The sequence below is a fragment of the uncultured Winogradskyella sp. genome, from assembly GCF_947501905.1.
GTDB lineage: Bacteria > Bacteroidota > Bacteroidia > Flavobacteriales > Flavobacteriaceae > Winogradskyella.
The window spans coordinates 230685-346027 of sequence record NZ_CANMXL010000001.1; the positions used below are offsets into that span (position 1 = coordinate 230685).

Annotated in this window: 117 protein-coding genes (1 of these 117 only partly in view); 67 read left to right on the plus strand and 50 right to left on the minus strand. The window is 33.6% G+C overall.

Features of this window, described 5'->3' with window-relative positions; all coding sequences use genetic code 11:
• Window positions 1–52: 52 nt before the first annotated feature.
• Window positions 53–235, minus strand: coding sequence for a CPXCG motif-containing cysteine-rich protein (locus Q0770_RS01125; protein ID WP_299113160.1), 183 nt, complete (start codon window positions 233–235; stop codon window positions 53–55).
• Between the two features lie 5 nt (window positions 236–240).
• Window positions 241–2151, minus strand: coding sequence for a ribosomal protection-like ABC-F family protein (gene abc-f / locus Q0770_RS01130; RefSeq protein ID WP_299113162.1), 1911 nt, complete (start codon window positions 2149–2151; stop codon window positions 241–243).
• 112 nt (window positions 2152–2263) lie between these two features.
• Between abc-f and Q0770_RS01135 the strand changes: the two genes are divergently transcribed.
• Window positions 2264–2647, plus strand: coding sequence for a DUF983 domain-containing protein (locus Q0770_RS01135; protein ID WP_299113164.1), 384 nt, complete (start codon window positions 2264–2266; stop codon window positions 2645–2647).
• Between the two features lie 9 nt (window positions 2648–2656).
• On the opposite strand, the gene Q0770_RS01140 is transcribed toward Q0770_RS01135, so the two are convergent.
• The 8 genes from Q0770_RS01140 to Q0770_RS01175 form a co-directional block, all read right to left on the minus strand.
• Window positions 2657–3703, minus strand: a complete 1047-nt coding sequence (locus tag Q0770_RS01140; protein WP_299113167.1) for an FAD-binding oxidoreductase — start codon at window positions 3701–3703, stop codon at window positions 2657–2659.
• A gap of 108 nt (window positions 3704–3811) precedes the next feature.
• On the minus strand, window positions 3812–4711 hold the full coding sequence (gene gldN / locus Q0770_RS01145) for a gliding motility protein GldN (RefSeq protein ID WP_188373745.1): 900 nt from the start codon (window positions 4709–4711) through the stop codon (window positions 3812–3814).
• 59 nt (window positions 4712–4770) lie between these two features.
• Window positions 4771–6342 carry a gliding motility protein GldM gene (gene gldM, locus Q0770_RS01150; RefSeq protein WP_299113170.1) on the minus strand — a complete coding sequence of 524 codons (1572 nt, stop codon included), beginning with the start codon at window positions 6340–6342 and terminating at the stop codon, window positions 4771–4773.
• 44 nt (window positions 6343–6386) lie between these two features.
• On the minus strand, window positions 6387–7016 hold the full coding sequence (gene gldL, locus Q0770_RS01155) for a gliding motility protein GldL (protein WP_299113172.1): 630 nt from the start codon (window positions 7014–7016) through the stop codon (window positions 6387–6389).
• 73 nt (window positions 7017–7089) lie between these two features.
• Window positions 7090–8442 (minus strand): gliding motility lipoprotein GldK, encoded by a 1353-nt coding sequence (gldK, locus tag Q0770_RS01160; protein WP_299113174.1) that lies wholly within the window; start codon window positions 8440–8442, stop codon window positions 7090–7092.
• Window positions 8443–8602: 160 nt separating this feature from the next.
• Entirely contained in the window at window positions 8603–9769 is a 1167-nt protein-coding gene (locus Q0770_RS01165; protein WP_299113176.1) for a formimidoylglutamase, read from the minus strand.
• Window positions 9770–9775: 6 nt separating this feature from the next.
• Window positions 9776–12271 carry a type I DNA topoisomerase gene (gene topA, locus Q0770_RS01170; protein WP_299113178.1) on the minus strand — a complete coding sequence of 832 codons (2496 nt, stop codon included), beginning with the start codon at window positions 12269–12271 and terminating at the stop codon, window positions 9776–9778.
• A 117-nt stretch (window positions 12272–12388) separates the two neighbouring features.
• On the minus strand, window positions 12389–13297 hold the full coding sequence (locus Q0770_RS01175; protein WP_368667005.1) for a lipid A-modifier LpxR family protein: 909 nt from the start codon (window positions 13295–13297) through the stop codon (window positions 12389–12391).
• A 160-nt stretch (window positions 13298–13457) separates the two neighbouring features.
• On the opposite strand from Q0770_RS01175, the gene miaB reads away from it, so the two are divergent.
• The 8 genes from miaB to groL all read left to right on the plus strand — a co-directional run bounded on the left by miaB (window position 13458) and on the right by groL (window position 20191).
• Window positions 13458–14906: a tRNA (N6-isopentenyl adenosine(37)-C2)-methylthiotransferase MiaB gene (miaB, locus tag Q0770_RS01180; protein ID WP_299113182.1), complete on the plus strand. Its 1449-nt coding sequence runs from the start codon at window positions 13458–13460 to the stop codon at window positions 14904–14906.
• 3 nt (window positions 14907–14909) lie between these two features.
• Window positions 14910–16166, plus strand: coding sequence for a sigma-54-dependent Fis family transcriptional regulator (locus Q0770_RS01185; protein ID WP_299113184.1), 1257 nt, complete (start codon window positions 14910–14912; stop codon window positions 16164–16166).
• 1 nt (window position 16167) lies between these two features.
• Window positions 16168–16365: a hypothetical protein gene (locus Q0770_RS01190; protein WP_295832751.1), complete on the plus strand. Its 198-nt coding sequence runs from the start codon at window positions 16168–16170 to the stop codon at window positions 16363–16365.
• Window positions 16366–16869 (plus strand): LptE family protein, encoded by a 504-nt coding sequence (locus tag Q0770_RS01195; protein ID WP_299113186.1) that lies wholly within the window; start codon window positions 16366–16368, stop codon window positions 16867–16869.
• A gap of 7 nt (window positions 16870–16876) precedes the next feature.
• On the plus strand, window positions 16877–17773 hold the full coding sequence (locus tag Q0770_RS01200) for a hypothetical protein (protein WP_299113187.1): 897 nt from the start codon (window positions 16877–16879) through the stop codon (window positions 17771–17773).
• Complete coding sequence (secG, locus tag Q0770_RS01205) at window positions 17766–18107, plus strand: preprotein translocase subunit SecG (RefSeq protein ID WP_299113188.1); 342 nt, start codon at window positions 17766–17768, stop codon at window positions 18105–18107. The genes Q0770_RS01200 and secG overlap by 8 nt, the downstream gene beginning before the upstream one ends.
• Before the next feature lie 157 nt (window positions 18108–18264).
• On the plus strand, window positions 18265–18540 hold the full coding sequence (gene groES, locus Q0770_RS01210) for a co-chaperone GroES (protein WP_299113189.1): 276 nt from the start codon (window positions 18265–18267) through the stop codon (window positions 18538–18540).
• Window positions 18541–18559: 19 nt separating this feature from the next.
• Window positions 18560–20191, plus strand: a complete 1632-nt coding sequence (gene groL / locus Q0770_RS01215; RefSeq protein WP_299113190.1) for a chaperonin GroEL — start codon at window positions 18560–18562, stop codon at window positions 20189–20191.
• A gap of 291 nt (window positions 20192–20482) precedes the next feature.
• Here the strand turns inward: groL and Q0770_RS01220 are convergent, their stop codons facing one another.
• The 9 genes from Q0770_RS01220 to xrtF all read right to left on the minus strand — a co-directional run bounded on the left by Q0770_RS01220 (window position 20483) and on the right by xrtF (window position 28329).
• The gene (locus Q0770_RS01220; protein ID WP_299113191.1) at window positions 20483–21238 is read right to left on the minus strand and encodes a hypothetical protein; all 756 of its coding nucleotides are present in this window, start codon (window positions 21236–21238) and stop codon (window positions 20483–20485) included.
• A gap of 65 nt (window positions 21239–21303) precedes the next feature.
• The gene (locus tag Q0770_RS01225) at window positions 21304–22146 is read right to left on the minus strand and encodes an SDR family oxidoreductase (protein WP_299113193.1); all 843 of its coding nucleotides are present in this window, start codon (window positions 22144–22146) and stop codon (window positions 21304–21306) included.
• A gap of 11 nt (window positions 22147–22157) precedes the next feature.
• Window positions 22158–22643: a DUF1772 domain-containing protein gene (locus tag Q0770_RS01230; protein ID WP_299113195.1), complete on the minus strand. Its 486-nt coding sequence runs from the start codon at window positions 22641–22643 to the stop codon at window positions 22158–22160.
• Window positions 22644–23125: 482 nt separating this feature from the next.
• Window positions 23126–23977 (minus strand): AraC family transcriptional regulator, encoded by an 852-nt coding sequence (locus Q0770_RS01235; protein ID WP_299113196.1) that lies wholly within the window; start codon window positions 23975–23977, stop codon window positions 23126–23128.
• 164 nt (window positions 23978–24141) lie between these two features.
• Window positions 24142–24492, minus strand: coding sequence for a heavy-metal-associated domain-containing protein (locus Q0770_RS01240; RefSeq protein WP_299113197.1), 351 nt, complete (start codon window positions 24490–24492; stop codon window positions 24142–24144).
• A gap of 97 nt (window positions 24493–24589) precedes the next feature.
• Window positions 24590–26827, minus strand: coding sequence for a TonB-dependent receptor (locus Q0770_RS01245; protein WP_299113198.1), 2238 nt, complete (start codon window positions 26825–26827; stop codon window positions 24590–24592).
• Window positions 26828–26897: 70 nt separating this feature from the next.
• Complete coding sequence (locus tag Q0770_RS01250) at window positions 26898–27302, minus strand: hypothetical protein (protein WP_306420448.1); 405 nt, start codon at window positions 27300–27302, stop codon at window positions 26898–26900.
• A 51-nt stretch (window positions 27303–27353) separates the two neighbouring features.
• Window positions 27354–27782: an exosortase F system-associated protein gene (locus Q0770_RS01255; RefSeq protein ID WP_299113199.1), complete on the minus strand. Its 429-nt coding sequence runs from the start codon at window positions 27780–27782 to the stop codon at window positions 27354–27356.
• Entirely contained in the window at window positions 27775–28329 is a 555-nt protein-coding gene (gene xrtF, locus Q0770_RS01260) for an exosortase family protein XrtF (protein WP_299113200.1), read from the minus strand. The genes Q0770_RS01255 and xrtF overlap by 8 nt, the downstream gene beginning before the upstream one ends.
• 92 nt (window positions 28330–28421) lie before the next feature.
• Here xrtF and Q0770_RS01265 point away from each other — a divergent pair, with 92 nt between their 5' ends.
• Entirely contained in the window at window positions 28422–28880 is a 459-nt protein-coding gene (locus Q0770_RS01265) for a GAF domain-containing protein (RefSeq protein WP_299113201.1), read from the plus strand.
• An 8-nt stretch (window positions 28881–28888) separates the two neighbouring features.
• Here Q0770_RS01265 and Q0770_RS01270 read toward each other — a convergent pair whose 3' ends face one another.
• Together Q0770_RS01270 and Q0770_RS01275 are read right to left on the minus strand one after the other, a co-directional pair.
• Window positions 28889–30142, minus strand: a complete 1254-nt coding sequence (locus Q0770_RS01270; protein WP_299113202.1) for an ABC transporter permease — start codon at window positions 30140–30142, stop codon at window positions 28889–28891.
• 83 nt (window positions 30143–30225) lie between these two features.
• Complete coding sequence (locus Q0770_RS01275; protein ID WP_299113203.1) at window positions 30226–31476, minus strand: ABC transporter permease; 1251 nt, start codon at window positions 31474–31476, stop codon at window positions 30226–30228.
• A gap of 145 nt (window positions 31477–31621) precedes the next feature.
• On the opposite strand from Q0770_RS01275, the gene purH reads away from it, so the two are divergent.
• The 6 genes from purH (at window position 31622) to rodA (ending at window position 38879) form a co-directional block, all read left to right on the plus strand.
• A complete protein-coding gene (gene purH / locus Q0770_RS01280; RefSeq protein WP_299113204.1) occupies window positions 31622–33148 on the plus strand; it encodes a bifunctional phosphoribosylaminoimidazolecarboxamide formyltransferase/IMP cyclohydrolase in 1527 nt (508 codons plus the stop codon).
• A 170-nt stretch (window positions 33149–33318) separates the two neighbouring features.
• Window positions 33319–34347, plus strand: coding sequence for a rod shape-determining protein (locus Q0770_RS01285; RefSeq protein ID WP_188373722.1), 1029 nt, complete (start codon window positions 33319–33321; stop codon window positions 34345–34347).
• 9 nt (window positions 34348–34356) lie between these two features.
• Window positions 34357–35178, plus strand: a complete 822-nt coding sequence (mreC, locus tag Q0770_RS01290) for a rod shape-determining protein MreC (protein ID WP_299113205.1) — start codon at window positions 34357–34359, stop codon at window positions 35176–35178.
• Window positions 35171–35674, plus strand: coding sequence for a rod shape-determining protein MreD (locus tag Q0770_RS01295; RefSeq protein ID WP_299113206.1), 504 nt, complete (start codon window positions 35171–35173; stop codon window positions 35672–35674). The genes mreC and Q0770_RS01295 overlap by 8 nt, the downstream gene beginning before the upstream one ends.
• On the plus strand, window positions 35671–37602 hold the full coding sequence (mrdA, locus tag Q0770_RS01300; RefSeq protein WP_299113207.1) for a penicillin-binding protein 2: 1932 nt from the start codon (window positions 35671–35673) through the stop codon (window positions 37600–37602). Before Q0770_RS01295 ends, mrdA begins: the two co-directional genes overlap by 4 nt.
• A complete protein-coding gene (gene rodA / locus Q0770_RS01305) occupies window positions 37599–38879 on the plus strand; it encodes a rod shape-determining protein RodA (protein WP_299113208.1) in 1281 nt (426 codons plus the stop codon). The genes mrdA and rodA overlap by 4 nt, the downstream gene beginning before the upstream one ends.
• 58 nt (window positions 38880–38937) lie before the next feature.
• Here the strand turns inward: rodA and Q0770_RS01310 are convergent, their stop codons facing one another.
• A complete protein-coding gene (locus Q0770_RS01310) occupies window positions 38938–41568 on the minus strand; it encodes a valine--tRNA ligase (RefSeq protein ID WP_299113209.1) in 2631 nt (876 codons plus the stop codon).
• A 186-nt stretch (window positions 41569–41754) separates the two neighbouring features.
• On the opposite strand from Q0770_RS01310, the gene Q0770_RS01315 reads away from it, so the two are divergent.
• Window positions 41755–42183 (plus strand): DUF1573 domain-containing protein, encoded by a 429-nt coding sequence (locus Q0770_RS01315; protein WP_299113210.1) that lies wholly within the window; start codon window positions 41755–41757, stop codon window positions 42181–42183.
• Between the two features lie 17 nt (window positions 42184–42200).
• On the opposite strand, the gene Q0770_RS01320 is transcribed toward Q0770_RS01315, so the two are convergent.
• Window positions 42201–43568 carry an aspartyl protease family protein gene (locus Q0770_RS01320; RefSeq protein WP_299113211.1) on the minus strand — a complete coding sequence of 456 codons (1368 nt, stop codon included), beginning with the start codon at window positions 43566–43568 and terminating at the stop codon, window positions 42201–42203.
• Window positions 43569–43646: 78 nt separating this feature from the next.
• On the opposite strand from Q0770_RS01320, the gene Q0770_RS01325 reads away from it, so the two are divergent.
• From Q0770_RS01325 to Q0770_RS01340, 4 genes are read left to right on the plus strand one after another with little or no spacing between them, the layout of a single operon-like run.
• The gene (locus tag Q0770_RS01325; RefSeq protein ID WP_299113212.1) at window positions 43647–44837 is read left to right on the plus strand and encodes a pyridoxal phosphate-dependent aminotransferase; all 1191 of its coding nucleotides are present in this window, start codon (window positions 43647–43649) and stop codon (window positions 44835–44837) included.
• Window positions 44838–45851: a UDP-N-acetylmuramate dehydrogenase gene (gene murB, locus Q0770_RS01330; RefSeq protein WP_299113213.1), complete on the plus strand. Its 1014-nt coding sequence runs from the start codon at window positions 44838–44840 to the stop codon at window positions 45849–45851.
• Between the two features lie 46 nt (window positions 45852–45897).
• Entirely contained in the window at window positions 45898–46428 is a 531-nt protein-coding gene (locus tag Q0770_RS01335; protein WP_299113214.1) for an RNA polymerase sigma factor, read from the plus strand.
• A gap of 10 nt (window positions 46429–46438) precedes the next feature.
• Window positions 46439–47221, plus strand: coding sequence for an anti-sigma factor domain-containing protein (locus Q0770_RS01340; protein WP_299113216.1), 783 nt, complete (start codon window positions 46439–46441; stop codon window positions 47219–47221).
• 74 nt (window positions 47222–47295) lie between these two features.
• Here the strand turns inward: Q0770_RS01340 and aqpZ are convergent, their stop codons facing one another.
• The gene (gene aqpZ / locus Q0770_RS01345) at window positions 47296–47982 is read right to left on the minus strand and encodes an aquaporin Z (protein WP_299113218.1); all 687 of its coding nucleotides are present in this window, start codon (window positions 47980–47982) and stop codon (window positions 47296–47298) included.
• Between the two features lie 129 nt (window positions 47983–48111).
• Between aqpZ and Q0770_RS01350 the strand changes: the two genes are divergently transcribed.
• The 7 genes from Q0770_RS01350 to Q0770_RS01380 are packed head-to-tail and all read left to right on the plus strand — an operon-like array spanning window position 48112 to window position 55415.
• Window positions 48112–48315 (plus strand): membrane or secreted protein, encoded by a 204-nt coding sequence (locus tag Q0770_RS01350; RefSeq protein WP_188373709.1) that lies wholly within the window; start codon window positions 48112–48114, stop codon window positions 48313–48315.
• Window positions 48316–48323: 8 nt separating this feature from the next.
• Entirely contained in the window at window positions 48324–49436 is a 1113-nt protein-coding gene (locus Q0770_RS01355; RefSeq protein ID WP_299113221.1) for a glycosyltransferase, read from the plus strand.
• Window positions 49427–49981 (plus strand): RNA polymerase sigma factor, encoded by a 555-nt coding sequence (locus Q0770_RS01360; protein ID WP_299113223.1) that lies wholly within the window; start codon window positions 49427–49429, stop codon window positions 49979–49981. The genes Q0770_RS01355 and Q0770_RS01360 overlap by 10 nt, the downstream gene beginning before the upstream one ends.
• Complete coding sequence (locus tag Q0770_RS01365; protein WP_299113225.1) at window positions 49974–51215, plus strand: Nramp family divalent metal transporter; 1242 nt, start codon at window positions 49974–49976, stop codon at window positions 51213–51215. Before Q0770_RS01360 ends, Q0770_RS01365 begins: the two co-directional genes overlap by 8 nt.
• Before the next feature lie 52 nt (window positions 51216–51267).
• On the plus strand, window positions 51268–52140 hold the full coding sequence (lipA, locus tag Q0770_RS01370) for a lipoyl synthase (protein ID WP_299113228.1): 873 nt from the start codon (window positions 51268–51270) through the stop codon (window positions 52138–52140).
• Window positions 52140–53156 carry a type I glyceraldehyde-3-phosphate dehydrogenase gene (gap, locus tag Q0770_RS01375; RefSeq protein WP_299113230.1) on the plus strand — a complete coding sequence of 339 codons (1017 nt, stop codon included), beginning with the start codon at window positions 52140–52142 and terminating at the stop codon, window positions 53154–53156. Before lipA ends, gap begins: the two co-directional genes overlap by 1 nt.
• Before the next feature lie 27 nt (window positions 53157–53183).
• On the plus strand, window positions 53184–55415 hold the full coding sequence (locus tag Q0770_RS01380) for an ATP-binding protein (RefSeq protein ID WP_299113232.1): 2232 nt from the start codon (window positions 53184–53186) through the stop codon (window positions 55413–55415).
• On the opposite strand, the gene lpxK is transcribed toward Q0770_RS01380, so the two are convergent.
• Window positions 55412–56410, minus strand: coding sequence for a tetraacyldisaccharide 4'-kinase (gene lpxK / locus Q0770_RS01385; RefSeq protein ID WP_299113234.1), 999 nt, complete (start codon window positions 56408–56410; stop codon window positions 55412–55414). The genes Q0770_RS01380 and lpxK overlap by 4 nt on opposite strands.
• Window positions 56411–56466: 56 nt before the next feature.
• Here lpxK and Q0770_RS01390 point away from each other — a divergent pair, with 56 nt between their 5' ends.
• From Q0770_RS01390 to Q0770_RS01415, 6 genes are all read left to right on the plus strand, one after another.
• Window positions 56467–57561: a Nif3-like dinuclear metal center hexameric protein gene (locus Q0770_RS01390; protein WP_299113236.1), complete on the plus strand. Its 1095-nt coding sequence runs from the start codon at window positions 56467–56469 to the stop codon at window positions 57559–57561.
• A gap of 2 nt (window positions 57562–57563) precedes the next feature.
• On the plus strand, window positions 57564–58349 hold the full coding sequence (locus tag Q0770_RS01395; protein WP_299113238.1) for a zinc ribbon domain-containing protein: 786 nt from the start codon (window positions 57564–57566) through the stop codon (window positions 58347–58349).
• A 129-nt stretch (window positions 58350–58478) separates the two neighbouring features.
• Window positions 58479–59144 (plus strand): peptide-methionine (S)-S-oxide reductase MsrA, encoded by a 666-nt coding sequence (gene msrA, locus Q0770_RS01400; protein WP_299113240.1) that lies wholly within the window; start codon window positions 58479–58481, stop codon window positions 59142–59144.
• A 117-nt stretch (window positions 59145–59261) separates the two neighbouring features.
• The gene (locus Q0770_RS01405) at window positions 59262–59681 is read left to right on the plus strand and encodes a hypothetical protein (protein WP_299113242.1); all 420 of its coding nucleotides are present in this window, start codon (window positions 59262–59264) and stop codon (window positions 59679–59681) included.
• A gap of 65 nt (window positions 59682–59746) precedes the next feature.
• The gene (locus Q0770_RS01410; RefSeq protein WP_299113244.1) at window positions 59747–60292 is read left to right on the plus strand and encodes a hypothetical protein; all 546 of its coding nucleotides are present in this window, start codon (window positions 59747–59749) and stop codon (window positions 60290–60292) included.
• Between the two features lie 35 nt (window positions 60293–60327).
• Window positions 60328–60699, plus strand: a complete 372-nt coding sequence (locus Q0770_RS01415; protein ID WP_299113246.1) for a DUF2200 domain-containing protein — start codon at window positions 60328–60330, stop codon at window positions 60697–60699.
• A gap of 6 nt (window positions 60700–60705) precedes the next feature.
• Here Q0770_RS01415 and Q0770_RS01420 read toward each other — a convergent pair whose 3' ends face one another.
• Entirely contained in the window at window positions 60706–61506 is an 801-nt protein-coding gene (locus Q0770_RS01420; RefSeq protein WP_299113248.1) for a class I SAM-dependent methyltransferase, read from the minus strand.
• A 43-nt stretch (window positions 61507–61549) separates the two neighbouring features.
• Here Q0770_RS01420 and Q0770_RS01425 point away from each other — a divergent pair, with 43 nt between their 5' ends.
• The 10 genes from Q0770_RS01425 to Q0770_RS01470 all read left to right on the plus strand — a co-directional run bounded on the left by Q0770_RS01425 (window position 61550) and on the right by Q0770_RS01470 (window position 70520).
• On the plus strand, window positions 61550–62239 hold the full coding sequence (locus Q0770_RS01425; protein ID WP_299113250.1) for a hypothetical protein: 690 nt from the start codon (window positions 61550–61552) through the stop codon (window positions 62237–62239).
• A 162-nt stretch (window positions 62240–62401) separates the two neighbouring features.
• Window positions 62402–63667 (plus strand): kynureninase, encoded by a 1266-nt coding sequence (gene kynU, locus Q0770_RS01430; protein WP_299113252.1) that lies wholly within the window; start codon window positions 62402–62404, stop codon window positions 63665–63667.
• Window positions 63664–65064 (plus strand): NAD(P)/FAD-dependent oxidoreductase, encoded by a 1401-nt coding sequence (locus tag Q0770_RS01435; RefSeq protein WP_299113254.1) that lies wholly within the window; start codon window positions 63664–63666, stop codon window positions 65062–65064. The genes kynU and Q0770_RS01435 overlap by 4 nt, the downstream gene beginning before the upstream one ends.
• 3 nt (window positions 65065–65067) lie before the next feature.
• The gene (locus Q0770_RS01440; RefSeq protein WP_299113256.1) at window positions 65068–65472 is read left to right on the plus strand and encodes a RidA family protein; all 405 of its coding nucleotides are present in this window, start codon (window positions 65068–65070) and stop codon (window positions 65470–65472) included.
• Complete coding sequence (locus Q0770_RS01445; protein ID WP_299113258.1) at window positions 65472–66911, plus strand: aldehyde dehydrogenase; 1440 nt, start codon at window positions 65472–65474, stop codon at window positions 66909–66911. Before Q0770_RS01440 ends, Q0770_RS01445 begins: the two co-directional genes overlap by 1 nt.
• Before the next feature lie 11 nt (window positions 66912–66922).
• Window positions 66923–67447, plus strand: a complete 525-nt coding sequence (locus Q0770_RS01450) for a hypothetical protein (RefSeq protein ID WP_299113260.1) — start codon at window positions 66923–66925, stop codon at window positions 67445–67447.
• Between the two features lie 4 nt (window positions 67448–67451).
• Window positions 67452–68234 carry an SDR family oxidoreductase gene (locus tag Q0770_RS01455; RefSeq protein WP_299113264.1) on the plus strand — a complete coding sequence of 261 codons (783 nt, stop codon included), beginning with the start codon at window positions 67452–67454 and terminating at the stop codon, window positions 68232–68234.
• Window positions 68235–68264: 30 nt separating this feature from the next.
• Window positions 68265–68801: a 3-hydroxyanthranilate 3,4-dioxygenase gene (locus Q0770_RS01460; protein ID WP_299113266.1), complete on the plus strand. Its 537-nt coding sequence runs from the start codon at window positions 68265–68267 to the stop codon at window positions 68799–68801.
• A complete protein-coding gene (locus Q0770_RS01465) occupies window positions 68794–69879 on the plus strand; it encodes an amidohydrolase family protein (RefSeq protein WP_299113268.1) in 1086 nt (361 codons plus the stop codon). Before Q0770_RS01460 ends, Q0770_RS01465 begins: the two co-directional genes overlap by 8 nt.
• A complete protein-coding gene (locus tag Q0770_RS01470; protein WP_299113270.1) occupies window positions 69879–70520 on the plus strand; it encodes an O-methyltransferase in 642 nt (213 codons plus the stop codon). The genes Q0770_RS01465 and Q0770_RS01470 overlap by 1 nt, the downstream gene beginning before the upstream one ends.
• A gap of 6 nt (window positions 70521–70526) precedes the next feature.
• Here the strand turns inward: Q0770_RS01470 and Q0770_RS01475 are convergent, their stop codons facing one another.
• The 6 genes from Q0770_RS01475 to Q0770_RS01500 form a co-directional block, all read right to left on the minus strand.
• A complete protein-coding gene (locus Q0770_RS01475) occupies window positions 70527–70817 on the minus strand; it encodes a twin-arginine translocase TatA/TatE family subunit (protein ID WP_299113272.1) in 291 nt (96 codons plus the stop codon).
• 80 nt (window positions 70818–70897) lie between these two features.
• Window positions 70898–73189, minus strand: coding sequence for a M1 family metallopeptidase (locus Q0770_RS01480; protein WP_299113274.1), 2292 nt, complete (start codon window positions 73187–73189; stop codon window positions 70898–70900).
• A 65-nt stretch (window positions 73190–73254) separates the two neighbouring features.
• Window positions 73255–73764 carry a DUF6702 family protein gene (locus Q0770_RS01485; RefSeq protein ID WP_299113276.1) on the minus strand — a complete coding sequence of 170 codons (510 nt, stop codon included), beginning with the start codon at window positions 73762–73764 and terminating at the stop codon, window positions 73255–73257.
• Between the two features lie 45 nt (window positions 73765–73809).
• Window positions 73810–74601 carry a carboxypeptidase-like regulatory domain-containing protein gene (locus tag Q0770_RS01490; protein ID WP_299113278.1) on the minus strand — a complete coding sequence of 264 codons (792 nt, stop codon included), beginning with the start codon at window positions 74599–74601 and terminating at the stop codon, window positions 73810–73812.
• Entirely contained in the window at window positions 74585–75346 is a 762-nt protein-coding gene (locus Q0770_RS01495) for a carboxypeptidase-like regulatory domain-containing protein (protein ID WP_299113280.1), read from the minus strand. The genes Q0770_RS01490 and Q0770_RS01495 overlap by 17 nt, the downstream gene beginning before the upstream one ends.
• Window positions 75347–75360: 14 nt before the next feature.
• Window positions 75361–76146: a carboxypeptidase-like regulatory domain-containing protein gene (locus Q0770_RS01500; protein WP_299113282.1), complete on the minus strand. Its 786-nt coding sequence runs from the start codon at window positions 76144–76146 to the stop codon at window positions 75361–75363.
• 153 nt (window positions 76147–76299) lie between these two features.
• Between Q0770_RS01500 and pepE the strand changes: the two genes are divergently transcribed.
• Window positions 76300–77007, plus strand: a complete 708-nt coding sequence (pepE, locus tag Q0770_RS01505; protein ID WP_299114051.1) for a dipeptidase PepE — start codon at window positions 76300–76302, stop codon at window positions 77005–77007.
• Here the strand turns inward: pepE and Q0770_RS01510 are convergent, their stop codons facing one another.
• Window positions 77008–77433 carry a GNAT family N-acetyltransferase gene (locus tag Q0770_RS01510; protein ID WP_299113284.1) on the minus strand — a complete coding sequence of 142 codons (426 nt, stop codon included), beginning with the start codon at window positions 77431–77433 and terminating at the stop codon, window positions 77008–77010.
• A 327-nt stretch (window positions 77434–77760) separates the two neighbouring features.
• Between Q0770_RS01510 and Q0770_RS01515 the strand changes: the two genes are divergently transcribed.
• From Q0770_RS01515 to Q0770_RS01540, 6 genes are all read left to right on the plus strand, one after another.
• Complete coding sequence (locus Q0770_RS01515; protein WP_299113286.1) at window positions 77761–78702, plus strand: hypothetical protein; 942 nt, start codon at window positions 77761–77763, stop codon at window positions 78700–78702.
• A 42-nt stretch (window positions 78703–78744) separates the two neighbouring features.
• Window positions 78745–79437: a hypothetical protein gene (locus Q0770_RS01520; protein ID WP_299113288.1), complete on the plus strand. Its 693-nt coding sequence runs from the start codon at window positions 78745–78747 to the stop codon at window positions 79435–79437.
• Between the two features lie 7 nt (window positions 79438–79444).
• A complete protein-coding gene (locus tag Q0770_RS01525; protein WP_299113290.1) occupies window positions 79445–80014 on the plus strand; it encodes a hypothetical protein in 570 nt (189 codons plus the stop codon).
• A gap of 74 nt (window positions 80015–80088) precedes the next feature.
• A complete protein-coding gene (locus Q0770_RS01530) occupies window positions 80089–81168 on the plus strand; it encodes a collagen-like protein (RefSeq protein ID WP_299113292.1) in 1080 nt (359 codons plus the stop codon).
• Between the two features lie 2 nt (window positions 81169–81170).
• Complete coding sequence (locus Q0770_RS01535) at window positions 81171–82310, plus strand: gliding motility-associated C-terminal domain-containing protein (RefSeq protein ID WP_299113294.1); 1140 nt, start codon at window positions 81171–81173, stop codon at window positions 82308–82310.
• A gap of 63 nt (window positions 82311–82373) precedes the next feature.
• Entirely contained in the window at window positions 82374–83141 is a 768-nt protein-coding gene (locus Q0770_RS01540; RefSeq protein ID WP_299113297.1) for a M48 family metalloprotease, read from the plus strand.
• A 47-nt stretch (window positions 83142–83188) separates the two neighbouring features.
• Here the strand turns inward: Q0770_RS01540 and Q0770_RS01545 are convergent, their stop codons facing one another.
• A complete protein-coding gene (locus Q0770_RS01545; protein ID WP_299113299.1) occupies window positions 83189–83584 on the minus strand; it encodes an ankyrin repeat domain-containing protein in 396 nt (131 codons plus the stop codon).
• Window positions 83585–83845: 261 nt separating this feature from the next.
• Between Q0770_RS01545 and gpmI the strand changes: the two genes are divergently transcribed.
• The 4 genes from gpmI to Q0770_RS01565 are packed head-to-tail and all read left to right on the plus strand — an operon-like array spanning window position 83846 to window position 87413.
• Complete coding sequence (gene gpmI / locus Q0770_RS01550; protein ID WP_299113301.1) at window positions 83846–85363, plus strand: 2,3-bisphosphoglycerate-independent phosphoglycerate mutase; 1518 nt, start codon at window positions 83846–83848, stop codon at window positions 85361–85363.
• A gap of 3 nt (window positions 85364–85366) precedes the next feature.
• Window positions 85367–85780, plus strand: a complete 414-nt coding sequence (locus tag Q0770_RS01555; protein ID WP_299113303.1) for a BT0820 family HAD-type phosphatase — start codon at window positions 85367–85369, stop codon at window positions 85778–85780.
• Between the two features lie 47 nt (window positions 85781–85827).
• Window positions 85828–86646: a type I methionyl aminopeptidase gene (gene map / locus Q0770_RS01560; protein WP_299113305.1), complete on the plus strand. Its 819-nt coding sequence runs from the start codon at window positions 85828–85830 to the stop codon at window positions 86644–86646.
• Window positions 86646–87413 (plus strand): class I SAM-dependent methyltransferase, encoded by a 768-nt coding sequence (locus Q0770_RS01565; protein WP_299113307.1) that lies wholly within the window; start codon window positions 86646–86648, stop codon window positions 87411–87413. Before map ends, Q0770_RS01565 begins: the two co-directional genes overlap by 1 nt.
• A 2-nt stretch (window positions 87414–87415) precedes the next feature.
• Here Q0770_RS01565 and Q0770_RS01570 read toward each other — a convergent pair whose 3' ends face one another.
• From Q0770_RS01570 to Q0770_RS01580, 3 genes are read right to left on the minus strand one after another with little or no spacing between them, the layout of a single operon-like run.
• Window positions 87416–88393, minus strand: a complete 978-nt coding sequence (locus Q0770_RS01570) for an FAD:protein FMN transferase (protein ID WP_299113309.1) — start codon at window positions 88391–88393, stop codon at window positions 87416–87418.
• 5 nt (window positions 88394–88398) lie between these two features.
• Window positions 88399–88776, minus strand: a complete 378-nt coding sequence (locus tag Q0770_RS01575; protein ID WP_299113311.1) for a Na(+)-translocating NADH-quinone reductase subunit F — start codon at window positions 88774–88776, stop codon at window positions 88399–88401.
• Window positions 88769–89635, minus strand: a complete 867-nt coding sequence (locus Q0770_RS01580) for a DUF4846 domain-containing protein (protein ID WP_299113313.1) — start codon at window positions 89633–89635, stop codon at window positions 88769–88771. The genes Q0770_RS01575 and Q0770_RS01580 overlap by 8 nt, the downstream gene beginning before the upstream one ends.
• Before the next feature lie 56 nt (window positions 89636–89691).
• Between Q0770_RS01580 and Q0770_RS01585 the strand changes: the two genes are divergently transcribed.
• Together Q0770_RS01585 and Q0770_RS01590 are read left to right on the plus strand one after the other, a co-directional pair.
• Window positions 89692–91131: a DASS family sodium-coupled anion symporter gene (locus tag Q0770_RS01585; protein ID WP_299113315.1), complete on the plus strand. Its 1440-nt coding sequence runs from the start codon at window positions 89692–89694 to the stop codon at window positions 91129–91131.
• A gap of 116 nt (window positions 91132–91247) precedes the next feature.
• Window positions 91248–91697, plus strand: a complete 450-nt coding sequence (locus tag Q0770_RS01590; RefSeq protein ID WP_299113318.1) for a Na(+)-translocating NADH-quinone reductase subunit F — start codon at window positions 91248–91250, stop codon at window positions 91695–91697.
• Window positions 91698–91770: 73 nt separating this feature from the next.
• On the opposite strand, the gene nqrF is transcribed toward Q0770_RS01590, so the two are convergent.
• Genes nqrF through Q0770_RS01620 form a run of 6 tightly spaced genes read right to left on the minus strand, consistent with a single transcriptional unit; the run spans window position 91771 to window position 97795 of the window.
• Window positions 91771–93081, minus strand: a complete 1311-nt coding sequence (gene nqrF, locus Q0770_RS01595; protein WP_299113320.1) for an NADH:ubiquinone reductase (Na(+)-transporting) subunit F — start codon at window positions 93079–93081, stop codon at window positions 91771–91773.
• A 2-nt stretch (window positions 93082–93083) separates the two neighbouring features.
• On the minus strand, window positions 93084–93806 hold the full coding sequence (nqrE, locus tag Q0770_RS01600; protein WP_299113322.1) for an NADH:ubiquinone reductase (Na(+)-transporting) subunit E: 723 nt from the start codon (window positions 93804–93806) through the stop codon (window positions 93084–93086).
• A gap of 33 nt (window positions 93807–93839) precedes the next feature.
• Window positions 93840–94484, minus strand: a complete 645-nt coding sequence (locus tag Q0770_RS01605) for an NADH:ubiquinone reductase (Na(+)-transporting) subunit D (protein ID WP_299113324.1) — start codon at window positions 94482–94484, stop codon at window positions 93840–93842.
• A 1-nt stretch (window position 94485) separates the two neighbouring features.
• Entirely contained in the window at window positions 94486–95232 is a 747-nt protein-coding gene (locus Q0770_RS01610; protein ID WP_299113326.1) for a Na(+)-translocating NADH-quinone reductase subunit C, read from the minus strand.
• 2 nt (window positions 95233–95234) lie between these two features.
• The gene (locus Q0770_RS01615) at window positions 95235–96443 is read right to left on the minus strand and encodes an NADH:ubiquinone reductase (Na(+)-transporting) subunit B (RefSeq protein WP_299113328.1); all 1209 of its coding nucleotides are present in this window, start codon (window positions 96441–96443) and stop codon (window positions 95235–95237) included.
• Window positions 96443–97795, minus strand: coding sequence for a Na(+)-translocating NADH-quinone reductase subunit A (locus Q0770_RS01620; RefSeq protein ID WP_299113330.1), 1353 nt, complete (start codon window positions 97793–97795; stop codon window positions 96443–96445). Before Q0770_RS01620 ends, Q0770_RS01615 begins: the two co-directional genes overlap by 1 nt.
• Window positions 97796–97980: 185 nt before the next feature.
• Between Q0770_RS01620 and Q0770_RS01625 the strand changes: the two genes are divergently transcribed.
• From Q0770_RS01625 to apaG, 3 genes are all read left to right on the plus strand, one after another.
• Window positions 97981–99228, plus strand: a complete 1248-nt coding sequence (locus Q0770_RS01625; RefSeq protein WP_299113332.1) for a type IX secretion system plug protein domain-containing protein — start codon at window positions 97981–97983, stop codon at window positions 99226–99228.
• 81 nt (window positions 99229–99309) lie between these two features.
• Complete coding sequence (locus tag Q0770_RS01630; protein ID WP_299113334.1) at window positions 99310–100707, plus strand: aminotransferase class V-fold PLP-dependent enzyme; 1398 nt, start codon at window positions 99310–99312, stop codon at window positions 100705–100707.
• A gap of 36 nt (window positions 100708–100743) precedes the next feature.
• The gene (gene apaG / locus Q0770_RS01635) at window positions 100744–101130 is read left to right on the plus strand and encodes a Co2+/Mg2+ efflux protein ApaG (protein WP_188373655.1); all 387 of its coding nucleotides are present in this window, start codon (window positions 100744–100746) and stop codon (window positions 101128–101130) included.
• On the opposite strand, the gene Q0770_RS01640 is transcribed toward apaG, so the two are convergent.
• Window positions 101127–102134 (minus strand): DUF6695 family protein, encoded by a 1008-nt coding sequence (locus Q0770_RS01640; RefSeq protein ID WP_299113337.1) that lies wholly within the window; start codon window positions 102132–102134, stop codon window positions 101127–101129. The genes apaG and Q0770_RS01640 overlap by 4 nt on opposite strands.
• A gap of 168 nt (window positions 102135–102302) precedes the next feature.
• Between Q0770_RS01640 and pruA the strand changes: the two genes are divergently transcribed.
• Window positions 102303–103928, plus strand: coding sequence for an L-glutamate gamma-semialdehyde dehydrogenase (gene pruA / locus Q0770_RS01645; protein WP_299113339.1), 1626 nt, complete (start codon window positions 102303–102305; stop codon window positions 103926–103928).
• Window positions 103929–104030: 102 nt separating this feature from the next.
• Window positions 104031–105755, plus strand: a complete 1725-nt coding sequence (locus Q0770_RS01650; protein WP_299113341.1) for a T9SS type A sorting domain-containing protein — start codon at window positions 104031–104033, stop codon at window positions 105753–105755.
• A gap of 48 nt (window positions 105756–105803) precedes the next feature.
• Here Q0770_RS01650 and rsmG read toward each other — a convergent pair whose 3' ends face one another.
• The gene (gene rsmG, locus Q0770_RS01655; RefSeq protein ID WP_299113343.1) at window positions 105804–106430 is read right to left on the minus strand and encodes a 16S rRNA (guanine(527)-N(7))-methyltransferase RsmG; all 627 of its coding nucleotides are present in this window, start codon (window positions 106428–106430) and stop codon (window positions 105804–105806) included.
• A 141-nt stretch (window positions 106431–106571) separates the two neighbouring features.
• On the opposite strand from rsmG, the gene Q0770_RS01660 reads away from it, so the two are divergent.
• Together Q0770_RS01660 and Q0770_RS01665 are read left to right on the plus strand one after the other, a co-directional pair.
• Complete coding sequence (locus Q0770_RS01660) at window positions 106572–107675, plus strand: acyl-CoA desaturase (protein WP_299113346.1); 1104 nt, start codon at window positions 106572–106574, stop codon at window positions 107673–107675.
• A 21-nt stretch (window positions 107676–107696) separates the two neighbouring features.
• Complete coding sequence (locus Q0770_RS01665) at window positions 107697–108881, plus strand: pyridoxal phosphate-dependent aminotransferase (protein WP_299113348.1); 1185 nt, start codon at window positions 107697–107699, stop codon at window positions 108879–108881.
• Here the strand turns inward: Q0770_RS01665 and Q0770_RS01670 are convergent.
• The 4 genes from Q0770_RS01670 to trkA form a co-directional block, all read right to left on the minus strand.
• Window positions 108878–109162, minus strand: coding sequence for a hypothetical protein (locus Q0770_RS01670; protein WP_299113350.1), 285 nt, complete (start codon window positions 109160–109162; stop codon window positions 108878–108880). The two genes, Q0770_RS01665 and Q0770_RS01670, sit on opposite strands and share 4 nt — an antisense overlap.
• Before the next feature lie 97 nt (window positions 109163–109259).
• The gene (locus Q0770_RS01675) at window positions 109260–109511 is read right to left on the minus strand and encodes a hypothetical protein (RefSeq protein ID WP_299113352.1); all 252 of its coding nucleotides are present in this window, start codon (window positions 109509–109511) and stop codon (window positions 109260–109262) included.
• A 185-nt stretch (window positions 109512–109696) separates the two neighbouring features.
• Entirely contained in the window at window positions 109697–111190 is a 1494-nt protein-coding gene (locus Q0770_RS01680; RefSeq protein WP_299113354.1) for a TrkH family potassium uptake protein, read from the minus strand.
• A 12-nt stretch (window positions 111191–111202) separates the two neighbouring features.
• Complete coding sequence (gene trkA, locus Q0770_RS01685; RefSeq protein WP_299113358.1) at window positions 111203–112552, minus strand: Trk system potassium transporter TrkA; 1350 nt, start codon at window positions 112550–112552, stop codon at window positions 111203–111205.
• Window positions 112553–112733: 181 nt separating this feature from the next.
• Here trkA and ubiE point away from each other — a divergent pair, with 181 nt between their 5' ends.
• Together ubiE and Q0770_RS01695 are read left to right on the plus strand one after the other, a co-directional pair.
• Window positions 112734–113465 (plus strand): bifunctional demethylmenaquinone methyltransferase/2-methoxy-6-polyprenyl-1,4-benzoquinol methylase UbiE, encoded by a 732-nt coding sequence (ubiE, locus tag Q0770_RS01690; protein WP_299113364.1) that lies wholly within the window; start codon window positions 112734–112736, stop codon window positions 113463–113465.
• A 1-nt stretch (window position 113466) separates the two neighbouring features.
• A complete protein-coding gene (locus tag Q0770_RS01695; RefSeq protein ID WP_299113366.1) occupies window positions 113467–114180 on the plus strand; it encodes a porin family protein in 714 nt (237 codons plus the stop codon).
• Here the strand turns inward: Q0770_RS01695 and Q0770_RS01700 are convergent.
• Window positions 114173–114901 carry an RNA methyltransferase gene (locus tag Q0770_RS01700; RefSeq protein WP_299113367.1) on the minus strand — a complete coding sequence of 243 codons (729 nt, stop codon included), beginning with the start codon at window positions 114899–114901 and terminating at the stop codon, window positions 114173–114175. The two genes, Q0770_RS01695 and Q0770_RS01700, sit on opposite strands and share 8 nt — an antisense overlap.
• Window positions 114902–115085: 184 nt before the next feature.
• Between Q0770_RS01700 and Q0770_RS01705 the strand changes: the two genes are divergently transcribed.
• Window positions 115086–115343, plus strand: the 5' end (the start) of a protein-coding gene (locus tag Q0770_RS01705; protein ID WP_299114053.1) for a BamA/TamA family outer membrane protein. Its footprint extends 2247 nt past the window's final position; the window shows 258 of its 2505 coding nt (coding positions 1–258); its start codon is at window positions 115086–115088; its stop codon lies off the right edge, out of view.

Genomic DNA, 115343 nt, shown 5'->3' on the forward strand with positions numbered 1-115343 from the left:
GTGTTTTTTCGATGAAATGCACTATTTAAGAAAATTGCCTATATAAAAAAGATTATTGTTCTATGCTAGATGGGCTAATTTCTTGTACTGAGGTACCATCTGATATGACATGTATTTGAATAGGATTACAACAGACTTCACAATCTTCAATATAGATTTGCTGGGTTTGAGACACATCTATAAGCATAGAAATTTGCTCCCAACAATACGGACATTGAAAAAAATGTTCTTCCATAATATCTAACTCAAATTATCTATTGCTTCTTGTACCTCTTCCCAATCTTCCATGAGCTGTTCTAGCTTTTTCTTTTTGTTTTGGTAGGCATCAAAAAAATCAGGATTAGCAGCAGTCTCATCATAATTAGTTGCTAAAGCCATATCATCTTCTTTAACTGATTTTTCTAAGTCATTAATTTTAGATTCGATATTGCTAAGCTTGTTATTTAAAGATTTTAATTTTTTCTGTTCTTCATAGCTCTGCTTGCTGCTCGTTGTTTTGACTGCTTTAGCTACTACTGTTCGTTTTTCTGCTTCTCTTAAATTTTCGAGATTACGTTGGTCTAAGTAATAATCTATATCTCCGAGATATTGCTTTACCTTTTGGTCTTTAAACTCATAAACTGTTTCTGTTAATCCTTGCAAAAAGTCTCTATCATGAGACACCAAAATCAGCGTGCCTTCAAATTTTTTCAACGCATCTTTAAGTACATTTTTTGATTTAATATCTAAGTGATTGGTTGGCTCATCCATGATAAGCACATTTAAAGGCTGTAACAAAAGTTTTGCAAGTGCCAATCTATTTCGCTCTCCTCCAGATAAAACTCTGACATACTTATCTACCTCTTCACCTCTAAATAAAAAAGAACCTAAAATATCTCTAACTTTGCTCCGATTGGTTTCATTTGCAGCATCAATCATGGTATCTAAAACCGTTTTGCTACCATCAAGATATTCAGCTTGATTTTGAGCAAAATATCCAATTTGCACATTGTGTCCTAAGGCTAAATCTCCTTGATGTTTAATCTCACCTACTATGATTTTTGCTAATGTTGACTTTCCTTGACCATTCTGTCCCACAAATGCTGTTTTTGTATCTCTAGGAATAGTCATACTCACATTATGTAGTACTTGTAAATCGCCATAATGTTTTGAGACATCTTCAATCTCAACAACAACCTTTCCTGGTGTTACAGAAATAGGAAAGTTCAAAGTCATAACTGCATTATCCTCTTCATCAACCTCAATACGATCCATACGTTCTAACTTTTTAATGAGCGATTGTGCCATTGTTGCTTTTGATGCTTTTGCTCGGAATTTCTCTATCAGTTTTTCGGTTTGCTGAATTTGTTTTTCTTGATTTTTTTGTGTGGCTAATTGCTGCGTTTTTATTTCTTGACGCAATGCCAAAAACTTAGTATATGGTTTGTTATAATCGTAGATACGTCCTAAAGAAATTTCGATAGTACGATTGGTAACATTATCTAAAAACATTTTATCATGCGATACAATGACAACAGCACCTGGATAATTTTTCAAAAAGCTTTCTAACCAAATAATAGATTCTATATCCAAGTGGTTTGTTGGCTCATCGAGTAATAACAAATCATTATTTTGAAGTAACAACTTTGCCAGCTCAATACGCATACGCCAACCTCCAGAAAATGTATCGGTGAGTTTATTAAAATCTTCACGTTTAAAACCTAAACCTTGAAGTATTTTTTCAGTTTCACCTTGATAATTATAACCGCCTAAAATTTCGTACTGATGCTGAATTTCGTTTAAGTCTATCATTAATTGATTATAAGACTCACTTTCATAATCAGTACGTTCTGCCAATTGTGTATTTATGTCTTCGAGTTGCTTCTCTAAAGTTTTAATTTCTTTAAATGCTTCATAAGATTCCTCAAGTACTGTTTTTCCAAAATCAAAATCTATATCTTGTTTTAAGAAACCAATCTTTAAATCTTTATCCGCTGCAATCTGACCTGTATCAGCTTCTTGCTCTTTTGATAAGATTCTAAGCATGGTAGACTTACCAGCTCCGTTTTTTCCGATAAGGCCTATTCTGTCGCCATTACCTAATTTAAAGGTAATATCTTCAAAAAGATATTCGCCTTGAAATGATATGGAAAGGTTATGTATATTAAGCATAGATTTTTAGTATAATACAATTACAACAAACATTACAATTGCTACAATGCTACATCCGTAAAAAACTATCTTTGCATTGTATTAAAAAACGCAAAAGTAAAGGTTTTTAGCTATGATTAGAAAAGGAATGAAACTTTATAGTATTTTGTTTGGTGCTTGCCCAAAATGTCATCAAGAATCTATGTATGTAGAAAAGAATCCCTATATGATTTCTGAAACTCTAAAAATACATGACAACTGTTCTCATTGTCATACAAAATACCGTATGGAGCCTTCATTTTTTTATGGTTCAATGTATGTGAGTTATGGTGTTGGAATTGCTTTTGCAGTAGTTGCATTTTTAATTAGCTATGTGTTGTTAGAAACTTCTCTTCTCGCAGCATTTATTGCTATAGTGCTAACTCTAATCGGTTTTATGCCTATAATCATGCGCATATCTCGTAATATTTGGATTAATCTGTTTATGAGTTATGACAAATCTTTTGTAAAAAAGTAGTTTGACTAACTAGTTTTCAAAACGATTAATATCTATCTCGGTATCCAATTCTATATTTTTTTCAATAAAATTGAAAAGCTTCTGAGCTACATAAGGTCCAATCATGACACCACGAGAACCGAGGCCATTTAAAACATATAAATTATCATGTTCTGGATGCACGCCAACCAAAGGTCTTCTGTCTCCGGTTGTTGGTCTTATTCCTGCACTATGATCAATAACTTCAAAATCGCAGGTTATAAAGGTCTTTAATTTTGAAATTAATTCTTCTTTTGCGTTTTCAGTAGGTGTATTGGTTTTGTCTGTCCATTCATAAGTAGCGCCTACTTTATACAAATCGTCTCCTATAGAAACAATAAATACTGATGACTTCAATGCGCTATCTAACTTTAAATCTGGTGCTTTAATGGTTAAGACTTCTCCTTTTGTTCCATTTAATGGTATATGATTAAAATACGGGTTTTGCTTGACTCCAAAACCTTCTGCAAAAATGATATGTTTTGCGATAATACTTTTATACGATACATCACTGTCACCTATATTCAATTTGTCATAATGAAATCGTTCTTCACGCATACTATCTTTTGAGCTTAAGTCTTTTTTATATGCAGAAATAAGATGCTTCGTGTCAACACGCCCAGCATGAAGCACTTCTCCTAATCCAAAAGGGGCATCTATATATTTGTTGTTGTTTTGCTTTATATCTGTTGATAAAAACGGTTCTAATGAAGGTTTATCTGATGCGGTAAACCAAAGATTTTGCTCTTCAATAGAATTGAAACGTCTAAAAATTGAATGTTGATAATCTACTTTTACATTTAATTCATTTTCAATTTTAGCGTAAGAAGGTAATGCGATATCTAATTGCACTTGTGCTTTCCATACCTCAGAAAAACGTTTTAAAATTACTGGATTATATAACCCAGCCGCAACTATTGAAGACTGTTGAGATGCATCGTCAAACACCATAAATGTTTTGTTATTTGCCTTAAGAACTTCACAAAACGAAATACTTGCCAAACCGCAACCAATAACTATAAAGTCTACCTTTTTCATTTGGACAAAACTACAAAAAAGGTCTTGACTCATATCAACATGAGAGATTTATATGCAATAAAAAACGCCCACTTTTCAGTGAGCGTTAGTTTTATTAGAATAGTAGAATTAATAATTCCACATGTCTTGTTCAAAGTTTCTAATCTTATCCTTTATACGTTGCGATTCTAAGAGTTGCATTAAGGCATTATCCTTAACGTAATCTTTGACTTCGCGATCGCCATAAACGTTTTCTTCTTTATACATATAGCCATTATAACGCCTAGAATTTAAAATGTGATCAAAGGATATAGGCATGGCGCTATTTTTATTATTGAATGCTTTAGCCTCATGTAAAATACCTCTTGCCTCTGGATAAAATACCCAAAATAATGGAATAGGCTCTTTATTTGCTTCGTCATCCGAATCAATAAAATTTACATCCGGTGCGGCAGGGCCGATACCTAAAAGACGGAATTTCATTTCGCCTTGACGCTTATCAAAATACCAAAGCCCTTTTACTAAGTACGCTTTAATATCATAAGCCTCAATATCACGTTGAATGATATATTCAGGGTCAACATAACCATCTGCATTGAACTGGTCAAAACCGATATCTAAAGTATCAATTTTTTGCATGGATTGTTGTAATTCCTCAAATGTACGTTCTTGAGAAAAATAAGAATCTGCATATACTTTAGGAATGTCTCCAGATTTAACTGCTTTCCACAATACATGGAATAACGAGCGACGGTCTGGACCAATATTATTGGTATCTACAGGATAGTATAACGGAAAGTTAACACGCTCATCTAAAACCACTTTTTCCCAAGTCATTTTAGAGTACAAACGGTCTCTATCGTCTACATAACCATATTCCAAAGGTTCGTCGTTATCTAAAAGCAACTGCTCTTCAGTTTTTACACCAATTTCTTCTGGAATCTTTGCATTAAGGATATTTGCTTGTGCAAACATACCATTGATGGTAATGATACCAAGACCGGTTAATAATAATTGCTTTAATTTCATTTTAAATCTGTTTTAAACGTTTGAGGCTATTTTTAAAACGTGTCTAGCTTCAATATATTTTAGTTTGCTAACTCAATAACAACTGGTGTTACAGTTTTTATTCTTACTGAAGTACCTGTTGCTTTTGCTTTAATGTTTATGAACTGAACGATATCACCTCTACGTGCTGAGCGTAATGCTGTTTTAGCTGCGGAGCTTAATCTGTTACCAGTACAGTTCACTGATGGCTTACCAGGCACTTTCATGGTAAAAGACTGAATATTAAGCGGTAAACTAAAATCAAAATCATCACCAAAACTTGCTGATAATTTTCCTATCTCTACATTATTCCTTGGTAACTTAGCACCGTTCTGACCATTAAATGCTCCTAAAGGTTTTGGTAAATCTTTAATTCTGAACGTTTTGCTATCGCTAGCTGTAGAACCATCATCAAGAGTACCAGTTACAGAAATTTTAACTTCTCTACCTGATTGAGGCTTCATTATGTATTTACCTCCAGAACCTGACAATCCAGGAGCTGAAGCTCTTACTTTATTATCTGGTACACCAGCAAATGAAATAGTCATCGGGTTAGATACACCACGGTAAACTACATTCATCTTATCAGCAGAAATTGTCGCCGAATTTGGTCTTGGTACTACTACATAATTTGCATCAATAATAGGAATTTCTAATTCCTCACCATTTTCTAAAAATGTAAATTTACCTTCAATCTTATGCTCTCCTACATTACCCACGTTAAAATCTAAACGTGCAGCTCCTGTAGAATCTATTACTTTACTAACATCATATTTAGTACCATTTACTTCAAGAGCAGTTGGAGGTACATTAGCATATTTACCTATAACAACTCTACCTTGAAATTTTTCACCAGCAAAGAAGGCTGATTTATCAGCTAGAACGATAGCTTTATACTTATCTAAAGATGTAGCTTCAACAGCTGCATTTCCTAGAAATAAATTATTTAAATCTGCTTGTGTAACTTTTACATCGTTCTGCATAGCCGTAAGTTTGGTATACGATGCAATAGATGGGAAACCTTTAAAGTGGTAATCTAACCATTGTTTCTTTACACCTTCACTATCTCTTACTTCAGAAATATCGAACTTCTTATCAAAATTTTCTATGAATTTTGTATAATATTGATCAATACCTAAAATATCTTTGATTTCTTTTTTGTATTGCTCAATAGCGGCAATTACTTTATCTCCTTCCTTGGTTAAACGATCTCCAGTAAACCACTTCTCATCAAGCTTATCACCTTTTTTCATTTTCTCAAAAGGCAATCTACCCGTAGTGGCATCAGCTTCGTAACCACCCATTCTAAGAATGTCTCCTTTCTGACTTTCTAAAAATCTGTAGAATTTATCTGAAGCTATACTTACTTGCTTTGCTCTATTAGAAGCAGCAGCAAATTCTTTTGGGTTCTCCTTTCCTTTAGTTTCTAAATTAGCAAGTAATTTAGTGTTCATGTCTGTAGTTACCTCATTAGCTTTCTCAAACTTTTCTTCCATCAACCCGAAAGCCGATAGAACCTCTGGAGCCACTGTCATTGCCATAATAGCAATAAACACGAGGTACATTAAGTTAATCATTTTCTGCCTTGCAGATATTTTTCCTGATCCTGCCATAATTAGTTTTTTGGTTAATTAAATATGTTATACTTAAAAACTAATTAGTTCTTGTTCATTGCAGACAGCATACCACCATAAACTCCATTTAATGAAGATAAGTTAGATGCTAATGATTGCATTTGCTCTTTAAGCTTAGTCGCGTTCTCAACAGCTTCTTCGTTGATAGCTGCTTGACGATTTGCGCTTTCCATTTGTACTTTATACAGACTGTTTAATGATTCCATTTGTGCTGCTGCTAAAGACATTTCTTCGCTATATTTCTTTTGAGCTTGTAAAGAATCTACCGTTGGGCTAAGATTTTTAGCTGCTCCTTCGAAGTTTTTAATGCTGTTTCCTAGACTAGACATTAACTCTCCATCAATTTTTGCTTCTTTAAGAAGGCCATCTAATTTTTTAGATAAAATACCTTCAGCATCTTTAGGTTCTTCTTTACCTTTTTTCTTAGATGCGCCACCTTCTAACTCAGGGTAAACTAATGACCAATCTAAATCGTCTTCTTGCTTCTCAAAGGCTGACCAAGCAAATACTCCTGCTTCTACAATCATACCAATTGTTAATAGAAGACCACCATAAGGCCAGTTTTGAATTTTGAATAGTGCACCAACAATTACTACTGCTGCTCCCATTCCGTATATGAAATTTGTTACCGTAAGTTTTCCTTTTTGTGCCATAATTTTAGTTTTTAGTAGTTGGGGGCTTAGGACGCCCAACATGTAGGTTATTGTTTTAGTTTATAGTTTAGTTTTAATTATTCTTTGCATTTAAAGTTTTATCAGTACCCATATAATCTTGTACTGTTCTAAAACCGATGTAGCTTCGTGCAGAATCTGCATATTCGTAATCTCTTGAACTTACTTGCAAGTAATATGCAACATCTTTCCAAGAACCACCTCTAACTACTTTACGCTGGTTGTTTTTATCGTTAACACTTGGGCTGATACTTGACATAAATTCGTAAGAAGAAGTTGAGTATGAACTGTTAACCCATTCTGACACATTACCTGCCATATTATAAAGGTTAAAGTCATTTGGCTCATATGCATCTGCTTCTACAGTATATAATGCTTGATCAGCAGCATAATCACCTCTTAATGGTTTAAAGTTTGCCATAAAACAACCTCTATCATTAAGTGTATAATTATTACCCCAAGGGAAAGTAGCACCTTGTAATCCACCACGAGCAGCATATTCCCATTCTGCTTCATTTGGTAATCTATAAATGTTTACTGGTTGCTTTTTCTTGCTAGCTTGATACTTGTTATGATAAATAGTTCTCCATCTGCAAAATGCTTTTGCTTGATCCCAAGACACGCCAACTACAGGATAGTCTCCGTAAGCATCATGCCAAAAGTAATCGTTATGCATTGGCTCATTATATGAGTATGCAAAATCACGAATCCATACTGTTGTGTCTGGATATATCATAATTTCTTTTTGCTCAACAACATCAGAACGCTTAAGAGTACGGTCTTTTGCTGCAGCTTGGATATCCATTTCTGAATACTTGAAAATGAATTGAGACACATCCCAAGAGCGTTGTCCATTATAAGACTCTTCTAATGGTAAATACATCCCATCCATAACTTCAGCATATAACTCGTCTGGATAATCTTCTGTATCTAAATGTAAATCTACATCGTAGTTTAATTCTCGTTGCTCATTACCATAAGTATTAATCATATACTTTTGATAAGCATTAAGATTACTGGTATCTGCATCTTTATATGCAAATTCTCCAATATCATTATTACCAGGCGTCTTACCTTCTAAGTCTGCCATTTCGGCAAGCTTTTCTCTAATGATTTGATTTCTAACATCTTCTACAAATTGTCTGTACTCACTATTTGTGATTTCAGTTTCATCCATATAAAATGCTGGAACAGTAGCTGTCTTTGTAGGTGTGTCCTGCATACCTGCTAAATCATCATCTGATTTACCCATAATAAATGCGCCACCAGGAATTAACGTCATTCCGTAAGGCTTTTCGGGGTGCCATTTTTTACCTTTTGCGCCGACAACTTGTCCGCGGTCTCCAGAGTTACAGCTTACCATAAAAGCCAACACTGTGATTAGTAAAACAAGCTTATTAATTTTCATAAAAACTATAGGTTAAATTAGTATCCTTAAATTTTGAGATGGTAAACATATTTCAATTAATCGGAAAAAACAACTTTTTTTCGATTTTTTTTGCATTTCGTCCTTGTAAAAGTGCATTTCATCGATAAAAACTCCTTTAAACATCGACGAACTGCGTTTTTTAGAAGTTATTCTTCCTATACGCCTTATACCATCTTTCCGGTATCTTACCTTCTGTTGCAGCCACGTAATCTTCGTGGGTGCATGGTAATAACGTATGCTTTTTTAATTTATTATTAAGATTTGCTAAAAAAGGAATCTCTATCCACCAACGTCCAGTCTTTATACTTTTGAAGAATATAAGTTCTTCATTTTCAATAAGAACATTGTATTTTAGATAGTTATTAGCATTAGTAAAGTCATCATCCTTAACTCTGCAATTTACACCTTCAATAAAATACCATATAATCTGCGCCAATAACATTGCAGTTATAGTATCTTTTGGTGTATAATGGTACTCGTAAATGCCAAATGAAGATACCTTATTACTAATGCCTGCATAACGTGTAATGGCGCAAATTTCTTTTCCGTCTAAACCGTTAGGTGTAAATTTAAGGCGCTCTCCTACTTCTGCAGCACGAACGGATTTTAAATCTACTGTAACAATATGCGCATCACGCATCACAGGTTCTACACTATTTATATTATTAGAAACTTCACCTAATCGATATGCTTCAAAATATAAGCGCTCCATTAAGTCTATTTCTTCTTGAGAATTGAAATAGGTCTGATAACCAATCGTTGAGTAATTAAATAAGTTATAAGGTTCTTCTAATATGATTTTACCAAAGTAGCTATTGTTTTTTATGGGTAATGATGTGTCGCCTAAATCAAAATTAGTATCTACATTAACAATATTAACCATAGGCTGAAGATTGTCGTAAGCTCTATAATTGGCATAGGTTAAATCTTGACTACCTCCTATTATAATAGGTATGATTTTTTTTTCTACTAATAACTCTACCGTAGTACGCAAAGCAAAGTAACTATCTTCTGCAGACTCTCCAGGTTCTATATCGCCTAAATCTGCAATAATTGTATGCCAGTTTCCTGGAAATAAACTGTAAAGTGTTTTACGAACATCATCGAAGTTAAGTTCTGCTCCGATATAATTAACATCATTTCTATTTTCCTTAACACCAATTATAGCAATTTGTACTTCGTCTAAATCTGGCATACCATATTGCTCAGAATGTATTTTGAATTTTCTACCTAATGTTTGCTGTGATAATAATTCGTTATGGGCTAAAACTGAATCTGAAACTGGAGATAGAAAATTAAAATTCATGAAGTTTTACTTTTTTGCTGTCGTTTTCTTCTTAGCCGCTTTTTTCTTTGGTGCGTTTTTCTCTAAAATGGCTTGAGCTTCTTCTAGTGTCATCTCAGAAACATCTTTAGTCTTTGGCAATTCGACTTTCTGCTTCCCTTTGATAACATTATGTCTTCCCCAACGGGCTTTTTCTACTCTAATACCTTCTGCTTCCCAACTATGAATAAGCTTATCTTTTTCTTTCTGGATTTTATCCTCAATCAAAGTAACAATATCCTCGTCAGATAAATTATCCCAATCGTATTTTTTATTCACATTAATAAACATATTGTTCCATTTAATAAATGGTCCAAAACGTCCTTTACCTTTTTGCACATCTAAACCTTGATATGTATATATAGGTGCATCTGCTTTTTCTTTTTCTATAATAAGCTCAACGGCTTGGTCATAATCTACACTTAATGGGTCAACCCCTTTTGGTAATGAAACGAATTTTTTACCAAACTTAACATAAGGTCCAAAACGTCCATTATTGACTTCAATCTCTTCATCTTTATAATGCCCTAATGCTTTTGGTAGTTGAAATAAATCCATTGCTTCCTCATAAGTAATAGAGCTCAATTGCTGATCTGGAGATAAACTAGCAAACTTTGGCTTTTCTTCATCATCCACAGTTCCTATTTGAACCATTGGCCCAAACTTACCTAAACGTACACTTACACGGCGTCCTGTTTCAGGGTCTGTCCCTAAAATACGTTCGCCAGATTCACGCTCTGCATTTTCCTGTACATCTTCTACTTGCGGATGAAAGCCTTTATAAAAGTCTTTCATCATTGCTCGCCAATCTTCTTTACCTTCAGCTATATTATCAAAACTAGCTTCAACCTTAGCTGTAAAATTGTAATCGAGAATACTCTCAAAATGATTCACTAAGAAATCAGTAACTATCATTCCTATATCTGTAGGCACTAGCTTTCCTTTATCAGAACCTACTTTTTCTGTAAGCTCCTTTTCGTTTATAGAATCATGTTCTAAAACAAGTTGAGTATAATTTCGTTCAGTGCCATCAACAGTTCCTTTTTCTATATAATTTCTATTCTGAATAGTAGAAATTGTTGGCGCATAAGTTGATGGACGACCAATACCCAACTCTTCTAACTTTTTCACCAAAGCCGCTTCCGTAAAACGTGCTGGCGGTCTAGTGAAACGCTCAGTTGCAGTAATATAGTTATTATCTAAAGCATCTGATACTTTTAAATCTGGTAATAAACCTGATTGCTCAGTATCTTCATCATCAGTACCTTCTAAATATACTTTAAGGAAACCATCAAAAGTTATGATTTCTCCGTTAGCAGAAAACAATTCCGAAACAGGTTGAGAGCCATTGATTTTAATCTTAACATTGGTACGTTCTAAATTTGCTTCACTCATCTGTGATGCAATAGCACGTTTCCATATTAACTCATACAATCTTGCTTGATCTCGTTCAGCATTTACAGAATGGCTCGCAAAATTTGTAGGTCGTATAGCTTCGTGAGCTTCTTGAGCTCCTTTAGATTTTCCTTTGTAATTGCGTGGCTTACTATAAGAATCACCATAAGCCGCTACAATTTCGTTTTGAGCACCTTGCTTTGCTTCGTCAGATAAATTAACACTATCCGTTCTCATATAAGTTATAAGACCAGCTTCGTATAAACGTTGCGCATTACTCATTGTACGACTAACAGAAAAGCCTAGCTTTCTTGAAGCCTCTTGTTGCAATGTAGACGTAGTAAATGGTGGTGCTGGCGATTTTTTAACTGGTTTTTTCTCCAGGTTAGCAACAGAATATGATGCTGCAATATTTTTATTTAAAAAAGCCTGAGCCTCTTCCTTGGTTTTAAAATTCTTTGGCAACTTGGCTTTGAAGGTTGCTCTTGTAGATGTTTTAAATTCAGCATCTATTCTATAGGATGCTTCAGCATTAAATTTTTGAATTTCGCGTTCGCGCTCAACAATTAATCTTACAGATACAGATTGTACTCGGCCTGCAGACAAACCTCCTTTTACTTTTCTCCATAAAACAGGGGACAACTCGTAACCAACAATTCTATCCAAAACACGACGTGCTTGTTGCGCATCTACTAAATTATAATCTATACTACGAGGATTCTCTATAGCTTTTTGGATAGCACTTTTTGTAATCTCATGAAAAACAATTCGTTTTGTCTTCTCAATATCTAAGCCTAAAGTCTCGGCAAGGTGCCAAGCTATAGCTTCTCCTTCTCGATCCTCATCACTAGCTAGCCAAACCATTTCTGCTTTTTTAGCTAAGTCTTTCAGTTTCTTTACAACATCTTTCTTGTCCTTAGAAACCTGATATTTAGGCTTAAAATCTCCATCTACATCTACTCCTAATTCCTTAGAAGGTAAATCAGCAATGTGCCCAAAACTGGACTCTACTTTATAATCTTTTCCTAAAAATTTTTCTATGGTTTTAGCCTTTGCAGGTGACTCAACTATGACTAGATTCTTCGGCATGCTTCGTTTTTTTGAGGTCACAAAGGTATATGAAAAAAAATTTAACTACCTAATTAAAATTTAATCAAGCTTTAGTTTTAGCATATTTTTAAGTAAGAATTAATGAGATTAATAAGACTAAAAATTTCGACTAAAACTTAAAGTCCCAAAAGAATGAGATGAAGATAGAGGTGTCTCTCTTGTATTAAAATTATAGATAAGTTTCAGTATATTTCTTTTAAATTTTAAACTGCCTCCTATTTTAAATTCAAAAACATGAGGCTCATTATTAGTTGTAAATGTCTCATCATTATAATCAAGGCTTCCTTGAATTAAAGTGTTATGTAAAACATATCTATGCCCTAAGCTTATCAATCCATAAAACTCATTTGTATTCGTTCTATCAATAAAATTATTTCTAGAAGAGTTATTAAATGTGTTGAGTTTCCCAAAAGTATATTCAATGTTATTAGACACATAGATATCCTTAGTGCCTAAAGAAGGTTCTACTACATATTTAAAAGTATGATTTTTATTAAAAAATGTATTCCATATATATTTAGCTTTCAGATTAACTAAGAATTTAGACTCAATTTCTTCCGTCCAAGTTGGTACATCTATATTAAAAAAGTTATGTGCCCAAGTTTGAATTTTTCCCGACAAAGCTTCCTCTCCTGTTATACCAGTTTCAACTGCGATAAAGAACGCCGAGTTTACTTTTATTTTTCCTATTTCGGTTTTTATAAAAAACCACCCTGCGTATGGTCTATCAAAATCTCTTGAATCGGTTGAACTTAAATTCGTTGGTGTATACGTTTCATTTCCAAGGGTAATATTTAATTGCAGCTTATTATTATTTTCCTTTTTAAAAACAAAACTGTCTTCTAAATCTTTACGGTAAGTTAGAAACAAACCACTCGTGTAATACCTATCTACTAAAACCAACTTATCGTTTTCTATTTTAAGCTCCAACTGTTCGTTATTGCTTTGAGCGTCAATGCTCATAATAACTAACAAATTAATAATAAACAGAAATTGTATTTTCAATAGTAATGGATTGAATTAATTATTTAGGTCGTTAAATATCTATAAAATTAACAACAGTACTCTGACACTTTGTCATAAGACTAAAAATAATCTTATCTTTGCATGCTTATTGAGAATTGTTGATATCAAAGAGATATTTCGTTTTAACGAGATAATGTATATGGAAAAAATTATAGACGAAAATAAACAAGGTGAAAACCTGATTCTAGAAAATAAAGAGAGTAACTCAAGAAAGCTTTTTATAGAAAGTTATGGTTGCCAAATGAATTTCAGCGATAGTGAGATTGTAGCCTCTATACTTTCTGAAGAAGGTTTTAATACTACTAAATCTTTAGAAGAAGCTGATTTAGTTTTGGTAAATACATGTTCTATTAGAGACAAAGCTGAACAAACGGTTCGCAAACGCCTCGAAAAATACAATGCTGTAAAAAGAAGTAAAAACCCAAAAATGAAAATTGGTGTTTTAGGCTGTATGGCAGAGCGTTTAAAAAGTAAATTTCTTGAAGAAGAAAAAATGGTCGACCTTGTTGTTGGACCAGACGCTTATAAAGACTTACCAAACCTTATTAGTGAGGTTGATGATGGCAGAAATGCAATTAACGTTATTCTTTCAAAAGAAGAGACTTATGGAGACATTGCTCCTGTTCGCTTAAACAGTAACGGTGTCACCGCTTTTGTTTCTATTACTCGTGGTTGTGATAATATGTGTACGTTTTGCGTTGTCCCTTTTACGAGAGGACGTGAACGTAGTCGTGAACCACAATCTATAATTGAAGAGATTAACGATTTAGCCAACAAAGGGTTTAAAGAAGTGACACTTCTCGGCCAAAATGTAGATAGCTTTTTATGGTATGGCGGTGGTCTAAAGAAAGACTTTAAAAAAGCTACCGATATGCAAAAAGCTACTGCTGTAAATTTTGCAATGCTTTTAGATATGTGTGCTAAGGCACAACCAAAAATGCGTTTTCGTTTTTCAACATCTAATCCTCAAGACATGACGCTAGATGTTATTGAAACTATGGCTAAGCACAGAAACATATGTAACTATGTACATTTACCTGTTCAAAGTGGTAGTAATCGTATTCTAAAAGCTATGAATCGCTTGCATACACGTGAAGAATATTTTGAATTGATTGATAACATACGTCGTATCATTCCTGACATTGCTATAAGTCAAGATATGATTGCTGGTTTCCCTACAGAAACTGAGGAAGAGCACCAAGATACATTAAGCTTAATGGAATATGTAAAGTATGATTTTGGGTTTATGTTTGCCTATTCAGAACGCCCAGGAACATTAGCTGGTCGCCGTATGGAAGACGACATTCCTGCAGATGTAAAACAACGCCGTTTGAACGAGATTCAAGCACTACAGCGTGAGCACAGCCATTACAGAACTCAAGAGAATGTTGGTAAAATTCAAGAAATCCTCATCGAAAAATCATCTAAAAAATCAGATGCACATTGGTCTGGAAGAAACTCGCAAAACACCGTAGCTGTTTTCCCAAAAGAGCATTACAAAGTTGGTGATTTTGTAAACGTAAAAATTACAGATTGTACTTCGGCTACCTTAATTGGTGAAGCTGTAGGTTACTCAGACAACAATTAATATATGGAATCTATACAAGCCATAAAACAACGTTTTGGAATTATTGGTAACGATGCCAAACTTAATCGCTCTATCGAAAAAGCGATACAAGTGGCACCTACCGATATTTCAATATTAGTTACAGGAGAAAGTGGTGTTGGTAAAGAAAGTATTCCAAAAATCATACACCAATTATCACATCGCAAACACGGCAAATATATCGCTGTAAACTGTGGTGCTATACCAGAAGGCACTATTGATAGCGAATTATTTGGCCACGAAAAAGGTGCTTTTACTGGGGCTACACAAACACGTTCTGGGTATTTCGAAGTCGCTGATGGCGGTACTATTTTCTTGGATGAAGTTGGTGAGCTACCATTAACTACGCAAGTGCGTTTGTTACGTGTTTTAGAAAATGGAGAGTTTATAAAAGTAGGTTCAAGTAAAGTCCAGAAAACAGATGTACGTATTGTAGCAGCAACTAACGTAAACATGTTTGAAGCTATTAAGAAAGAGAAATTTAGAGAAGACTTATACTACAGACTAAGTACAATTGAAATTAATCTTCCAGCACTTCGTGAGCGTAAAGATGATATTCATTTATTGTTCAGAAAATTTGCTAGTGACTTTGCTTTAAAATACAAGATGCCAACAGTTAAACTAGCTGATGACGCTGTACAATTGCTAACGAGTTATCGCTGGAATGGAAACATACGTCAGCTACGTAATGTCGCCGAACAAGCTTCTGTTTTAGAACACAATCGCTCTATTTCTGGACAGACGCTAAAAAATTATCTGCCAACTGGTGCTGGACAGAATTTACCAGCTGTTATTAATGACACAAAATCCGAAAGTGATTTCAGTAATGAACGTGAGATTTTATACAAGGTTTTATTTGATATGAAAAGTGACCTTAACGACTTGAAAAAGTTAACAATGGAGCTCATGAAAAGCGGCAATATTTCTGAAGTTGAAAAAGACAACGAAGGATTGATTCAAAAAATATATGGTAATAATGAAGAGGAAACTGTGCAAGATATTCCCGTCTTAGCAATACCAGAACATAGAGAGGAAGTAGTTGAACCTGTTATTGAAACTGAGGATAAATATCATTTTGCTGAAGAAATTGAAGAAGAGGAAACATTATCACTTCATGACAAAGAATTAGAATTAATTAAAAAATCGCTTGAGCGTCACAGCGGAAAACGTAAATTAGCCGCAGCCGAGCTAGGTATTAGTGAGCGCACCTTATACCGAAAAATAAAACAATACGATTTATAACATGAAAGCTGTAGAAATATTTAGAATAAGAAAACGCTTTAGCCCTAATAGTTCTGAAACCATAAGACAAGAAGCAGAAGACTTAGTCAATGAAAAACACTATAAAGGTTACAGATTAATTAATGTAGATTTTGATGTAGCAGACAATGCAGGCTATATCTATGCGTTTATAACAATGAAACGCCCAAACACCTATTAAATGAGATTATTCAAACATCTATTCCTTTTTGTAATTCTTACCACTTTTACAGCATGTGGTTTTTACTCATTTACTGGAGGTGATACAGGTGACGCAAAAACATTTCAAGTTAATTTTTTTCAAAATAATGCACCCTTAATTGAACCTGGTTTAGATATAAATTTCACAAATGCGCTTCAGGATTTAATGCAGAATCAAACAAGCTTAAGCTTGGTTACTTCAGGTGGAGACTTAGTTTTTGAAGGCGAAATTACGGAATACAGAATTAGCCCTACTACTGCAACTGCAAATAATACAGCCGCTCAAAACAGACTCACTATTGGTGTAAATGTGAGGTATTTTAATAACCTCGACGAAGAAAAAAACTTTGAACAACGCTTTTCTTTCTTTTTTGATTATGAAGGCAGTCAACTATTAACAGGCGGACAACGTGACACTGCTTGGGAAGCTATTTTTGAGCGTATTACTCAAGATATTTTTCAAGCCGCTTTAGCAGATTGGTAATAAGAATATGCAACTACAAGAACTCACATCCATATTACAACACCCAGAAACGCTTAAGGTGGAACAAACGGATGTACTTAAAGCTTTAGTAGATAAATATCCCTATTTTCAACCTGCACGTGCCTTGTATCTTAAAGCCTTAAAAAATAAGGACAGTTACAAATACAACAATGCTCTAAAAGTTACTGCAGCTCACACAACTGACAGAAGTATTTTATTTGATTTTATTACATCTGACGTTTTTAATCAGAATGAAATATCTCAGCAAATAAAACAAAACTCCGAATACATCAAGGCAATTGAAGTAAGCGGTATCGATGACATTTCTATTAACAGGAGTGTTACAATTGACGATGCTTTAAAACAGCAAGTTGAAGCCACACAAGGTGTATTAGACCCAAATCTTTTCAAGCAAAAAGAAGTTGAACAACAAAATATACCATCTTTTGAAATTTCTGGAGACATAACAAATCTTGACTTAATTGAAGAAAAACTTCAGATTGGGAAACCTTTAGAATTTTCATCTTCTGAAACACATTCATTCTCAGAATGGTTGAAAATCACAAGCTTTAAACCTATTGACAGAAGTAATGATAAAGCACAACTTAAAGTACCTATAGCTAATAAATTAGAAGCCATTGATAAATTTATAACAGAGAATCCAAAAATAAAACCTACCATAAATACACCAAAACCTAAGCTAGTTAATAACGATGAAACTGCTGATGATAGTCTTATGACAGAGACTTTAGCACGTATTTATGTAGAGCAAAAGAACTATGACAAGGCCATACAATCTTACCGAATTTTAAGTTTGAAATATCCAGAAAAAAGTAGTTTCTTTGCAGACCAAATTAAAGCGATAAAAGAATTAAGCGAACGAAATAATACAGACAATGACTAAGTTTACAATATTTTTAATATTAATCGTAGTAGTAGCCTTTTTACTAGTTGTAGTAATTATGGTACAGAATCCAAAAGGTGGTGGATTATCATCTTCTTTTGGTGGTGGCGGAACACAACAATTAGGTGGAGTAAAAAAGACAGGAGACTTTTTAGATAAGAGTACATGGTTTTTAGCAACACTTTTAATTGCTTTAATTTTACTATCTAATATTACTATTGATGGTGCTGGAGGCGTAAGCGACTCTAAAGCATTAGACGCAGACGATACAACAACTCAACCTGTTACACCACCTGCAACAACAAATAATGACGACACAAACACAGGAAACTAATTTTTAGTTTCTACACAATATTAAAAGCCAACTTTTCCAGTTGGCTTTTTTGTTTTAAACTCACATATTCTGAAACTTTGTCAGTCATTTAGGCTTGGCATAATTTTCGAATTACGCGTAGCGTAAATTTAATTTTTAATAACAAAACATATAACAAATGGCTTTAAACATTAAACCTTTAGCAGACAGAGTTCTTGTAGAACCAATGGCTGCTGAAACTACTACAGCCTCAGGAATTATCATCCCTGATAATGCTAAAGAAAAACCACAAAAGGGAACTGTTGTTGCTATAGGTAATGGCAAAAAAGACGAACCTTTAACTGTAAAAGTTGGTGATGTTGTACTTTATGGAAAATATGGCGGAACAGAACTTAAATTAGAAGGTAAAGATTATTTAATGATGCGCGAAAGTGACATTTTAGCAATTATTTAATTAAGAAAAACTAAGAAACATGGCAAAAGATATAAAATTTGATATTGAAGCACGCGACGGACTTAAACGTGGTGTGGATGCATTAGCAAATGCAGTAAAAGTAACATTAGGCCCTAAAGGTCGTAACGTTATTATAGGAAAATCATTCGGTGCACCTCAAGTAACTAAAGATGGTGTGTCTGTAGCAAAAGAAATTGAGCTAGAAGATGAGCTTGAAAATATGGGCGCACAAATGGTTAAAGAAGTGGCTTCAAAAACCAATGACTTGGCTGGTGATGGTACGACTACGGCTACCGTTTTAGCACAAGCTATTGTAAAAGAGGGTCTTAAAAATGTTGCGGCTGGCGCTAACCCAATGGATTTAAAACGTGGTATAGACAAAGCCGTGGCTTCAATTACTTCTGACCTTGAAAAGCAAGCAAAAAAAGTAGGTAACTCTTCTGAAAAAATTCAGCAAGTAGCATCTATTTCTGCTAATAACGATAATACTATTGGTGAGTTAATCGCTCAAGCTTTTGGTAAAGTTGGTAAAGAAGGTGTGATCACCGTTGAAGAAGCTAAAGGAACGGATACTTATGTAGACGTTGTTGAAGGTATGCAATTTGACAGAGGTTATTTATCGCCTTACTTTGTTACGGATTCTGACAAGATGATTGCAGATTTAGAAAATCCATACATCTTATTATTTGATAAGAAGATTTCTAACTTACAAGAAATCCTTCCAATATTAGAGCCAGTTGCACAATCTGGTCGTCCATTATTAATTATTGCTGAAGATGTTGAAGGACAAGCCTTAGCAACTTTAGTCGTTAATAAATTACGTGGTGGATTAAAAATCGCTGCTGTAAAAGCACCAGGTTTTGGTGACAGACGTAAAGCGATGTTAGAAGATATTGCTATCCTTACTGGCGGTGTTGTTATTTCTGAAGAAAGAGGTTTCTCTTTGGAGAATGCAGACCTTACTATGTTAGGTACTGCAGAATCTGTAATGATTGATAAAGACAACACGACGATCGTTAACGGAAGTGGGAAGTCTTCAGATATTAAAGCGCGTGTTAACCAAATTAAAGCACAGATAGAAACAACAACGTCTGACTATGATAGAGAAAAACTACAAGAACGTTTAGCGAAGTTAGCTGGTGGTGTTGCTGTACTTTATGTCGGTGCTGCTTCTGAAGTAGAAATGAAAGAAAAGAAAGACCGTGTTGATGATGCATTACACGCAACTCGTGCTGCAGTAGAAGAAGGTATTGTTGCCGGTGGTGGTGTTGCTTTAGTACGCGCTAAAAAGACTTTAGAAAAAATCACAACAGATAACTTAGACGAAACTACTGGTGTACAGATTGTAAATAAAGCTATTGAATCACCTTTAAGAACTATTGTAGAAAATGCTGGCGGCGAAGGTTCTGTAGTGATTAATAAAGTATTAGAAGGTAAAAAAGACTTTGGTTACGATGCTAAGTCTGAAGATTACGTAGATATGCTTAAAGCTGGTATTATTGACCCTAAGAAAGTAACACGTATAGCCTTAGAAAATGCTGCTTCTGTTGCTGGTATGATCTTAACCACTGAGTGTGCTTTAGTAGATATTAAAGAAGATGCACCTGCTATGCCTCCTATGGGCGGCGGCGGAATGCCAGGAATGATGTAGTCGAGAGTCTCGACACAGAATTATAAAACTGAAAAGCCCTTGACTCTTATCAAGGGCTTTTTTATGAAGTTTAGTTTACGTGCTTGTGTATGGTTTCGTTGCGTATTTCTGCAACTAAATTGCAAATACAAACCGAATAGAAAATCCACGAGAACTTTCGTAAGTGGGAGAATACTAGCAATGAATTACACGTTTTTGCTAATAGTTTAATTTATGTCTTATATTTTTATTCCTATTATATATTCTATAATATTAAATCTTTTCATTTTGTTAATGGCATTACACACAAAATTAATTGATAGGTAAAAAAGTTAAGGATAGAAACAGCGTATTAGTTGTCATATGAATTAGCAAAGGATATTTAAACCCAAAAGCTATCCTTGTGTATCCAGCAATTGTTGCACTAAATAATTGAGGAAGCGTTAATATAGGTAGAAATAAAAGATTGGCTAGATTCAATTCAAAATTGAAAATATGTAGCCAAGCGAAACTAATACACGACACATAATAAATCAATCTAAAATGCTTTTTCCAGTACTCTTGTAAAATTTGTCGTACACGTTTTCTATTGGATATAACATATGCAATTAACATCATAATTACAGCGGCTATGACTCTATACCAAAATGTATCGTCCATTAAAGATAATCGGCTTTTAAAAACGGCTTTGGTTATTATATAATAGGTGAATGTCCCAGTCGTTAAAGCAAAATTAATTGAGCTAAATTTTAGTGATAATCTAAAGGTGATTTCTTCAAATATGGGTAAAATTATCCCACCAACTAAAAGCAATACTAGAGGACCAAATCTATCCGACATACTTACTGAAGTCTGGTTTTCGGGCTCATAAATAAACTGTAATAGAGTCGCAACTGTTACGCTAAAAACAATCTTAATAAAAAAGAGACCTATGGTATCATAGATTTTATGAGTGGTACTTTTCTCTATGGATGGTTTGATTATGGGACGCCTCATAAAATTCACTAAATCAATTAATAGCGACTTGTAGTATTTTGGCTTTATTAATGGATAGGAAACTATCATCATGTTATTATTTTTAGATAATTGAGACTCCAACTAACTTTAGAGTTATTTAGAGTCTCTGTTACAATTTATTTGGTTTGAGTCATCTCTACATTCCAAACTCCAGTACTCGCCGTTTCTTTAGCATATATGGAAAAAGGTTTTGCTTTTCTACCCAAAACTCGTTCAATATCATTAACTACCAATTGATTGTTAGGATTGGTTAAAACATGACTAAATAAATACTCAATTAACCAAACTACATCACTAGGTATTTGTAGTTGTTTCATGCCTTCGGTATACTGCTGCAGCGTGATATCATAGAAATTCAAATTTCTGTTGCTTGCTTTCTCAATCATCTCAACGGCATCCTTAAAGTTGATTAATTCAGGACCAGTAATCTCAACGATTTGTCCATTATAAGAATCATCTAGTAAAACAGTGGCAGCCACTTCTGCAATATCATTGGCATCCACAAATGGAATTAAAACATCAGATAATGGTAATGCCACTTCACCTGACAATATTGGGTCTAGAAAGAAGCTTTCACTCCAATTTTGGTTAAACCAAGAGGCTCTTACAATGGTATACTCTAAGCCAGAATCCATGACAATTTTTTCACATGCTTCTGCTTCGGTTTCACCTTTTCCAGAAAGTAAAACCATTTTTTTAACTCCTAATTCTTTAGCTAAATAAGTTAAACTCTCTATGGCTTCCTTGGCTCCTGGAACAGCTAGGTCAGGATAATAAGTGACATACATTTTTTCGATGCCATTTAAAGCTTCTATCCACGTATCTTTATTATCCCAATCAAAGCTTGGTAACGCGTTTCTTGAACCAACTCTTGGTTCAATTCCTCTGTTTTGTAATTGTTCTACTACTCGGCGACCAGTCTTGCCAGTTCCTCCGATAACTAAAATGTTTGTTTTCATAATGAATTGTTTTAAAATGTTTTTTTAATAAATATTGATATAAGTAATAGGGTAAATGAAACCATGCTTGATATGGTTCTTATATTGTGATATTGATTCCAAGCGCTTTCATAATAGGTTCTAAAATGCTGTAGTTCTACTTCACTTAGTTTGGTGGTGTTTATAGCATCTAATTCATTATTTAATGGAACATTTCCAAAAGCAGTAATTCCAAAAGTGCCAATTAGATATATTATTGCTGAAGCTAGTACTAACCAAAACACAGGTTTGTTATTAAACTGAAGACAAGTTGTAAATGCTAATGCGATTAAACTTCCAAAAAACACAATAAAGAATGCAGGATTTAAGATTTCTCTATTAATGCTTTGCATTGTTTCTAAATAGGTAAGGTCACCTATTTTTTTTGTTCCTAAGATGACTGAGACCGACCAAGCAAAGAAAAAACCTGTGGAAAGAGCATTCAATATTACCGTTATAAAAAACACAATAGTTTTCATGCTTTGATTTTTTTATTGTTTAGATGATTCCCGAAATACATTATTATTAGGAAGAGTTCAATTGCAATAGCATAAAATTTTGGGTCAGTAAAAAATTCTAAATGATTAATCCCAATCGGAATTAAGAATACAGGAACTGTGATACAAGCGTCTAGAATTGTAATTACTACTATGGAAATTATAGCTAAAACATAAGGCTTTATGTAGCTTTTTTTATAGAATAAATACGTACCTAAACATGCGCTAGGTATTAATGCAAAAGCTAATACTATGTTTGCTTGTAAATCTAGATTATCAATTATCGGAATGTAAAAGGATAGAAGAAAAGAGCAAACGCCAAGAAACCAAATCAAAATGGAACTTAGAACACTGAATACAAATTTATTAATCATAATTATTGTTTTTAAATTATGATACAAATCTATTGCAGCTATAAGCTGGCGACTTATTCAAAAAGAATTATGATTTATTCGAAAAGAATTTTATGCTTGGCTAGGTCTATAGCCGAATTTTTTTTCAAAAGCGTTAGAGAAAGAGCCAAGACTATCGTATCCTACAGCCCAAGCAGCTTCTTGAATTGTTTTTTGCTCGTTCTTTATTAAATGGTAGGCTTTTTTTAATCGCTCATTTTGTAGGTATTTGAAAACTGGAACGCCAAACTGTGCTTTGAATTCTATTTTGAGTTTATTGGTGTTGGTACCAATTCTATTAGCCAATTCTGTTAAGGACGGTGGATTCTCTAAATCCGATAATAAAATTTCTTGGGCTAGATTAATTTTTTCTAGTTGCGAAGTATTAAGTGTTGTGTGTTGTTGTTTTGCCAATTGTCCAAAATAATGAGAAAGTAAAGCTGTGATATGGCTTTTGTAGAACATCATTTTAATTTCACCCTCGTAAGTATTGCTAAAGAATTGTTCCACTATTAGAAACATTTCTGGGCTCATATTAAATACAGGACCTTCAACATAATGATCTTTTGGGTGGACTAACTGATGCAAAAACTTTTCTAAAAACTGACCTTCACCATTTGGCAATTTATCTATGCTTCTGATTGTTGTCGCTATCACCAAGCATTGAAGAGGCTTTAATCTTGAGACCTGATGTTCAAACGCCACTTTGTCATCGGCGTAAAATGACAAAACCATTCCTTTAGTATGATGAAATTCTTTAGTTTTTCCATCAAATTTAACTTTAAGGCCAACATTTCCTGCACCATAAAAGGCGATAGCTATTACAGGTTCGTCAAAAAAACATGAATCGATTAAACTATTATCGGTAGACGCCTCTTCCAATAAAATGGTATAATCATTTATGTCGATAATTTCACGATTCATTTCCTTGCTTATTTTATACTATTACCAATTATAATATGAATTGAAATATCTAAATACACACATCAATAAGATATACAAGTCAAACGAAGTTCGCTGAAAAAACTCACAAAGTCAAACAATTAGAAACAAAAAAGCCCGATTTAAAAATCAGGCTTCTTATATTATTAATTATGTGCTTTTACAACATCTTCGTCTCTATATTTACAACAGGGGTCTACAGAGCTATAAGCTTCTTTAGTAGCCTTAATAAGTTTTGTGTCATGACCAACAGCAGCTAACTTTTTAGAAATTGTTTCTATATCTGTTTTACGTTCATCTAAAATAAGCTTCAATTCGTGTGTCTTTACATTCCAAACAGCAGACTTTACACCCTTTGTTCGTATTGCTGCTTTTTCGATGCGCTCTTTACACATCATACATACGCCATCGACCTCAATAGATACTTTAGCGTTCTTATTCTGCGAAAATGCCACCATTCCGATAAGCATTACTGTAAGTGTTATTAGTTGTTTCATGTTATTTAATTTTTTGCTATGAACTCTAGTTCATTTATTTAATTATTTCGACGGGCATTAACCATAGCCTGCATAATGCCCATTATGGGCTTTCATGTTATTTTATTTTATAGCGTAGGCCCGCATAATACATGCTTCCAAAAATTGGACCATACACAAAGTTACTATCAAAATTTGAACCAAATGGGTTATTTGCACTAATAATTGGGTCTGACTGTCTTACATTGGTTACGTTTTCGCCACCAACATAAACTTCGAACTTAGGTGAAAACACTTTAGTGACTTGTAAGTTTAATGTTCCAATAGTTGGCGTTTCTTCTGGTAATTGAAACTGCGGCGCACTTAAACTTGTACTTGGGTAACGCTGCTCGCTCAGCCAATTATAAGTCGCATCAAACTTCCATTGACTTCTGTTTTCTGTTGCATTGGTTTCGTAACCTGCATTAGCAAAAAAGCGATGCCTAGGTGTTAATGGTCTTTGCAAACGTCCAGAATTATAATCGGTCTGTACATCATAAAACTTGTACGCGGTTCTTAAATCAAAATTTTCAAAAAGGTTGTAGTTCACTTCAACCTGAAAACTATTAGCAAAGCTTTTACCATCTAAATTATAAAAGTTGATTTCAAAAGGATTCTCCCAATCGACCACCACCTGGTTTTGAAAATCTGTACGGTAATAATCGAACGTGATGTCACCTTTTCGCTCAAACAAGTTGAAACCTTGCAAATAACTTACACCATAATTCCATGCAATTTCTGGATCTAATCCATAAATTTTTCCACCAGAATTAGCAATGTTAATTTGTCTAGAACTCGAAAACATATTCTGATTTTCTGCAAATATATTGGCGCTTCTTATGCCACGGCCCACAGACAAACGTATCGCTGATTTTTCCCAAGCGGCATAACGCAAATGCAATCTTGGTGTTACAAAAAAGCCAAACCTGTTGTGTTGGTCTGCCCTTACTCCTGCCGTAAGTGTTAGCTTGTCTAAATCGTCATAAGAATATTCAAAAAAGCCTCCAATAGAATTCTCCTTACGTTCAAAAATAGCAGTGTTTACTAGCTCATCGTAATCGTCGAATGTAAAACTCACTCCTGTTTTAATTTTATGACGAGAATCTGAAATAATACTATTATATACCAGATTAGAATAGAAGCTACTATGTTTTATATCATAAGTATTTAATCCAAAATAAGAATCTTGTTTATGATAACTGTAAGATGTCTGAAACCCTAAACTCTGATATGGAATCTCTGGGTTAACATAACCAAGTTTGGTATTAACTTCAAAACGCTCCGTATTAATTTCGCTTCCCCATGCATTTGTTGTTCCTCTATCTGTATCTGGATTGAAATCGACTTGACCAGCTTGGGTTTCGTCATTAAGATATCTTAGATTTATAAAACTGACGACTCCTTTTTCTCCGTTGGTGTATTGCCAACGATTCATAATATTAATTTGTTGTTTTAATGGCACATCCAGAAATGAATCATCATTTTTATCAAACTCCTGATTTCTAACATTGCCATGTAGATATAGGCCTGTACTCCATTTATCGGATAGTTTATGATTAAGATGTGTATTGAGTTCAAGTCTTCCGCTTGCATTTCCGTAGGCGTTTACAAAAAATCGGTTGTCAGACGATGGTTTTACAAGCTCTGCATTAATTTGTCCAGCAATACTTTCATAGCCATTAACAACACTTCCTGCGCCTTTAGTTACTTGTATACTTTGCACCCATGTTCCAGGAATAAAACTCAAACCATAAGCTTGTGCAGCACCTCGAATACTTGGAATATTCTCAGTAGCAATTAAAATATAAGGCGACTTAAGCCCTAGCATTTTTATCTGCTTAGTTCCCGAAACAGCATCAGCAAAATTAACATCGATTGATGGGTTAGTTTCAAAACTTTCGGACAGGTTACAACAAGCCGCTTTAAGCAACTCATCACTACTTACTGTAAAGGTGTTAGTAGCTTTTAAATAGGATTTAGCTGTTGCTAATTTTCGAGATGTAATAGTTACCTCATCTAAATCTGAGGTGGATCGCAATACATGACGGATTTTTTTATTTGATGTAACCGTCAATGTATCAGTCTTAAAACCCACATAACTAACTATAAGTTTTGTATATGACGATTGATAAGCAATAGAAAAAGCACCATTCTCATCGGTCATTGTTCCTACGCTAGTGTTTAGCCAAAAAACATTGGCTCCAGCAAGCGGCAGCTCTTTGTCATCGACAGTCTCAAAGATTACACCTTCTAGCTTGTCTTGAGCATGAACTATACCAGCCAAAAATATAGCACAGTATAAAATATATGTTTTCATTTAAATTGTTTTGATGTTATAAATTGAAACAAGATTGTTTCTTATTCTTTTGATTGAAAAAGAACAAACATCAAATTAAAAAGACCTCATCCAGGAGCTGAATATCATATACGATATTCGGTGGTGAGTAATCTTTATTAGGAATGATTCGTTTAGGAAGGCTTTCAAAAAGAGAGGCTATCGAATATACATATGTTGAAATAAATAGCTGATTAGAAAACTCTATATCATCAAAAGTGACTGTCTTTAATTCATCTTGACCTTCAATAACATCAACAACATCTTTACAGCAAGGTTTCATTTTTTTAGAAGTGTTTTTTACTTCCATTCCGCAACCTTTTACTTCAGAAAATACCGCAACATCAACTAAAGTATTACCGCAGTAATGCTTTTCAACGGTATAAGAAAACGTTGAAAGCAATACTAAAGCAGATAATGCTACAGCAAATATTTTATGTGATACTATATATTTCACGATGCAAAATTACTAAAAATCGCTTTACAGGCTATTTAATTTATAAATCTCTTAACGCTTTAGCTTATAATAGTACAGCGCAGGTAATAGTAAAAGAAGTAGAATCGGTTGAATAAGAAAACGACGTACATTAAAGAACAAATAGTAATCTTCTTGTCGTGGGTTTATTACAAAATATAAAAACGGAATCAAGAAGCATAAATACGCTACGGCATAAACTAAAGTCGAAAACTTTATCATCTGTTTATCTTTAAAAGCACAATAAATAATACCTAAAGACAACAGTGTATTTATAAGATAACGCAATGAGGTAAAGAACACCAATTTTGCTACTTCTCGCCTTGGGCTATCGATGTATAAATAATCATTCTCAAAAAACAATAAGTATGGATCATAAAACAAAGTATCTTCAAAAGCTCTTACTAAAATTAGCAAACCCAAAAGCACAAAAGCCACAATATATGATAGCGTCTTAGACATTTGCCGATTTAGTTTGTATTGAAAAGTGTCTAACCCAAAACATCCATAGTAAAAAGACCATACCATAAATAGCTAAAGGAAAAATAACCTCATGCATGACTTCGCTTCGCCATGGATATTTGTACAACCCAACAGTCAGTAGCACAATTCTAATGAGATTAACAGCATATATCAATACACTGCCTGCTAATATAAACAGAAACGTACGCTTAAAGGTATCTCTAAACGATACAACAAATGCTATAAATAAAATGATAACGCTCATACCATTACATCCTTCAATAATTCTCGCTAAATATTTCTGATTTACAAACACCATCAAAGAAGATTCCTCAGTATGAGGCACAATGTTAGTCCTGTAACCGAAACCAGTTAAGATAGATTCTGTTTGCTTACCTACTAAATGTGTCATATAATCCGGATAGTATTTAGAATCTTCAGAAAAATCTAAATAAAATTTGTAGCCTATAGACAAAACACCATATACCAAAACGAATGTTAAGATAAAGCGAATGACCAATTTATATTTTGTAAGTAATGACCTCAAATGAAGACTTATGTTAGCGTGCTGTTAAATTTATAGAATTGGAATTTGAAAGTAGCACTTTTTAGATATTTTTACCAAAATTTTTATTGAAAATGACATTTAAAGAATTAAAACCCGAAATAACTAACATCACTTCTAATGCATCAATAACTGTTGACGAGAGGCTTTTAAAAATCTGTGAACTACTAGAAGAAAATATAACATATTATAACTGGGTTGGGTTTTATTTTAAAAACGGTGACAAGCACGAATTAAAGCTTGGGCCTTACGTGGGTGAGCCAACAGACCATACAATTATACCTTTTGGGAAAGGTATTTGTGGACAAGTTGCTGTTAGTAATAAGAATTTTGTGGCACCAGATGTAAAGGCACAAGACAACTATATAGCATGCAGTATCACTGTAAAAGCTGAAATCGTTGTCCCTATTTTTGTAAATGGAGAAAATATAGGTCAAATAGATATAGACTCTAATACTGCTGACCCATTTACAGAAGCTGATGAACGTTTTCTAGAGTTTGTTTGTAAAGAAGTGTCTAAGCTAATAGACTAAATTCATTTCTACATACCTGTTCTAATTGCTTCAACAGGATCTAAACGTGATGCTCTTAATGCTGGGATTACTCCGGATATTAGTCCTATGAGTGAAGAGATTGAGCAGCCTAGAAAAATATTTTGAGGCGAAAGCACAAAATTAAAGTCTTCGGTAATACTATTGGCAAACAAAGTACCTAACCAAACCATTAAAAGTCCAACTAACCCTCCGACAATAGCTAAGATTACCGCTTCAAATAAAAATTGAAACATAATAAATCTATTCTTTGCTCCTAAAGATTTCTGAATACCTATAAGATTGGTGCGTTCTTTTACACTCACAAACATAATATTAGCGATACCAAAACCACCAACTAGTAGTGAAAAAATACTAATCATCCAGCCAATAAAATTCATACTACCAATAATACCATCAATTGCTGCTTTAAGCCCAGAAATAACGCTAATAAAAAAGGTGTCAATCTCATTTGGTTTAAGACCTCGGCGGTTACGCATTATTTGTGTGACCTCAGCCTTCAATTCATCAATATCAGCATCAGGATTTGGTTTTATAATAACAATATTATTAATGTTACGATTATTATCGCCATATCGATTCCTTACAAAATTTGCTGGAAGAAAAATAGACACATCATTACTATCTCCAAACAACCCAGAACCTTCTTTTTTAACCACACCAATCACCGTAAACTTTTGTCCGTAAAGCCGAATGCGTTTCCCAATAGGTTCTAATTCTCCAAAAAGCGAATTAGCAATTTCATCACCAATAACAATAACTGGTTTTCCTGAATTAGATTCGGACTCATTGTAAAAACGTCCTTTTGAGAACTCTAGAGTTTGTATATCTGCAAATTGATGAGATACCACAACTGTATTCACATTACTAACAACTTCAGATTCATATCGTACACTTTCTGGTCGTACAAATAATTGATATGCTACATGTTCTGCTCCTGTAAGATTATCTTTTAAATAATTGTATTCCGTGAAATTTACCTTATCAAATTGTTGTCGTTTCCATCTCGGTACATCAGTAGGACCAAATGAAAAACGCGCCAAATACATGGTATTGCTATCTAAAGAGCTTAATTGCGACTTAATATTTCTATCTAAAGAATCAACAGCTGCAAGCACAGCTATAATAGAAAAGATACCGATTGTTACACCTAGCAACGATAAAAACGTACGTAGCTTATTATTACGAAGTGCATTAAAAGCAAAAGAAAAACTCTCTCTTAATAGTCTTAAATAGACAAACATTTAGGGTTGATTTTATAGGAATTAAAGATATAGTCTCTAACTCAAAAAACTGTTACAGAAAGCTTAAAAAAGATTTATGGAATTTACATTCCTGTTCTAATCGCTTCAACAGGATCTAAACGTGAAGCCCGAATAGCTGGAAGAACACCTGAAATTAAGCCAATTACAGAAGAAAGCCCAAATCCTAACAACATATTGTATGGTGATAGTACAAATTCAAAATCGCCAGAAAAACTTGAAGCAATTAATGTCATAACCCAAACTAATCCTAACCCAACCAGACCTCCGACAATAGCTAGTATTACCGCTTCAAATAAAAACTGAAACATAATAAATCTATTTTTAGCACCTAAGGACTTTTGAATACCAATGAGATTGGTACGCTCTTTTACACTCACAAACATAATATTGGCAATACCAAAACCTCCAACTAAGAGTGAAAATAAGCTTATCATCCAACCAATACCGTTCATAACACCAATAATACTATCTACAAAAGATACTAAGCCAGCGAGTTTATTTACAAAGAAGTCATCTTCTTCATCTGCTTTAAGACCTCTGTATACTCTAAATTTTTGTTTTAAAACACTTTCAAACGCACCAATATCTGTTCCTGCTTTTGGTTTTATTACCACTGCGCCTGGCAATCCGTTTGCACCTCCATTCCTAAATCGACGTACAAAATTAGCTGGCACAAAAGCTTTACCATCTGGCGAATCACCTAGACCAGTTCCATATTTATCTAAGACACCAATGACGGATAGTTTTCTTCCGTAAACCCTTATTTGTTTGCCAATGGGATTATCATTACCAAATAAGTTTTCAGCAAGTGTATATCCTAGAACAATTACCGGAGCTCCAGTCTCAGATTCTAATTCAGAATAAAAGCGCCCTTGAGAAATTTTAAGATTATCTATGATATAAATGCCTTCAGAAATAGGTGTCACTTCTACATTAGTTAAGGTTTCTGCTTGATATCTAATGGTTTCAGCACCTCCAAAAATCACATAAGCAGTGGCTTCTACATCTATAATATTTCGTCTTATAAACTCATAATCATCATAATCTACTTGAGGATAATTTTCGCGCTTCCACCTAGGGACTTGAGTTGGACCAAATGAATATTTTGTAAGGTAAATAGTGTTTTTATCAAGACCTTCGAGGCTGCCTTTTATATTTTGGTCTAAAGAATCGACCGCAGCTAAAACTGCAATTATTGAAAAGATACCAACAGTAACACCTAACAGTGATAAAAATGTACGGAGTTTATTGTTTCGTAATGCATTTAAAGCAAAAGAAAAACTCTCTTTAAATAGGCGAAGATATACTAGCATTAGCCTTTAATTTTCTATAAATATACCGATAAGACGTTTTCAACAATTTAATGTTACAAAAAACTGAAACAAAGTGCTTTTTTTGGTCTTCTTTTTTTGGAGTTATGAGTATTTTTATGCCTTTCAAATTTCACAACACAACACCATGAGCAACAAAACCATTTCATCAGCGCTAATTTCTGTATTTAGTAAGGATGGCTTAGAACCAATCGTAAAAAAACTTAACGACCTTGGCGTCACTATTTACTCTACTGGAGGTACTGAAAAATTTATTAAAGATTTAGGTATTAATGTCATACCAGTAGAAGATGTAACTTCTTACCCATCAATACTTGGAGGTCGAGTAAAAACATTACATCCAAAAGTTTTTGGTGGTATCCTAAATCGTCAAAACCATGAAGGCGATGTTGCAGAACTAAAAGAATTTGAAATACCACAAATAGATGTGGTTATAGTAGATTTATATCCATTTGAAAAAACTGTTGCATCTGGCGCAAGCAACCAAGATATTATAGAAAAAATTGATATTGGAGGCATTTCATTAATTAGAGCTGCTGCAAAAAATTATGCTGATGTTACTTGTGTATCATCTGTTGATGATTATGCTGAATTTTTAGAACTTCTAAATTCTAAAAATGGTGAAACTTCCGAAGAAGACAGAAAACGTTTTGCAACAAAAGCATTTAACGTGTCATCACATTACGATTCTGCAATTTTTAATTATTTCAATAATCATGAACTAGCAGTTTTAAAAATTAGTGAGACTAAAGGCAAAGTATTACGTTATGGTGAAAACCCACATCAGAAAGGTTTTTTCTTTGGCAACTTTGATGCCATGTTTACTAAACTTCACGGTAAAGAATTGAGTTATAACAATCTTTTAGATGTTGATGCAGCCGTAAATTTAATTTTAGAGTTTAAAAATGAAGCACCAACTTTCGCCATTTTAAAACACAATAATGCTTGTGGCTTTGCGCAACGCAATTCTATCAATCAAGCCTATGTTGATGCATTAGCTGGTGACCCAGTTTCTGCTTTTGGAGGTATTTTAATTTCTAATACTGAAATTGATAAAGCAACAGCTGAAGAAATTCATAAACTATTTTGTGAAGTTGTTATCGCACCTTCTTTTAGTGATGAAGCCTTAGAAATTTTAAAAGGGAAGAAAAATAGAATTCTTTTAATTCTTAACGATATTGAACTTCCAAAAACAACTGTAAGAACATGCCTAAACGGCGCCTTAGTTCAAGAAAGAGATGCAAAAACAGATGCTAAAGAAGATTTAAAAACAGTGACTAAAACTACACCTTCAGATTCAGATATTGAGGACTTAATTTTTGCCTCAAAAATCTGCAAGCACACAAAATCTAATACCATTGTTTTAGTTAAGAATAAACAATTATGTGCCAGTGGAACAGGACAAACCAGTCGTGTAGATGCACTTAACCAAGCTATACATAAAGCACAATCTTTTAATTTTGATTTAAAAGGTGCTGTGATGGCCAGTGATGCATTCTTCCCTTTTCCTGATTGTGTAGAGATTGCGGATAATGCAGGTATTAAAGCTGTAATTCAGCCTGGTGGTTCTATAAAAGATGAATTAAGCATCAATTATTGCGATGCTAACAATGTGTCTATGGTATTCACTGGAACACGTCATTTTAAGCATTAGAATTTGTTTTAAAACAGAACTATTTTGAATAAATTTTTAAGGTTTTAAAATGCTTCAAAAAAAAAGCGTGCAATAAACGTCTATAGAGCTAGAAATACCGTATAATTTATTACATTTACGTACAGCCAATAATTTAAGAGAATACACACCCCAAAATATTATAAAAACGCATGGGATTTTTTGACTTCCTAACAGAAGAAATAGCCATTGATTTAGGTACCGCAAACACATTAATTATTCACAATGACAAAGTTGTCGTTGACAGTCCATCGATTGTTGCAAGAGACAGACTTACTGGAAAAATAATTGCAGTTGGTAAAGAAGCCAATATGATGCAAGGTAAAACGCATGAGAATATCAAAACGATTCGTCCTCTAAAAGATGGTGTAATTGCAGATTTTGATGCTTCGGAGCAAATGATAAACTTGTTTATTAAAAACATCCCTGCCTTAAAGAAAAAGCTTTTTAATCCTTCACTTCGCATGGTAGTTTGTATTCCTTCTGGTATTACTGAAGTTGAAATGCGAGCAGTAAAAGAATCTTGTGAACGTGTAAATGGTAAAGAAGTATATCTGATTCATGAACCAATGGCAGCAGCTATTGGTATTGGTGTAGATATTATGCAGCCAAAAGGAAATATGATTGTTGATATTGGTGGCGGAACAACAGAAATTGCTGTAATTGCTCTTGGTGGTATTGTTTGTGACAAATCTGTTAAAGTTGCTGGTGATGTATTTACAAATGATATTATCTATTACATGCGTACACAGCACAACCTCTATGTTGGTGACCGTACTGCAGAAAAAATTAAAATACAGATTGGTGCAGCTACTGAAGACTTAGATTTGCCACCAGAAGACATGAGTGTTCAAGGGCGTGATTTACTAACAGGTAAACCTAAACAAGTGCAAATTTCTTATCGCGAAATTGCAAAGGCATTAGACAAATCTATTTTAAGAATTGAAGATTCTGTAATGGAGACCTTATCCCAAACACCTCCAGAATTAGCCGCAGATATTTACAATACAGGTATTTATTTAGCTGGTGGTGGATCTATGCTTAGAGGTTTAGATAAACGTTTATCTCAAAAAACAGACTTACCAGTTTATATTGCAGAAGACCCTTTAAGAGCGGTAGTTCGTGGAACAGGAATTACTCTAAAAAACCTAGCAAAATACAAAAGCGTATTGATTAAATAGAGTTAAATAATGCAGCAAATTTTCAATTTTGTAATTAGAAACAAAACATTTCTATTGTTTTTATTACTCTTTGGTATTGCATTATCCCTCACAATACAATCCCATTCGTATCACAGAAGTCAGTTTATAAACTCTGCCAATAGTTTAACTGGTGGTGTATATGGTACAGTTAATAGTGTTGGTCAATATTTTGATTTAAAAGAACAAAACACCATTCTTGTTGAAGAAAACAAGAAGCTTCGCGAAGAACTTCTCAATACAGTCAAAACTCCACAGAATACTGCAATAGATTCCAGTCTCATTGATAAAAGGTTCAAAATTGTTTCTGCAGAAGTTTATAAGAATAGCTATAATTCTCCTAATAATTATTTGACTATTAATAGAGGAAAGCGAGATAGTATACAACAAGATTTTGGCGTAATCACCTCTAAAGGAATAGTTGGTATTATAGATAATACTTCAAAGAAGTTTTCGACTGTGCTATCAATTTTAAGCAAGAAAAGCAGAATCAACGCTATGCTGAAAACATCAAACCAAAGTGGTTCGTTAAAATGGAATGAAGCTTCTCCGTATATAGTACAGTTAGAAGATGTTTCAAAATTCGCAAATGTAACTATAGGAGATACTATAGTCACAGGTGGGCAATCTGCCATATTCCCTAAAGGCCTTGGTATTGGTGTAGTTGAAAAATACACAATAGATGCTGGCGGAGACACTTACATTATACAAGTACGATTGTTTAATGACATGACCACTTTGCAACATGTATACATTATTAAAAACAATGATATCGAAGAATTAAAAACCTTAGAAGCCTTAAATAATGAATAGCAGCTTGGCTTCAAATATTATAAGATTTATTGTTTTGCTATTAGTACAAGTAACTATTTGTAACAATATTAACTTACTAGGCTACATTAATCCTTATATCTATGTTATATTTATTCTATTATTTCCTGTTAAGAATAATAGATTACTGTTCTTAGTTTTAGCTTTTAATTTGGGGCTTCTTGTAGATATGTTTCTAGATTCTGGTGGTGTACATGCTGGAGCCTCTGTCTTTTTAGCATTTGCAAGACCTGTCTTTTTAAAGTATGCCTTTGGGACTTTGTACGACCATCAAACATTAAAGTTTGGTAATTCAGAAATTGGAGCATTAATAATGTACGTAAGCGGTTGTGTTATTCTCCATCATCTCATTCTATTTTATCTTGAAATTTTTAACATTTCTCAGATAATTCTTTTATTAAAAAAAGCGTTATTTTCTAGTATTTTCACAGTATCACTAAGTTTGTTGCTTATTTTACTATTTAAGCCTCGCAAATGAGAAAACTATTACTCTTATCGCTTGTTATTATTGTTGGTATAGCTTTTATTTCAAGACTATACTATCTTCAGGTTTATGAATCAAAAACATACAATCCCTTAGAAGATACAGCTATACGGAAAGAGTTTACTTATCCAAAACGGGGTTATGTTTATGACAGAAATGGTGAGCTCTTAGTTGCCAATCAACCATCTTATGATGTTATGGTAATTCCACGTGAAGTAGAACCTCTTGATACTTTAGAATTTTGTTCATTATTAAAAATCACAAAACAAGATTTCATAAAAACCTATAATAAAGCAAAAAACTACTCTCCAAGGTTACCCTATGTTTTCCTCTCTAATTTATCAAAAGACGATTATGCTGTTTTACAGGAAAAAATGCGAAAATACGATGGGTTCTATATTCAAAAACGTTCAATAAGAACTTATCGAAAAACTATTGGCGCTAATGTTTTAGGAGATATCGGAGAAGTAAACCAAACCATTATAAATAATGATGCCTATTATGGAAAAGGCGATTTAATAGGCAAACAAGGTGTAGAAAAGACTTATGAAAAAACACTTCGAGGTATTAAGGGCATAAAATTTATTCAAAAAGATAGGTTTAATAGAGAGATTGGTCCTTTTGAAGGCGGTGCTAATGATACCATTGCGCAACCTGGAAAAGATATTACCATAACCATCGATTCCAAATTGCAAGAATACGGTGAGCTTTTAATGACTAATAAACGTGGTGGCATTATAGCTATTGAACCAAGTAGTGGTGAGATATTAGCTATGGTTTCTGGCCCAACTTATAACCCAAATTTATTAGTTGGCAGAGATCGCTCAAAAAACTTTAGCAAACTATATAACGATAGTCTTTCGCAACCCTTATTTGATAGAGGTTTACAAGCCATGTATCCACCGGGCTCACCATTTAAAACTATTAATGCTCTTATTGGTTTACAAGAAGGTGTTGTCGATACCAATGACACTTTTAGATGTAGCATGGGTTTTAACTACGGAAACCGAAAAATGGGATGCCATGCGCATCGTAGTCCTGCCAATATGAATTTGGGCATCTACGAATCTTGCAACGCCTACTTTGCAAATGTTTATTTAAAAATCATGAACAAATATGATTCTTCAGCAAAGTCAATGGACGTTTGGAGTAATCATGTTCGGAGTTTTGGACTTGGAAATTATTTAGGGAACGATTTATCCGTCGGTCAACCTGGAAAAATACCAACATCAAACACCTATAATCGCGCTCACGGCCAAGGCAAATGGTATCCAACATTTACAATCTCTAATGCCATTGGTCAAGGTGAAGTTTTAGCAACACCAATTCAACTTGCAAACATGGCTGCTACTATTGGTAATCGTGGTTATTATTACACACCGCATATTATTAAAGAAATTGAAAACGATACTATTCCATCAAAATACACTACACCGAATTACACGACAATTGACAAACAACATTTTGAACCTGTAGTGCAAGGCATGTTTGATGTCTATAATAAAGGAACAGCAAAATATGTAAAAGTTCCAGGAATTGAAATCTGTGGTAAAACAGGAACCGCTGAAAATTTTGCTATTATCGATAGTGTAAAAACACAGCTGACAGATCATTCAATTTTTGTGGCCTTTGCACCAAAAGACAATCCTAAAATAGCTATTGCTGTTTTTATTGAAAACGGTTATTTTGGGAGTCGTTTTGCAGGTAAAATGGCAAGTTTAATGATTGAAAAATATCTTAAGAATGAAATTTCTAGAACAGATTTAGAAAACTTTGTACTTAAACATTCTCTTGAGCACGAATATCAAAAACCTTATTCTGGAGCACCTTTTAAAATAAATAGAGAGACTACTTTAGAGATTATTCCTGAAGAAGAATTTGAAGCGCTTAAATATCTAAAAGCGAAAATTGACGGCAAATGATAAGGGAAAATCAAAAACGCTATAGATTCGATTGGATAATAATTATTGTTTATCTCCTCTTGGTCGGCTTTGGTTATTTAAATATTATGTCTGCTTCGCATACCGGTGAAATTACCAATTATTTTGATATGAATCAATCCTACGGAAAGCAACTTGTTTTTATAGGGCTTTCAATTGTTCTAATCGTTTTGATTCTTTCTTTTGAAGCCAAATTCTACGAGCGTTTTTCTAGTATTATATACATCGTTGCTATTCTGTCTTTATTAGGCCTTTTTATTTTTGGAAAAGATATAAATGGTGCGCGCTCATGGTATGGCATTGGGAGTATGACCATTCAACCTAGTGAATTTGCAAAGTTTGCTACTGCATTGGCTGTAGCAAAGCATATTAGCGATATACAAACCAATCTTAAAACCATAAAAGACCAGCTAAAAGCAGTAGCGCTAATTTTTTTACCCGCTTTATTAATACTGCTACAAAATGATGCAGGAAGTACATTAGTTTATGGTGCTTTCTTCTTTGTGTTTTATCGCGAAGGTTTACAGCAAATTTATGTTTTAATAGGCTTTTCTTTAATCTTCTTAGCTGTACTCGCTTTAAAGTTTGGTATCACTATAACCGTATTATCTACAGCAATTATCATTTTTGGGTTATATTTTTTAAAACGAAAAAAGAGAACCTCCTTACTCCAACCAATAGCTATTCTTCTTATTGCTACTGTATTTGCTTACGGTGTAAAACTATTTTATAACCATGGTTTAAAGCCTCATCAGCAAAATAGAATTAGTCTTTGGTTACGATTAGAAAAAGACCCGGCCAAGTTAGAACTAATGAAAAAACGTGAAGCCTATAACCTGATTCAGTCAGAAGAAGCCATTAGTTCAGGAGGTTTTGCTGGTAAAGGTTTTATGCAAGGCATACGGACTACAGGTAAGTTTGTGCCAGAACAAGACACCGATTATATTTTTAGTACTGTAGGTGAAGAATGGGGCTTCCTTGGTTCTAGCTTTGTTGTGATTCTATTTATTATACTCATTGTTAGAATTCTTTATCTATCTGAGCAGCAAAAGTCTCAATTTAGCCGTGTTTATGGCTATGGTGTTGCCTCAATACTCTTTGTACATTTTACCATAAATATTGGTATGGTCATGGGCTTAATACCAACCGTTGGGATTCCTCTACCCTTTTTTAGTTATGGCGGCTCAGGGCTTTGGAGTTTTACCATTTTACTTTTTATTTTTATAAAGCTAGATAGTAATAAAATAAATGAATGGTAAAAAAAAGCCTAACATTAAAAAATGAAAGGCTTCTTTTAAATTCTAAAATTTATGATGTTTAGTTTAAACTCTCTAAACTTTTTTCTATAGTTTCAATCTTAGCTAAGGCGTCAGCTTCTTTCTTTTTTTCTGAAGCGACAACTTGATCCGGAGCATTATTTACAAAACGCTCGTTAGACAGTTTTTTCTGTACAGATTTTAAGAAGCCTTGCGTATAGTTTAACTCTTCGGTAAGCTTCTTAATTTCGTCTTCTACATTAATCGTACCTGCCATTGGTATAAAATACTCGTTAGACTTTACTCTAAATGTCAACGCACCTTCAACAGGTTTATCTACAATTTTTAGGTTTGATATATTACCCATTTTAGCAATTACTGAGTTGTAAGATGCATCTAAATTCTCTTTATTAATCACAGATAATTCTATGGCATCTTTAAAGGTAATATTCTTTTCTTTTCTAATAGTTCTAATCCCAGAAACCGCTTCTTTAACTAGCTCAAAATCTTCAATTATTTCAGAATCAAAAGCTTTTATTTTAGGATATCTTGAGATAATTAAAGCTTCCTCAGGCGTTCTCTCTGCCATAAACTGCCAAATTTCTTCTGTTAAGAATGGCATAAACGGATGCAACACTTTAAGATTATCCTCAAAAACTTCTATAATGGCATTGAATGTTTTTAGGTCTATTGGCTGACCGTAAGCAGGCTTAACCATCTCTAAAAGCCAACCACAGAAATCGTCATATATTAATTTATAACTCGTCATCAACACATCAGACAAACGATACTTGCTATAATTATCTTCCATATCAGCTATTGCCTTTTGGAATCTAGCTTTATACCAATCTAATGCTAATCTTGAAGATTCTGGTTGCTCAATATCTGCAACTTCCCAACCTTTTACTAGTCGGAAGGCATTCCAAATTTTGTTAGCAAAAGACTTACCTTGATTACATAACTCTTCATCAAACATTAAATCATTACCAGCCGCAGAACTCAATAGTAAACCAACTCTTACACCATCAGCACCATAATCTCCTATCAATTTTAATGCATCTGGCGAATTCCCTAGTTGTTTAGACATTTTTCGTCTTTGCTTATCCCTTACTAAACCTGTTAGGTATACATTTTCAAAAGGTCTTTTCCCTTTATATTCATAACCCGCAACAATCATACGTGCTACCCAAAAGAATAAGATATCTGGTCCGGTAACTAAATCGTTCGTAGGATAGTAATAATTAATTTCTTCGTTTTCAGGGTTACGAATCCCATCAAAAACACTAATTGGCCAAAGCCATGAGCTAAACCAAGTATCTAATGCATCTGCATCTTGACGAAGATTGTCAGCAGTTAAATCTTGGTTACTCGTTTTTACTTTTGCTAATTCAACAGCATGTTGGATATTTTCAGCTACTACAAAATCTTCTTTGCCATCTCCATAATAATATGCAGGTATTTGTTGTCCCCAACGCAACTGACGTGAGATATTCCAATCCCGTATATTTTCCATCCAATGACGGTATGTATTATTAAAACGTTTTGGGTATAACTTTACATCTTCAGTTTCTAAAACAGCTTCAATAGCAGGTTGTGCTAAATCTTTCATCTTCAAAAACCATTGATCCGAAAGCCTTGGTTCTATAATGGCTTTAGTTCGTTCAGAAATACCAACACGATTGGTATAATCTTCAATCTTTACAATAACACCAAGAGCTTCAAGTTCTTTTACAATTTCTTTACGTACAACAAAACGGTCTTTGCCTTCGTAATGTAAACCGTAAGAATTTAAAGTGGCGTCTTCATTAAAGATATCAATGACATCCAAATTATGAGTTTCGCCAAGTACTTTATCGTTTTCATCATGAGCTGGAGTCACCTTAAGACAACCTGTACCGAACTCTAAATCTACATATTCGTCTTCTATAATTGGAATAACTCTATTATTTACTGGTACAATAGCTCTCTTCCCCTTAAGGTTTGTATGTCTTTCGTCATTAGGATTAACACAAATAGCTGTATCTCCTAATAAAGTTTCTGGTCTTGTTGTAGCAATGGTTAAAACCTCATTAGAGCCTTCAATTTTATAGTTGATATAGTATAGTTTTCCTTGTTTTTCAATATACTCCACCTCTTCATCTGATAAGGTAGTTTTAGCTTCAGGATCCCAATTTACCATACGATAACCTCTGTAAATCATGCCTTTGTTGTATAAATCAACAAAAACCTTGATTACAGCTTCGGACATATCATCGTCCATAGTAAACTTGGTTCTATCCCAATCACAAGAGCACCCTAGTTTTTTAAGTTGTTCTAAAATAACGCCTCCATATTCTTCTGTCCATTCCCAAGCATGCTTCAAAAATTCTTCACGAGTTAAATCATTTTTGTTGATACCTTGCGCCTTCAATTTAGCAACAACCTTAGCCTCAGTGGCAATAGATGCATGGTCCGTTCCTGGAACCCAACAAGCATTTTTACCTAATAAACGTGCTCGACGTATTAAAACATCTTGAATAGTGTTATTCAACATATGTCCCATATGTAATACTCCCGTAACATTTGGAGGAGGAATGACTATGGTATAAGGCTCTCTTTCGTCTGGTTTTGAATGAAAATAATTGTTTTTCATCCAATAGTCGTACCATTTACTTTCTACACTTGAAGCACTATATTTTGAAGGAATTTCCATTTTCTGGTATCGTTTTTGCTAATAACCTACAAAAGTACTTATATTTCTTTTTTTGAAGAATAAATGCGGAGATAATGTGCCTAAAAAGTGTATATATTGTTAAATAGTTATGTATTACAACGTATTAATTTTGATGAGAAACAAAAAGTACATAATTTTGAATTGAATAATTTAATTATTAAAGTGATGAAAAAATTAATTACAATTTTATTTATTGGCGTGATGAGCTTGGGTTTAAATGCTCAAGACAAGAAGGTTGCAAAGATTGAATTTAAAACTACGACAATAGACTACGGAACAGTTGAAAAAGGTGCCGATGGTGTTCGTACATTCGAATTTACAAATACTGGTAATGCACCATTAATTATATCTAGTGTAAAATCTACTTGTGGATGTACAGTTCCTAAGAAACCTAAAGGCCCTATTATGCCAGGTGAAAAAGGAGAGATTGAAGTAAAATATGACACTAAGAGAGTAAATCCTATTAGAAAAACAATTACTGTTATCTCTAATGCTGATACTCCTACGGTAGCCTTAAAAATAAAAGGCCTAGTGATTGACCCGAGTAAGACTAGTGTTTTAGAAAAGAAAAACAAAAGCTCGGTTGAGCAATAAAAAATTACAACTATTTTTTAATTAGAGCCTTCAATTTGAGGGCTCTTTTTTTTGAACACATCATCTAATCTAAACCTAAATGAAAGTATTTTTCCATTCCTTTCTACTCTGATTCTTAAAACTGTACCCTTTTTATTGTAAAAGAATTTATTAACTTCTTGAAGGCTTAAACTACTAGTCTCTTTATTATTAACAGATAAAACAATATCTCCTATTTCAACTCCAGCAGCTTTTGCATTTGAGGACTCACGAAGTTCTACAATCCTAAAAGATGGTTTTAATGCATATCGATAGGTATCTATAAGGTCTACACCTTGAGTCCCATCAAGACCTTGGCTCCCATACGCATCAAAATTATTTTTTCTAAATTTCTCTTTTACAACTCTAAACCCACTTTGCTCAAGGGTTATCCCGCTATTATTATAGTAAAAATTTGATTTGAATTTACTATTTTTCTTTATCCAAAGATTACCCCCTTTGTAATCAAAAAACATATTAAATCGCTTTAAAATATTTCCAGATACGCTTCCATTTCTAGCCTTAAAATTTCTTGCAATACTCAAATAAATTGAATCCGGAAAAGCTACATTAACTCTTTCAAGTGAAAAAGAAGCTAGATTAAAAGACTCTACTTTAGACCTCATACCATATACTGGCCCACTTAATCCCTTTCCCAAAAAATCTTCAAAATATCTCTCTTTTGGCACCTTAATATGTTCATGGCTCTTTTCAAACAACCAAAGTGCATCACTACTCCCTGTATCCATGAGAAGCTTAACAGGTATTTCATTAGAATTTAAACTTACGGACCCATTTATATAGGGTTTCTTATCAATAACTTCAATAGGTAGGTTTTTCCATTTAGATGATTTTTTCATTTTGAAAAATCTAGATTTATACAGCCTTATGTATTTAGAACTATAATTAACCTCAACAATAAAATCCTTGAATACATCATAACCAATTATACCATGTACGGGAACTCCTAATCTTGGTGTAAAATTGATACTTGGATCAAACACCATGGAGACATCTCTATTAACTGCAATAGCTTCTCCTATCTTAATTATATTGCCTTTAGATCTTACAGCTTGTATTGTACCATTACTTCCCAGCCCTCTTAAATAAGCACGCTCAGTATTTTTAATCTGAAGAGAATCCATATTTACGAGATTAAAAAGTATAGGACGGCTAACACCAGTATCTAGCACAAAAGATAGTTTCACACCATTTAACTCCACAGGCATTACTATGATATTATTAATCAGCTGAAATCTAATTTTTGAACTTTTAGCAACTGGAAGGTTAAAGCTATTTTGACCTTGTAATAAAAAACAGAAAAATAAAGTTACTAATGGTATTATATATTTAAAACGAATATTCATTAAAATTAAAAATACAATTCTAGAAGCAATAGCTTAATTTTGCATCAAATTTTTAAACAAACTTTAAGATTTTTTGTTATGCCAAAGATTTCAGAAAAAGGTCATAAAATGCCATCATCTCCAATAAGAAAACTTGTGCCTTATGCAGAACAAGCAGTTAAAGACGGAAAAAAAGTCTTCTATCTCAATATAGGTCAACCAGATATAAAAACTCCTCAAGTGGCATTAGATGCTATAAAGAATACAACACTTGATATCTTAGCGTATTCGCGTTCTGAAGGTTCTGAAAATTATAGAAAAAAAATTGCTAATTACTACTCTAAATATGATATCTCTGTAAAACACGATGATATTATTGTAACTACTGGTGGTAGCGAAGCACTTTTATTTGCGTTTGGCAGCATTATGGATAAGGATGACGAAATTATTATTCCTGAGCCATTTTATGCCAACTACAACGGTTTCTCAACTGCATCTGGCGTTAATGTAGTTCCTGTAATTTCTAAAATTGAAGATAATTTTGCTTTACCACCAATTGAAGATTTTGAAAAGCTTATCACGTCAAAAACAAAAGCCATTCTTATCTGTAACCCAGGAAATCCGACTGGTTATTTATATTCAAAAGAAGAAATAAAGAAGTTAGCAACCTTAGTTAAAAAGCACGACCTTTTCTTAATTGCGGATGAAGTTTACCGCGAGTTTGTATATGATGGTATTAATCACTACTCTATTTTACAAGAAGATGGCTTAGACAACCATGCTATTGTTATTGACTCTGTATCAAAACGCTATAGCATGTGTGGTGCTCGCATAGGTTACCTGGTTTCAAAGAATAAAGAACTCATACAAACTGCTCTAAAATATGCTCAAGCAAGATTAAGCCCACCTACTTTAGCACAAATTGCAAGTGAAGCTGCATTAGATACTCCAAACTCCTACTTTACCGAAGTTATTAATGAGTATGTTGGCAGAAGAGATACTTTAATTTCTGAATTAAAGAAAATTGAAGGTGTTAAAGTAGCAAAACCAAACGGTGCATTTTATTGCATTGCAGAACTTCCTGTTAAAAATTCCGACAAATTTGCACAATGGCTTCTAGAGCATTTTTCTTTTGAAAATGAGACAGTTATGGTAGCACCAGCTGCTGGTTTTTATTCCTCTCCAAATGTTGGTCTAAACCAAATACGAATCGCGTACGTACTTAAAGAAGAAAGCCTAATAAAAGCCGTTAAAATTATAGGAGAAGCTTTAAAAATCTACAAAGATTAAATGAACATACAGGAAAATGTATCCTTAAAAACTTTTAACACGTTTGGTATTGATGCCAAAGCGAAAAGGTATGTCAATATCCAAAGTGTAGACAACTTAAAAGAAGTTTTAAAAGCTGAAGCTTCAAAATCAATTTTTGTACTTGGTGGCGGTAGCAATATGTTGCTTACTAAAGATGTTGAAGCGCTGGTACTACATCTTAATCTTAAAGGCATAGCAATAATTGAAGAAAAAGATGATTACGCTATTGTTGAAGCGCAAGCTGGTGAGAACTGGCATGAATTTGTGTTGTGGTGTCTAGACAATAATCTTGGTGGTATAGAAAATCTTTCGCTTATTCCTGGTAATATTGGCACCGCTCCAATTCAAAACATAGGAGCATATGGTGTTGAATTAAAAGATGCTTTTCATTCATGTGAAACCATAAATATTTCAACACAACAGACAATAACTTTCACTAATAAAGATTGTAATTTTGGCTATAGAGAGTCTGTTTTTAAACAAGATTTAAAAGGACAATACATAATAACTAGTGTAAAACTTAAACTTTCAAAACGCAATCACAAATTAAATATCGATTACGGTGCCATTAAGTCTGAATTAGATGATTTAGGAATAACAAATCCTAATATAAAAGATATATCGAAAGCAGTTATTAATATTAGACAGAGTAAATTACCCGACCCCGAAAAGATAGGGAATAGCGGAAGCTTCTTTAAAAATCCTGTGATTTCTAAGACTGAATTTAAAAAACTTCAAAAAGATTTTCCAAATGCACCGCATTATGTGATTTCAGAATCAGAAATAAAAGTCCCCGCTGGCTGGCTAATTGAAACAGCTGGTTTTAAAGGAAAACGTTTTGGAGATTATGGTGTACATAATAAGCAGGCCTTAGTTCTCGTTAATTACGAAAACGCGTTAGGTAAAGACATTTATGCTCTAGCAAAGCTTATACAGCAAACTGTATTGCGATTATTTAATATAAAAATAGAAACTGAAGTAAATATTATTTAATTTTAAAAGTGCCGCAGCCCTAACGCACTAAACTAAATTAATAACATTGAGTAATAACATAGAACAACGTATCATACAACTTTTAAAGCGCAATGACCAATATGCGCTGAACTTGTTATACGAAAACTATTCAGACAGTTTGTATGGCGCAATACTCAAGGTGACAAAAAATGAAGAGATTGCAGAAGATGCTCTTCAAGAAACTTTTATTAAAGTTTGGAAAAACGCTCAAAAATACGACCCAACTAAAGCAAAATTATTTACTTGGCTCTTTAGGATTGCTCGTAATACAGCTATAGATAAACTAAGAAGTTTTAACAACAGATTTCATAAAGAAGTCCAAATAGACAAATCAAACGTATATATTCTCCCAGGCACAAAGCTTAATCAAGATGTTATAGATATTAAAGAGCATGTTGCTGGGTTAGAAAAAAAATATCAAATTGTATTAAATGCCTTATTTTTTGAAGGTATGACACAACAAGAAGCAAGTGATGAGTTGGATATTCCGCTTGGAACTGTAAAGTCTAGACTAAAAATAGGATTAAGAGAACTAAAAAAGGTCTACGATTTTTAAAATAATTATTATGGAAGAAAAACTACATTCTTTTTTACAATCGGGCTTACTAGAGCGTTATTTAGTAGGTGACACTTCCATTGCAGAAAATTTGGAAATAGAACACCTTATAGATAATCATGCTGAAATTGCTAAAGTTTTTGAAAAACTACAAGACAATTTAGAGATTGTCGCAAAAGCTAACGCCGTTGAAGCGCCTCTTGGTGTTTTAAATAAAATTTTAGAATCTACTAAAGAGGCTCCAAAAATAATAGCCATGCCAAGGCAAAAAACACCTTGGTATAGCGTTGCGGCTAGTATAGTTGCTTTTGCATTCGCAACATGGAGTTTTGTTTTATATCAAAAAAATCAAGCTTTAAATAACGAAAACAATATCGTTGTCGATGAAATTTTTGATTTAAGAGGTGATATTGATAAAAATAATTCCAAGTTAGATGCATTGGCGCTTCAACTTGAAAAGTTGAATAATCCTGATTCCAAAAAATACGTATTAAGAGGTAACGAACGTGCTAAAGATTTAGAAACTGTAGCCTATATCAATCCTGTAGAAAGAACATCTATGATTGATGTGGTATCACTTCCTAAGCTATCAGAAGACCAGTATTATCAGTTAAGAGTTGAGTTAGAAGACAAAATGGTAAGCCTAGGCGCATTAGAAGATTATCAACGTACACTCAAACCCATACCATACATGGAAGATGCTTTAGCATTAAGTATAACAATAGAAAACAGAAATGGAGAAATCTCTTCTGAAGAGCAAGAAGTTGCTGAAATTTCTCTAAAAGACAAATAAATAGATTAATGACTAAAAAAAGCCCATTTTACACATTTGTAAAGTGGGCTTTTTTGTTTTTATATTATAAAAATTTATTCTTTATCAAAGAATGCTTTATGAATAACCCCAGCAACAATAGCACCAGCTATAGGAGCCAACCAGAACAACCATAATTGACCAGTGTAATCTCCTCCCGCAAACAAAGCCTGACTTGTTGAACGTGCAGGATTAACAGAAGTATTTGTAATTGGTATGCTAATTAAATGAATCAAAGTTAAACCTAACCCAATAGCAATTGGCGCAAAACCTTTAGGAGCTCTTTGATTTGTACTCCCAAGAATTATTAATAAAAAAAACATAGTTAAAACAAACTCGGCAATTAGAGCAGATTGCATACTATATCCATCAGGAGATAAATCTCCATAGCCATTAGATGCAAAACCTCCAACATCTGTAAATCCAGCTTTACCACTTATAATCAAATAAAGCACTGCTGCTGCTGCAATTGCGCCTATAAGCTGAGCAACAATATAACCTGGCAGTGATTTGCCTTCAAATTTTCCTCCTGCCCATAAACCTAGCGAAACTGCTGGATTAAAATGTCCACCAGAAATATGACCTACTGCATATGCCATGGTTAAAACCGTAAGACCAAAAGCTAATGATACGCCTACAAACCCAATACCCAACTCCGGAAATGCTGCAGCAAAAATTGCGCTACCACAACCTCCAAATACAAGCCAAAATGTTCCAAAAAATTCTGCAAATAATTTTTTCATAATTAAAATAGTGTTAGTTAGTAATAATTATTAAGAGACCTTACTCTACTAAAAGTCACTCAGATTTAGATATAACTTATAGTTTAAAAGGTTTATCTTTGTCTAAATTTAATAAATATTCATTCATCAATGAAGTTGTTAATTATAACATTAGGTCTTTTGCTATTAGCTGTAGCTGGTATAGCTATAAAAATATGGGCAAAAAAAGATGGAGAATTTGCTGGCACTTGCGCTAGTCAAAACCCAATGCTTAACCGAGAAGGCGAAGCTTGTGGTTTCTGTGGCAAAACTCCTGACCAGTTCGACTCTTGTTCAGAACCTCAACACTCTTAGATATATAAATGGGCGTACTCCAAGTACTATTCTATTTTTTTATAGCTATAGCTATAATCCAATATATTTATTACATCTGTTTTCTAAATTTTTTCTCATCACTTAAATCCACAAAAGGAAAGCAAAAAAATATACCTGTATCTATAATAGTTTGCGCAAAGAACGAAGCTGAAAATCTAAGACAGAATCTATCGAAAATAATTAATCAAAATTATGACAACTTTGAAATTGTTCTGATTAACGATAACTCTTGGGACGAAACCCTAGATGTTATTGAAGAATACGCATCAAAACATCATAATATTACAGTAGTAGATGTAAAACCAATCGAACAGTTCTGGGGAAACAAAAAGTATGCCTTGACACTTGGCATAAAAGCATCTAAATACGAGTTTTTATTATTCACAGATGCGGACTGTGCTCCTGCTTCTGATCAATGGCTTAAAGAAATGAGTAGTCATTTCAGTAATAAGAAATCTATTATTTTAGGATATGGTGCTTATGCCAAAATCAAGCATTCTTTATTAAATGTACTAATACGGTTTGAAACTGTAATGACAGCCACACAGTACTTTTCATATGCAAGAATGGGCAGTCCGTATATGGGTGTTGGTCGAAATCTAGCCTACAGAAAGGAGCTCTTCTTCAACAATTCCGGATTTATGAAACATATGGAAGTTAAGTCTGGCGATGATGATTTATTTGTAAATGCTATCGCAAATAATAGCAATACTGCTATTTGTATTTCTGAAGAAAGCTTTACTATTTCAGAGCCAAAAAAGACATTTAAAGATTGGGTTATACAAAAACGTCGACATATAAGCACTGCTAAACACTATAAGCCATTACACAAATTTCTACTTGGTCTGTACTTCTTCAGTCAGTTTACATTTTGGACTTTAACAACTATTCTTCTACTGTTTTTACACCAATGGGAAATTGTTTTGGCCGTATTAGGCTTCAGGATTATAATTCAATATATATCTGTTGGTCTAGCTGCAAAAAAGCTAAAATCTTCAGACTTAATTATATTTATTCCTTTATTAGAAATTTTTCTAATTATTTTTCAATTAGCTATCTTTAGTGCTAATCTCATCTCAAAACCTAAGCATTGGAAGTAAAAAAAGCTATTGAACTCGCTAAGCAAAATGACCAAGCTGCATTCAATTATTTATTAGATAAATATTGGAACGATGTATATGGTTTTCAGCTTAAGCGAACAGAAAATGAAAATGATGCCGAAGATATTACCATACAGACATTCTCAAAAGCTTTTGACAAAATAGATAACTATAATGATAAATATGTTTTTAAGACTTGGTTAATTACCATTTCAAAAAACATTCACATAGACTTAGTAAGAAAGCACAAATCATCAATAAACAGTAGAATAAATGAACGTAATGATGATATTGTTTACGATATCCCTGACGAATCTCCTACGCCTGAAGACAAGATTATTAGAGAACAAAATTTAGCAAAACTCCTAAGAGACATAAAAAAACTAAAACCGCATTATCAAGAAGTCATTAACCTTAGATATTTTCAGGAGTTGAGCTACAAAGATATTTCCAAAGAACTAGAAGAACCTATTAATAATGTAAAAGTAAAGCTCTTAAGAGCTAAAAAACTTCTAGCTCAAATTATTACCAAGCCAAATGCTTAACACATTAAAAAAATTAGGTCCAGGATTATTATTTGCTGGTGCAGCTATTGGCGTCTCTCATTTGGTACAGTCTACAAGAGCTGGGGCAAATTTTGGCTTTGGACTGCTTTGGGCTTTACTACTAGTTAATATATTCAAATATCCTTTTTTTCAATACGGACCTAGATATGCAATGGCTACAGGCGAAAGCTTGATAGATGGCTATAAACGGTTAGGAAAAGGAGTATTAACAGCCTATTTTTTACTCACTTTTGCTACTATGTTTACCATACAAACCGCAGTTACAATTGTTACTGCTAGTTTGGCATCTCATGTTGTATTTGAATTTAAGCCTCTTGTAATTGGTAATTTATCTATAAATAGCGTACAAATATGGACCGTAATTCTGCTAGGAATTTGTACAAGCATTCTTATACTAGGACGTTACAAGTTATTAGACAAACTGATGAAAATAATTGTTTTAACACTAACAGTTACTACAATCGTTGCTGTTATAGCTTCAGGATTAAACTCAGAAAATACTATAAGTTTAAGTCAAGTGTTTCCAGAAAAATCTAGTTGGGTATTTTTAATTGCCTTTATGGGTTGGATGCCAGCACCATTAGATATTTCTATTTGGCATTCATTATGGTCTATAGAAAAACATAAAGACAATAAAGAATTTAATACTAAAACTGCACTTTTTGATTTTAATATTGGCTATATCACAACTCTTATATTAGGTCTTGGATTTTTAACACTTGGTGCATTGGTATTTTATAATTCTGGCGAAACTTTAAGTACATCTGCTTCAGGATTCTCATCTCAACTCATACAAATGTATACTGACAGCCTAGGTGATTGGGCATATGCAATTATTGGGTTGGCAGCTTTAACCACTATGTTTAGTACAACACTAACAACATTTGATGCATCTCCTAGAGTAATGGAACGTACAACTTCAATTTTATCAAATTCAAGATTAGCAAAGAGTTATAATTTCTGGCTAGCAATACTCTTTCTAGGTACATTAATCATATTCTTTTTTTTAAGTGCTGAGCTAGGAACACTAGTCAAAACGGCAACAGTTCTCTCTTTTTTAACAGCACCCTTTTATGCCATAATTAACTATAAACTTATGAGTTCTAATCATGTTCCAAAACAATGGCGTCCTAAAATGAGTATGCATATTCTAAGTTGGTTGGGCATTATATTCCTCATCAGTTTTGGTGTATGGTATGTAACAATACTTTAGAATTTTTTAATTTTTTACTTCGTATCTTTGTTGGGTCGAAACAGAAATTTGAATGGAGACCAAAACAGCATCAAATATACTTCCTGAACGTAAACCAAAATGGTTACGTGTTAAACTCCCAACAGGGAAAAAATACACCGAATTACGAAGCCTTGTTGACAAATACAAGTTGAATACAATTTGTACTTCTGGTAGCTGCCCTAATATGGGTGAATGTTGGGGAGAAGGCACAGCGACCTTTATGATTTTGGGTAATGTTTGTACGCGTTCTTGTGGATTTTGCGGCGTTAAAACTGGTAGACCAGAAGATGTAGATTGGGATGAACCAGAAAAAGTAGCCCGTTCTATAAAATTAATGGGGATTAAACATGCTGTTTTAACAAGCGTAGATCGTGACGATTTAAAAGATATGGGAAGCATTATGTGGTCAGAAACGGTAAAAGCCGTCAGGAGAATGAACCCTGAAACTACTTTAGAAACTCTAATTCCTGATTTTCAAGGTGTAGAAAGGCACATAGACCGCATTATTGATGTAGCTCCAGAAGTAGTATCTCATAATATAGAAACCGTGAGACGTTTAACTAGAGAAGTTAGAATCCAAGCCAAATATGACCGTAGCATGGGTGTTCTCAAATATTTAAAACAACAAGGGCAACGCAGAACAAAATCAGGAATCATGTTAGGACTTGGTGAAGCTCGTGAAGAAGTTATACAAACATTGCATGACTTACGAGAAAATGATGTAGATGTCGTAACCATTGGGCAATATCTACAACCAAGTAAAAAGCACCTTCCTGTACAACGATTTGTTAATCCAGATGAGTTTGAAGACTATAAAACTATTGGCTTAGAACTTGGGTTTAGACACGTAGAAAGTAGTGCTTTGGTTCGCTCTTCATATAAAGCTCAAAAGCACATTAATTAATGATTAGAGTTGCCATAAATGGTTTTGGTAGAATTGGAAGACGATTCTTAAGGCTTTCGCTAAATAATCCCAATATAAAAATAGTAGCTATTAATGATCTAGCAGATGCTAGAACTTTAAGTCATTTGCTCAAGTATGACAGTATCCATGGTGTTTTAAATAAAAGCATTGAGCATTCTAAAAATGAAATTATTATAGATGGTGAAAAAATCCCTTTACTAAGTCAAAGTGATATTTCTAAAATAAATTGGCATAATTACCGACCAGATTTTGTTGTCGAGGCAACTGGAAAATTTAAAACCGAAGCCCAATTAAAGAACCATATTATCAATGGTGCAAAACGTGTTATACTATCTGTGCCACCATCAGATGATTCTATAAAAACTGTTGTTTTAGGTGTAAATGACAACATCTTAGATGGTAGTGAAACAATCATCTCTAATGCATCATGTACAACCAATAACGCAGCACCAATGATGGCTTTAATGCATGAAAATTTTGGCGTAAAACAAGCATACATTACCACAATACACTCTTATACGACTGACCAAAGCTTACACGATCAGCCGCATAGAGATTTGCGTAGAGCAAGAGCCGCAGGACAATCTATTGTGCCTACAACTACTGGAGCAGCAAAAGCACTAACCAAGATATTTCCTGACTTAGAGGATGTAATTGGTGGTTGTGGTATCAGAGTACCTGTTCCTAATGGCTCTTTGACTGATATTACTTTTAATGTAGAAAGCGAAGTGACTATTGCCCATGTTAACGACCTATTTAAAAAAGCTTCGCAAACACATTTAAAAAGAATACTTCAATATACTGAAGACCCAATAGTTTCTATTGATATTAACGGAAATACACACTCTTGTATATTTGATGCACAGATGACTTCGGTTATTGGAAACATGGTAAAAATTATTGGCTGGTACGATAATGAAACTGGCTATAGCTCACGTTTAATTGAACTTATATGTAATTTATCGGAAAAAAATACACTTTTATCGAATAAATAATTATATTTGTTTGTTAAATATGTTGTAATGTCCCAAACTAAACTTTACATATTCTTATTTTTTATAGTATTTGGCTTAACCAACCAAGCTCAAACCACTGACGAGCTAGATATTGGAGAACTTGAAATCTCTCTTCAACAACAGCTTGATCAAGCAAAGCTGCTTACTACGCGCGGAGACTACTATAATGCTAAAGATAATCTGGAAAAAGCGCTCGATATTTCCATAAAAATCAATGACCGAAAAAGTGAGGGTGTTATTTATACAAAAATTGCTAAACTTCAATACTTAATTGAAGAACCCGAGCAGGCAATTTCATCATTAACAAAAGCCATAAGTATTCAAAGAAATATTAATGATAAAACTAACCTTGGTCTTACTTATAATATTCGAGGTGTAATACATAGCAATCTTAAACAATATAAAACTGCACTTGAATATTATTCTAATGCATTAAATAGTTTTGAAGATGAAAGCTCAGAAAAATATGAAGCTGAAGTCAACTTAAACGAAGCAAGAGTATATAATAAGCTTGGTCAGCCTGAAAAAGCTCATGAAAAGCTTGAACGTGCAATAATTATTGCAAACAAGTATGAACTAAATCGTGTGCTTAGTAGTAGTTATATCCTAAATGCTAATGTATATCAAAGTAAAGAAGAATATAATTTAGCCCTAGATCAAGCACAAACAGGTTTAGATATTGCTCAAGAAAACAACTCTACAGAAAACTTGAACAATGCTTATCTAACTCTAAGCAAAATATATCAGAGCAAAAAGCAATATAAGTCGGCTAACCTTTATCTAAACAAACATATACAATTATCAGATTCTCTGTTAAATATTCAGAGAGAAAATTTATCTACTGAAAAAAGCACTCAACATATAGTTGACTATCAAAATGCCGAAAATCAACAACTAAAAGACCAAATTACCGAAGCTGATGTAGGAAGTAATCTTGCAAGAATAACTACCATATTAAGTATTTCTTTAATTACAATTCTGTCTTTATTAACGCTTTCTCTATACAAAAACAATAATATTAGACTGCGAACAAACAATATGCTTCAAATAAAAAACGATGAACTTATTGTCGCAAAGGAAAAAGCAGAATTGGCATCAAAAACTAAAGCAAACTTCTTGTCTACAGTAACTCACGAACTAAGAACACCTTTGTATGCTGTAACTGGTTTAACAAATTTACTTTTAGACGAAGAACCAAAGGAGAAACAAATTCCACATTTAAAATCTCTTAAATTCTCTGGTGATTACCTCCTTACTTTCATTAATGATATACTTCAGATTAATAAGATTGAAGCCAATAAAGTAGAATTAGACCCAGAAGATTTTAATCTTAAAACAAAGATTGAAAACGTTATTGCTGCACTTAATAATTCAGCAAAAGACAACAATACTAAGATACATTTTGATTACGAAGAAAACCTTCCTGAAACGTATATTGGTGACCAGCTCAAGATTTCTCAAATCTTAATCAACTTATTAGGAAACGCCATAAAGTTTACTAAAGACGGGGATATTTGGGTTAGAGTTAAAAAAGCAGAAGTTAAGAAAAATCTTTACCGCCTTAATTTTGAAATCCAGGATAATGGTATTGGTATCTCTAAAGAAAAACAAGAGCAAATGTTCGAGAGTTTCTCTCAAGGATCAATTCAGATTAACAGAAAATATGGTGGTACAGGTTTAGGACTCTCTATTGTAAAAGGTCTTATAAAAATCTTAGAAGGTAAAATATATCTTAAGAGTCAATTAGGTAAAGGCACAAGTTTCTTTTTTGAACTGCCTCTAAAACATGTTGAACCAAAGAAAAAAGCAGTTGTTAAAGAAAGTAAACATATAGAAAACATTAAAGCATTGGATTTAGAGAGTATTAAAATTTTGGTGGTAGAAGACAACAAAATCAACCAAATGATTACCAAAAAAATCTTGACCAAAATGGGACTTGGTTGTGATATCGTAGATAACGGAGAAGAAGCCGTAAATATGGTTAAGGATACAGAATATAATGTTGTCTTAATGGATATTCATATGCCGGGTATTAGCGGTCTAGAAGCTACTAGGCGTATACGTACTTTCAATAAAGAGCTTACTATTTTTGCTTTAACTGCAGTAACTCTTGAAGATAAAATGCATGAGTTTGATGAAGCCGGTTTTGATGATATTATCTCTAAGCCATTCAAACAAGAAACCTTTGAAAAGAAACTATACACTGCACTTTCAGGAAAATCGGAAGCGACTGCTTAACTAACAAATTCCCCAATTAACATATTAAATTCTATAGGCTTATCCAAGACTATTTCTATAGGCAAATAGAATAATTTAGAACGTAAACTTTCTATATCTAACAATCGCATATAATCCTTTTCGGTTGTTAAAATCAAATCTTTTTGTTCTAATAGCTCAATGTCCTTTATCGTAAAATTATAATGGTCACCATATTCTAGATGTTCAAAATCTAAAGCTTTTGATTTTAAAAATTCAACCAATGGTTTAGCATTTGCAATACCTGTCACTAGGGTAAATGAAGACAAATCATGTAGCCTTTTTTCAGATGATTCAGACATCACTTTTTCGCTGTACTTTATACTACTAAAAAACACATTCTGATGATTCTTTGGAGCAATCTGTTTTACAACTGCTGCCTTTTTTTCTTCAGGCAAATTATCTGGACACTTTGTAACTACAATAATATTTGCACGCTTTGCCCCTAACTTTGGCTCTCTTAAATTTCCAGTGGGTAAAACAATATCATTAGTATATAACTTATTGTAAGAGGTCAATAAAATATTTAATCCAGGGTTTACTTTTCTATGCTGATAAGCATCATCCAGAAGTATAATTTCTGGTTTTAAATTTAAATTTCGTAATTCTGCTATACCATGTTGTCTATCTTCATCGACAGCAACATAAATGTCTTTGTATTTTTTATAAAACTGAAACGGCTCATCTCCAATAGTATCTACATTTGCTTTATCATTAGCTAAAAGAAAACCTTTGGTAACGCGTTTATAACCTCGGCTAAGCGTTGCAACTTTCTTTTTTTTTGATAATAATCTTACCAGATATTCAATCATAGGTGTTTTTCCTGTACCGCCTGTACTTAGGTTACCCACACAAATCACTGAAAAATCGTAAGACTTTGAAGATTTAAGCCCAGAATCATAGAGCTTATTTCTTAGCCAAGTCACTAAAAAGTAAATGGGAACAATTGGGAATAATAGTATTCTTAGGATTTTCATTAACACGAAAGTAATATATATCTTTAATATTTATATTTACAAAAAACACAAATTCAATGCTTGTACAAGATGTCATTAATCATTTACACGATTTAGCACCTTTGGCTTATGCTGAAGATTTTGATAATGTCGGACTTTTAGTTGGTGATAAAAACCAATCTGTTTCTGGCGTTTTAGTAACTTTAGATACGCTAGAAGCTGTTGTAGATGAAGCCATTGAAAAAGAGTGTAACCTTATTGTAAGCTTTCACCCTATTATCTATAAAGGCTTAAAAAAGCTCACTGGGAAAAACTATGTAGAGCGTGTGGTCATAAAAGCCATACAACACAATATAGCTATTTTTGCTATTCATACAGCTCTAGACAATGCTTTTCAAGGTGTAAATGCTATTATTTGCGACCAATTAAACCTAAAAAACAAGCAGATTTTAATGCATCAAAGAGGAACAATTAAAAAGCTAACCACTTACGTTCCTAAAGCTAATGCCGACACATTAAGACAATCACTTTTTAATGCTGGAGCAGGTAACATAGGCAATTATGATAATTGTAGTTTTAATACTGAAGGTGTTGGAACGTTTAAAGGTAATGAAGATTCAAACCCAGTAATTGGCCAAAGTGGACAACTACAAGAAGAGGAAGAAATTCAACTTAATATTACTTTTCAAAAACATTTAGAATCAAAAATTCTAAAAACACTATTTGAAGCGCATCCATATGAAGAAGTTGCTTTCGAGGTTACCACTCTAGATAATACAAACCAACATATTGGTATGGGAATGGTTGGTGAGCTTGAAAATTCTCAATCCGAAAGTGATTTTCTCAAATTTGTTAAAGATAGAATGAATGCTTCATCAGTAAGACATTCAAAATTCTTAAATAAACCTGTAAAAAAAGTTGCCGTTTTAGGTGGCTCAGGTAGTTTTGCCATAGGGGCTGCAAAAGCTGCTGGTGCTGAAGTTTTGGTGACTGCAGACCTTAAATATCATGACTTTTTCTCTGCCGAAAATGACATAATAGTTGCAGACATTGGACATTATGAGAGTGAGCAGTTCACAAAAACGTTTTTAGTAGACTATCTCTCAAAAAAAATTACTAATTTTGCAATCATTTTATCAAACACAAATACAAATCCGGTAAAGTATTTATAATTATGGCAAAAAAAGCTGAAGCTACTGTAGAAGAGCGATTAAGAGCATTATACGATTTACAGTTAATTGACTCAAGAGTAGACGAAATTAGAAACATCAGAGGTGAGCTTCCTTTAGAAGTAAGAGATTTAGAAGACGATGTTGCAGGTCTTAATACAAGATTAGAAAAGCTTAACGATAGCCTTAACACTATAGACGAAGAGATTAAGTCTAAGAAAAATCAAATCGAAGAGTCTAAAACACTTATCAAAAAATACACTGAGCAACAAAACAATGTTAGAAATAACAGAGAATACAATTCTCTAAGCAAAGAGATTGAGTTTCAGGAATTAGAGATTCAATTAGCTGAAAAACACATCAAAGAGTACAAAGTACAGATTGAGCAGAAAAAAGAAGTCATTTCTGATGCAAAAGAAAAATTAAAAGAACGTTCTGAGCATTTAAAGCACAAGAAAGGAGAACTTGACGAAATTCTTAAAGAAACAGAAAAAGAAGAGAAAGCACTTATCGGTGAATCTGAAAAGTTTCAAAAGAAAATCGAAGAACGTTTAGTTGTTGCATACAAGCGTATAAGAAATAATGTAAAGAACGGTTTAGCTGTAGTAGCAATCGAAAGAGGTGCTTCTGGAGGGTCTTTCTTTACAATACCACCACAAGTACAAGTTGAGATTGCTGCACGCAAAAAAGTAATTACTGATGAGCATAGTGGTCGTATATTAGTTGACGCAGCATTAGCTGAAGAAGAAAAAGTAAAAATGGGAAAATTATTTGCTAAACTAAGCAAGTAATCTTCTACTAAATGTAATTAAAGCCTCTGAAAATTCAGAGGCTTTTTTTATTTAATAAAATTTTAAAACCTTATAAAATTAAGGTTAACTAACTTTGCACGACTATTGAAAAAGTAAAAAAAAATCGAAATGAAAAAGTATCTCTCTCTTATAGTAATTGCTGTATTATTCAGTTGTAATAATTCTGCACAAAACATCAATAAAAAACAACAAGCTGTTATTGATGCAGACCCAGTTGTAGTCCCAATAAAAAACGGAAAAGCACGCGCTTATTTTGCAAGTGGTTGTTTTTGGTGTGTCGAAGCTGTTTATGAAAGTGTAGAAGGTGTAGAAGAATCTATTAGTGGTTACTCTGGCGGTTATACCAAAAATCCAACTTACGAGGCAAGTAATCGTGGAAACACTGGTCATGCAGAGGCTGTAGAAATTATTTACGACCCAAATGTGGTAAGTTTTGCCACTTTGGTTGATGTATATTTTGCTTCACAAAATCCAACACAAGTTAATGGACAAGGACCAGATAGAGGCTCGCAATACCGTTCTATAATCTTTTACCAGAATGATGAGCAAAAGAAAATCATAGAAGAAAAGAAAACTGCGTTAGCCAAAAAGCTAGACGCCAAAATAGCTGCGGAAGTCTATCCGTTTCAGAAGTTTTGGGTAGCTGAAGACTATCACCAAGATTATGAGAAACTACACCCTAATCAACGTTACATACAAGGCGTTTCTGTTCCGAGACTAAGGCGTTTCCAAGCAAAAATGCCCGAAGTGCTAAAGAAAAACGCAAAGCATTAAAACATAAACCCGTTAGAAATTCTAACGGTTTTTTTATTTTTAGTATTTTGGTTTATATGTTTAGAGATATATCACAACCATTACTTATATAATTATATTAACAAACATTTAAAAGAATTGAAATTAAAATATTCGGAATCTCATCCATTGAAATCTTATTTAGTCAATGAGCAATTATTGACTAAAGATGAATTTATTGCCAAATTCAATGATTTTCAATGGCTTGACTTACTAAAACTTCAACTTAGCGCGAATGAAAATCAAATACATAACTCACCTTCATTAAACATTGAAGACGACAAAGGCGATGGTGTTTCTGTATCTATAGTTGGAGATTTAAATGAATATGAATTTTATGTTTGCTACAAAAGACCTATAACTCGAAAAAAAGCAAAATGGTTTGGACTTGTGGAATATGATTACTATGACAAAGATTTTTGTAGCGTAATTCCCGAACAAACCAAGGAAGATGGACTTAAAGCATTTGTACTATTTTATGAAAGAAACTTTGAGGAATTAGAGAATAGATGGGGATAGAAGAAAAACGTTTGCCAACAATGCATAACCGCAATCACGAAGAACTAAACTAATAAAACTCAAAAATGAACGCAATTCAATTAACTAAATATGTTGCAATAATGATTGTTGCAACTTTCCTCACCTTCTTTTTTCATGAGATGAGCCATTGGGTAGCCTATGAACTTTTAGGATATGATGCTGGGTTTACACTTAATGGCGCTTCATTAAAAGACTCAACAATTAAACTCCCAAAAGCACACCGAATAATCACAAGTATCTCTGCTCCAATATTTACTATAGTTCAAGCAATTGTGTTTTATTTCATTTTAAAAAAGCGTAAAAGCATAATGTTATACCCTTTCTTATTCTTACCTTTTATTATGAGATTAGGTGCTTCTTGGGCAAATCAATTTAAACCAAATGACGAAGGAAGAGTAAGTTTAGATTTAGGCTTAAATCTGTATACTATTTCCGCAATTGTAGTTGCTTTTTTATTCTATTTGATATTTAAAATTTCTAAAAAGAATAAGTATTCATTGGGGTTTAATATAATAACATTTGTAATTGGCGGAATACTCTTATTTGGTCTTGTGTATCTAGACTCAAAATATAAAATTAGGTTTGTATAAAGATTTTTAGAGAATAACCATCAAAATCATATAAAATGAAAGTCACAGCCAAAAAAAACGAACAAGTCGCTAATATGGTATTTGCATCCATTTATCCTCTTTACCTAAATAGGTTGGTAAAGAATGGTAGAACAAAAGAAGAATTGAATCAAGTTATAGAATGGTTTACTGGTTATGACGAGAAAAAACTACAAGAACTCATTGAAGAGAAAGTAACATTTGGAACATTTTTTAAAGAAGCAAAAATACATCCTAACGAGCACCTTATTAAAGGCGTGGTTTGTGGTTACAGAATTGAAGAAATAGAAGATGAATTCATTTTATACAAACAATGTAGGCAAATGGAAAAGCTAATTGATGAGTTGGCAAGAGGTCGTAAAATGGATAAAATTTTACGACAAGGATAAACTAACCTAAACCTTTCTCGCCTTAATCTCAAAAATCATAGGAAACAGCTGGTCTTTCATTTTATAAAGCCCATCTTCAGTTTTAATTAAACCTGGAAAAACATCATAAGGACTTTCGTCATATTCATTGAGATAATCTATTTGTAATCCAGCTTCAATAAGTGCGTTAACCACTTCGCCTAAACCGTGGTTCCAACCATATTCTTTACTTACCATTTTTGAAGATTGGTCAGCATAAGTGCCTTCATATTCTTCATAAATCACTTCGTCTTGACTGTAATGATATTTCATTTCGGGCTTACCTTCGTTATAATCAAACATCCATAAAATAGGATGAAACTCAACAATATAAAAAACACCTCCAGGCTTTAAACGTTCTGCTATCATTTTGGCCCAAGGTTTCAAATCTGGTAACCAACCAATAGTACCATAACTTGTAAAAACAATATCAAAAGTTTCTGAAATATATTTTGAAGCATCTAAAACATTACAACACACAAACTCTGCATCTAGACCCAATTCAGTATTTAGCTCTTTAGCCAAATTAATAGCCTCATCACTTAAATCTACAGCTGTACACTTCGCTCCCATCCTACTCCAACTTAAGGTGTCTTGCCCAAAATGGCATTGCAAATGCAACAAAGATTTCCCTTCAACATTTCCCAAAGCCTTTAATTCGTATGGCATTAACGAGATGTTTCCTGATTTAAAACCTTCCATATCATACATTTCACTCTGAGCATGTATGGCTACTTTTTTGTTCCAAGTGGCTTTATTGGTTTCAAAATAATTAGTATTCTCGTTCATGGTTGTGTAATTTTACATCTAAATTAATTTATCATTTTTTAATATGAAACCTTTATATGCCATTCTGTTACTTTTCATTTTTGCAGTGAGTTGTAAATCTGATAAATCGGAAACTCTAACCGAAGTAAAAAAGGAGCTGACCATTGCAGAAAAAATTGCTAATGCTCACGGTTTTGAAAACTGGAAAAACGTCACCGAAGTACAATTTACATTTGCAGTTGACAGAGATACTATAAAAGGAAGTGGTCGTTCATGGTCATGGCTACCAAAAAAAGATAGTGTATCAATGACAGCTGGAGAACAGAACTTTAAATACAGTAGATTAAATATAGATAGTCAAAGCTTAAATGCTGACCGTGCTTTTATTAATGATAAGTATTGGCTCTTAGTACCATTTCAATTGGTTTGGGACAATACGGCTACAATTTCTGAACCTGCAAAAGCTCAAACTCCGATTAGTAAAACCGATATGGATATGATTACTATTTTATATCCTAGCGAAGGCGGTTATACACCTGGCGATGCCTATGACATCTATTATGATAAGGATTATATGATACGAGAATGGACCTTTAGAAAAGGTAATTCTGAGACACCATCTTTATCTACAACTTTTGAGAATTACCAAGATTATAACGGTATTAAAATAGCAACAGACCATAAGCAAGAAGATGGCAAATGGAACCTTAACTTTGCAAACGTAAAAGTAAAAACCGAGATTAAGGTTTTCTAAAGCATAATGTAAGGTTCGCGCTTAGGTTTCGACTTAAATCGTATATCTTACATTTTCCGCCTTCGGGCGTCTATATATATTCTCTAGCGCTTTGTGTTCAAGGCGCTTTTTTTATGCCTATCAAATCCTTATTTTTGTTAGACACCAAAACGCAATCACAATTTGTCTAACTATAAACTAGGTCTCGATTTTGCCAAACAGCTAGACCAAAACGACCAATTAGCAGAATACCGGAATCAATTTCACATCCCAAAAGACAACAACGGAAATGAATTGGTTTATATGACTGGGAATTCTTTAGGTCTACAACCAAAAATTACAAAAAACTACATCACCCAGGAACTTGAAGATTGGGCAAATCTTGGTGTCGAAGGTCATACCGAAGGTCAAAACCCATGGTTACACTATCATGAGTTTCTTACAGAAACTATGGCAGAGATTGTTGGCGCAAAACCACTAGAGGTTATAGTTATGAACTCACTAACCGCCAATTTGCATTTAATGATGGTAAGTTTTTATAAACCTACACCTAAACGATATAAAATTTTAATAGAAGCAGACGCTTTTCCTAGTGATAAATACGCAGTAGAGTCACAATTAAGACATCATGGTTATGATGATAAAGACGGATTAATATTATGGAAATCTCGTGACGATGAAGAACTTGCAAACTATGAAGATTTAGAAACCATACTAAAAAATCATGGCGATGAGATAGCGCTTATTATGATTGGTGGTGTTAATTATTATACAGGACAATTTTTTGATTTAAAACGCATCACTGAGCTAGGTCACAGTTACGGCTGCACAGTTGGTTTTGATTGTGCACATGGCGCAGGAAATGTGCAACTCAATCTACATAATTCTGGAGCTGACTTTGCAGTTTGGTGCACCTACAAATATTTAAATTCTGGTCCAGGGAGTTTATCTGGTGCTTTTGTACATGAACGTCATGCCAACAGAAAAGATCTAAATCGATTTACAGGTTGGTGGAGTCATAATAAAGAAACACGTTTTAGAATGCGTGATGAGTTTGACCAATTGCCAGGTGCCGAAGGTTGGCAACTGAGCAATCCACCTATTTTATCAATGGCAGCAATTAGAGCCTCATTAGATGTTTTTAAAGATGCAGGTTTTGATAAATTATGTTTAAAATCGAAAACGTTAACCGGCTATTTTGAGTTTTTAATTAACGAGTTAAACAACTCTGATATTAAAATTATTACACCTTCAAATCCAGAAGAGCGTGGTTGCCAATTATCTATTCAAGTAAAAAACGCGGATAAAGCATTACATAAAAAACTAACTGAAGCAGGAGTCATAACAGATTGGCGTGAGCCAGATGTGATAAGATGTGCACCAGTACCGCTATATAATTCGTTTATGGATGTGTATCAATTTGTTGAAAGACTGAAAAAAGCTTTATGAGAAACAAACAACAAAACATACTCATTATAGGAGCTGGTTTGTGCGGAAGTCTTTTGGCTCTTCGTATGGGACAGCGCGGCTATAATGTTAATGTGTACGAAATGCGTCCTGATTTACGCAAAACAGATATTTCTGCTGGCCGTTCTATTAACTTAGCCTTTTCTGACCGTGGTAATAAAGGCATGAAGCTTGTCGGAATTGAAGAAAAAGTAAAAGCACTTTGTATTCCTATGAATGGGCGCATGCTTCATGACAGAGAAGGCAATACGTTTTTATCTAACTATAGTGGTCGTGACCATGAGTATATCAATTCTATTTCAAGAGGTGGATTAAATGCTTTGCTTCTCGATGAAGCCGAAAAACATGAAAACGTTTCTATACACTTTAACAAAAAATGTCTGTCTGTTGATTTTGAAAATACCACTGCTCGTTTTCAAGATTATGAAACTAAAGATGAATTTATTGAAGATGCCGATTGTATTATAGCAACTGATGGCGCTGGCTCAGCTTTACGTAGAAGTTATTATTTGGAACGTAAATTCCTATTTAGCTTTTCTCAAGATTATTTAACACATGGTTATAAAGAATTAAGTATTCTACCAACAGAAGATGGTGATTACAAAACTTATAAAAATGCTTTACATATTTGGCCTCGTGGAGATTTCATGGTCATTGCATTACCAAATTTAGACGGTAGTTTCACAGTAACACTCTTCTTAAGTTATAACGAAGGTGAATACAATTTTAATAATCTAACAACTCCAGAAATAGTCATAGAGTTCTTTCAAAAAGAATTTCCTGACGCTTTAAAACTCATGCCAAATTTGGTTGAAGATTTCTTTGAAAACCCTACTGCACCTTTAGGAACTGTAAAATGCTCGCCATGGCATTATAAAGGTAATACTCTTCTCATGGGAGATTCTGCACATGCGATTGTTCCGTTTTATGGACAAGGCATGAATGCTTCTTTTGAAGATGTCGTAGAATTTGATGCGGTATTAGACAATCATGAAGGCGACTGGGAAACTATTTTCAGTGAATACGAAAAAACAAGAAAGAAGGACACTGATGCTATAGCCGATTTAGCCATTGATAATTTTTATGAAATGAAAGACCATGTAGGCCAAGTTATATTTCAAGAAAAACGAAAAATTGAAATGGCTTTGGAGAAAGAATTTCCTGAAAACTATTCATCAAAATATAGTTTGGTTACCTTTAATGAGCATATTGGCTACAGAGAAGCCATGTTAAGAGGAAGAGCTCAAGACAAAGCCATATTAAACATGCTAAGTGACAATATTATTTCTGCTGGAGATGATATTAAAGACATATTAGATAAAGTTAAAACAGAAACCGAAGCAATTCTTGAAGACGATAGAATTGCTGGATTACATTAAGCTATGAGTGAAAAAATAGTAACACCTCGAGGTGCATATCCGCATACAAAACGTGTAGGCGATTTTATATTTGTATCTGGCACAAGTTCTCGTCTCCCGGACAACACTATTGCGGGTGTGGATATTATAGATGAAATGGGAACAAAAAAATTAAACGCTTATACCCAAACACAAGAAGTTTTAAAAAATATTGAAAGCAATCTAGCTAAAGAAGGTGCAAGTTTAAAAGACGTCGTTGATGTGACTTCTTTCTTAGTAAATATGAATGATTTTGCAGATTATAACAAAGCCTATGCAGAGTTCTTTGACAAAGAAACTGGACCTACACGTACTACTGTAGCAGTACATCAATTACCGCACCCAGATTTGGTAATTGAGATTAAGGTGATGGCTTATAAAAAACTATAATGGACATCCAAAACTACATCAACGGAAAGTTTCATAATCCACTTCAAAATAAGTGGATAGACAATTACAATCCATCAAACGGAGAAGTATATGGGCAAATCCCAAACTCTTCAAAAGATGATGTAGAAAATGCATATATCGCAGCTAAATCTGCATTTCCAATTTGGTCACAAACCACTTTAGAAGAACGTAGTCGCATTCTAATTAAAATTTCAGAATTATTAGAAGCTAATCTAGACCATTTTGCTGAAGCAGAAAGTAAAGATAATGGTAAGCCAATTAGCTTAGCCAAAGCTGTAGATATTCCAAGAGCTGCAAGTAATTTTAGATTCTTTGGTAATGCTATTACTCAGTTTGCAAGTGAAAGTCATGAATCTGTTGGACAACAAGCCATAAATTACACCTTGCGTCAACCTATTGGCGTTGTGGGCTGTATTTCTCCATGGAATCTTCCGCTTTATTTATTCACGTGGAAAATAGCACCTGCCATTGCTGCAGGAAATTGTGTAGTTGCCAAGCCAAGTGAAGTCACGCCTATGACAGCGTATCTATTAGGTGAAATTTGTAATGAAGCTGGTTTACCTAAAGGCGTATTAAATATTGTACATGGCTTAGGCACAACAACTGGTCAAGCCATTGTAGAACATTCAGATATTAAAGCAATATCCTTTACTGGAGGCACAGCAACTGGAGCACATATTGCTAAAGTCGCTGCACCGATGTTTAAAAAGCTATCTTTAGAATTAGGCGGGAAAAATCCAAACATCATATTTGCAGATTGTGATTATGAAGTAATGCTGAATACTACGGTTCGCTCATCATTTGCTAATCAAGGTCAAATATGCTTATGTGGGAGTCGCATTTTTGTAGAAGCTTCAATTTATGATAAATTCAAAATTGATTTTGTAGCAAAAGTAAAAACGCTTAAAGTTGGCCATCCGTCTGAAGCTTCTACTAATATTGGTGCTTTAGTATCAAAATCACATCTCGAAAAAGTAAAAGCGTATATTGATATAGCTAAAGAAGAAAACGGGACAGTTCTTTGTGGTGGTAATGAAGTTACCGTTGAAGGTTTTGAAAAGGGCTATTATCTTGAACCTACAATAATTGAAGTCCCAAATGACGAATGTCGTGTTAACCAAGAAGAAATTTTTGGTCCAGTTGTAACCATTATGCCCTTTGGCTCTGAAGACGAAGTCCTCCAAATGGCAAACAAAGTTAAATATGGATTATCGGCAACACTATGGACCAATAATCTGAAACGCACCATGCGTATGAGTAACCAATTACAAGCCGGAATCGTTTGGGTAAATACCTGGATGATGCGAGATTTACGGACGCCTTTTGGAGGTGTAAAAGCTAGTGGCGTTGGTCGTGAAGGTGGCTTTGAAGCGCTTCGTTTTTTTACTGAACCCAAAAACATATGTATTAAATATTAAAACAATAAATTATGAAAACTAGAATACTTACACTAGGATTATCTTTTGCAATGACTTTTGCATTTGCGCAAGAGATGAAAACATTCACAAAAGACAATTACACCATAGAGTATGATACTGCATGGGAAATTAGTGAACAAAAAATACAACCTTCCATACAATTTATGATTCTTTCAGATGAATCGACACAAGCTAATGACAAATTCAGGGAAAATATAAATCTATCGACTGAGTCACTTCAAGGGCAAGAACTTACAGCTACTGATTATGCTAAAATATCTTTAGACCAAGTTGCTATTCAAATCCCTGCAGCAAAGGTTATTTCTAACGAATCTAAAAAACTAAATGGTATAGATTGTCAAGAAATCATTTGGTCTGCAGACTTTGGTAATAACATGATTTTAAAATTTAAACAAGTTATTTTTGTAAGAGGTGGAACAGGGTATGCACTTACATTCTCTAGTTCTACAGCTGAATTTGATACTTACAAAGAATCAGCTAATAAAATGTTGAGCAGTTTCAAATTTGTTAATTAAAAGAATGAACTTAGAACTCAATAATAAAAATGCTCTCGTTTGTGGTAGCACGCAAGGTATAGGTAAAGCCACAGCTTTAGCTTTAGCAGAAGAAGGTGTAAACGTAACATTAATTGCAAGAAATGAAGAAAAACTGAAAACGGTTTTAGCAGAGTTACCTTCTCACAGAAATCACAATTACATTGTTGCAGATTTTTCAAATCCTGAAGACCTAAAAACTAAAGTTTCAAATCATATTGCAACACACCATGGGTTTCATATACTTATAAATAATACTGGCGGCCCTGCAGGCGGGCCAGTTTTTTCTGCTGACTTAGATGAATTTCAGAATGCATTTACCCAACATTTAAAGTGCAATCATATATTGGCACAAACCCTTGTTCCTTTTATGAAAAGTGAAAGGTACGGTCGCATTATTAATGTGATTTCTACTTCTGTTAAGCAACCTTTAGACGGTTTAGGCGTTAGTAATACAATTAGAGGTGCTGTAGCTAATTGGAGTAAAACTCTTGCTAATGAGCTTGGTCAGTTTGGCATTACCGTAAATAATGTTTTACCTGGAGCTACATCTACTGAGCGACTTTCTCAAATTATAAAAAACAAAGCGTTAAAAACCGGTCAAACAGAAGACGATGCTGCGTTAGCAATGCAAAATGCCGTTCCAGCAAAACGCTTCGCAAAGCCCGAAGAGACTGCTCATGCTATTACATTTTTGGCAAGTGAACGAGCTTCATACATCAACGGAATTAATCTTCCAGTTGATGGTGGTAGAACTAAAAGTTTGTAACTTTATAACTCAGCAATAAATCTAAACAAAATGAGTAAGCTATATCCTCCAATAAATTTTAAAGCATGGATTGAAGAACACCGTCATTTACTTAAGCCTCCTGTTGGCAATAAGGTCGTTTGGAAAGATGGTGACTATATTGTTATGGTTGTTGGTGGACCAAATAGTAGAAAGGATTATCACTACAACGAAACACCTGAATTTTTCTATCAGGTTGAAGGCGATATAGTCCTCAAAGTTATAGATAAAGGCACGCCAAAAGATATTCATATTAAAGAAGGTGACATTTTTCTATTACCTCCAAAAGTACCGCATTCACCACAGCGTGGTGCTAAAACTGTTGGTTTAGTTATAGAATACCCCCGTGAAAAAGGTGTACAAGATGCACTATTATGGTTTTGTGAAAACTGTACCACAAAGCTATACGAGGAAGATTTTACAGTAGATAATATTGAAACTGACATGCCAAAAATCTTTGACAAATATTATGGTGATGCTGACAAACGCACATGTCCAAATTGTAGCGCTGTAATGCAAGCTCCAAAGAAAGTAAAATTAGATGACTAAACGTAAACTAAGAATTAACGGCCACTCTCACCTACTTCCTTATCCTGAGGAGATTCCTCAGTTTATGAAAGACAAAGAGATTTTTTGGGTAGATGATGAGCGAAAGTACATGCTGCAAAAAGGCTGGAAACGTCCAGTTACAGATTCTAGTTTTTTCTTAAATGAAAAACTAGATTGGATGGAGAAAAACCGTTTAGACCATGCTGTTGTACTAAACCTTTCTCAATTATACGGTAATGGTCTTCGTTTAGAGGAAATGAAAAAAGCATTACGTTTCCAAAATGATTTCAATGCAAGAGTACAGCACGATAATCCTAAAAAATTTACATGCGGTTTTGTTGTACATCCTGGTTTTATTCATGGTGCTTTATGGGAGGTTGAACGTTGTGTTGAAGAGCTAGGACTTAATGTGTTGTGTTTACCAACACATTTTATGGATTCTATTGGTCAATGGCGTTCTGTTTTTGACAAAGAGAATGATCCTATTTTTGAACTTGCAGATAAATATAAGTTAGCCATAGAAATCCATCCTTATGATGGAGATAAAATGATAAATCTAGAAAATACCGCATGGCGTTTTCATCTGATATGGATGCTTGCGCAATGTGGTGATGCCTATCATTTCTATACCTTAAACGGCATGCAAGAACGCTTTCCTAATATTAGAACATGCTTTGCTCATGGTGGTCAGTTAGCTCAGATGAATTTAGGACGACGAATTCAAGGCTTTGATGGCAGACCCGATCTATTTGAAGGTAAACATCATCCTAGAAAAGCTGTCGGACACCCAAACATCTATTTTGACACTTTAGTGCATGATACTGACTCTCTTAAACTGATGATAGAAAGACAAGGTGCTAAACAGGTTATTATGGGCTTAGATGACCCATATCCACTTGGTGAAATGGAGAGTGATGCCCAATCTTCATATCCTGGAAAAATTTTAGATTTAGCCATTGATAGAGATATTATCAATCAAACAGAATATGATGAAATCTGGGAATGCAATGTGTTGCGTTGGTTATTTGGAGACAATATTGAAGCTAAAGACAAACTAGTAAAACGTATTTTAAGTTAATGCATTTTCTTCCTGAAAAGTTAGATGATTATGTTGTTTCACATTCTGAAACTGAACCAGCATTACTTCAACAACTCACTAGAGAAACCTATCAAAAAATCTTACAGCCAATTATGCTTAGCGGTCCGTATCAAGGTCGCGTTTTGAGCATGATTTCAAAATTAGTTAGCCCAAAAAATATTCTTGAACTAGGTACTTTTACTGGTTATGCTACACTTTGTTTAGCCGAAGGCATTCAAAAAGAAGGTATAATACACACTATTGATATTAATGAAGAACTAGAAGATTTTCAAAGAAAGTATTTTGACAAATCTGGCTATGGAGAACAAATTATTCAGCATGTAGGTAATGCATTAGACATTATACCACAAATTGATACAAGTTTTGATTTGGTATTTATTGATGCAGATAAGCCTAATTATAGCAATTACTTTCATTTAATTATTGATAAGTTAAATCCTGGAGGTATCATCTTATCAGATAATGTTTTATGGCATGGAAAAGTTGTTGAAAAACTGGACCCAAAAGACACCTCTACAAAAGCAGTTTTGGATTATAATACGCTTCTTAAAAATGACTCAAGAATTGAAACAGTAGTTCTGCCCATTAGAGACGGGTTAACCATTAGCAGGAAAAAATAATCGATTTTAAGGCTTACGCTTTACTGACCCTGTAAAGTCTTCAACCTCATCTCGTACTTTATTGAGCTCTTCATTGATACTCTGAGTAACTTCAGTATCAATTATGCCATTTTCTTTAGCACTTTTTGTCACTTCGTGCTTAATATCATTGGTTGCATCTTTTAGTGTACGCATACCTTTTCCTAATCCACGTGCAATTTCAGGAATTTTATCAGCTCCAAAAACCATAACTACTATGAATAGTATAAAGACGATTTCTGTACCACCAATGAATAATAATGTAGGTTGACTTAACATATTGCAAATATAAACTGACTTTATGTAATAAAAAAAGCCGACTCGTTAAAGTCGGCTTTATTATTTAAAAATAACTATAATTAGTCTTTGATTTTCTTCTTAAACTTATTAAACTCACTTTCTTTAACTTCTTTTGGCCATGAGTTGTTAGATGTATCTACATCTGCAGTTTCTAAATCTGGATCGACTGTAATTGAAACGATTTCTTTATCTGAAGCAATAGCTTTTGATGCCGATTTGTCATTTAGTCTCCATATTTGCGCAGGATACGTTTCTCTTTTCTTACTTCCATCTGCATATGTATACTCCACAATTAGAGGCATTACTAATCCACCTGGCTTTTCGTAAGTTACTTGATAAAAATACTTAGGAGATTTCATTTCCTTGCGTTGTTCTGGTGTAAAATTGTCCATAACAAACTCTTTTACTGTTGGTAAATCTGATAACTCTCCAGCTTTTAAAGCTTCCTCGTAGCCATCTTTTCCTTCTTCAACAAAGTATAATAAATCCGCAGTATCCATATTAAAACGCTCTGCTATTTTCTTACCTTCTTCAGTAGGTTTTGCTGTTATAGCAAACTTCTTTACCTCTTTTACAGAGATATCTGTATAATCTGTTGTATAAAACCAACCTCTCCAAAACCAATCTAAATCAACAGCAGAAGCATCTTCCATTGTACGGAAAAAATCTTCTGGAGTTGGGTGCTTAAACTTCCAACGGTTTGCATATTCTTTAAATGAATAGTCAAATAAATCACGTCCCATTACTGTTTCCCTTAAAATATTAAGTCCAGTTGCAGGCTTAGAGTATGCATTGCTTCCAAATTGATATGTATTCAAACCTTTAGTCATAATAGGCGCTATGAAATCTTGATTTCCGCCCATATATCTTACAATATTTTTTGCTGGTCCACGTCGCGATGGATACTTTGTTTGACCTGGCGATAATGCCGCTGGATACCACTCGCCAAAATCTTGCTCAGCTACGTACTGCACAAAAGTGTTTAAACCTTCATCCATCCATGTCCATTGACGCTCATCACTATTAATAATCATTGGAAACCAATTGTGACCAACCTCATGGATAATAACACCCATCATACCAAATTTAGTTCGGTCAGAGTATGTACCGTCTTTATTTGGGCGACCGAAATTGTAACATATCATTGGATACTCCATACCCATTGGTGCATGTGCAGAAATAGCCTTGTGATATGGATAATCAAATGTCATACGAGAGTAACTCTTTAGTGTACTTGCCACTACTTTTGTAGACCAGTCTCCCCAAAGTGGATTACCTTCTTTAGAGTACATAGATACAGCCATTACTTCTTTAGTATCAAGCTTTACCGCCATCATATCCCAAATAAATTTACGTGAAGTTGCAAAACCAAAGTCACGAACCATTTGAGCAGATAACTTCCAAGTTTTCTTGTCTTTGCTCTTAGATTTTTCAGCCTTTTCTGCTTCCTCTTGTGTTACAATTAATACTGGCTCGTCGTAAGATTTCTTAGCCTTTTTATAACGTTTCATCATTTCCTTTGAGAAAACTTCTTCTCTATTAGTCAAATAACCTGTACCATCTAAAACGTGATCTGCAGGTACAGTAATATTTACATCAAAATCACCAAATGGCAACGCAAACTCATCACGTCCCCAAAACTGAGAATTCTGCCATCCTTCTACATCATTATATACAGCCATACGAGGATAGAACTGAGCCATAACGTATATTCTGTTATCGTTTTCTTCAAAATACTCGTAACCAGAACGACCACCATCTTTTACGTGGTCATTAATGTTATACCACCATTTTATATTGAATGAGAATTTATCACCTTTATTTAGTGTTACTGGTAATTCTACACGCATCATGGTTCTATTAATCATATGAGGTAAAGGTTTACCATTTACATCTGAAACTTCTTGGATATTAAAACCACCATCAAAGCGTTCTTTAAGGTAAGAACCAGCTGCTCTACCAGGTGTAGTTGCTGGACCAAAACCACTACCATTAATTAATGGTGTTTTAGAATCTCTTGCACGCATATTTTGATCTAACTGAACCCAAAGATATGTTAGTGGATCAGGAGAATTATTTGTGTAAGTAATTGTTTCGTAACCAGATAATTTTGCTTTCTCATCGTCAATTTCGATGTCCATTTTATAATCTGCTTGCTGCTGATAGTAAGCTGGGCCTGGTGCCCCAGAACCTGTACGGAACATATTAGGTGTTGCAAATTCATCATATAACTGCTTGAATTTGTTTTCGTTAGTGTGTCCTTGTGGCTTTTCTTCTTTCTCTGTTTCTTGTGCAAATGCACCAGCAGAAACAAAAAGAAGCCCCAATAAAACGTGTTTAAAAATCTTCATAATTGAGTTTTGGTGTTTAAAAAATGATGCCTAATGTAGAAAAAATGCTGCTGTTTTAGTAGTTTTTAGTCAAAGTTTAACACAGCTTTGTTATTCTCAGGAATAAGAATAAAACTTTTGTCTTTGCCCTTTACTTTAGTACGCAATATATTTTGCTGTTTTGGGTAGATATCAAACAATACTTCGTTTTTAATTTCTAGGGTTTTTATATCTTCAACATTCTCTATCTCTAAATAGCAATAAACGATATCATCTTTATATTCTTTTCCTATAAAATTAAAGTCCCTATCCTTCGTGTTGACTTTAATATCTAGCTTAAATTTTAAATATTTCTCTATATAAACATTTACCATTTCTGATTCTTCATCAATGGCTAAAGTGATGTTTTCATCATAACGCTCGCGAATTAACTTTTCAAAATCGTCAATAAATATTTGACTAATAATTTGAAGTGATTTTTGCGCCTTAACATACTCTAGTTTTGTAACACTAACATAATACTCATGTTTACTAGAATATGAATTCAATAGGAAAGATGAGGTAAATAGCACAAGTATATATTTGAATTGTTTCATGAGTTTAATTTCTAAAATCTACATATTGACAAAACATATGCCAATTTAATCGTCTTTTGAATTTAAGTTTAGCTTGTAGGCTTTCAATTTTTCATTAAAAAATGGAATAACTTCTGATGGATCATTACGATTACAGATATTTTTAAACTTTAAATCATCCATACAAAAGTAGAAATAATCTGCTTTTTGAGGTTCAGTAAATTCTTCTTTATCAAATATACTTTCAGAATAAAAATCTCGCATACGCTTCATACATTTATCTTTTTCATCTAACTCAACAATTGCCTTAAGCTTTTTTGTGCGTCCACTAACTTTATTTAGTAGCTTATGAAAATTAACACCAAAGCCTAGCCCAACATATCCCCAATTTCCGGCATCTGCATCTGCAAGCTTTCGTTCTGGTATGGTTTTGGGTTTACCTGTATAACCTGGAATGCCTAAATCGTAAAAATTAACCTCATCTTTTAATTCTACATTCCCAATATCAGAACCGATATTTCCGGTAAGGATTTCACCAACTACAACCTCTTCTAACTCATTAACCTTTTCTATTAGATAGATTCTTAAAGCTCGGGATTCGAAAAACTCTTGTCCTAAAACAATCTCTTTTGTTTGATATTTTAATGCAGATATTGTTAGCGTATCTTTAGGTTTAGCTAATATTTCAAAGCTTCCATCCGTATTGGTTACTGTATATTTTACAGAAGATTTATTGAGTATGTGCACACCTTCAACATCTCCATTAGCTAAAACAACACCTCTTAGAGTCTTTAGTTGTGCATTAACTGTACCAGCTAGAACAATTAAGATTATAAATATGTTAGTCTTTTTTGTCATTTGAGGCCAACTGAATTTTGAATAATTTAAGTTCTTCTTTTAGGAACGTTATTGGTGTCAATACATTATCTGCATTGCAGGCATCTTGGAGTTTCTCACTATCCATGATAAAATTAAAAAATCTATTTTGTAACTCTTCTGAAAAACCTTCTCCTTCAAAAATTATATTTTGGTAAGCAGCTTTTAATTTCTCTACGCATTTTATTTTTCTATCTAATTTAATACGCTGTTTAAGCATTTTTGTTCGACCTGTAATTGCATTAATAATTGGATTAAGAGGAACTAACCCACCACCAGATGTCGCTTCAGCTAGCTTGCGTTCATTTAGTGTTTTTGGCTTACCTGTATATCCCGGAATACCTAAATCATAAAAATTAATAGACTCTTCAATCTCTTGATTTTTAATATCTGATCCCAAATCACCAGTAAGTATTTTACCTACTACTACTTGGTCTAATTGGGTAATATTCTCAGTAAGAAAAATTTCTACTACTTTTTTTGTTAGTATAGATTTATCAATAACTATCTCTTTGGTCTTATATCTTAATCCAGAAATGGTTAGTGTATCATTAAATTTAGCTGGAATCACAAAACTACCATCAGTATTTGTAACTGTGTATTTTAAAGCCGTCTTATTTAATATATGAATGCCCTCAACCTCGCCATTACCAATAACTTTACCTTCTAAATCTATTAATTGAGCAGATGCGGCAACACTTAGACATAAAGTGAATACTAAAATCAAATAAAAACGTATTCTCACTCTCTAGACAATAAAAATAATTGACTTTCTTTCTCGAGAAATTCAATAAGAAATATTTCATTCTTACGTAATAAGAGTGATTTTTCATATCCCTTATCTTCAATGTATTCTATGAAAGCTTCAGTTAAATCTGTTGGTATTTTAAAGTTGTCTTTTAAAAAATTTGCGCTGTAACGCTTAGCAATAAGACTCTGCTTTTCTTCAAGAAGCTCAACTTCGGTTTTTGGTGCTCCTTTTTTCTTTAAGAAAAGACTGAAGAGATTAGCTATGTTTAAGCCATTTCTAAATCTATTTTCGTCTAAAAGTGGGTCGTCTATTTTTGTTTTGTTATCTGCTGAAAACTTGTAATCATCGAAATCTTCTTGGCCTTTATATATTTCTGCCATTTCAACATTATAAGTTCTAACTGCTTCAACATCTACATTAATATTGCCTGATAAATCATACGGTAATACAATAACCTCATCGAGTTTATTTACTTCTTCTACCAAGCGTACAGATACTTGTCTCGATTTGATAATACGCTTATCTATGGTTATTGTAAAATCTTTGAATTGCAATGCTCCAAAAGCCAGAATGTCATTTTCAGCGACATCAATCTTAAATGCGCCATTCTCGTCAGTAGTAACACCTTTGTTTGAGCTTTGGTTATAAACAGTAATACCTTCTTTATCTTCAGTCTCAACATTAATACGTCCATTGATTTCTACCCGTTGGGTTTCTTGGGTATAGCCAATGGTAGTTATAAAAATTAAAATAAAGGAAAAAACTGCGTTTCTCATGGTTGGTTAATCTTAGTTATATAAATGTCGGGGTTGAAATCTTAAAAAGATAATAAGTGCGTGGTAAAATTTTGTTAAATGATAATATATGCTTTAGATACAAACACCTATTTTTACAGTAGAACTAGAAATCAATTCAAAAATTATAACACTTTGAAATCAGTAATTATTGCCAGCACATCCACAATACATGGGAGTGGTTATCTTGAATACCTTTTAGATAATCTCAAGCAACATTTTAGTGGAATAGAAGAAATCATCTTTGTACCATACGCCAGACCTGGTGGAATATCTCATGACGAATATACTGCTATTGCTACAAAAGCTTTTGCTAAAATAGACATCAAGGTTAAAGGGTTACATGAGTTTAATAACCCAATTGATGCAATTAAAAAAGCTAAAGGAATTTTTACTGGTGGAGGTAATACCTTTGTTCTCGTAAATCAGCTCTATAAAAACAAAATTTTACAGCTATTAAAAGATGTTATAGAAAATGGTACACCGTATTTGGGCACAAGTGCTGGCAGTAATATTTGTGGACTCACTATGAATACGACTAATGATATGCCTATTGTATATCCACCAAGTTTTAAAACTCTTGGAATAGTACCATTTAATATTAATCCACATTATTTAGACCCCATTGAAGGAAGCACTCATATGGGTGAAACTCGCGAAACCCGAATAAAAGAGTTTCATAAATTTAATACGCAACCTGTTATAGGAATTCGAGAAGGTAGCTGGATAGAAGTAAAAAATAAATCAATAACCTTAAGAGGCAATTTAGATGCAAGGATTTTTATGCATGATAAGCCGCCTTACGAAATTGAAACTAATACTAATTTGGAATTTTTAAAATAACTACAAATGTTTAAAGAAATGGTAACCCCAAATTTCCATACCCTCATTATAGTAAAATTTGTGCGAAGGGTAATTGTTAACATAAGTATTTAACTCCATAGAATTACACCCTATGGATTGGCAATAATTATTAATCCATTGCATAAACTTTTTACCTAAACCTTTACTTCTATATTCATCTGAGATATAAACATGATCTAGCTCAACGGATTTACCAACATAATGTCTTGTGCAGAACCAAAGTCCTGTTACGCCAATAAGCTTTTCTTTATCAAAAATTCCAGCACACTTATAGTTTTGCTCAACCATTTCTTGAAATCTTTCTTTCAAAAGAGTTTCTGATATACGACCTTCATTTAATTCATAAACTAATGGTATTACTATACCTATATTTTTAGCTTCAATTAATCTAAAAGATATACTCATAAATAATTTTATATTCTTTAAAGATAACCTTAAACAGTTTATTTCTAAAAATAAAAAATATTAATAACCACAGAATAATTTTTGCAAAAAATCATCAAAAAATTGACTAAATCTCATAAGTATGTTATTTATCGATGAAAAAAGTTTTTTAACGAAATAACGAGCGCGTCCTTGTAGGATAATCTCTACTTTATAAAGGGATACGATATTTTTATCGTGCATTAATTATTATTGTTAATAACTAGTTAATATCAAAAAAAAGTCAAACATTTCATAGGTTGTTTTTTCACTATTTTTACCATAACACAATATTCCCTCAAAGTAGAATTGTCTAATAATTTTAAAACATCGGTCGTTTTAATTTTGTTGGGTATCATACCTGTATTGTCTTTTTCACAAGTCAAGATTGGTGATAACCCTGCACTTATTGACTCTAATTCTGTCTTAGAATTAGAGAGCAATAACAAAGTATTTGTACTTACTCGACTTTCTGACGCTCAAATAAATACACTCGCACCTCTTCCAGGAGCTTTGGTTTACAACATAGACTTAGAATGCATTTTTGCCTTTGATGGTCTTAATTGGAAAAACTTATGCGATCAACCCACAATTAGTGTTTCAAATACAGCGCCAATTAATAATGAGATTGGAGACTACTGGTTTAACCCAACAAATAATATTGCTAGCATTTGGAATGGCACAGAGTGGCTTCCTATAAACATTAATCCTAGAAGCGGTAGTGGACCTCCAGACAACACACTACTAGATAATCCCGTAGCTGGAGATATATATGTCAATGAAGATAATGGTGATTTATTTACCTATGATGGCACAAATTGGATTATGGTAAATCAGGTTTTAAATGCAGACAATGGTGTAACCATAACTAGTAATACTATTCAATTAGGTGGTGCGCTAATTACACCAACAGTAATCACAACAGATAGCACTAACACTTTGGCTTTACAAGGTTTACAAAACACAACCCTAGACGGAACAAATAGTGTTGTTGTTGTAGATAATACTACAGGTGAATTAGCCCAAGTATCAGCTACAAACATAGTACAGCAACAGCAAGTCGTAATTATCGCTACAGAAGGGCAATCGCAATTTACCACACCACTAAATGCTCTAGATATAAATAAAATTGACGTCTATAGAAACGGTGCAAGAATAGCCTTTACAATAATAAATGCAACAACAATAGAAGTTGAACCTGAAGCCATTTGCTTTGCAGGTGATGAAATAAGAATAGTACAATTAAATTAAATATAACCAAATCAAAAATTGATAATTAAAAACAAGTAAAAAATGAAAACAAATTTTTTAAAATTAGGATTAGTATTAGTAGCTATATTAACCTTTAGCCTAGGTAATGCTCAACAAACAACAGGTGATGTTGGAAAAGGTGAAGATGTTAGTCAATCTAGTGTACTTAACGGGACTGTAAGAGTTATTGACAACAAAGGGACAAAGAAGTTTCTTCAAGTTCAGAATGGCTTAACTATTCTAACAGATGCTACGCCAGATGGCGGATACGTATCTACATGGCAATTAGGTGGTACATTAACAAATGACACTTACATTACAGCTGACGGCAATGTTTTTGCACTTGATGGGTTAACTCTTGAGACTGGAGCAGCTTCAACAAATGCTGTTGATGCAGAAAATGCTCAAGGTGGAGGAGCAACTGGTACTGGATGGACAATTCTTGTACGTGATGAAGCTACTGGAGAAACAAGAAAAATACTAGCAACAGATATTATACAAAGTGGACAAGAGAGTTTTACTGCCACAGCTGGACAAACAGCTTATCCTCTAACTGGAGCACCAGTATTACCAGCTTTTAGTCAAGTATGGGTATTTAGGAATGGTGCTAAACTAGTTGCAAATGTAGATTACACTGTAGCTGGGTCTACTGTTACATTAGTACCTAGCACAACCGCACCAAACGATTGGGCTGTATTAGCAGATGATGTTATCGAAGTTCAATTCGTTAAGTAATAACTAAATGCGAATTTCCTTGTTTAAAAAATTTAATTATATAGTTCTAACCTTGACGTTGACTACATTTTCTGTAGTCAACGCTCAAGACGTTAGAGTGATTGATAACAAGGGAACTATTCGTGAGCTTTTTGTACCTTCTGTAAGTGAGCGTTTTCCAAACGCAAACCAAACAGTAACTGAAGCCACTACATTTACTACCATTAACTTCCAAAGTCAAGATTTTGCTCCAGACGTTAATGACTACACAAATGTTGCTAATGGTATTACGGTATTAAATGATGGAAGATATAGAATAACTTTCAGGATAACATCTGAGGTTGTAAACAACTCTAGAGTTGGTGGCGAATTCAGAATGACCAAAAATGGCATTGCAGTCAACAATACCTCATCATACACTTATCAAAGAAATAATCTTGTAGACAAAAACACGGTCACTGTAGTCAAAATTTTAGATTTAACGGCTAATGATGTTATTGGCGTAGAAGGGCGAGTATATAATAGTAGTAGAAATACAGCTGATAGTTTAACTATTCTTGCTGAAGGCAGCATGTTAACTGTAGAAAAAGTAAATTAAAAATGAGACTTTCATCCTATATATTAATCGTCTTTTTAGTTTCCGGTTTTTTTTCGTTTTCGCAAATACAAATTGTGAGCACTGATGTTGCGACAACCACTGACGCAAGTGAAGGTGATTATTATATCACTACAGATACTAATGTGCTATATATTGGATTAGAAGACGGTACATTAAAATCCGTTGGTATTGTTACTCAAATTGGTAGTACAGATGGAGAAGTTTTAGCTTGGAACACCACGACTAATCGATGGGAGCCAAGAGCTCCAACAACTGGAGCACTAACATTGACTACTGAAACTATACACTCTGTAAACAGAGCTCGGATACTTTTACAAGCCAATACTAATATTAACTCGACCACAGTAACTACTATAACTCCCGCATCATTTCAACTCAATGAAACGGGTGCTACTATAGGCGGAAATATGCTTACCAATTTAGAAGGAAATCTAAGGTTTATAGTATACCCAAATTTGGTTTCTACAGGTAATGATAGAACAAATTTTAATTGTAATTTTATTGTCAATGGCACAACAGTAGAGACAATATTTTCAGGACTTTATGCCAGAAATATATTAGACCACAGAGACACAGGTAGTGCAATTATATTTGAATATGAAAATGCAATATTAGCGGATACATTTTCTTTTCAACTCGCTAGAGAGACAACAAACACAGCACAAGTTTCTTTACTTAACACCTCTAAAATTTTTATAGAGCAATTTGTCGAATTAGAAGCAGTAACAGCTGTATCTGCTCCTGTGGATTTAACCATAGCTCAAGGACCAACAGGACCTGCCGGACCAACAGGACCAACAGGACCTGCCGGACCAACAATTAGTGGGCCTTTAGATGTTTATCATGCTGCAGGTAATATAAATCAAACTGGAAGTATCAATTACATCCAAGGTGCTAATATCATTAGGAATAGTGTAGGAAGTTATACTGTTACTCTAACCAATCCGCATCCAAATACAAATACATACCCCATTCTAATTACTTTGGAACGTAATGCTGGTACAGATGACTATGGAGCAATGTATACAATTATTTCTAATACTATTTTTAATATAGAGATAAGAGAACAGGATGATGGTGGTGGTGGTGGTGTTCTCAGAGATTCAAGTTTTAGCTTTTATGTTCCATTTTAATAATGAAAAAAATCAATCTAATATTACTATCCTTTTTTTTCTCGTTTGGAATTGCTCAACCTGCATTACAAAATTCGGGTAATATCCAAATTCACCAAGATGGAGAAATGGGGTTTCATATTGACTTGGTAAATAATGGAACTTTTAATCAAAATTTAGGAGCAGCTGGTTTTTATAATTCTACTAATCCATTATCAATATCCGGAACACAAGTGCCTCGATTTTTTGACATGGAAGTTGATGTTGTAAATCATCTTTTTTTAACTATTAACACTGAGGTTGTTAATAGTGTTGCCTATACCACTGGAGATATTATAACACCTAGAAGTAACCCTTCAATTTCATTAGACTATTTAGACAATTCATTTTATGTATTAGAAACTGATATTTCTAATACAGATGGCTATGCGAGTTTTAATGGTAATACTGAATTTAGTTTTCCTATTGGAGATGATGATAAGCTTCGACCTTTAATAACAACAAACAGCTCTCCAAATAGTAGTATTAGGGCTGCATATTTTAATGAAGATCCAAATTTTCCTTCGATTTTTACAACAAATTTTGATACTAATAGTATAGAGTCTATTGTTAATCAAGTTAGCATTATAGAATTTTGGGATTTTGATGGACCCGATAATTCTTTCGTCACATTAACTTGGGATAATGAAAGTGAAATAGATATTCTTGTTCCAGATTTATTAAGTCTTCGCGTTGTTGGATGGCATATTGTTGACCAAGAATGGAAAGATTTAGGCAACTCTAATGTCACAGGAACCCTTACAGAGGGTACTATCAATTCTTTTGTATTTAATCCGTTAGATTACGAAATCTTAACTTTTGGAGCCTTAGTAACTGAAGATGAACTTGAAATTTTCAACTTATTCTCTCCTAATGATGATGGCACTAATGATACCTTTGTAATTAAAGGTATAGAGTCTTTTGAAAACAATCTAAAAATCTACAACCGATGGGGAAATATAGTTTTCGAAGTCAATAACTACCAAAACGATTGGGATGGCACCTCAAATGCTGGTCGTGTTATAAGAAGAAATCAAAAATTACCTGCAGGTACATATTTCTACACCCTTGAACTCAAAGAATCTGGCAGAGCTTCTACTGGCTGGTTGTACATAAACTATTAAGCTTTATTTTCTTCCATAAATCTTCATAAACTTTTTGTATTTTAGAATACTAAATCTTTAAATATGAGAAGAGGCAATTTTAAAGTCCGTTTACTAATAGGAGTAGCCGTTGTTGCATTTGCATTCATCCGCAGATGTAGTCAGCAAGAGACTAACCCATATACTGGAAGGACTCAAGCTATATCACTGTCTCCAGAACAAGAAATTGCCATTGGCTTGCAAAGTGCTCCTGGTATGGCGCAGCAACATGGAGGCTTGCATCCAGATACTAGGTACCAAGCTTTAGTTGATGAAGTAGGAAACAAATTAGTGAACAATAGTATTGCAAAAAACACCCCTTATAAATATGATTTTCATTTGCTTGCAGATGACAAAACCATAAATGCATTTGCACTTCCAGGAGGTCAATGTTTTATAACCTATGCCCTATTTTCTAAGTTGCAAAATGAAGATCAACTTGCTGGTGTTTTAGGTCATGAGATAGGTCACGTATTAGGCAAACATTCTAATGAGCGGATTACAGATTCAAAATTTTGGCAAACCTTAGTAATGGGTGCTTCTGCAATAGATTTTGGGGCCGTTGCGCAACAATATGGACAAGGAAAGCTAATGGCTAATGGCCGTGATGATGAACTAGAGAGTGACGAGCTCGGTGTACTTTTTATGATAAAAGCAGGTTATAACCCTGAGGAAATGATTGGGGTTATGCAAATCTTAAAAGATGCCGCAGGACCAGACAGAAGACCTGAGTTTCAAAGTACGCACCCAGATCCAGAAAATAGAATAGAAAAAATAAAAGAAGCCATTAATAAATACAGAAAAGCATCCTAATTAAGGATGCTTTTTCTCACTAACTAACTCAAATAAAATTGTCTTATTTAGACACTTCTCTTTTTAAAACGCTTTAGAAACTGTGCAGCTTCTTTAGCGTTAGTTTTTTCAGCATGTCTTACTGCTGTCAAACCTTTATCGCAAGTTGTATGAATCTCAGAACCTGCTGTAATTAAAACTTTAATAACATCTACTCTATTAAATTTTGCTGCATAATGTATTGGCAACATACCATTAGATTTTTGATTGATGTTGACACCATTATTTATTAATTGCTTTACTTTTTCGATATCGCCTTTAGCTGCTGCTTCACAGATAGGACTTACTTTAGAATTTTCTTCAACTACTGTAAGAGGAGTTGATACGTTTTCAAGATTTGATGCATTTACTGTTGGTAATGAAAGGCTTAATGCTAAAGCCAAAACTGCTACTGATTTTTTCATGATGAATGATTTTTGATTGAATAATTGTTTTTTGATTATACTAAAGAGACGATTAATATTTATATCTGTTACATAATAGAAAGAGGTATAACAATTATTTAACGGTTTGGAAACAAATATGTTAAGGTCTTCACAATTAACTAATTCGAGACAATATTTAAGATTCGTTCAAATAAAAAACAGATAATCTTATTTTTTTTGATATTGAAATATGATATAATCTGCTAAGTGTTATCTTTGATAATTCACTAACAGATTACAATGAATAAAAAAGTAATTCTCATGATTTTGGATGGTTGGGGCATGTCTCCAGACCCAAAAGTTTCCGCAATAGATAATGCGCAAACACCATTTATAGATTCACTTTACACAACATACCCAAATGCTACACTAAGAACCGATGGACTACACGTAGGATTGCCTGAAGGGCAAATGGGTAATAGCGAAGTAGGACATATGAATTTGGGAGCTGGACGTATCGTCTATCAAGATTTAGTGAAAATTAATTTGGCTGTTGAGAACAAAACACTTCAAGAAGAAAAAGTACTTAAAGATGCTTTTGCTTATGCAAAAAGCAATAATAAAAATATTCACCTTTTAGGTTTAGTTAGTGATGGAGGTGTACATTCACATATTAATCACTTATTTGGGTTATTAGATGCCACAAAAGAGAATGGCTTAAATAATGTCTTTGTCCATGCATTTACTGACGGGCGAGATGTAGACCCAAAATCGGGCTATGGTTTTATCACAGAACTTCAAGAAAAATTAGAAGAAACCAATGCAAAGCTTGCTACCGTTACTGGTCGCTATTATGCCATGGATAGAGATAAACGCTGGGAACGTGTAAAGATAGCTTATGATGCCATAGTTAATGGAGAAGGAAATAAAACATCATCTGTGCTTAAAGCTATTGAAGAGAGTTATGAAAACGATATTACAGACGAGTTTATAAAACCTATAGTTAATATAGACTCTCAAGGAAATGCTATAACTACTATAAAAGATGATGATATTGTCATTTCCTTTAACTTTAGAACGGATCGCGGACGTCAATTGACCGATGCTCTTTCGCAAAACGATTTCCATGAGTACAACATGCATAAATTAAAATTGCATTATGTAACTATGACAAATTATGATGAGAGCTTCAAGGGTATAAATGTTATTTTCAATAAAGATAACTTGACAGAAACCCTTGGTGAAATCTTAGAAAAACATAATAAGAAACAAATACGAATTGCAGAAACAGAAAAATATCCGCATGTCACATTTTTCTTTTCTGGCGGACAAGAAAAACCTTTTACAGGAGAAACAAGGATACTAAGAAACTCTCCAAAAGTAGCTACATATGATTTAAAACCAGAAATGAGTGCTTATGAATTGCGTGATGCTTTAATACCAGAATTAGAAAAAGGAGATGTTGATTTTGTATGTCTTAACTTTGCAAATGGAGACATGGTAGGTCATACTGGTGTTATGGAAGCCGCAATCAAAGCATGTGAAGCTGTTGATAAATGTGTAAAAGATGTGGTATCTACCGCTTTAGAAAATGATTACACTACAATTTTAATTGCTGACCATGGTAATTGCGAAACTATGATAAATCCTGATGGAACGCCGCATACAGCACATACCACAAATCCGGTTCCTGTGATTTTAATTGACAAAGAATTGCAACATATAAAAGATGGAATTTTAGGAGATATTGCGCCTACAATTTTACATTTAATAGGAATAAAACAACCTGAAGCTATGACACAACATACTTTAGTATAAATCATGCATTTTAAAGAGAAACTCATATTAGCTGTAGATTTTGACGGCACCATTGTTGAAGATGCCTATCCAAGTATAGGCAAGCCGCAGTTATTTGCCTTCGAAACACTTAAACGTCTGCAAAATGATGGCCATCGTCTTATTTTGTGGACTTACAGAGATGGAAAAAGACTAGAAGAAGCGGTTGCATTCTGCAAAGAAAATGGTGTTGAGTTTTATGCTGTAAATAAAAGCTTCCCAGAAGAACAATATTCAAAAGATAAAAGTCCAAAAATCCACGCCGATTTTTTTATCGATGATAGAAACATAGGTGGATTTATTGGCTGGGGGAAAGCTTACCAAATACTTACTAACGAAATCCCAAATATCGAAAAGCCAAAATCTAAAAAAGGGTTTTTCGGATTATTCAATAGATAATAATAGCACACATATTTTAGTATCTTTGCGCACCAATACCGAGTAAAATGATTGTTGCAAAAACAAAAGAAGAAATAGAATTAATGCGAGAAGCTGCGCTTGTAGTTTCTAAAACTTTAGGAGAAGTTGCCAAGGCTGTAAAACCTGGCGTAACGTCGCTTGAGTTGGATAAAATTGCTGAAGAGTGTATTAGAGACCAAGGTGCCATACCTGGGTTTTTAGGATTATATGATTTTCCTAATACTTTGTGTATGAGTCCTAACTCACAAGTTGTACATGGAATTCCTAATGATACGCCATTGGTTGAAGGTGATATTATTTCTATTGATTGTGGTGCAATAAAAAATGATTTTTATGGTGACCACGCTTACACATTTGCTATTGGTGAAATTGCACCTGAAACTCAAAAACTTTTAGAGGTCACTAAAGAATCATTATATGTTGGTATTCGAGAATTTAAACTTGGTAACCGCGTAGGTGATGTTGGTTTTGCCATACAAAAGTATTGCGAAGCTCATGGTTATGGGGTAGTAAGAGAATTAGTGGGTCATGGCTTAGGTCGTAAAATGCACGAAGATCCAGAAATGCCAAACTATGGCAAACGTGGTCGTGGAAAGAAGTTTATCGAAGGTATGGTTGTAGCCATAGAGCCAATGATAAATTTAGGAACACAACGCATTAAGCAACATAGAGATGGCTGGACCATTACAACATTAGACAATAAACCAAGTGCACATTTTGAGCATGATGTAGCTATTGTAGACGGCAAACCAGAATTGCTATCGACCTTTGCATATATCTACGATGCACTAGGTATAGAGAGTAATGAGGAAGAAGAGTTTAGACAAAATGCTCTAGTGCTTTAATGAAGCGTCTTTTCAAACTCATATTAAATACTATTCCTAGACCTTTATTGATTAGGTTAAGCTATATCGCTAGACCTATATTGGCTTTCTTTTTAAAAGGAAATACATTTACCGATCCAATTGATGGCAAAAGCTTTAAAAGTTTTTTGTCTTACGGCTATGGAAAACAACGTGATAATGTACTATCACCTTCTACACTAAGTCTAGAACGTCACAGATTACTCTGGCTATATTTACAAAACGAAACTGATTTCTTTTCTGCTAACAAAAAAATCCTACATTTTGCTCCTGAACAATGCTTCTTAAAACGTTTTAGAAAATTAGATAATCTCGACTACACTACAACCGATTTACTATCACCTATCGCTGACGTCAAAGCAGATATATGCAATCTTCCTTTTGAAGATAATAGTTACGACATTATTGTTTGCAATCATGTTTTAGAGCATATCCCTGATGATACCAAAGCAATGCAAGAGTTATATCGTGTTATGAAACCTGGTGGTTATGGAATTTTTCAAATTCCACAAGATTTAAATCGAGAGCAAACATTTGAAGACGACTCCATAACCGACAAAACAGAGCGTGCAAAAATATTTGGTCAATACGACCATGTGCGTGTTTATGGTCGTGATTATTTTGATAAGCTTCGTTCTATTGGTTTTAATGTTGATGAAATAGATTACACTTCTCAACTTTCCGAAGAAGACATAGAAACATACTGTTTAGCCAAAGGCGAAATTATTCCTATGGTTTATAAAAACTAATCTCACTCTGGAAACCCATTCAGGCTCAAAGTTTGTAAAGTATTACTCTCATTCAAGTAGATAAAATACACTTGTAACTCAGGATGAAACTTTAAAAACTCTTTAGTGCCTTCTACTCCCATTGCCTGAAAAGTAGTTGCATAACCATCCGCTAACATAGCATTTGGTGCAATTACCGAAACACTTAAAACATTAGTTTTTGTAGGATAACCCGTTTTAGTATCAATGATATGAGCATATCTATTCCCAGCTTCATCGACCTTAAACTTACGATACGTGCCAGAAGTCGCCATACCTTTATTAGTTAATGTTATGGCTTTTGAATACGATTTGGTATCATCAAAATTTGGGTCCTCAATACCAACTGTCCAGCCTTTTCCACTTTCTTTATTAATACCTGAAGCACGTAAATCGCCCCCAATATCAACTAAAAAATCACCAATACCTTTTGATGCTATAAATTCTGAGATAACATCAATACCATAACCTTTAGCAATAGCATTAAAATCCAAATAAGCTTTATTTTGCCTAATAAATTTTGTTGGCGTTTTTATAACTCTATCAAAACCAACATAAGTCATTAAATTATTAATAGTTGTACTATCTGTCAAAAATTTATTTTCATCTGGACCAAAATTCCATGCGTTAACTACATTACCAATTGTTGGATCAAAAACACCTTTTGATTCTTTAAAGATTTTCTTAGACGCATTAAATACTTTTATAAAATGCGCATCAACTTCTACAGGTTCATTTCTGTTCCACTTAGATATATCAGAATCTGAAATATATGTCGAAAGTGAGTTATTAATTACAGCAAACAAGCTATCAAACTCTTTTTGATAATTAGTTTCAGAATAATATTGAATATTATAAGTTGTGCCAAAGATAGGCCCACTCAACTTAGTATTTGTTGGTTCTTTTTCTTCACATGAAACAAAAAGTACTACTATACTTAAAACTAAAAAAAATCTTCTCATTTGGGTTAGTTTAAATTGGCTTCAATAACTTGAATGCCATTATATTCAATTAAATAATCTTCATTAAGATAGATTGGCAAATCTTCACCATTAGGATTTCCTAGACCGACTCCAGCATATAATACTTTGGCATCTTTCTTAAAAGCATGCTGCTTAAAGGTTTCCATCCAAACTATATCGTAATTATTCGGATTTTCAGGCAAAATAGTAGCTCTAACTATCACAAAAAAATATTGACTATTCTTATCGATACAAACAAATTGCGGATGCTTTTTAAGCTTACTATTTATAGCCACAAATTCAAAACCACGAGATTCTAAATCCTTACCAACATAATTCATGGCAAGGTTGTGTAGTTCCTGTTTTGATAATGGTTTACTCATCTTTAAATCTCACAAACTTAGAGTTTGTAAAGGTAAAGCCTGGCACAGATATTTCCGAATTTAATTGCAATTTATACCATGGAGAAATAGCAGAATCATCCAAGTTTTTTAATAAATGAATACTTTGTGCAGGTGTATTGCCTTGAATAAGTAGAAACATACGCTCATCATTTTCATTTTGGGTTATATCTGCAATCATAATAACATGCCCAGGAAAACCACCTACTATAAGCATATCCCCAATCTTTAAGTCTTTAATTGATTTAATTTCTTTCAACTCATTATTTAGAGACATGGTACCAGAATACGTATAGATAAGATTAAGGTATTTATAGAAATTAGCTTTAGAGTTATCTGATTGTGCTGTCTTATGAAACGTTACTTTATTACCATTAATTTTTGGCCTGTAACCTTCGGCATATTTTTGCCAAGAGCAATAATGCCCGCTTGTAAACTTAAAGCCTATTTTACCTTTCTGATTCGTTTTCCAAAGATATTCACTTCTTAATCTAATTAGAGCATCTGCACATTGCTGCAATCCATTACTCGGTACATCAACATCTAAAACGCCTACATGTCCTAACTGATAGAAATAAGGTTCACCATCATAATTAATGACCTTGGTTCCAAATTTTTTGAGATTTTGATGCCTTATATAATGCTGAAATGATGAAGAATCATATGGCACTCTAGTAAAACCTTCAGGAATCTTCACTCTTTCTTTTATGTTTTTTCCGCTTTTGTTTAAGTACGTAGGCTTGGTTACAACTGCCACAACTGTTTGCTTCACAGGTTGAAACTGAAACGCAAAAACAACAATAGCAACAATTACAAAAAGAAAGAAGAGTAGTTTTTTCATCAATAGTAGTAACGGTTAATATGAGAAGTTTCGTATTTAATTTCTATTTTTAAGTCATGAGTAACTACCCATTATCAAAACGTATTGGCCTTTTTTTTGGACCAATTTTATTTTTAGTAATTCAATTTTCTTCATTTAACTTGATTTCCGAGACCGCAGATACAGTAATCGGCGTTGCGCTTTGGATGGTTATTTGGTGGATTACAGAGGCTGTTTCAATATCTGTTACCGCACTTTTACCACTTTTATTATTTCCACTTTTCAAAATTATGCCAATGGCAGATGTAGGTGCAAACTATGGAAGTCCAATCGTATTTCTTTTCTTTGGTGGTTTTGTTTTGGCTTTAGCATTAGAAAAAGTGAATCTTCATAAACGTATAGCCTTAACTATAATTAATCTTACCGGCACATCACCAAACCGTGTTATTTTGGGGTTTATGATTGCTACAGCTTTTATGAGCATGTGGATTAGTAACACTGCAAGTACAGTAGTAATGCTTCCTATTGCCATGTCTGTAATTAATCTTTTAATAGACGATAAAGATGGCTTTACAAAAGCCGATAAAAATTTTGCGCTAAGTGTTATGCTAGGTATTGCATTTGCAGCCAACGCTGGCGGAATAGCTACTGTTATTGGCACACCACCAAACTCGGTATTGATAGGATTATTAGAAAACGAATATAATATGGAAGTTTCATTTGCAAAATGGATGTCGTTTGGATTACCATTTTCAGTATTACTCATAACTATTGTATATCTGGTTCTAGTAAAGTTTTTATTTCCGTGTAAAGATTTAGTTTTTGGCGCATCATCATCTGTGATTTCAGATGAGTTAAAAAAATTAGGAAAGCTGACGCCTAAAGAGCGTCATGTATTAATCATTTTTGCAGTTATTGTTTCGCTATGGATTTTTAGAGGTCTTATCAATTCACTATTACCCAATTTAAAACTTTCTGACACCATTATAAGTATTTTTGGTGCAATTGCCCTATTTGCCATTCCGCATAACTTAAAGAAAGGAGATTTTGTTTTGCAATGGAAAGATACTCAGAAACTAGCTTGGGGTATTTTAATTCTTTTCGGTGGTGGACTAGCATTAGCTAAAGGCATGTCTGCAAGTGGCATTGTGGACGTTGTTGCAAATGGCATCTCAAATGCAAATATTGGTATTCTAATTACCGCTTCTTTACTAATTCTGCTCATGTTATTTATGACTGAATTAATGAGTAATGTTGCACTTACCGCAGTTCTAATTCCAGTAGTAGCAGGTATAGCTATTGGATTAGAAATTCCCATTTTACATTTATTGATTCCGGTAACAATTGCGAGCAGTTGTGCCTTTATGTTACCTATGGCTACACCGCCAAATGCTATAGTTTTTGCTAGTGGTTTTATTAAAGTGCATCAAATGGCTCGTGCTGGTATTATCTTGAATTTGATTTCTGTAGCTTTATTAATCTTATTATTTCAATTTGTGATGCCGATTTTGTTTTAAATAAAATCGCTTTTTGATGACATTTTTAAAGATTGAAAGGAATCATCTACAAACCTTAACATCCTAACGCTCAATTTTTTCGTATCTTAATTGTCCGAAAAAGAAAAATTGATACTATGAAAACTTCAAAACGTTTTGAAGCTGCTATAGAAAAACTCTATACAGCATTTCATAATAATACACTAAATCCTGAATGTTGTAAACAATGTGCAGTAGGTAATATTTTGAATAACACTGAAAGTTGGAAATATTTATCTGATGAGCATGGCTCTACTAATTTGAATTATATTGGAACATTTCATCAGAATTTAGGGCGTCGTTTTAATGGTTATACACCATTAGAGTTATTGACTATTGAATCTATTTTCTTAAAAGCCTGCGGTTACAAACTACCATTACATCATAAAAACGGAAAACCAAACAACCCAACAGATAAGCATGTGCTTTTTAAAGCACTAACAGCTGTGATATCACATCTGTGTAGACTAGAAGGTATAGCAAACATTATGAACTACTCTAAACTCTTTGAGTACGAAAATGATAAACCAAAATATGCATTAGCTTAATAAGAATTTTAATAGCATAATACAAAAACCCAACACTTTCGTGTTGGGTTTTTGTATTTATATCATCTGAAGTTTATCCTCCAAAGTCATCAAATCTAATATGCTCATCTGGGATTCCAAAATCCTCTCCCATTTTCTGTACTGCTTGGTTCATTAATGGTGGTCCGCAGAAGTATAATTCTATATCCTCTGGCGCTTCGTGATGATTTAAATAATTATCAATAACACAATTATGAATAAATCCTACAAAACCGTCACCAGCTTCATCATTAATATCTTTTTTCACTTTCCAATTGTCTTCTTCTAAAGGCTCAGAAAGTGCCATATAGAATTTAAAATTAGGAAAATCTTGTTCTAATTTTCTAAAGTGCTCGATGTAGAACAATTCACGCTTAGAACGTCCACCGTACCAATAAGTCACTTTACGTCCAGTCTTAATGGTTCTGAATAATTCGTATAAGTGCGAACGCATTGGCGCCATACCAGCACCACCACCTACATAAAGCATTTCGCTTTCAGACTCGTTAATAAAGAATTCACCATAAGGACCAGATATCGTTACTTTATCTCCTGGTTTTTGCGCAAAAATATAAGATGAAGCCACACCTGGATTCACATCCATCCATTGGTTTTTAGACCTATCCCATGGCGGTGTTGCAATACGTACATTAAGCATAATTTCTCGACCTTCAGCTGGGTAAGAAGCCATTGAATAAGCACGCTCAACAATTTCAGTGTTTTTCATAGTTAATGGCCAAAGCCCAAACTTATCCCATTCCGCTTGAAATTTATCCGCTACTTCATGCTCTTCAGGGTGTGCTGTAATATCAATATCTGAGTATTTAATTTCACACTCAGGAATTTCAATCTGAATATATCCACCGGCTTTGTATCCCATATCTTCAGGAATCTCAACAACAAATTCCTTAATAAAAGAAGCCACATTATAGTTACGCACAACTGTTGCCTCCCATTTTTTGATACCAAATACTTCTTCAGGAATAGTAATTTCCATATCCTGCTTTACTTTTACCTGACAAGATAAACGCGCCCCATGTTGTAATTCTTTACGAGAGAAGTGAGGTGTTTCAGTTGGTAATGCTTCTCCTCCACCTGATAAAACGTGACACTCGCATTGAATACAAGTTCCACCACCACCACAAGCAGATGGTAAGAAAATTTTATTTCCACCTAAGGTAGATAATAAAGTTCCACCTGAAGCTACTTCTATTTCACGTTCGCCATTAATCAGAATCTTTACTGGACCAGATGGCGATAGTTTTTGCTTTACAAATAGTAATAAACTCACCAATACCAACGTAATTAACAAAAACGCTGCTACAGTGGCTAATACTGTTCCTAATGTACTTGCTGCTAAAATCATATTTAGTCTATAGTTTTTGTATTCTCAGCTAATTCCTTAGCTGTTTCAGTTTGTTTTTCTTCTATTTGAATAGCTTGCTCAGTCTTAGGTGCTTCTTCTTCATCGCCTCCGGTTAACATTCCTCCAAAGCTTAAGAATCCAATACCCATCAAACCAGTGATTATAAACGTAATCCCTAGACCTCTTAACGGTGCAGGCACTGCGCTATACCTAATTTTTTCACGAATAGCTGCAATAGCCAATATGGCTAAGAACCAACCAATCCCAGATGATATTCCGTAATTAAGTGCTAATCCAAAAGTTTCGATTTCACGAGATTGCATAAACAATGAACCACCTAAAATGGCACAGTTTACAGCAATTAATGGCAAAAATATACCTAACGAATTATATAATGAAGGAGAAAACTTCTCTACTACAATTTCTACTAATTGTACCATTGTTGCTATCGTTGCAATAAACATGATGAAAGACAAAAAGCCTAAATCATAATCTGCATATTCAGGACCTAACCATGATAATGCCCCTGGTTGCAATAAATATTGGTCTAATAACCAGTTTAATGGTACTGTAATGGCTAATACAAATATTACTGCGGCACCAAGACCCACAGCTGTTGCTACTTTTTTAGAAACTGCTAAATACGAACACATTCCTAAAAACACGGCAAATACCATGTTATCTATAAAAATGGATTTGAAAAATAATTCTAAATGTTCTATCATTTTCTTATGCTTTTATAGTTGAAGCTATAACGCTTAATCTTCTATTAAATCTTTATTTCTACTACGTTGTACCCAAATAATGAGTCCTACAATGATTAAAGCCATTGGCGGCATTAACATAAAACCATTATTCTCATATCCTATAGAGTAAACAAATGTCTTTTCAATTGGATCTCCTAAAACAGGAATACCTAATAAAGTACCCGACCCCAATAACTCTCTAAAGAAACCTACGATAATAAGAATAACTGCATAGCCAAGTGCATTACCAATACCATCTAAAAAGGATTTCCAAGGTCCATTACCCAAGGCGAAGGCTTCAAAACGTCCCATAATAATACAGTTGGTAATAATTAATCCAACAAATACTGATAGGGTTTTACTTAGCTCGTAAGCAAAAGCCTTAAGCACTTGATCAACTATAATTACTAGTGAAGCTACAACAATAAGTTGTACAATAATTCTAATTTTTGATGGTATAATATTTCTTATTAAAGAAATAACTACGTTACCTATTCCTAATACAAACAATACGGCAATACTCATAACAATAGAAGCTTTAAGCTCTGCTGTAATTGCTAATGCTGAACATATACCTAATACCTGAATAGTAATTGGGTTATTATCTGCTAACGGGTCTGTAATTAACTTTGCGTCTTTTTTTGAAAGTAGTCCCATATTATTGTAAAGTTTTAAAGTAAGGTAAATACAATTTTAAGTCTTTCTTAATCATTGCAGATACGCCATCTCCTGTAATCGTAGCACCTGCTAAAGCATCAACTTCGTAATCGTCTTTAATTTTATTTGTTGGGTCATTGTTACCTTTTGCAACTGTAATGCCTTTGAACACACCCGCATCAGTTAATAAACGTTCACCATTAAAATCATCCATAAAATAACGTTGCTTAATATTTGCACCTAGACCAGGTGTTTCACCTTTATGATCAAAAAATGCACCTTGCACAACCATATCTGCATCTAAAGCTACATAGCCCCAAATAGCATCCCATAAACCTTTTCCTCTAATTGGTGCTACATAGAACGTCTTACCATCTTTTTCTCCAACAAATAAAGGCAAACGTCTTGTCCCCCCGTTTTTAGCTTTGGCTTGTTCTTTCTTAATATCAATTAAATAAGCTTCGTTATCTTCTTTGGCTTCTCCATTTTCGATAACTAATTGTTGCTTTATATATTTAGAAAATTCATCAGCAACCTTATCAGTAGAAACAAAAGTAATATCTCCTTTGTCTACATTACCATTAACACCCATTGCATAAAGGATGTTTTGTTGCTTTTCCATTCTTTCATTTTCATCAATATTTGGAGCTAATGAAGATGCTGTGAAGGCCAGTAATGAGCCTACAACTAAAACCATTATTACTGCAAATATGATGGTGTACGAATTTTTATCTGTATCAACTGCCATAATTATGCTGCTTTTACTTTTACACGTTTAAGTCTTCGCTTTACATTGCCTTGTATCACATAGTGATCAATAGTCGGTGCGAAAACATTCATTAATAATATTGCTAAGAATACACCTTCTGGGTATGCTGGATTAAATACACGAATCATAATAGAAATAAATCCGATTAAAAAACCGTAAATCCATTTTCCTTTATTGGTTTGTGCCGCAGTCACAGGGTCTGTTGCCATATAAACCGCACCAAATAAAATACTACCTATAATTAGATGTTGCCAGAAAGGCACATTCATTAATCCGTAAAATTTACTTGATTCACCAATCCATTCTGCAGAAACAACACCATTAAAGATTAAGCCCATTGTTAAAGCTCCAATTAATGTAGAAACAATAATTCTCCAGCTTCCAATTTTAGTAAAGATTAAGAATAAGGCACCTATAATAATTAAGAATTTAGATGTCTCTCCAACCGAACCAGGAATAATTCCCCAGAACATATCCCAAATATCATGGCCTAATGTGCCATTATTTTGAGCTAAACTTCCTAAAATTGTTTCTCCTGAATAAGCATCTGGTGTTCCAGTTGCCGCATTAGCTCCATGAACCCAAACTTTATCGCCTGACATCCAAGTAGGATATGCAAAGAATAAGAATGCACGAATAGTTAATGCAGGATTAAGAATATTCATTCCAGTACCACCAAAAACTTCTTTACCTATAACAACACCAAAAACAACTGCTACTGACAACATCCATAATGGAATATCTACAGGAACAATTAATGGCACTAGCATACCAGTAACTAAATAACCTTCCTCAACTTCGTGTCCTTTAATAATTGCAAAAACAAATTCTACTGCTAAACCTACGCCATAAGAAACGACCACTAACGGAAGCACTTTCCAAAGACCAATAACTAAGTTATCCCAAGTCCAAAATGAAGCTCCTAAAAAACCATCAGCACGCTCAATTAAACCTTGAGCTAAATAATGTTGATAACCCGCATTAAACATACCAAATATTAAACATGGTACTAAGGCCATGATTACTGTATTCATTGTACGCTTTAAATCGTCAGCTGCCTTAATATGAGTCCCATTATGAGTGGTCTCATTTGGCATGTATAAAAACGTGAATAAAGCATTAAATCCAGGAAGCCATTTTTTGTCCTGATTCTTAACTTTAAAATTGTGTAATTTTTGTTTTAAACCCATTATCCTATCTCTTTAAGCATTAAGTCTAATCCTTCTCTTATAATTTTTTGATGTGGTTGTTTAGACACACAAATAAACTCTGTTAACGCAAAATCTTCAGGAGCAACTTCGTACATTCCTAAAGCTTCCATCTCATCTAAATCCTTATACATACATGCTTTTAAGATTTGTAAAGGATAAATATCTAAAGGAAATACTTGCTCGTAGTTACCTGTAACAACAAATGCGCGATGCTCGCCGTTGGTATTTGTATTTAAATCATACTTCTTATTTGGAGTTAACCAAGAAAAAGTCAATGCTCTAGAAGGAGATATTTTATTAAATACTGGTTTATTCCAACCGAAAAATTCGTAATCATCACCTTCAGGTATAACTGTTATTACATTGCTATAATAATCTAAACTCCCGTCTGGTTTTACTTCTTTCCCTGATAATACATTACCGGAAATAATCCTGTCATTACCATCCTTATCAACACCATTATCATATACCATTGTAGACACCTCAGCGCCTATTTTGGTTTTGAAATAACGTGGCTTTTTAACTGAAGAACCTGCTAATGCAACCGTACGCTCAGCGTTAAACTTACCCGTTAACAATAGCTCTCCAATAATAACTAGATCTTGAGCATTTACTGTCCAAACTATCTCTCCCTTATTAACTGGGCTAAGCTTATTTATTAAAGTACCTACATTCCCTGATGGATGAGGACCAGAAACAGAATAAGTAGATGTATTATCTAAATTAGCTAAGGGTGAATTTGAACCTTTACCAACCGAAATATGAACACCACCATCCGTTAGTTTAGAAAGTGCGGTAACCGCTGCTTGTAATTCTGCTTCTTTGCCTGTTAAGGTGAAATCTAAATCAGCAGCTAATGGCGCAGAAGCATACCCAGAAATAAAAATAGCCTTAGGTGTATTGCTTGGGTTAGCAACAACATCGTAAGGACGTTGTTTAATAAAAGCCCAACAACCAGAAGCTAACAAATGTGCTTTTAAAGCATCTGCATCTGAGTTTAAGTCAAATTTACCATGGTCTACATAAGATTGCTCTTTGTCTGCCGTCACTTTAATTGCCATGATGCGACGTCTTTCGCCTCTTAGCACTTCAGTAACTTCACCAGAAGCAGGTGAAACAAACTTCATAGCTTCGTTATCTTTATTAAAAAATAATGTTTCTCCAGCTTTTACTTTTGCACCTTCTTTTGCAACAAGTTTTGGTGTAATACTGTGAAAATCTTCTGGCCTAACTGTGAAAGTATTGCTAATTATAGCATTTTCGGTGGTCTTTTCGGCTTCGCCAACCAATTTTATATCTAAGCCTTTTTTTATTCTAATGTCTTTTGACATATTTCTTAAGATTAGTTATCTAAAAAATCGGTGCAAAAATACGAATTAAAAGGGCAATTTTATACAATATATATTTGACATGATTTTATTTATAATTATTCTAAATAATATTTTTTTGAAGAAATTTTATAACTAAAATTAAAGGCATGGATTTTGATTATCTTTGTCTGTCAATAAATCTACGCATGATTAAAAAAACACTTTGTATATTATTTTTTCTGACTTGTCACATTATAGGTTTTTCTCAAACTGAAGAAATATTACCTCCAGATTTTATAAAAACTATAACTTTTAAAGGTAGCACTAGTCAAGCTCAGTTACCTATACTAAGATTAGGCGAGCCTTTTAGCCTTGAGTTTGATGCTCTTACCGGCAATGAAGAAGATTTCTACTATAAAATAGAGTATTTTGATTTTGACTGGAAGCCTTCTCAACTAGTTAAAGGAGAATATCTTAAAGGTATAGACAATGTGAGAATCATAAACTACCTAAATTCTTTAAATACGTATCAAATGTATTCGCATTACGATTTAAGAATCCCAAACCGACAAACTAAAGGATTATTAAAATCTGGCAATTACATGATTACAATCTATGACGATTATGACGAAGTCATGTTTTCTAGAAAGTTTATGATTGTAGAAGATATAGCTACCGTTGGTGTACAAGCAAAACGCACTCGTAATTTTGAAACTATTAATGAAAAACAAATTGTAAACATCAAGATTAATTCTGGCAGTATAAATCTTAACAATCCGCTGGAAACTATTAAGACATTGATTATTCAGAATAATAATTTAAATACCGCAATATCAGACTTAAAACCTCAATATACAATCGGCAGAGAACTGATATATAGATATGATGATGAAGCTTCGTTTTGGGCAGGAAATGAGTACTTAAATTTTGAGACCAAAAATGTTCGTACTGCAAGTTTAGGTATTCAATTTATAGACCTAAAAGATTTATATCACAGTTATTTATTTAAACAAATAAATAGAAAAAACAGACCTTACACCTGGAATCCTGATATAAACGGAAACTTTTTAGTTAATGCAATAGATGTTGATAATATTGACGTCCAAGCAGATTATACACTAGTACATTTTACACTTCTTGAAGATGAGTTTGTAGATAAAGACGTTTATGTATATGGCAACTTCAATAACTTTGCTATAGAAGATATGACTCGCATGTTCTATAATAGAGAAAGTGGCAATTACGAATGCATCTTAAAACTCAAGCAAGGGTTTTACAATTATAAATTCGTTACTGTAGATTCAGATGGTAATTTGGATGAAGGTGCCATAAGCGGTAATTTTTGGCAAACAGAAAATAATTATAAAGTTTTGGTATATTACAGAGACCTTGGTGCTCGCTTTGATAGGCTTATCGGGTTTGGCGAAACCAACTCAGAACGCATTAGAAATTAAAATCTATTTTCTAAAAAAGAATATTGTAAGTATCTTGAACATTTTTAGACAAATACGCCATTAATACTACACTATTTTAACATGCGACAAGACCTCAAACTATTTTCTGAATTATGTGATTTTCTATTTGAAGAGGAACAGAAAAATCCTGTTGCAAAACCAATTCCTACTTCAGAGTTATTTCAGAAATTAGATTTAAAACTAGGTAATGAAGGTGTTGTTGATGAGGCGTTGACTAACACTTTAAAGTCTATTATAGAACGCACACCAAAAACCGCTTCTAAATCTTTTTTCAATCAACTATTTGGAGGACGTATTGGCAAAGCTGCTCTTGGAGATTTATTAGCAGTAATGCTCAATAATAGCATGTACACTTATAAAGTTGCTGGTCCGCAAGTTGGTATTGAAAAAGAAATTATAGACAATATTTGTAGACTATCTGGTTATCCAGAAAATAGTGGAGGCACATTAGCAGCAGGTGGGTCTATGACTAACCTCATGGCCTTATTGATGGCTCGCGATTCTAAATTTCCCGAAATCAGAACCAATGGCATTTCGCAAAAAATAACATTATATACTTCCGAAGCATCACACTACTCTGCTTCAAAAAATGCTGTATTAACTGGCATTGGAAGAAACCAAGTTCGTTTTATCAAAACCAATAATCGAGGTGAGATGAGTGCTTCTCATTTAGAAAGCGTCATCAAAAACGATATTAAAGAAGGTTATAAGCCATTTTTTGTAAATGCTACTGCTGGGACAACCGTATTAGGTGCTTTTGATGATATTAAATCTATAAGTGAGGTATGTAAAACATACAGTTTATGGCTTCATGTAGATGGTGCTTATTGCGGTAGTGTTATCTTTAGCAAAACATATAAGCATTTGGTAAATGGACTGGATTTCTCTGATTCTTTTAGCCTAAACGGACATAAAATGTTAGGAACACCTCTAGGCTGTTCAATAATTATTACTAAGCATAAAGCTCAACTTCATCATTCGTTTTCTAATGAAGCAGACTATCTATACCAAACAGATGGCGACGATTTTAATCTTGGCAAAACATCGTTGCAGTGCGGAAGACGAAACGATGCATTAAAATTATGGACACTATGGAAGTCTGTCGGCACTAATGGCCTTGAACAGATTGTAGATCATCAATTTGAATTGGCTCAAACAGCTAGAGATTACATCAATAGTCATCCAGATTATACCCTTTACAGTTATGATGATTCTATCTCCGTTTGCTTTAATTACAAAGACATTCCCGCAAATGTGCTCTGCACTGCACTTTATGAAGATTCACAATTAATGGTGGGGTTTGGAAAATTTAATGATACAGAGTTTGTGCGTATGGTTACCATAAATACTGTCTTAGAAAAAGAAGATATTATTAATTTCTTTACGACTATTGAAACCTATGTATCTAAACATTTGTTAAAAAACGTTTCTCATAGCGAAACTTTAATTGACAAATAAAAAAATAGCTTATCTTCGTAAGGAACAAAAAAGGCGATGGTACAACAAGTTACGAGCGGAATTAAAATTTCGGTAGAAACTGATTTTGAAGGTACATTTTATAAAAACTATAAAATGAACTTTGCCTTCGCTTACAAAATTACCATTGAAAATCAGAGTAAAGACGTTGTACAACTCAACTCACGTTACTGGAAAATTAAAGATGCCTTAAACAATATTGAAGTTGTCCGAGGGGAAGGTGTCATTGGACAAAAACCTATTATCCAGCCAGGAGAATCGCATACATACAATTCGGGATGTTTATTAACGTCTCCTTTTGGGAGTATGCATGGCTACTACAATATGGTTAATTTCTCTAACTCTAAAAAATTCAAAGTTTACATCCCTTCTTTTAAACTAAGTGCTCCTTTTTCACTTAACTAAGATTCAAAATGCTTAGCAAATTCGAAGCGAAATGTTTTTGAGTTTTGCTGAATATGAAAGAATTTACAGTTTGAATAATGTATAAATTGATATTCCGAATCAATTTCAAACCCTTCAGAATCTATTTTATAAACACCATCACAGTCAATGTTCCCATATGGTGAAATTCTCCTGAATCTAAATTCGTCTTTACTTCCTAAATCGTAAATCTCAAACCAAGCACCTGCAGCAATACCACTTAACCATTGTGCGTGTATAGCTTTAACATTATTCTCTTTTGGTTTAATTGTACCAACTATACTTGGGTTATAACCTTTTAAAGTATCCAAGAATAAACGTCTATTTTCTTTACTGACTGTGGATGCAAATTCGTTTATTTCACCTTTATCAGTAACTCTATAAACAAAGTCTTCGGTATCAGCAATAACCACATTACCAATTGTACTTGGTGTAAACCACTTAGATTTTATAAGTTTAGTTTTTAGAACATTATCAGTCACTGAAGCAATTAAAGCATCAGTTACAAAGCGAGCACAATTACAAGCCTCACCTACAAAAGCCGCATAACGAATAAAACCCTCACTCTGCCTTTCTGTAATATGACTCCTAGCTAAATCATAATTAACAGAATTACATACTGAAGCATACAAATCACCATCGCCATGCGTTAATTTTGGATGCGAAGCTAAGAACTTTAAGACCTCATCAATATTCTGAATTTTATCATTTTTAATGTCTGCCTTTATAGGAAAATTGAGTTCAAAATCAGTTTCTCTACCTCGTACCCTACCATTTGGAGAAGCTGTTATATAACGACCAAAGTCATGATACTCTAAAACCCCTGTTTTTTTATCAATCAAAACCAATGCTGCATGGCCTGCTCTTACATGTTTTTTATTCCCAACAAATAAGAATCGCAGAAATTTTGAATACCATTCTTCAGCATGAGACACAATGGTTTCTGGATAAGCCATTGTAATTATAAAGGCATCATTTTTTTGCATATAAAAAATAAAAATATTTCACAGATAAGGAGTCTCTTTTGTGGGCATGAACTTACAAAATTTTATTTTGATATTGGTATTTGAAGCAACTTCAAAAAAACACTTTTGTTTTATAAATATTGTACCTTTGCACTTTCAAAAAAAATTAAATTTTAAAACATCATAACTATGGCAAACGGATTCTTTAATGTACCAGTAGCGGTAAATGAACCTGTAAAATCTTACGCTCCAGGATCTCCTGAACGTGAAGCTGTTGCTGCAGCTTACAAATCAATGTTTAACAGTAAAGTTGAAGTCCCATTATACATAAACGGAAAAGATGTAAAGACTGGTAATACTAGGACTATGTCTCCTCCACATGACCACCAACATATAGTTGGCGAATATCACCTAGCTGAAAAGTCTCATATAGATGATGCTATTTCAACAGCTTTAGAAGCACGTAAATCTTGGTCTCAAATGCCATGGGAACACCGTGCTGGCATCTTTTTAAAAGCTGCTGAATTAATTGCTGGTCCTTACCGTGCAAAGATTAATGCAGCTACAATGATAGCACAGTCAAAAACCATACACCAAGCAGAAATTGATGCTGCTTGTGAGTTTATTGATTTCTTACGTTTCAACGTACAGTTTATGACTGACATTTATATGGAGCAACCAGAAAGTACTAGCGATGCTTGGAACCGTGTTGAGTATCGTCCACTTGAAGGTTTTACATATGCTGTAACGCCTTTTAACTTTACAGCAATTGCGGGTAACTTGCCAGCTTGTATGGCTTTAATGGGCAATGTTGTTGTTTGGAAACCAAGCGACAGTCAAGTCTATTCGGCAAAAGTAATTATGGATGTTTTTAAAGAAGCTGGTGTACCAGATGGTGTAATCAATGTGGTTTTTGGTGACCCTGTTATGATTACAAATACTGTTTTAGCAAGTCCTGATTTCTCAGGGTTACACTTTACAGGTTCTACTTTTATATTTAAAGAATTGTGGAAGCAAATTGGAGAGAATATTCATAATTACAAAACCTATCCAAGAATAGTTGGAGAAACTGGCGGGAAAGATTTTATCATTGCTCACAAATCGGCTAACTCTAAGCAAGTAGCTACTGCTATTGCTCGTGGTGCTTTTGAATTCCAAGGACAAAAATGTAGTGCTGCATCTCGTGCTTATGTACCAAAAGGCATTTGGAGTGATGTAAAAAAATATTTATTAGAAGACATTAAGTCTTTTAAAATGGGCTCTCCAGAAGATATGAGCAATTTTATTACAGCAGTAATCCACGAAGGCTCTTTTGATAAATTGGCAAAATATATTGATGGTGCTAAAGCTGATAGTAATGCCGAAATTATTGCAGGTGGTAATTACGATAAATCTAAAGGTTACTTTATTGAGCCTACTGTTATTGTAGCTTCTGACCCAAAATATACGACGATGTGTACGGAGCTTTTTGGCCCAGTAATTACTATTTACGTATATGAAGATGACGCCTATTCTGAAACTTTAAAATTAGTTGACGAAACTAGTGAATATGCATTAACAGGTGCTATAATATCTACTGATAGATATGCAGTAGAAGAAGCAACCAAAGCTTTACAAAACTCTGCAGGAAACTTCTATATCAATGACAAACCAACTGGTGCTGTTGTTGGTCAACAGCCTTTTGGTGGTGCCAGAGCATCTGGAACAAACGATAAAGCCGGTAGTGCACAAAATTTATTACGCTGGGTATCGCCTAGATTAATAAAAGAGACATTCGTAACCCCTACTGATTATAGATATCCTTTCTTAGGATAACCTCTAAACATTATAATTTCAAAAAACCCTTTAGTATTTTCCCTAAAGGGTTTTTTGTTTTTAACTATCTTTATAAACCATTAATCAAGAACTATTTATCATATGAAAAAAATCTACATGTTATCCTTTTTATTATTTTCATTTTTAGGACTCTCACAAGTGACTCCGGTCACTATTACCTCTGATTTAACAGCAGACTTATCTGGCTATGCTGGAGCCACTGAATTTGCCGGACAAGCCGAATATTTTGTTTATCTAAGTACAGATGACATTTTGGATAGACCAATTTTTTTAATAGACGGATTTGACCCTGGTGATACGAGAAAAATTGATGCATTGTATGCTTCTTTGGATTATACAGGCAATCCTAGCTTTACCAATCTTGGTGATGAGTTACGAGCAGAAGGTTTTGATATTGTTGTGGTTAATTTCCCGACTTATATGAATTCTGGAGCAGATGTTGATGGCGGTGCGGATTTTATAGAAAGAAATGCACTAACATTAGTAGCGCTTATTGAAGATATAAATACTGAAAAAGCAATGGCAAGTTCGCCTGAACAAAATATAATTATCGGCCCAAGTATGGGTGGCTTAATTTCTAGATATGCTTTGAATTATATGGAAAACAACATGCTAGATGCCGATACTAGCTTATGGATTTCTTTAGATTCACCTCACTTAGGAGCCAATGTGCCTATTGGACTCCAGCATCAATTTAACTATCTAGCTAATAACAGTAATGCCCCTCAAGCAGATTTAGCACCAATTATAGATGGTGTGCTAAATTCTCCAGCTGCCAGGCAATTATTGGTAGATCATTTTGAAGCGCATCTTGATAGTTCTGGTGATGGCGTTACTTTTGATCCTTCATTAACATTACCAATACCTCATCCTTACAGAACACAATTTGAATCAAATATTAATGATTTAACAACATCTGGTTTTCCTGAAAATTCCAGAAGAATTGCAGTCGCAAATGGAAGCGGAATAGGCACACCGTATCTTGCAAAAGATGGCACAACAGAAGTAACCCCTGGTTTTGCCATAATACCTGACGATTTTAATGTAATGACTGATATAGTTGTACCTATTTTTGGCACTCTAACCTTGACCATTGATATAGATATTAACATGACTCCCGAAGACGGCACACCACAGCAAGTTAGTTTGTTCTCTACTTCTGTTTTAGGTTCTCCTATTACTTCAAGTGCTTCTTCGGGCACAACCAACTTTGACGGTGTAGATGCTGCTCCTGGAGGCTTATTTGATTTAAGTGATTTATCTGGAGATTTACCTATGGATGGACTAGCTAGTGATTTTTTAAATGCCTTGACAATAGACAAATTTAGTTTTATACCAACAGTGAGTGCATTAGCTCTAGAAATAACAGAAGAAACCGCTGATGATGACATCAATTGGTTTCACGATATAAATCTAACTTCAGGGCGAGCAACAACAAACAATACACCTTTTGATAATACGTTTTTACCAGATGACAACGAAGACCACGTTGAAATTACACCAGCAAACGCTGCTTTTGTCTTAGCAGAAATTAGAGGTATTGCATTGAGTACTAATAACAATAATATCAACTCATTTCAACTTGCGAAAAACCCAATATCAGATGCGCTTATTTTAAAATCTAATACTAATCAGAATGCTTCAATACAGATTATAGATTATTCTGGAAAATTGGTTTTAAGCAGAAACATGGACTTAGGAAATACAACTGAAATTCCTATAAACTTAAATTCAGGATTTTATATTTTGAATGTTAATGGCGAAAATGGAGCAAAATTCACAACGAAGTTTATTGTAAATAAATAGATTCCACAATCTTCTATAATAAAAAAGAGCTCCGAAATGGAGCTCTTTCTATTTATGTTTTAGCGGTAAATACACCACTTTTTTAGTTTCAAAAAAGTTTTCTCTAAAATAATCTGTTAGCGGAAATTGTTTCACAGTAGTATACTGCTTTAATTCTTCAGATAAATCTCCGCCTTTTAGATAAAGAATACCATTTTTAAATGTATTCTTTTGTTCTTTCTTTATTTTTCCTTTTACCCATTTTGTAAATTCTGGCATCGCCGTTACTGCACGACTTACTATAAAATCATATTGTTCGTCTATAGCCTCTACTCTACTATGAGTAGTTCTTATATTCTCAAGATTTAATGCTTCCGCAACACCATTAATCACTTTTAATTTTTTATTAATACTATCTACTAAATGAAATTGGCATTCAGGAAAAAGTATAGCCAAAGGCACCCCAGGAAATCCACCACCAGTACCAACATCTAACACGGAAGAACCATCTGCAAAAGGCATCACTTTTGCAATAGCTAAAGAATGAAGTACATGTCTTAAATACAGTTCATCTATATCTTTACGAGAGATAACATTTATCTTAGAATTCCAATCTTTGTACAAAGGTAGTAAGGCTTCAAATTGCTCTATTTGATGAGCTGTTAGATTAGGAAAGTATTCTAATATGAGTTCCATTATATAGTTTTGGCAAAAATAGTTAATTTTAAAGTTGATAATTTAACATCAAGTTGTTAATCCGGTATATTAATTAATTATCTTTGCCCTTTCTATACTTAACCCATCTTTGATGCGTTAAGTTTTAAATTTAGAATACTTATGAATACCCAAAAAGCGCTTACTTTCTCCCGAAAAGATTCTGCAAAATTTTTCAGAACTCTTAACAAACGTGTAAACGACTACTTTAAAGAAAACAACATTAAACGTACTGGAAACTATAAACTATGGATTAAGACCATTGTTATGTTTGCTCTGTTTATAACACCTTACTTTTTATTGCTAACCTTAAATATCCCTACTTGGGCACAACTTTTACTTACCGTAGTTATGGGTATAGGCATGGCTGGTGTTGGTATGAATGTTATGCACGATGGTAACCATGGTTCATATTCTAATAGAGAATGGATTAACCGTTTAATGGGAAGTAGTATTTATATTCTAGCAGGAAACGTATATAACTGGAAAGTACAACATAATGTATTACACCACACGTATACTAATATTCATGGGCATGATGAAGACTTAGAAGCTGGACGTATTTTACGTTTTTCTGAACATGCAAAATGGCATAAACACCACAAGTTTCAGCATTACTATTCTATTTTGCTATATGGATTATTGACCATTAATTGGGCAATAACCACTGATTTTCAGCAGATGTATCGTTACATGAAACGTAAACTTTCATATGGAAAACTACCAAATCCAGTTGTAAATTGGAGTAAGCTTGTTATCTCAAAGTTAATTTACGTAAGTATGTGGATTGTCATTCCAATTGTTTTAACTGACTTAGCATGGTATAAGGTTTTAATTGGGTTTTTGTTAATGCATTATGTTGCTGGATTAATTTTAAGTATTGTTTTTCAATTAGCACACGTTATGGATGAAGCTGAAATGCCAATGCCAGAGAAAGATGGTACTATGAAAAATACATGGGCTATCCACCAATTAAAAACTACAGTCAATTTTGGTGCTAAAAGCTGGTTTATAAACTGGTATACTGGCGGCCTGAATCATCAGGTTGAGCATCACATTTTTCCTAATATCAGCCATGTACATTATGGGAAAATTGCTAAAATTGTTAAGGACACAGCTAAAGAGTTTAACTTACCATATAAAGAGTATAAGACCACAAGAAAAGCTATTGCAGCACATTTTAGGTTTTTGAAGGAAATGGGAATGAAACCAGCAATACAAGCATAAACTATACACAACCAACTACGCATGAACCAACTTTCGGATAGAATTAATAGTCTATCGACCTCAGCTACTTTAGCAATGGCTGCTAAAGCAAGGGAATTAAGAGAAGAAGGAAAAGATATTATAGGCCTTAGTTTAGGCGAACCAGATTTTGACACTCCAGATTTTATAAAAGAAGCTGCTAAACAAGCAATTGACGACAACTATAATAGCTACACGCCTGTTGATGGTTATGCAGAACTCAAGGACGCCATCATTACAAAATTTAAGCGTGATAATCAATTAGATTACAATCGCCAACAAATTGTTGTTTCTACAGGAGCCAAACAGTCTTTGTTTAATATTGCTTCAGTGATGCTTAATGATGGAGACGAAGTTATTTTACCATGTCCATATTGGGTAAGTTATAGCGATATTGTAAAACTTAATGGTGGTGTACCTATCGAAGTCAAAACATCAATCGATAACGATTTTAAAATGACTCCTGAGCAGTTAGAAGCTGCTATTACACCAAAAACCAAAATGATTTGGTATAGTTCTCCTTGTAATCCAAGTGGCTCTGTATATAGTAAAAAAGAACTTAGAGCATTAGCAGATGTACTACAAAAATATCCTAATATTTATGTGGTTTCTGATGAAATCTATGAACATATCAACTTTGTTGGTGGACATTGTAGTATAGCTCAATTTGAAGATATGTTTGAAAGAACTATAACTGTAAATGGCGTATCCAAAGCTTTTGCAATGACTGGATGGCGTATAGGTTATATTGGTGCCCCAACAACTATTGCTAGAGCTTGTAATAAAATCCAAGGTCAAGTAACTAGTGGCGCCAATTGTATTGCACAGCGCGCAGTAATTTCTGCATTAGAAGCCACTCCAGACAACGTACAATATATGATTGATGAGTTTAAAGAACGTCGTCAATTGATATTAGGTTTACTTAGAGAAATTGATGGATTTTCATGTAATGAACCAGAAGGTGCATTCTATGTCTTCCCAGATATTTCCGCTTATTTTGGAAAAACCATTAAAGGACAAACTATAAATAATGCTTCAGAATTTGCCATGTATCTTTTAGAAAACGCTAATGTAGCGACTGTTACAGGTGACGCTTTTGGTAACCCAAATTGTATTCGTATTTCATATGCGGCATCTCAAGAGCAAATTATTGAAGCTGTAAAGCGAATTAAAGACGCTTTAAGCTAGTATGTAAGTAATTCAATAATTCCATCAGAAGAGTAAAGAAACGTAAGCAAAAGTCCAAAAAATAAAATCACAGTTAGTACTATAATCTTTAGCATTCTACTTTTATGCTCTTCTTTTAATCGTCTGCTAATATCTTTAAGTTGTTTTGCATTTGCTTTAGGTAAATTATATTCTGTCTTTTCATTTCTATTATACCCACCCAATCTATTCTTAAACCTATCTCGGTTTGGCATTTGCTTTCTGTTATTATTTAAGGAAGTATTCATTGCTTGGATAGACATAACTATAAGTTTTAAAAGTTTGAAAATGACATAAAAAAAGATGCTTCTTACATTACAATAAAAAGCATCTTAGATAATTAAAATATGTAGCCTTGGTTTAAAACATAATAGAAAGTACTGTTACAAATACTGATAGTTTTAATACCACTCCAATAGCTTGTACATTATTGAATTGCTTAAATTTTAGACACTGTCTCATCCCGAAAACTGATGGCTTTGAAGAATTGATGAAGTTCTGTTGTACCGCAGCTTTGTAATTTGAGTTTAACAAATGTTCGTTTGCGTATACAAACGTTTCTCTGGGTTCGGGTAATGGTTCTGTTTCAATTGTGTTTAATACTAATTCCATGATTGATAAAAATTAAATGGTTATGCTAATAAGACGTTGGTTGATTAAAAATGTTACAGCATATTCAGTCATAAACGTTTAAAAACCAACACTCAATATCCGGGAATATTAGTATTTATATAGGCTAGAATAAAATTGATTTTTTTTGAAAAAAGTTGAAAATTTCTTCTTTTTCAGAATAAAATTTAGCGATTTCTCCAGAAAAAAGGTGTCAATAAAATGAGTACAGTAAACAGTTCTAAACGACCTAAAAGCATTAAAAAAGATGCCCACCATTTTCCTAAAGGTGGCAAAGCCGCATAATTATTTACTGGTCCAAATTCTCCTAAAGCCGGACCTACATTACCTAAACTTGAAGCAGACAAACCAATAGCAGAAGTAAAATCTATTTGAAACATTGAAAAGACTAAAGCTCCAAATATAAAGAGCAACATATAAGAGATAAAGAAACCGAGAATATTAAAAACAATATCACCAGATACCGATTTTTGATTGTAACGTACTGGCAAAATTGCATTAGGGTGTAAAGCTCTTCTAAACTCTAAAAAGCCATTTTTAATTAATAATAGATGCCTAACAACCTTAATACCCCCCGAAGTACTACCTGCAGAACCTCCTAAAAACATCAATCCAAAAAAGAATACAGTTAAAAATGGCGTCCACATGGTATAGTCTGCAGTAACAAAGCCTGTAGTTGTTACGATAGCCAATACTTGGAAAAATCCATGCCGTATTGAACTTTCAAACTCTCCTAATACCATAGGATGTGCAATTGAAGACTGAGAAACATCAGCTTTAAAATAGATAACAACAGCTACAATTATGGCAAATATAAATATTAACCTGAAGTATAATTTAAACTCATCATCCCTAATGATTTTCTGGACTTTCCCCTTAAATGCAAAATAACTTAACACAAAATTTGTACCAGCCAAAAACATAAAGCTCATTATAATATATTGTATTGCAGGATTATCATTCCAATGCGCTATACTATCATTCTTTGTAGAAAAACCGCCAGTAGATAATGTACTTAATGCATGATTAATAGCATCAAAGAAAGACATTCCTGCCACCTGAAGCAATATGGTTTCTGCCGCCGTATACCCAAAGTATATAAGCCATAAACGCTTAGCTGTATCTGTAATTCTTGGATGTAGCTTATCTCCTCCTGGACCCGGAGCTTCAGCTGCAAACAACTGCATACCTCCTATACCTAAAAGTGGTAATATGGCAATTGCTAATACAATAATTCCCATACCACCAATCCAATGGGTCATGCTTCGCCAAAAAAGAACACCTTTAGGGATAATCTCAATATCGTTTAGTATACTAGCTCCTGTGGTAGTATAACCAGACATGGTTTCGAAAAAAGCATTTGTAAAAGATGGAATGGCTTCAGTAATCATATAGGGTAAAGAGCCAGACAGAGACATTACAATCCATCCTAAAGTTACTACAATGTAACCCTCGCGTTTATTCATTTCCTTGCGATGATTACGAGTATTATACATCACAAAAACACCCACTAAAAGAACTGTAAAACCTGATAACAAAAGCTCTAATGTAACTCCATCTTTATAGATTAAGCTTATTAATGTAGCTATAAGTATAAAGCCACCATTAAATAACAGTAATAATCCCAAAAAATGGAAAATGATTTTGTAATTAAGTTTCATTTTTGCCATAGACTATGCAAAAAACTTTTCTACTTCGGCGATTGAGCGTGGCAAACAACAAACAACAACTCTATCACCAGCTTCAATAATAAAGCTTCCTAAAGGAATAAGACCTTCACCATTTCTAATAACACCACCAAAAATTGCCGACCTTGGAAAATCTAAGTCTTTAATTTTATTATTTGTAATCTTAGAGTTTGGTTTAACCACAAACTCTAAAAGTTCGGCATTCATATTGGTTAATTTGGTCATAGCCACAACTTCACCTTTTCGTATATATCTAAATATGGTATTAGCTGCTAAAAGTTTTTTATTAATTAATGTGTCAATACCTATAGATTGCGATAATTGATAATAATCCATGTTTTCAACCAAAGCAATAGTTTTCTTAACACCTTTAGACTTCGCTAAAAGACAAGACATAATATTGGTTTCAGAATTCCCTGTTACAGAAATAAAGGCATCCATTTGTGATATACTTTCTTCTTCTAAAATATCTACATTTCTTCCATCGCCACATATAACAAGTGCATTTGGCAGCTCATCTGCTAAGTCTTCAGCAATATCCTTTTTACCCTCAATAAGTTTAACATTAAACTTACTCTTACATAAATCTTGGGCGGTTTTATAGCCAATTTTACTTCCGCCTAAAATCATAACATCTTTAATACCTACCTTTACTTTTCCTGAGAGTTCAAACAATTCTTCATCACCACCTTTAGACGTTACAAAAACTACTTTATCGCCTTCTTTAAAAATAGTATCTCCTCTAGGAATTATAGTATACTGTGTTCCGTAACGTTGGATTGCAATTGGAATAAAATGCAATTCTGAATACAATTCTGCAGCTTCCTTAACAGTTTTACCAACAAAAGTAGCAGTACGAGATAATCGAAGCCCTAACATGGTTAGTTTACCATCTTCAAACTCATAAGTATCGTTAAATCCATATTGGTTAAGTAGTAATTCTATTTCTGAAGCTGCGAGAGACTCTGGCGAAATTAATTCGTCTATACCAAATTTTGAAAACCCTAATTCTTCTTTATTATCAATAAATTCAGTATTAGATATACGCGCAATCGTACGTTTTGCGCCTAACTGCTTCGCTAATACACATGCCGTAATATTAGTAGTCTCTGAAGAAGTTACCGCAATAAAAAGTTCAGAATTTTCAATACGCCCTTCTTTTAAAGTTGTAATAGAAGTAGCATCTCCTTTTATGGTTTTTATATCAAGATTTTCGCCTGCATAAGTAAGACTATCTTTTTTATTATCTATAAGCGTAATTTCTTGAGACTCGTAAGACAACAGTTTTGCCAAATGGAATCCGACTTCTCCAGCACCAGCAATAATAATTTTCATTAATGTTTATTTGAAAATAACGTACAAATATAGTTATATCTTATAAGTACTTAAAGTTTGAATGTTAAGAATTTGCTCTAACAACTAGCAAGTGAAGACTTCTGTATAATTAAAATCTTCTTATAATCTGCAACTTTAGTTACACTTATATCTTCTTAGTATATTTGCAAAAATTTTTTTGATGTCAAAAAGTGTAAAGCCATATAAAGACAGTGAGCTTGATAAGAAAGAACAAGTTACCAAAATGTTTGATACCATTTCTAAGGAATATGATGGATTAAACAGAGTTATTTCACTTGGAATCGACGTAAAATGGCGTAATAAAGTTGTGCAAATTGTTTCTGATACATCACCAGAAAACATCCTAGATATTGCTACTGGTACAGGCGACTTAGCTATAAACCTTACTAAAACATCAGCCAAAGAAATTATTGGTTTAGATATCAGTGATGGTATGCTCGAAGTAGGGCGGCAAAAAATTAGAGCAAAAGAATTAGATAGCATCATACAAATGATCATTGGTGATTCTGAAAACTTACCCTTTGAAGACAATACTTTTGACGCCATTACAGTTGCGTTTGGTGTAAGAAACTTTATGAATCTAGAAAAAGGGCTTTCAGAGATACTTCGAGTGCTCAAACCAAACGGTATTTTTGTGATTCTTGAAACATCAGTACCAACAAAAACGCCATACAAACAAGGTTATAAATTGTATTCTAAATTTATTTTACCTACTATTGGCAAAGTTTTTTCTAAAGACAGAAGTGCTTATAAATATTTAAGTGAATCCGCCTCTGTTTTCCCTTTTGGCGAAGAACTAAACAATATTTTGAGACAAATTGGGTTTATTAATGTCAAAGACAAACCACAAACGTTTGGTGTAGCTACAATCTATACCGCATCTAAAGCTTAATATGAAGAAATTAATTATTCTTTTTGCTGTTTTACTAAGCTGTAACAGTAGCTTTGCTCAATTATTCTCTAAAGAAAAAGTGGCAAATCTTCAGACTATGGATAAAAAAGTATTGTCTTGGGGATATTTTTTAGGATTTAATAGTTATGATTTTAAGTTTGAGTATGAGGAGAATCTTGATGATATTCTTGTGGATGCAACTACTGGATTCCAAGTAGGCTTAACAGGTGATTTAAGAATTAACAATCATTTAAATTTACGTTTTGAGCCGGGTGTATATTTCAGCACTCGTACTTTAAGGTACAATGAGAGCTATTTTGATGGCCAAGAATTTAACCCATCTGATTTATTAAGAGAAGTTAAATCCACATACATACACTTACCATTACTATTAAAGTTTTCTACAAATCGTATCAACAATTTTAGACCATTTATTGTAGGTGGCGTTTCTACAGCTTTAAACTTAGCTAGTAATGAAGAAAACCCTAGCGACAATAGTGGTGGTCAGTTTAGAATGACTAGTAATAACTACTTTTATGAAATAGGGTTTGGTGTTGATTTATACTTATTGTACTTCAAGTTTACACCATCAATTAGAGGTGTTTTTGCAATTAATGACGAAGTTGTTAGAGATATTGACCCAAATAGTCCTTGGACAGGAAATATTACCTCTATGAAAACACGAGGTATCTTTATCAATTTTACCTTTAGATAATTTTTCGTTTAAATTCGCTTAAGCAAATTGCAGTAGCGGTTGCAACATTAAGACTTTCAGTAGCTTTAAGATTTCCAAATCTTGGTATCCCTAAGTGTTTTGTTACTTTATTTTCAATTGTCTTAGAGATTCCATTGGCTTCATTCCCTAAAACCAAAACTCCTCTTTCTGGTAAATCTGCTTTATAGATATTTTCGCCTTCCATAAAAGTGCCAAAAATTTCATTCTCCGAATTAAAAAGAAAAGTATCTAACTCTACATAGCTAACATTAACACGAGTTAAGGAGCCCATTGTTGCTTGTACAACTTTAGAGTTAAAACAATCTACAGTGGCTTTACTACAAACTAAATCATTAATACCAAACCAATCACACAGTCTAATAATAGTTCCTAAATTTCCTGGATCACGGACATCGTCTAAAGCAACAATAAGTCTAGAATTATCAATAACCTTACTTTTAGGAATTTCAAAAACTCCGACTGCCATATTTGGGGTTTTTAACTGAGTAATTTTTTTTAAATCCGAATCTGTTACTAATGTCATTTTAGAGTCATCAACATCAAAAACATTTTCTAAACTGTATATTTGATTTAAGCTAAACGAAGAATTTACAAACTCGGAAATCCCTTTTATACCTTCCACCGTAAATAAACCGTGTTGACTCCTAAATTTTTTTTGGGATAAACTTTTAATTAATTTTATCTGATTCTTTGATAACATTAAAATGTCTTTACATTTGTTAGTAACATAAGAGATGACAAATTAATACTTTTTTGGACTAATATTTGCACAGTCTTATGAATATCAAAAAAATGCTTTCAATTTGAACCTTAAACGCCACAAACTGGTACTAGAAAAATTAAATTTCAGCTTAGCAAATTTGACTATATGCATTTTTACTTTGATGTTATTAGTTTCTTGTAGTACTGTAAAACGTGTAAAGGATGGCAAATATCTACTTACTGAAAATAAAATTGAGGTTGATGGTAAAGTCACTAATAAAGAACGTATAAATAATATTCCTCTACAGAAACCTAACTCTGGAATTGAATCTTTTCCACTTAAGCTACATGTGTATAATCTTGCACGACCAAATAGAGACTCTATTTTTGAAGCTTGGTTAGATAAAGGTAATAGACGAAAAAGGTTGACCAATACATTA

Excerpts from the sequence above, each read along its gene's own strand:
- Q0770_RS01125 (WP_299113160.1), bottom strand. The coding sequence starts at position 235 with ATGGAAGAACATTTTTTTCAATGTCCGTATTGTTGGGAGCAAATTTCT.
- abc-f (WP_299113162.1), bottom strand. The coding sequence starts at position 2,151 with ATGCTTAATATACATAACCTTTCCATATCATTTCAAGGCGAATATCTT.
- Q0770_RS01135 (WP_299113164.1), top strand. The coding sequence starts at position 2,264 with ATGATTAGAAAAGGAATGAAACTTTATAGTATTTTGTTTGGTGCTTGC.
- Q0770_RS01140 (WP_299113167.1), bottom strand. The coding sequence starts at position 3,703 with ATGAAAAAGGTAGACTTTATAGTTATTGGTTGCGGTTTGGCAAGTATT.
- gldN (WP_188373745.1), bottom strand. The coding sequence starts at position 4,711 with ATGAAATTAAAGCAATTATTATTAACCGGTCTTGGTATCATTACCATC.
- gldM (WP_299113170.1), bottom strand. The coding sequence starts at position 6,342 with ATGGCAGGATCAGGAAAAATATCTGCAAGGCAGAAAATGATTAACTTA.
- gldL (WP_299113172.1), bottom strand. The coding sequence starts at position 7,016 with ATGGCACAAAAAGGAAAACTTACGGTAACAAATTTCATATACGGAATG.
- gldK (WP_299113174.1), bottom strand. The coding sequence starts at position 8,442 with ATGAAAATTAATAAGCTTGTTTTACTAATCACAGTGTTGGCTTTTATG.
- Q0770_RS01165 (WP_299113176.1), bottom strand. The coding sequence starts at position 9,769 with ATGAATTTTAATTTTCTATCTCCAGTTTCAGATTCAGTTTTAGCCCAT.
- topA (WP_299113178.1), bottom strand. The coding sequence starts at position 12,271 with ATGCCGAAGAATCTAGTCATAGTTGAGTCACCTGCAAAGGCTAAAACC.
- miaB (WP_299113182.1), top strand. The coding sequence starts at position 13,458 with ATGGAAAAAATTATAGACGAAAATAAACAAGGTGAAAACCTGATTCTA.
- Q0770_RS01185 (WP_299113184.1), top strand. The coding sequence starts at position 14,910 with ATGGAATCTATACAAGCCATAAAACAACGTTTTGGAATTATTGGTAAC.
- Q0770_RS01190 (WP_295832751.1), top strand. The coding sequence starts at position 16,168 with ATGAAAGCTGTAGAAATATTTAGAATAAGAAAACGCTTTAGCCCTAAT.
- Q0770_RS01195 (WP_299113186.1), top strand. The coding sequence starts at position 16,366 with ATGAGATTATTCAAACATCTATTCCTTTTTGTAATTCTTACCACTTTT.
- Q0770_RS01200 (WP_299113187.1), top strand. The coding sequence starts at position 16,877 with ATGCAACTACAAGAACTCACATCCATATTACAACACCCAGAAACGCTT.
- secG (WP_299113188.1), top strand. The coding sequence starts at position 17,766 with ATGACTAAGTTTACAATATTTTTAATATTAATCGTAGTAGTAGCCTTT.
- groES (WP_299113189.1), top strand. The coding sequence starts at position 18,265 with ATGGCTTTAAACATTAAACCTTTAGCAGACAGAGTTCTTGTAGAACCA.
- groL (WP_299113190.1), top strand. The coding sequence starts at position 18,560 with ATGGCAAAAGATATAAAATTTGATATTGAAGCACGCGACGGACTTAAA.
- Q0770_RS01220 (WP_299113191.1), bottom strand. The coding sequence starts at position 21,238 with ATGATGATAGTTTCCTATCCATTAATAAAGCCAAAATACTACAAGTCG.
- Q0770_RS01225 (WP_299113193.1), bottom strand. The coding sequence starts at position 22,146 with ATGAAAACAAACATTTTAGTTATCGGAGGAACTGGCAAGACTGGTCGC.
- Q0770_RS01230 (WP_299113195.1), bottom strand. The coding sequence starts at position 22,643 with ATGAAAACTATTGTGTTTTTTATAACGGTAATATTGAATGCTCTTTCC.
- Q0770_RS01235 (WP_299113196.1), bottom strand. The coding sequence starts at position 23,977 with ATGAATCGTGAAATTATCGACATAAATGATTATACCATTTTATTGGAA.
- Q0770_RS01240 (WP_299113197.1), bottom strand. The coding sequence starts at position 24,492 with ATGAAACAACTAATAACACTTACAGTAATGCTTATCGGAATGGTGGCA.
- Q0770_RS01245 (WP_299113198.1), bottom strand. The coding sequence starts at position 26,827 with ATGAAAACATATATTTTATACTGTGCTATATTTTTGGCTGGTATAGTT.
- Q0770_RS01255 (WP_299113199.1), bottom strand. The coding sequence starts at position 27,782 with ATGTCTAAGACGCTATCATATATTGTGGCTTTTGTGCTTTTGGGTTTG.
- Q0770_RS01265 (WP_299113201.1), top strand. The coding sequence starts at position 28,422 with ATGACATTTAAAGAATTAAAACCCGAAATAACTAACATCACTTCTAAT.
- Q0770_RS01270 (WP_299113202.1), bottom strand. The coding sequence starts at position 30,142 with ATGTTTGTCTATTTAAGACTATTAAGAGAGAGTTTTTCTTTTGCTTTT.
- Q0770_RS01275 (WP_299113203.1), bottom strand. The coding sequence starts at position 31,476 with ATGCTAGTATATCTTCGCCTATTTAAAGAGAGTTTTTCTTTTGCTTTA.
- purH (WP_299113204.1), top strand. The coding sequence starts at position 31,622 with ATGAGCAACAAAACCATTTCATCAGCGCTAATTTCTGTATTTAGTAAG.
- Q0770_RS01285 (WP_188373722.1), top strand. The coding sequence starts at position 33,319 with ATGGGATTTTTTGACTTCCTAACAGAAGAAATAGCCATTGATTTAGGT.
- mreC (WP_299113205.1), top strand. The coding sequence starts at position 34,357 with ATGCAGCAAATTTTCAATTTTGTAATTAGAAACAAAACATTTCTATTG.
- Q0770_RS01295 (WP_299113206.1), top strand. The coding sequence starts at position 35,171 with ATGAATAGCAGCTTGGCTTCAAATATTATAAGATTTATTGTTTTGCTA.
- mrdA (WP_299113207.1), top strand. The coding sequence starts at position 35,671 with ATGAGAAAACTATTACTCTTATCGCTTGTTATTATTGTTGGTATAGCT.
- rodA (WP_299113208.1), top strand. The coding sequence starts at position 37,599 with ATGATAAGGGAAAATCAAAAACGCTATAGATTCGATTGGATAATAATT.
- Q0770_RS01310 (WP_299113209.1), bottom strand. The coding sequence starts at position 41,568 with ATGGAAATTCCTTCAAAATATAGTGCTTCAAGTGTAGAAAGTAAATGG.
- Q0770_RS01315 (WP_299113210.1), top strand. The coding sequence starts at position 41,755 with ATGAAAAAATTAATTACAATTTTATTTATTGGCGTGATGAGCTTGGGT.
- Q0770_RS01320 (WP_299113211.1), bottom strand. The coding sequence starts at position 43,568 with ATGAATATTCGTTTTAAATATATAATACCATTAGTAACTTTATTTTTC.
- Q0770_RS01325 (WP_299113212.1), top strand. The coding sequence starts at position 43,647 with ATGCCAAAGATTTCAGAAAAAGGTCATAAAATGCCATCATCTCCAATA.
- murB (WP_299113213.1), top strand. The coding sequence starts at position 44,838 with ATGAACATACAGGAAAATGTATCCTTAAAAACTTTTAACACGTTTGGT.
- Q0770_RS01340 (WP_299113216.1), top strand. The coding sequence starts at position 46,439 with ATGGAAGAAAAACTACATTCTTTTTTACAATCGGGCTTACTAGAGCGT.
- aqpZ (WP_299113218.1), bottom strand. The coding sequence starts at position 47,982 with ATGAAAAAATTATTTGCAGAATTTTTTGGAACATTTTGGCTTGTATTT.
- Q0770_RS01350 (WP_188373709.1), top strand. The coding sequence starts at position 48,112 with ATGAAGTTGTTAATTATAACATTAGGTCTTTTGCTATTAGCTGTAGCT.
- Q0770_RS01355 (WP_299113221.1), top strand. The coding sequence starts at position 48,324 with ATGGGCGTACTCCAAGTACTATTCTATTTTTTTATAGCTATAGCTATA.
- Q0770_RS01365 (WP_299113225.1), top strand. The coding sequence starts at position 49,974 with ATGCTTAACACATTAAAAAAATTAGGTCCAGGATTATTATTTGCTGGT.
- lipA (WP_299113228.1), top strand. The coding sequence starts at position 51,268 with ATGGAGACCAAAACAGCATCAAATATACTTCCTGAACGTAAACCAAAA.
- gap (WP_299113230.1), top strand. The coding sequence starts at position 52,140 with ATGATTAGAGTTGCCATAAATGGTTTTGGTAGAATTGGAAGACGATTC.
- Q0770_RS01380 (WP_299113232.1), top strand. The coding sequence starts at position 53,184 with ATGTCCCAAACTAAACTTTACATATTCTTATTTTTTATAGTATTTGGC.
- lpxK (WP_299113234.1), bottom strand. The coding sequence starts at position 56,410 with ATGAAAATCCTAAGAATACTATTATTCCCAATTGTTCCCATTTACTTT.
- Q0770_RS01390 (WP_299113236.1), top strand. The coding sequence starts at position 56,467 with ATGCTTGTACAAGATGTCATTAATCATTTACACGATTTAGCACCTTTG.
- Q0770_RS01395 (WP_299113238.1), top strand. The coding sequence starts at position 57,564 with ATGGCAAAAAAAGCTGAAGCTACTGTAGAAGAGCGATTAAGAGCATTA.
- msrA (WP_299113240.1), top strand. The coding sequence starts at position 58,479 with ATGAAAAAGTATCTCTCTCTTATAGTAATTGCTGTATTATTCAGTTGT.
- Q0770_RS01410 (WP_299113244.1), top strand. The coding sequence starts at position 59,747 with ATGAACGCAATTCAATTAACTAAATATGTTGCAATAATGATTGTTGCA.
- Q0770_RS01415 (WP_299113246.1), top strand. The coding sequence starts at position 60,328 with ATGAAAGTCACAGCCAAAAAAAACGAACAAGTCGCTAATATGGTATTT.
- Q0770_RS01420 (WP_299113248.1), bottom strand. The coding sequence starts at position 61,506 with ATGAACGAGAATACTAATTATTTTGAAACCAATAAAGCCACTTGGAAC.
- Q0770_RS01425 (WP_299113250.1), top strand. The coding sequence starts at position 61,550 with ATGAAACCTTTATATGCCATTCTGTTACTTTTCATTTTTGCAGTGAGT.
- Q0770_RS01435 (WP_299113254.1), top strand. The coding sequence starts at position 63,664 with ATGAGAAACAAACAACAAAACATACTCATTATAGGAGCTGGTTTGTGC.
- Q0770_RS01440 (WP_299113256.1), top strand. The coding sequence starts at position 65,068 with ATGAGTGAAAAAATAGTAACACCTCGAGGTGCATATCCGCATACAAAA.
- Q0770_RS01445 (WP_299113258.1), top strand. The coding sequence starts at position 65,472 with ATGGACATCCAAAACTACATCAACGGAAAGTTTCATAATCCACTTCAA.
- Q0770_RS01450 (WP_299113260.1), top strand. The coding sequence starts at position 66,923 with ATGAAAACTAGAATACTTACACTAGGATTATCTTTTGCAATGACTTTT.
- Q0770_RS01455 (WP_299113264.1), top strand. The coding sequence starts at position 67,452 with ATGAACTTAGAACTCAATAATAAAAATGCTCTCGTTTGTGGTAGCACG.
- Q0770_RS01460 (WP_299113266.1), top strand. The coding sequence starts at position 68,265 with ATGAGTAAGCTATATCCTCCAATAAATTTTAAAGCATGGATTGAAGAA.
- Q0770_RS01465 (WP_299113268.1), top strand. The coding sequence starts at position 68,794 with ATGACTAAACGTAAACTAAGAATTAACGGCCACTCTCACCTACTTCCT.
- Q0770_RS01470 (WP_299113270.1), top strand. The coding sequence starts at position 69,879 with ATGCATTTTCTTCCTGAAAAGTTAGATGATTATGTTGTTTCACATTCT.
- Q0770_RS01475 (WP_299113272.1), bottom strand. The coding sequence starts at position 70,817 with ATGTTAAGTCAACCTACATTATTATTCATTGGTGGTACAGAAATCGTC.
- Q0770_RS01480 (WP_299113274.1), bottom strand. The coding sequence starts at position 73,189 with ATGAAGATTTTTAAACACGTTTTATTGGGGCTTCTTTTTGTTTCTGCT.
- Q0770_RS01485 (WP_299113276.1), bottom strand. The coding sequence starts at position 73,764 with ATGAAACAATTCAAATATATACTTGTGCTATTTACCTCATCTTTCCTA.
- Q0770_RS01490 (WP_299113278.1), bottom strand. The coding sequence starts at position 74,601 with ATGACAAAAAAGACTAACATATTTATAATCTTAATTGTTCTAGCTGGT.
- Q0770_RS01500 (WP_299113282.1), bottom strand. The coding sequence starts at position 76,146 with ATGAGAAACGCAGTTTTTTCCTTTATTTTAATTTTTATAACTACCATT.
- Q0770_RS01510 (WP_299113284.1), bottom strand. The coding sequence starts at position 77,433 with ATGAGTATATCTTTTAGATTAATTGAAGCTAAAAATATAGGTATAGTA.
- Q0770_RS01520 (WP_299113288.1), top strand. The coding sequence starts at position 78,745 with ATGAAAACAAATTTTTTAAAATTAGGATTAGTATTAGTAGCTATATTA.
- Q0770_RS01525 (WP_299113290.1), top strand. The coding sequence starts at position 79,445 with ATGCGAATTTCCTTGTTTAAAAAATTTAATTATATAGTTCTAACCTTG.
- Q0770_RS01535 (WP_299113294.1), top strand. The coding sequence starts at position 81,171 with ATGAAAAAAATCAATCTAATATTACTATCCTTTTTTTTCTCGTTTGGA.
- Q0770_RS01540 (WP_299113297.1), top strand. The coding sequence starts at position 82,374 with ATGAGAAGAGGCAATTTTAAAGTCCGTTTACTAATAGGAGTAGCCGTT.
- Q0770_RS01545 (WP_299113299.1), bottom strand. The coding sequence starts at position 83,584 with ATGAAAAAATCAGTAGCAGTTTTGGCTTTAGCATTAAGCCTTTCATTA.
- gpmI (WP_299113301.1), top strand. The coding sequence starts at position 83,846 with ATGAATAAAAAAGTAATTCTCATGATTTTGGATGGTTGGGGCATGTCT.
- Q0770_RS01555 (WP_299113303.1), top strand. The coding sequence starts at position 85,367 with ATGCATTTTAAAGAGAAACTCATATTAGCTGTAGATTTTGACGGCACC.
- map (WP_299113305.1), top strand. The coding sequence starts at position 85,828 with ATGATTGTTGCAAAAACAAAAGAAGAAATAGAATTAATGCGAGAAGCT.
- Q0770_RS01565 (WP_299113307.1), top strand. The coding sequence starts at position 86,646 with ATGAAGCGTCTTTTCAAACTCATATTAAATACTATTCCTAGACCTTTA.
- Q0770_RS01570 (WP_299113309.1), bottom strand. The coding sequence starts at position 88,393 with ATGAGAAGATTTTTTTTAGTTTTAAGTATAGTAGTACTTTTTGTTTCA.
- Q0770_RS01575 (WP_299113311.1), bottom strand. The coding sequence starts at position 88,776 with ATGAGTAAACCATTATCAAAACAGGAACTACACAACCTTGCCATGAAT.
- Q0770_RS01580 (WP_299113313.1), bottom strand. The coding sequence starts at position 89,635 with ATGAAAAAACTACTCTTCTTTCTTTTTGTAATTGTTGCTATTGTTGTT.
- Q0770_RS01585 (WP_299113315.1), top strand. The coding sequence starts at position 89,692 with ATGAGTAACTACCCATTATCAAAACGTATTGGCCTTTTTTTTGGACCA.
- Q0770_RS01590 (WP_299113318.1), top strand. The coding sequence starts at position 91,248 with ATGAAAACTTCAAAACGTTTTGAAGCTGCTATAGAAAAACTCTATACA.
- nqrF (WP_299113320.1), bottom strand. The coding sequence starts at position 93,081 with ATGATTTTAGCAGCAAGTACATTAGGAACAGTATTAGCCACTGTAGCA.
- nqrE (WP_299113322.1), bottom strand. The coding sequence starts at position 93,806 with ATGATAGAACATTTAGAATTATTTTTCAAATCCATTTTTATAGATAAC.
- Q0770_RS01605 (WP_299113324.1), bottom strand. The coding sequence starts at position 94,484 with ATGGGACTACTTTCAAAAAAAGACGCAAAGTTAATTACAGACCCGTTA.
- Q0770_RS01610 (WP_299113326.1), bottom strand. The coding sequence starts at position 95,232 with ATGGCAGTTGATACAGATAAAAATTCGTACACCATCATATTTGCAGTA.
- Q0770_RS01615 (WP_299113328.1), bottom strand. The coding sequence starts at position 96,443 with ATGGGTTTAAAACAAAAATTACACAATTTTAAAGTTAAGAATCAGGAC.
- Q0770_RS01620 (WP_299113330.1), bottom strand. The coding sequence starts at position 97,795 with ATGTCAAAAGACATTAGAATAAAAAAAGGCTTAGATATAAAATTGGTT.
- Q0770_RS01625 (WP_299113332.1), top strand. The coding sequence starts at position 97,981 with ATGATTAAAAAAACACTTTGTATATTATTTTTTCTGACTTGTCACATT.
- Q0770_RS01630 (WP_299113334.1), top strand. The coding sequence starts at position 99,310 with ATGCGACAAGACCTCAAACTATTTTCTGAATTATGTGATTTTCTATTT.
- apaG (WP_188373655.1), top strand. The coding sequence starts at position 100,744 with ATGGTACAACAAGTTACGAGCGGAATTAAAATTTCGGTAGAAACTGAT.
- Q0770_RS01640 (WP_299113337.1), bottom strand. The coding sequence starts at position 102,134 with ATGCAAAAAAATGATGCCTTTATAATTACAATGGCTTATCCAGAAACC.
- pruA (WP_299113339.1), top strand. The coding sequence starts at position 102,303 with ATGGCAAACGGATTCTTTAATGTACCAGTAGCGGTAAATGAACCTGTA.
- Q0770_RS01650 (WP_299113341.1), top strand. The coding sequence starts at position 104,031 with ATGAAAAAAATCTACATGTTATCCTTTTTATTATTTTCATTTTTAGGA.
- rsmG (WP_299113343.1), bottom strand. The coding sequence starts at position 106,430 with ATGGAACTCATATTAGAATACTTTCCTAATCTAACAGCTCATCAAATA.
- Q0770_RS01660 (WP_299113346.1), top strand. The coding sequence starts at position 106,572 with ATGAATACCCAAAAAGCGCTTACTTTCTCCCGAAAAGATTCTGCAAAA.
- Q0770_RS01665 (WP_299113348.1), top strand. The coding sequence starts at position 107,697 with ATGAACCAACTTTCGGATAGAATTAATAGTCTATCGACCTCAGCTACT.
- Q0770_RS01670 (WP_299113350.1), bottom strand. The coding sequence starts at position 109,162 with ATGTCTATCCAAGCAATGAATACTTCCTTAAATAATAACAGAAAGCAA.
- Q0770_RS01675 (WP_299113352.1), bottom strand. The coding sequence starts at position 109,511 with ATGGAATTAGTATTAAACACAATTGAAACAGAACCATTACCCGAACCC.
- Q0770_RS01680 (WP_299113354.1), bottom strand. The coding sequence starts at position 111,190 with ATGAAACTTAATTACAAAATCATTTTCCATTTTTTGGGATTATTACTG.
- trkA (WP_299113358.1), bottom strand. The coding sequence starts at position 112,552 with ATGAAAATTATTATTGCTGGTGCTGGAGAAGTCGGATTCCATTTGGCA.
- ubiE (WP_299113364.1), top strand. The coding sequence starts at position 112,734 with ATGTCAAAAAGTGTAAAGCCATATAAAGACAGTGAGCTTGATAAGAAA.
- Q0770_RS01695 (WP_299113366.1), top strand. The coding sequence starts at position 113,467 with ATGAAGAAATTAATTATTCTTTTTGCTGTTTTACTAAGCTGTAACAGT.
- Q0770_RS01700 (WP_299113367.1), bottom strand. The coding sequence starts at position 114,901 with ATGTTATCAAAGAATCAGATAAAATTAATTAAAAGTTTATCCCAAAAA.